Consider the following 115,343-nt stretch of genomic DNA (forward strand, 5'->3'; position numbering starts at 1 on the left):
TCATAACATTAGGGTGTTTGGTTTTCACTATTTCCTCACTAGTGTAAAAAAGTGATTCATTTAATTTTTCTCCCTGACGAATTCCTGTAATTTCTATTCTAATATCTTTGTCTGGTTCATAACCATATAAGCAGATCAGCCTTCTGGCAATATCAATGATTTTAACTGGCTTCCCCATATCCAGTACGAAAACCTCTCCCCCTTTTGATAGTGCACCTGCTTCAAGAACAAGTTGCACTGCTTCAGGGATGGTCATAAAATACCTCACCATATCTGGGTGTGTTACGGTAACCGCTTCTCCTGACTCAATTTGTTTCTTAAAAATGGGAATTACACTTCCGCGGCTTTCCAGCACATTTCCAAACCTTACAATTGAGAACTTCGTTAAACTTTCTGATGCAGCAGCCTGAACAATCAGCTCTCCAATCCTTTTAGTTTTCCCCATAATATTAATAGGCTCGACAGCTTTATCAGTTGAAATAAAGACAAAGCGTTCAACAAAGTATTTAGATGATGCCTTGACAAGATTTTCAGTTCCAAAAATATTGTTTCGTACTGCTGCTCCTTCATTCATTTCCATTAATGGAACATGTTTGTGAGCTGCAGCATGAAAAACAATAGTTGGTCTATACTGTTCGAAAATTTGTTCAATGTGATTCTTATCCTGAATATCCGCTATTATTAAATGTATTTGAGTTTTGGGAAACTTTTCTTTAATATCTGCAGAGATATTAAAAATACTATTTTCTCCATGGCCAAGTAAAATCAGCCTTTTTGGACTGTATCCGGCAGCCTGCTTAACTAATTCACTTCCGATTGAGCCTCCTGCTCCAGTAATTAAGACGGTTTTATTTGAAATATATTCACTAATTCTCTTTGTAGGCCTAATGATGTCTCTTCCAATAAGATTTTTTACATTAATATTAGGTGGTTTACTATTAATCTTTTTTTCTGCCTGTTTTTTAGTATCCTTTACTAACTGTTCGTTGCCATTACTAAATGAAGCATTAATCGAAGGAATATTATTATTGAAGAAAACTCTAATTGGCCCGAAAAAAAATAATGCTGTTGTAACAAATAGAATTAATAAAAAGAATAGATTTGATTGTATGCTCATGAAAATCAAAACGTATATACAAAATAAAAAGCTGGCAATTAACAAATGCTCTTGCTTTACAATTGAAAATTCTTTTCTCAACAGTAATTTGTACAGGCACAATTGAACTAATGCTACATAGACTAATAGTGCAAAAACAGCTCTTAAATCCATAATTTCAATAATTAGCGCCTTACTTTCTGCAGCTATTAAAGAATATATAAATATACTGGATATAAAGAGGAAATGAAAAATATATTCTTTTGTAAATTGGATCAGATTATTCATTGTTTTTAATGCCCATCCTTTCCTTAGAAACATTTTGATGTTCTTTTTTTGCACTTTATATCAAGTTGGATTGAAAATCGTTTTTTTATTATCCAGTATGATAGTTAATATAAAAATGCAAGTTGAGTATTCTTTAGGGTATCGATGTACCATCACAATACATCGTATTCAAAAAGAATGATTTTGTATGGGTTAGTAACCTCTTGTCCAAAAAAATAACCTGTTAGTTTTAAACTAACAGGTTTTAAAATTATAAGATTTATATATCTTTTTCGCATAAAGCCTTTAAGGTCGGCTTTTCAATGATAATTGTGCGAGGAGAAATTAAGGGTGCAATTTAAGAAAATCATCAGAATTCCAGCTAAATATCATTATTTTTATTATTGGGATTATTTGTATGATTTTTATTATATTCATTTGCGGTTTTATCAAATCTAAATTCACGGCCTTCTATTATCTTATCTATAGCATGGCCAAAATCAATAGCAATTTTACCAGTATCACGCACAATTCGGGGTACAAGAATCGAAGCAGGTAATCCTGCAGAAACTAGTGCCACCTCCCAATTCGAATTTCTGCATAATAAATTGTGTACCTTTTGGAGATCCTCCATACCCTCCAGATTAATTGTGTTGGTAACTGTTACTCCTTTTTTCTTAAATAAATGCTGAGCCTCTTTTGAACGTCTTCCCACCAAAACAACTTTTTGCATTCGAAGCCATTCCCAAAAATCCTGGCTTCTTATTAGTTCATGGGTAACCCAGGCTGAACATACATGTTTCGGTACAATTTGAAGTGCCTTTAACATTTCTTTTGCTGCTAGGGCAGCTCTTCTATCCTCATAAATACGAGATGTTGAACGATGGAGACCAACAATATCCGTCATTTTTAATGCTTCTCTAATATCAGTCTGCATCTTCTGAGGATTCTCAGTTGCTCCATTGTATTCTCTATAGTTCCATCCCTTAATCCAATCAGGATATGTGGTCCATGCCAAATTAATCTCACTATGGCCAAATCGGGCAAGTGAAAGGGGTTTCTTCTGAAGAAAAGCCACTTTCAATAATTTAATAACATCTGAGGTTTGCAGCATGTCATTTTCATACTCACCTGGTATCTTCCCCATAATTTATTAATCCCTTCTGAAATGAGTTTTTAACTTCTTTATTACCATTTCGGCGGTTACTTTCTCTGCAATGTTTTGTGATTTTAGTGTGAGATTCCTGTTATTTATTTTAATTTTGCTGTTAAATTCTCTGCTTGTGATTATATGAATAACTATATCCCTCTTATCCTTATTTGACCCCTTTGCAGAATATGAAAAGGAATAGTATTCCTTTTTGTTCGGTTTCCTGTTTAGTAATTCCAGAAACACTCCATCTAAAAAATGTTTACCCTTTTTTTTCATAATTTGATGAAGCCGGCCAAAGATCGTACTGTTATTATTTTTCTTTTCATACAGTGGATTACGAAAAGAATTATTAAGCTTAACGATTAATTCTTTACTTTTAAAAAAGGAACTTAGAATTACCTCTTTTTCTGTTCCTTTTTTTAACTTTTCCACATGATCCTGAAAGCCCTGCTGGTCATATTCACGATTTAAAATTTCCCTATATAACTCTTTAACAAATTGAGAATTTTCTTTGCTATACATTTCTTGAATTATTTGAAGTATCTTCAAATCACTTTCCTTCCTCCTTTTTTATTTTGGCAGACTTTGTAAGACATTTTTATATTGTTCTGCAAGTGATTCCCAACTCAGCTCTTGTTCAGCATATTTATATGCATTATTTACGATATTCAACGATATATTTGGACTATTAACCAAACTAGGAATCTTATTTGCAAATTCATTTAAACTGCAAATAATTGCATGATTTCCATTTGAAATTTCGTAGCCTCTCGCTCCAAAGTTTGTTGTTATAACCGGAACTTTCTTCCCAAAATATTCTGCAAGCTTCATATTTGAGCCAGAACCTGTGATAATTGGATTTATAGCAGCATCTGCTACTCTTAAGAGAGCATCTTTAAACTCTTCATTTAATGTTTTAAAATGTAAAACATTTTGAGGCGGTGCTTTTCCAGCTGAGTTACAAACCGATCCAATAATTAAAAAGTAATAATTTTTTAAGTTCAAAGCCAAATCTTGTTCTATATACTGTAAGGCCTTCACGTTCGGGTAATGATTGCTGCCAATAAATACAATAACCGGAGCTCCTTTAAAGAGATTTTTAATGCTTGAAAAGTCATCGTTAAAATAATCATTATCTTTTAGTTTTATACCATTTTTTATAGTAGCAATCTTTTTTGGATTCATATGGAACATCTCTATGAATTGGTTTTTATCCTCAGTTGACACCGTTATTACTAGGTTGCTTTTTTTTAATGCAAGTAACTCTATTTTTTTCACTTGATTAATTAAAAATTTGTACATGGGATGGCCCTTTAATATTTCACTTTTAAGTTTTGTCTCTACATTTAAGCTTTCATATATCAATGGTTTACTTTGAAGATCTTGTATTAAAGGAATCATATAAGGGTGAGCAGTAACTATAAACTCAGAATTTCTATAAAGTAACTTGGTTATCTTCATTAGTAAATTGTTTTTTGTGCACATATAAGAATTAACAATATCACTTACACTTATATGAAACTGCTTTTTTATTTTCATGTTTTCTTGAATATGTTCAGGTGTTTTTGGAATACTTACTTCAAGAAAGTTCTCTGTAATTCGCTTTTTTTCAATCACTTTAGCATTTGTAAAGCAAAGTAAAATAATTTTATAATATTTTGATAGGCCAGAATATAATTGTTTAAGTCTAACTTCTCCTCCTGATAATGCTGTGGACACTTTAAAATCATTAAGGACAAGAATATTTTCTCTTTTTTTTCCTTTTGTGATATTATCAATTTCCTTCTTAAATTTTAAAACTATTCCTTTCCAAGAATAGTTTTGGTCGATGTGTTTTTTTCCCTTCATTGCGATAGTCTTTAATCTTTTCCTATCTTTTATCGCTGTATCTAAAATTGCTGCAAAATTATTTTTGTCAGCCGCTAAATAATCTTCACCTGAAGTCAAATTGAGGCCGCGAACTCCCATTTCTGTTGAAATTAAAGGCAGACCCGCTGAAAGGAATTCAACAGTTTTTAAATTAGTGCCTCCACCAGAAAACATTGGATTTATAGCAAAATCTGAATTAGAAAGAAGTTCTTTTTTCTGTGAGTTGCCAATTCTCCCCAAAAGTTCTACATTACTTCTGCTTACATTTTTAAATTGATTACAGCAATCACCTGCTATAACAAAATTTATATTCTTGCACTTCACTGCAAGATTATTGATGATAAAATTTACAGCTTCATAATTCGGGGGATGTTTGCTTCCAATGAAAAAGGCAGTGGGCTTTTGCCGGTGGTGTTTTGTCGGGATATTTGTCCATTCTTCAGGAACGATGCCATTGGGGGCAAGTTTTATTTTGTCTATATTTACACCATAAGATTTAACAAAGCCTTTCCTGTCCTCCTCTGATACTGCAAAAACCAGGTCAGCCAGCAATACCATCTCTTTTTCAACTTCAAAAAAATACTTAGTATACTTTTTTGCTTCAACTCCATCCCACATCTGCTTTGCCAGATCTGCCTCATTGTTATAACTGTTATATATTCTTGGTTTCTCATCAAATCCAAAAAATAAGTCGTAACCCAAGGTAAATGGTGAATCATGAATTATAATATCGCTTTGTTCGTATAGATTAAGAAAAACTTCGTGATACTTATTTGGATAATTGGACGCCAAGGTTGAAACTAAAGCAGAATATTCAATTCCAACCTTTCCGCGTAACTCTTTGTTAAGGCGACCGTGAATATCTAAATCATTTGGGACTAAATATTCCCTGAAGGTTTTCGAATATTCAACAATCCTTACTGATTTATGAGGGTGTGATGAAGAAATGAGGGTTACATCATAATGATTACTTAATTCATTATAAAAGTGAAAATACCTGTGTTCACCTCCGGTAGCAGGAGGGTTTTTCGCAGGGAAAAAATTAAGAACAAGGATTTTTTTCATATGCTTAATTCCCCTTTACTTTTTACAAACAAGAATTTAAAAATAGGCTCTATTTTTAAAGGTTGTTGTTTTTGTTTAAGAATTCTGCCCGTAGATTTCCACTGCAGGTACAGAGCGAACCCACGGGAAGAATGTGAGCCTCCCCTGCTTCGCCTGCAGGGTATTAAAGTTCCCTCTCCTCCCGCAGGACATGGAATAAGCTTCCTCGAATGTTCAACCGCAAGCAGGAAATGCGTCAGCATTTTCGAAGATGGAGTGCAAACAGCGAAGGTCAATTCTGCAAATTAAACTAAATTATGAAAAAGCAATAAACATTTGAAAACAGCCTTGAAAAAAACTGCCCTTATTTTTTAGAGTTTCTCTTTAAATCTTCTTCTACCATCATTTCAATCAAGTTTTCAAAGCTTACTTTAGGCTCCCAATCCAACTGTTCTTTGGCTTTTTGGGGATTTCCTATTAATAAATCAACTTCTGCCGGACGGAAAAATTTCTCATCGGCAACAACATAATTCTCCCAATTCAGTCCAGCATAGTTAAACGCAGTTTGTACCCATTCCCTTACAGTATGTGTTTTGCCGGTAGCGATTACATAATCATCAGGACTGTCCTGCTGCAGCATTTTCCACATGGCTTCAACGTAATCACCAGCAAAACCCCAGTCTCTTTTTGCATCCAGATTTCCTAAACGGAGCTCATTTTGAATTCCCAGCTTTATTTTTGCAACAGCATCAGTTACTTTCCGTGTCACAAACTCAATTCCTCTTCTTGGTGATTCATGATTAAACAATATCCCCGAGCATGCAAAAAGATTGAAACTTTCTCTATAATTTACTGTAATCCAATGCCCATAAACTTTTGCCACACCGTAAGGACTGCGTGGATAAAAAGGAGTCACTTCAGTTTGTGGGGTTTCTACAACTTTTCCAAACATTTCACTGCTGGAAGCTTGGTAAAAACGAGCATCCAAATCAGATAAACGAATTGCTTCCAGCATATTTGTGACTCCGAGCCCTGTTACCTCTCCTGTGTAAATCGGCTGTCTCCAGGAGTCGCCAACATAGGATTGAGCAGCTAGATTATAAACCTCATCAGGTTTCGCTATCTTAATTGCTTCGGTTAAGGATGTTTGGTCGCGAAGATCCCCTGATAAAAATTCAATTTCGTCTTTTATATGTTTTATATTTTCATAATTTTGTGTTGCTGTTCTTCTTTTAAGTCCATAAACTTTGTAGCCTTTATCTAGAAGTAAATCAGCAAGATAAGATCCATCCTGTCCGGTTATACCAGTAATTAATGCTTTTTTCATGATATACTCCTTTCCAAACTAGTATATTGCCAGGTAACTTAATATTTTAACTGCAGATTATAATTCTTAAATGACCCAGCTTATTTTCATTATATGATTAAGAAGGACAAGAGTTACGAACTTTGGAACATTATTCCAATCCAACAATATAATTAAATGTGTATATTAATAGCATTTTCGAACTCTCTGCTTCACCTCTTTGATGGCAATTGGCCAATTTGATTTAGCCGCAATCGGTACTTTTCACCGATTGCTTTAGATGACAATTTAGTTTCAATAGTCCTCTTTCCAACTAATCCAATTTTATCGGCGTATTTTTTATCGAATACCAGCTTTCTCATCGATTGAGAAGCCTGTAAAAGGTCAGGTTCCGCCCATCGCTGATTAGATGTGTATGGGCCATAATCCTGTCCAATATTTTTTAAAGTAAAATCGACTAAACAGGAATTGTTATTATTCATGAATTCCAGGTTGCCAGACCAATTTGTAGCTATAACCGGCTTACCTAGAAACATGGCTTCTGCCAAAGGTAATCCAAATCCTTCGGATCTATGAAGAGAAACATAGCTGTCAGATACATATAGCAAACCATTTACCGTTTTCCGATCAAGTACTTTATCGATAAAAATTATGTTTTGATATTCCTCACATTTTTGTTTAAGCACCTCAAGCTGACTGGAATTGGAACCATTATTAATTTTAATAGCGAGTGCAACTGAATGGTTTTTTCCGGGAAAAGCCATCTTAAATGCATCTATAACTGCCATTGGGTTTTTTCTTCCCAATGTACTGCTAACGTCGAACATTGTAAAAAATAAAAATTTATTTTCCGGAAGATTGAAGTCTTTTCTGGTAATTACTGAAGGTATTTCTACGAAAATAGAGTGAGGAATTGTAATAACCGGCTTTCGAGTTCTACTTGAAATAACATTTGAGGTAAAACTGGAAGGAACCCAGACTTCATTAATTAATCGAAGGCTTTTTAACCAGGTACCAGGGAGTTTTTCCAGTTCCCAATGCCAGTACCCAATATTATATCGGTTCAAAAACCATTTCTTTGGCAAGTTGTTTTTTTTATAATGTATAAAAAACTGGTCAGAATTTATAAAAAAGATATTCGTATTAAAAATTGGTTCTTGTACTTCCTTGTGTATCCAGGAGAAGTCATTTTGCCTGGCTGGACAATGCGAAAAATTTATTATGCAAAAAGGGATTCCTGCCGATTGCAGTGCCCTTGCAGCTGAACGGCATGCTTCCCCTAATCCAAATTCAGCTCGGGCATATCCGATCAAATTGACACCTTTCTTCATAGATCAATGTCTTCCTTTCCCTACCTGAATTTTGTTTTCCAGTCAAACCCGATCAAAGGATCATCCCAAGCTATTCTTTTCTCATCAGGTTTTTCTTTATCATAAGAACAAGTTGTAAAATAAATAATTACCGCAGGCTTTTCCCCCAGGACTCTATAACCATGTGCAACACCCTTTGGAATAAGGAGCATAATTTGATTCTCTTCACCCATGTAATAGACTTCGGTCTTACCAAAGGTAGATGAATTTTCTCTTAAATCATGTAGTACCACTTGTGCATTACCTGAAGGAAAGAACCATAAATCATCTTGTTTTTCATGGTAATGAAATGCTTTTATTACGCCTGGATAGCTCATAGACCAGGAAGCCTGCCCAAACCTTGACAGCAACTCCGGCTCATCATCCCTGATAAGCTCGGCAAAAAATCCCCGGTCGTCACAATGCTTTATAAGCTGTTTAGTTTTTACGCCTTCTATCATTTGCTTAACTCCTTCCGTATAAAGTCTTTCAATGCATACTCCCAATGCCTTGGAGTCTTAATGCCTTGATTATTAATTGCCTTATGTTCCATGACTGAATATGCGGGCCTTGGTGCGGGAACACCATATTCTGCACTGGTTATAGGCTGCACTCTGGCAGGGTCATAACCTGCTTCTTCAAAAATTCGTTTTGCAAATGTAAACCATGTACATGAGCCTGTATTGCTAAAGTGATAAATACTATTTTCCTTATCAATTAATTGTTCAATAACTGCTGCTAAGTCATTAACATAGGTTGGTGACCCAATCTGATCATTGACAACTTTTATTTCTCTGTTTTCCTTTCCCAGTTCAAGCATGGTTTTTACAAAATTTTTCCCTTCATGTCCGTAAAGCCATGAAGTGCGGATAACCGTAGCATCACTATTGGTTAGCACTATCCGTTCTCCAAGCCATTTGCTCATCCCGTAGACCGACAGAGGATTTGGAATGTCATCCTCCGTATAAGGACTTTGTTTTTTCCCGTCAAAAACATAATCTGTACTTATATAGATAATTCTTGCATTTACTTTTTTCCCTGCTGAAGCTATATATCCGGCACCTAAACTATTGACTTCAAAAGCTTTCTTTCTCTCTGATTCACATTTATCTACTGCAGTATAAGCTGCTGCATGTATAATAATATCGGGTTTCAGCTGGTTAATTATGAGGTCTGCCTTTTCTTTATTTGTTATATCGAGATCTCCTTTTCCCAGACTGTAGCTATGATGCTTACTGCTTAAGGATTTTTGCAGTTCCCTGCCTAATTGACCTTCACCGCCAGTGATTAATATATCTATTTTCCTCACCTTTTTCTTTTAGCATCTGGATTTATACCAATTAATCGTTCTGCTGATCCCTTCTTCAAATGAAACCTCAGGCTTCCAACCGACTTCCTTTGATATTTTGCTTGAATTCATTGCATATCGCCTGTCATGGCCTTTACGGTCGTCAATATACTTGATAAGACTCTTATCTTTATTTAACTGGTTTAAAATAATTTGGATAACCTCCAAATTTGTTTTCTCATTATTACCGCCAATATTATAAATTTCACCTGCAATTCCCTTTTCTAAGACCATTTCTATGCCCCTGCAATGATCTTCTACAAAAATCCAATCTCTTATGTTTAATCCATCTCCATATAAAGGAATTTCCTGGTTATTAAGAGCGTTTGTAATTGTTTTAGGGATAAGCTTTTCTGTATGCTGCAAAGGTCCATAATTATTGCTGCATCGTGTAATGATAAGAGGAAGCTGATAGGTTTCATAAAAAGAGCGGACAAGCAAATCAGAGCTGGCTTTACTTGCGGAATAAGGATTATTGGGTGCAAGAGGAGTCTGTTCTGTAAAGGGAGAATCTCCTGGAGAAAGGGAACCATATACTTCATCTGTTGAAATATGAATCATTTTATCTGCTTTTCCTTTTAAGACTGCCTGCAATAAATTAAATGTTCCTTGAATATTAGTCCTGATAAATGGATGTGCGTTAAGAATACTCCTATCCACATGTGTCTCAGCGGCAAAGTTAATAATGGCATCATATCTCAAATCAAAAACTTCATTTAATTCCACTTCATTTCCTATGTCACATTTAATAAAACGATAATTATTAGAAATCTCAAAGGCCTGAATTTCCTTTTTATTTGAAGCATATGTCAAAGAATCTATATTAGTAATATAATAGTTTTTGTTCATTAGTATTCTTGAAATGAAGTTTGAACCAATAAATCCTGCTCCACCAGTGACAAGAAGATTTTTAACCATTATTATCCTCTTCTTTCCTATTTTCATAAATAAACTTTTGAGCCAAAAATAAAGAATGATGGGTTCCTGCATCAATCCACCAGCCATTTAAAACATCATACTCCAGCTGGTTTTTTTGTATATACAGATTGTTTACATCTGTAATTTCCAGCTCATTTCGTTCGGATGGCTGAATGTTTTTGATAAGATTGAATACTTCCTCATCGTACATGTATATTCCAGTTACACAATAATAAGAAGGCGGGATGCTTGGCTTTTCATGAATAGAAAGTATTTTCTTTTCAATTAAATCTAATTTCGGAACACCGTAACGTGTCGGGTTGCTGACTTTCTTTAAAAGAACCCTCGCCCCGTGCTTCTGGTTTTCGAAAGCTTTTAAATGGAGTGTTAAAGTATCTTCAAACAAATTATCACCCAGTACCACTGCGAATTTTTCTTTATTTATATAATCCCGTGAAGCTAAAAGTGCATCAGCAATCCCTCCCCCTTCATTTTCCTGGGCCCGAAATGTAAGTTTTACATTGAATTCCCTTCCATCACCTAAAACCTCTCTAAATACGCTCAAGTCCTTTTCATTTGTTATGATAAGTATCTCCTGGATACCTGCTTCCCTTAATTTGATAATTGGCCAATAGATCATAGGATAGGGGCCAACCGGCAATAGATGTTTATTTATGATTTTAGTAAAAGGTAAAAGACGTGTTCCTGTCCCTCCCGCAAGAATGATTCCTTTCAATTTAGATGTCTCCCTTCGCAAACTCTTATCAAGAAAAGGCTCCATATTAATTAAAATCTTTAAAGAAACACTGATAGTCAGGGAATTTTCATTTGGGATATCATATCGCTGTTTCTTTAAAGACTTTCTCTTCGTGTTGTTTCAATTTTGAATGATTGGCCTATGGCATTTCATAAAGTTCTTAGAAAATTTGTATTACCTTAAGGTACTACCTGTCTAAATTACTTTATGTTTTTTCGCTCTTATTGTTATAGGCAACTCCATTAATTCCTGTCCAAAATATTTGGCAAGCCGCTAATCTTTTCCCGAAAAATGTTAATTTATTGAAAAACGAGGCGAATATCTACGCAAAAAAGAATTTATCACATAGGTATAATATGATTACTTATTTGGAATTGTCAGGAGAGATTTCTATGAATATCGATGCAATTTTTTTATGCATCATTCTTTCCATCATGTTTTTTGGTCTTATTAAGGAATGGTTTTCGGCGGAATTTATGGTTTTTCTCACGCTGGCTATTCTTATATTTGCGGGAATTACAACTCCATCCGAAGCTTTTAAAGGTTTTGCAAACCCGGCAGTCCATACTGTTGCTTTCCTTTTTATTGTAGGAGCAGCTGTATCCAAGAGCGGCATACTGCACGTCATAATTCAAAAAATATTAAGCAAAAGTAAATCAATACAGTATGTATTGTTTCGCTTGATGGTGCCAACAAGTGCCATGTCTGCGTTTATGAATAACACTCCAATTGTAACCATGCTTATCCCCGTCCTTCAGAAGTGGGCAGCTGCAAACCATGTAAAACCATCTAAACTGCTAATTCCTTTATCCTATGCTGCTATTCTCGGAGGAACTATTACTCTAATAGGGACATCAACAAATCTAGTTGTTCAGGGTTTATTAATTGAAAAAGGCTTAAGCGGATTCAAAATGTTTGATTTTGCCTATATCGGCTTACCGATTACGGTTGCGGGAATTTTATATTTTGTAACGATAGGTCATCGGCTTCTGCCCGAGCGGGCACATAATTTTGAACTTTTTCATGATGGAAAGCTGCCTTTTATCCACAAATTTAGTGTCGAAAAAAATTCAACATTAATAGGAAAAAGCATAATGGATGCTATGCTTCGCAATCTGGAACAATTATTTTTGGTTGAAATAATCCGAAGCGGGAAACCCATTATTCCTGCACCAAATGATGAAACCATTCAGGAAGGTGATATTCTTGTTTTCTCAGGAAACCCTGATGGATTATTAAAGGTATGCCATATTATTGGATTAAGACGCGTTCTGGGGAACAAAGGGAATCATATTAACCTTCCTGCTACTTTTTTAGAAGTTGGAATTTCAGAAAAATCTCCTTTAATCAATATAAAAGTTAAAGAAAGCAATTTTCGGTCAAGGTATAATGCAGCAATTGTAGCCATTAAAAGAAATGGAAAGTTTATAACTTCGGGTATTGGAAATTTTGTGTTAAAGAAGGGAGATACACTTTTATTACTGGCTAAAAATGATTTTTTGAGGACATGGTCGAATGCTGAAGATTTCTATTTTATCTCTCCTATTGAAAGTAAATATAGAAATAAAAAAAAGGAAAAATTTGTGGTCATATTGATTCTTATAGGAATCATTATTTCATCGGCATTTCAGCTGATATCCATATTCAGCCTGGCATTAATTTCTGCGCTAATCGTGATTTTAACAAAAGTTATTACTGTTAACGAAGCAATAAAATCCATAAACTGGAGTGTCATCATTATTATGGGGAGCTCTATTGGAATTGGCAACACCATTGAATCTACTGGCCTGGCAAAATTTATAGCTTCCTTTCTAGCAATGTTTCAGAGTTTTACGGGCATAATAGGAATTTTGTTTTTATTCTATCTAATTACTTTAATCATGACTGAACTCCTTAATAATCTTGCTACAGCTGCTATTATGTTTCCTATTGGCTATACCGTTTCCCTTCAGTCCGGTTTAGATCCAAAGATGCTTGCAATGCTTACAGCCATATCCGCTTCATGCAGTTTTCTTACCCCGATAGGCTACCAAACTAATTTACTTGTATATGGTCCAGGGGGCTATAAATTTTCAGACTTCATTAAAGCTGGGCTCCCTTTGAGTTTGATATGTATGGTTCTATCTGTTTTTATTGCCTATTGGATTTGGATTTAAGATCAGATTTAAAGGAGGAAACAAGATTGGGAAGTAAGGATAAAAATCAACATATAGTCTGGCACGATTCAGTAATTAAAAAGGAAGACAGGCAGAAAAAAAACGGCCATAAAAGTCTGATGGTTTGGTTCACCGGACTCTCCGGTTCCGGTAAATCAACAATAGCCAATGCTTTGCAGGCAGAACTATTCAAACAGGGAATCTATGTCTATCTTTTGGATGGTGATAATCTTCGCCATGGAATCAATAGAAATTTATCCTTCTCAGAAACTGACAGGAAAGAAAACATAAGGAGAACCGCAGAAGTCGGCAAACTTTTTGTTGATGCTGGTGGGGTAATATTGGCAGCATTGATATCTCCATTTGAGGAAGATCGTCAGAATGCAAGATCATTATTTCCCGAAGATGAATTTATAGAAGTGTACGTAAAGTGCTCACTCCAGGAATGTGAGAAAAGAGATCCGAAGGGGCTTTATAAAAAAGCAAGAAGTGGTGTAATTAAGCAATTCACAGGGATTGACCAGCCTTATGAGGAACCTGTAAATCCGGAAATTACCATTGATACAGATAAGCTCACAATAAATGAAGCTGTCAAAAAAATTGAAACATATTTGAAAAAACGCCTAAATCTAGATCCTAATGAATAGGAGTGATAAAAGTTGACGATAAGTATTCCACATGGTGGAAAATTAATTGATAGAGTGGACTTGAGCTATGACCTTTCAAATATCGATGCTGAAATTGATATAGATGGCATGGCCTTATCAGATCTTGAATTAATTGCAAATGGGGCTTTTAGTCCGTTAACTGGATTTATGGGACAGACTGACTATCAATCAGTTATAAATACGATGAGATTAGAAAATGGAACCATCTGGAGTATCCCAATTACTCTTCCGATCTCTAAAGAAGCCTTAGGGAAACTTAAAATTGGTGAAAGGATAAAGCTTAAACATAAAAACAAAGTATATGGGGTTTTGGACCTTCAAGAGGTTTATAAACCTGACAAAACAGAAGAAGCCATTAAAGTTTTTCAAACTGCCGATCATCGTCATCCAGGGGTAAAAAAGCTTTTTGATCGTTCAGAATTTTACGCAGCTGGACCTGTAACATTAACAACAATACCAACCAAACACCATGGATTCCAAAAATATTCCAAAACGCCATCAGAAACAAGGAGAATTTTTATAGAGAACAATTGGAAAACTGTTGTCGGCTTCCAAACAAGAAACCCGGTGCACAGAGCACATGAATATATCCAAAAAACCGCTCTTGAAACGGTGGATGGCTTATTTTTGAACCCGCTGGTTGGGGAGACAAAATCAGATGATATTCCAGCAGATATTAGAATTAAAAGTTACGAAGTGCTCCTAAAAAACTATTATCCAAATGACCGGGTTTACTTGGCTGTTTTTCCAGCTGCAATGAGATATGCAGGTCCAAAGGAAGCTGTTTTCCATTCCCTGGTACGTAAAAATTATGGCTGTACTCACTTTATTGTAGGTAGAGATCATGCCGGTGTTGGAGAATATTACGGAACATACGATGCACAAATAATCTTTGACCAATTCAGCCCTGAAGAATTAGGAATTGTCATCCTGCCATTTGAACATAGCTTCTACTGTTTGAAATGCGGAAATATGGCGTCAAGCAAAACTTGTCCTCACACGAAAGAACACCATCTCCACTTATCAGGCACAAAAGTGAGGGAAATGCTGCGCAACGGAAAGACACCCCCTCCCCAATTTAGCCGACCGGAAGTGATTGAGGTTTTAATTAATGGCCTAAGAGATACTTAAAATAAAAGGACTCCGGAGCAATCCGGAGTCTTTTACATTTAGAATCTGTTATTGGATATCACATACATAATGGAAGATTTCTTATATTATGTGATATCCGAATTCCCCAATCATATGTTCATCACTATGAAAGTCTGAACCGCCTGTAATAAATTTATTGTATTGACCAGCCATTTTTTTATATCGTTTGACATCATTCTTATCATGCTTTCGATGCCACACTTCAATTCCATCCACTGGAAGCTTCAATAGCTCAGCAATAATATGATCATCATGTACAAGCCTTGGGTGAGCCAGTACAGCTTTTCCCCCTGCGTTTTGAATTAATGTTATCCCTTCTAAAGGGCTTAGCTTCAATTTGTCTTCACTGCAGGGTTTTCCATCTCCAAGATATAAATCGAATACTTCTTGAGTATGTTTTGCATATCCCTTTTCCACCACTGCTTTTGCAATATGCGGACGGGCAATGACTTCTCCCTTGCTGTACTTTCTGACATCTGCAGAAGTAATGACCATCCCAAGGTCGCAAAACTTTTTAATAATAACCTCCGAACGATTCTCCCGATGTTCTCTAATTCGCTCTAATACCTTTGATAACTCCGGAGTTTCATTTATTCCATAGCCTAAGATATCAATAGTTTTATCTTTATATTTTGTACTTAATTCAATTCCGGGAATCACGGTTATTCCAAAGGCTTTTCCAGCATTTATTGCTTCAGCGATTCCCTTTGTTGTGTCATGATCTGTTATGGCAATTGTATTCATGCCTTTCTCAGCAGCCATTTGAACAACTTCACTCGGAGAATATTTCCCATCAGAAGCTGTAGTATGAAGGTGGAGGTCGAAGTTCCCTTTTTCTACTACCTTTTTAATGTCCAAGTCTTCCTCTCCTTACAAAATACGAAATTCCTATTTTTTATTAAACAAACGGATTAAGAGTCACTTTTGATTGTCCTCTTCCATTTTCTTCAATATCCCTTTTATTTCTTGTTCGAATGACTTGTGGCAAACTAAAAGTCCATCTTTTGTAGAAGCAATGATTAAATCCTCCGCCCCAATAACAATTGTCTTCCTATCCTCTGTTTTTATTATACAATTTTTTGATGACAATACATGAATATTACCCTGAAGGAGATTCATGTCGTCTTCCTTTTTTATCAAGCGCTCTAAAGAAGTCCAGCTGCCGACATCATCCCATTGGATATCTGCAGGTATCATAAATTTTGATTCGGCCTTTTCAATAATTGCATAATCCACAGAAATTTTCGGCAGATTGGCATACTCAGAGGCATTCCCTTTGAGATATCCTGCGATATTTTTTGTGATTTGCGGCTGGAATTTGTCCATATAATAGACAATAGTTGAGGGCTTCCAAATGAATATTCCGCTGTTCCAAAAAACATTTTCTTGTCTCAGCAATGCCTCTGCCTGATTTTTATTTGGCTTTTCGATGAAGGAATGTACTTTTAAAACCTTCTGTTTTATTTCCTTATGAGCCTGGATATAGCCATAGCCAGTTTCTGCACGAGTAGGTTTGATTCCTAACGTTACAATGGATAAATCAGATGAAGCCGCAGTTTCGGCTAATGTAAAAAGTTTATAAATAGAATCATTATCTGGCAAATAATGGTCTGATGGTACTGCAGCAAACACTTCATCATCATTCTCTTTTAAAAACGTTAAAGCTGTTAAAGTGACACAGGGCCCCGTATCCCTTTGATATGGTTCCAGAATCAGCTGCTGTTCCGGCACTTCCAATTGTGCTTTAACTAGAGGAGCATACTCTTCCGTTGTCACGATATAAATTTTATCCTCCGGGAGCCATTCCCTAAAACGGTTATAGGTTTGCTGAAGCATTGTTTTTTCATTGATTAACCTAAGAAATTGTTTAGGCTTTTCATTTACACTCAGCGGCCAAAACCTTGTCCCTTTTCCGCCTGCCATAATGACGACTTTCAATATAAACACCTCATTACATTAATTAAAAGCTATATTATTGTATGTGTTTAAAAGAAAGTCGCTTGGTGTTCAGCCTTGTTCAGTGCAATATGGGTATTTTACTCTTTAATAATGATACTTTTTTACTTTTTTAGATTCCTGACCTTTTCAATTTCATTCATTACCTCCTTCTCAAGCTTAATTAAGAACCTTTCACTCCATTTTTTCGAAAAGCTATTCACAGAGAAATAAATTTTTAATTTTGGTTCTGTACCCGAGGGCCTAATAGCAAACCAGGATCCATCCTGCAAATAAAATTTAATCATATTCGTCTTTGGCAGCTGAGTAAGTTTTTCTTGACCTGTCAGCAAGTCTAGCATTGTCCCCAACTTAAAGTCTTCAATTAAATTTATTTTTAAACCCGCAATCTCTTTTGGCGGGTTTACTCTTAAATAGGTTAGGACGCCGGCAATTTCCTCACTTCCCTCCTTGCCTTTCAAAAGGATCGACTGCAGGGACTCCTGGTAATATCCATAACGAGCATATAGGTCATATAAAGCATCGAACAGTGTTTTGCCTTTTGATTTATAATAGGCCGCCACTTCAGCAACAAACACGGCTGCTTGAACAGCATCCTTATCCCGTACAAAATCGCCAATTAAATATCCGTAGCTTTCTTCGTACCCGAATTGAAATAGATAGTCTCTATTTTCTTCAAATTCTTTAATTTTTTCACCAATATATTTAAATCCTGTCAGTGTGTCGATTACTGTTATTCCAAAATCCTCTGCAATGGCTCTGCCGATTTCAGAAGTAACAATTGTTTTAATAACCGCACCATTCTTAGGAAGGATTCCCAGCTTCTTTTTTTCGGATAATAAGTAATAGAGCATAATAGCCCCAAGCTGATTCCCTGTTAATATCTCATAATCACCTTGTTCATTTTTCACTGCAACTCCCAGCCTGTCTGCATCCGGGTCTGTAGCCATTAAGATATCCGCATCCATTCTCTTTCCATATTGAATGGCCATTTTGAAGGCTGCATGCTCTTCAGGATTTGGTGATTCTACTGTTCTGAAATCAGGATCAGGTTCAGCCTGCTCTTTTACTAGTGTAATGTTATGGAAGCCAAAGGCTTGCAATCCTTCACAAACAAGTTTTTCAGCTGTACCATGAAGAGGTGAAAAGACAATTTTTAAGTCCTTGCCTTCTTTTCTGGCAAGATTATTATCTAATTGTATCGTCTTTAATTTTTCCAGATAAGCATTATCAATTTCTTCCCCTATGAAAGTTAGTAGTCTCCTGTTCTTCAGTACTTCTTCATCCATCACCTGGACCGCTAATTCATCTTTAATCCCGCTGATATACCCGGTGATCTCTTCAGCTGCTGAAGGGGTGATCTGTCCTCCATCTTCCCCATATACTTTAAAGCCGTTATATTCAGGCGGATTATGGCTTGCAGTAATCATGATACCTGCAATTGCGTTTAAGTGACGGACGGCGAAAGATAATTCAGGTGTTGGTCTTAGCTCATGGAACAGATACACTTTTATTCCCTGCATTCCCGCTGTCTTTGCGGCTTCCATGGCAAACTCTGCTGATTTCCGGCGGCAATCATATGCGATTACAAATCCGCGTTTCTTTGCGGATTCCCCTTTTTGTGAAATGTAATCAGCAAGACCTTTTGCCGCCTTGCGGACTGTGTAAATATTCATTCGGTTTGTACCCGGTCCCAATTCTCCCCTGATTCCTCCAGTACCAAATTCTAAATCTTTATAGAAGCAGTCCTCTAATTTATGCCGGTCCATATCCAACAGTAAATTCTTTAATTCTTTGTCTAAATTTTTATGGGAAAGCCATTTTTCAGCCTTTGAACTCCATGTCACCATTCGATGATCTCCCTTCTTTATATAGTCCTATATTATATGAAGAAATTCTTAGAATGGCTGTCCCATGGCCTATGTAAAGATGACAGCTTTACATCCTGCGGACTACACTCCAATTTCATAGCAAATACATCTTTCTGAACCAGCGCCTGTCCCTTCCGCTCCACAAACAATTCTACAGCTTTATTAATACTTCTGTAATTAACCTCTAAAAGAATGATCAAGGCAACAACAATGATAAATAGGTATTTTCTCATATTTTTCCTCCTGCTTCATTTATTTTCAAATGATTGACATAATATTTGTTATAATAAATTCAAAGAGAAATATGAGAATATTCTAACTAAATATTGAGTGGACGAGGCGATTTTGTTGCTGATATTCTTCAAGGTTGCAGTTTGGATTATTGTCGCTTGTCTCGGTTTTTATGTTATTTCTGTCTGGTTATGGGAAAAGAAAGTAAAAGAAAGAATGTCCGTCATAAGGAAAACCTGGTATATCCTTTATGTGCTTGGTGCAGTTGTTTACTGGACGAACAAACCAGGTTCCATTTTTTCCGATTGGCAGAACTACCTGATTGTCGCGGTAATATTTGCTCTGGTCGATGCCTTTGTTTTCCTGGGATCTTATCTGAAAAGAGTCGGAAATAACGAATTAGCAACAGACACTAGAGAATTGCTTGAAGAAAATAGTGATCTATTGAACTCGCATATGAATAAACTGAAATCGTTTCAGTATTTATTGAAAAATGAGCCCATTGACATTTATTATGGAAACAAGGAAGCGTATCTTGCCGGCATCGAAAAACTTCTGGCTGACTTTGCGGAAAAAGTGGATATGAAGATAGCTTTATGCAAATACACAACAGAAGAAGAAAAGGACTATCTGCTTGAGCACTACACCGATAAAGCTTTGATTCATAGCCGTCTGGACCGCAGGGAAGTTTATTATGATGCTGAAGAAAGACTGGCGCTGATTCCTTTTTCCATTCTCGAAGATGACTATGTAATTAAACTTACCTCCGATCAATTTGTTACAGAATTCGACTATTTGCTTTTCACTTCACTCATATCAATATACGATCTAATGCTCCCTGCCGAACAGGAGGACGAAGACCATGAAGGAACCAGCGAAGAAGAAAACGGAGAAACCTGAGTTGCATGCTAAAAACACCATGAAAACTCTCAAAAAAAAATCCCGGGTCAGCCTTCCGGGTTTTGAAGTAAGTCCCCACACCGAAAGGATATTAAAAAAGAACAAAAGATTAATAAGCGTTTATACCAAAACTAAGGCTTGAGCATACTATATGGCGTGGGAGGAAATTTCTTCCGCGCCCTATTCATGTTCAATTGAAGGGGACATATAATAAAGATAAAAAGGGCTGATTTCAATGAAAAAACTGACCAAGAAAGTGAAAAATATTAACTTCCCCACATTCTCGGTTTCACCATATACCAAAAACCTGTCAAAAAAAACAGAGGCTGCCATACAGGATTTAAACAAAGGTCTAAAGCCTCCGAAAAATAATGCATAATAAAAACCGCCTTCCAAGAAGACGGTTATTTGATAAAAAGCTTCACCTTTTTTAATGCATCTTTTGTGGTCGGATATCGGAATGGCAAATCGAATCTGGTGGTTTGCTTCAGAATGCTTTTTTCATGTGAAAACACATCAAAGCTTCCCTTTCCATGATAAGCTCCAATCCCGCTCTCCCCTACTCCCCCGAAAGGCAGATATGGTGAACTAAGATGATAAACGGTATCATTAATGCATCCCCCTCCAAAGGAAATGCTGCTTAGAATCTGGTTCTGGACACCCTCACTTTCTGTAAAGATATATAGCGCTAAAGGTTTCGGGCGTGCTGTAACCTCTGCAATCATCCCGGACAAGTTATCATATTCGAGCACCGGCAAAATCGGTCCAAATATTTCATCCTGCATGACATCATCAGCCCATGTAATATTATCGAGAACTGTTGGTTCGATGCTTAGAGAATGTAAATCATGCCCGCCGCCATGAACAGTGATGCCACTTGTTAAAAATTTGGTGAGACGGCTAAAGTGTCTTTCACTGACGATTCTCGTGAATTGGCCGGATGTAATCGGATGTTTTCCATAAAGCTCTTGTATGGCTTGTTTTAGTTCATTCAGGAATTCTTCTTTTATACTGCACTGTACATAAATATAATCAGGGGCCACACAAGTTTGGCCGGCATTAATATATTTTCCCCAGGCAATTCTCTTCGCTGCAAGCTTCAAGTTGGCATCTTCATGCACGATGCAAGGACTCTTCCCTCCCAATTCAAGGGTAATGGGAGTAAGGTGCCTGGATGCTGCTTCCATGATGATTTTTCCGACAGGGACACTGCCTGTAAAGAAAATATAATCCACCTTTTCATTTAGCAGGGCAGTGCTTGTTTCTGCGTCGCCTTCAACAACTGAAATATACTCCTGCGGGAAATGATTGCTGATCATTTTTGACAGCAAGGCCGAAGTTTGCGGCGTTAATTCTGATGGCTTCAGAACTGCGCAATTCCCTGCGGCTATTGCTCCGATCAGGGGAGCAATCGCGAGCTGAAAAGGATAATTCCAGGGCGCTATGATTAGCGCAACTCCATAAGGTTCTGGATATATATAGCTTTTCGAGCCGAGTTGGGCAATTGAAGACTTTACTTTTCTGGGTTTTGCCCATTTTTTTAAATGTTTCAACGTAAAGCGGATTTCCTCCAGCAGGATTCCAATCTCCGTCAAGTACGCATCAAACTCACTTTTATTAAGATCCGCCTTTAACGCATCCATCAATTCCTGCTCATGCTGCTTAATGACCGAACGAAGCTTTCCGAGCGCCTCCATTCGAAATGTGACATCTTTTGTTTTACCCTGGGTGAAGAAATTTCTTTGTTTTTGAATGAGATCCGCGTAGTTTTCCAAAGGAATACCTCCAGATGGGACTAGGTTTTAAGGATATATTATCATCCTGGCTGGCGGAAATACATAAATAGGTATACTCCCAATGCAAAAAAAATGCCGGCCATAAGGCCCGGCATTTGAAATATTATCTCGGCAGCTTAAAGAATTCGCTGCTTTCACTATAGTTTCCTGCCAGCCTTCCTAGCGGCTGCAGTTTTTCTAAGTTCACTTTATAATTACCGAGGTAGTACTCATCATCAATATGATAATGTACCATTCTCCCGATAATCAGATGATCGCTTCCCAGCTTAATAATTTGTTCCAGCTTGCATTCCATATGGATTGGTGCTTCTTTTACCCTCTTAGGGGCGACTAAATGACTTTCAGCAGCCGAAAGCCCTGCCGCTTCAAATTCATCAGCATTACTCGGGAGATTCTCTGCACTTTTTTGCATTTGGTTTCCTAATGGAGCAGGAACCACATTGATGACAAACTCTTTTGTTGCCCGGATGTTGACCAATGTATCTTTTTCTGTTCCTTCCCTGTCGCCCACGCCAGGTCCAATAGAGATACAGAGCATCGGAGGATTTCTTGAAGCAACCGTGAAAAAACTGAAGGGTGCGAGATTCTGGCCCCCTTCCTGTGATACAGTGGAAACCCACGCAATCGGTCTTGGGACGACAGATCCGGTTAATAATTTGTACACTTCTTTTTCTCCAAGGTCCGAAGGGTTAAATTCCAAACGGATCACTCCTTCCACTTTTAAATAACAAAGTTATTCTTTTTATTCATAATGGATAATACTGTAAGTAAAGTAAAAACAATAAACATCATACCTGTGATTAAAAACCACCCGGAAGAAAATTGACCCGTCTTATCCACGATTAATCCGAACAAGGGCGGAATGATAATGGCGCCAGCTGATCCCAGTGTGATACTGATCCCGCTTGAGATGCCAGCTTGTTCTCTCGGCACCAATTCACTTGCAAGATTCATCCAGATTCCATTAAAACCTGAAGCTGCAAATCCAAACAGAGCTGTAATGGGAGCCATTACCCAAAAAGGGGCTGAAGTTATGACAGCAGCTGACGTACTGGCCAATGCGGTAATAATGGTAATAATCATAAGAATTACAACACGCTTTCCTTCAAACAGCCTATCGCTAATAACTCCCCACGCAACCCTGCCAATGGTACCGGATATTTCAGATATAACCAGGAGAATACCAGATAAAAAGATTGATATCTTCAGCTGTTCATAGGCAAACAAAACAATATACGTATTTAAGCACATTTGTGTGCCATTCAAACCGAGAGCACTAAAGCTTATCAGCATCAAGGCTTTATTTTTAAACATTTTAAACATTGATTTGTAAAATTGGAGCAAACTCATGCTGCTGCCCTTCGCTTGTTCCAGTTCGGGCGGATCCCGGTAATAATGATAGGAAACGAATCCGCCCGCCAATAAAAGAAGGCAGGCCGAAAGAAGTACAAATCTCCAGCCAAAAGTGACACTAAGCGGAAGCAGAATCAAACTGGCCAGAGCCGATCCGGCCGTGATGCCGGTTTGTTTTATTCCCATTGCTGTTCCCCGCTGTTTGAGAGGAAACCAATAAATGATGCCTCTATTGGTGATCGGGTGCATGGACCCATACCCAATTCCGCCGATAACAATCAATAACAGGACAAGCCAGAAATCATGAAGCAATGTCATGAACAGAAAGCCCAACCCCATTAAAGCAGACGCCAGCACCAATAATTTACGGGATCCTGCAAGGTCAGTCAGGAAGCCGGCAGGAACAGAAATGATCGCCTGGCCCAAAAAGAGAGCCGCCGGGAGCATGCCAATTTGCGACTTGGTCAAGGAAAGATCCTCACCGATTAAGACTCCCAGCGGTCCAATGCTTCTGCCGACAAATGCTACCATCAGCTGTGCCAGCAGAAGGAATAATAGCATTTTCCATGGATTTTCATTGATGGCAAATTGCTTTTCTGCCAGTGAATTACTCATAATTAATCATCTCTTTTTTGGCTATTATGCCTTTAAATTGATTGCAGTCAAATCTTCCTCCAGTACTTTGCTCTTTGAAACAGCTGGAGCTAAAAGGGAGCCTGCAATACAGATAAAGAAGTTCAGTCCTAACCCAATGACGCCGCCGTGGATTCCATATATGGTTTTGTAGCCTGTAAGAGTAAGCACTCCTGCTAATATGGCGCCTGCAAGCATTCCCCAGAAGACAGCCTTTCCTGATAAGCGCTTCCAATATAAGCCCAGTACAAAGGCCGGGAATACCTGAACAAGCAATTCGAACTTTAAGACGAAAATTTCATATAGCGTTCCCGGAGGATTCCAGGCAATCCACAGAAGAAAGATGATCGCAATGATTCCGCATACTTTCCCGACCATGACCTTCTTATGTTCAGATGCCTTAGGATTGATGAATTTTCCATATACGTCATTCGAAAGCATGGATGAAAAGCTGAGCAGAACAGAGTCGGCTGTAGAAATAATGGCAGCTACAATCCCGCCAAAGAAGATGATCATAATCCAGTAATAAAATGGATTAATGGCGGCAATCTCATTGGCCATCAGACCTACGAGCTGTTCAGAACCTGTCTTATCCAGTCCTGGAAAAAGCATAATTCCAATAATACCTACCATAAATACAAGCCCTGTTGTAATTGGCGGCATCCATGCCATGCGGGCAAAGGATTTTTTCAATGTTTTCTCGCTTTGCGCAGAATAGATTCTTTGAACAGCGTGCGGATAAATACTTGCTCCCAGTCCAACAAGGAGGAGCATGCTCAACCAATTGATATTCACTTCCATTGGAGGAACAGCCGTTTTTGCCGGCTCCAGTTCTGCTACATACCTTGTAACATCAGAGAAATTTCCTCCGACGAGATACAAGCCGCCGATGAGGAAGACAATGATTCCAATCATTAGAACAATGCCTTGCATAACATCAGTAAAAGCAACTGCCTTCATTCCGCCCATCCACTCATAGGCAAGCATAACAGCTACAAAGACGATAACAGCTATTTGGTATGGGATCGTGCCGCCTGTCATCCCCGACACAGCCTGGCCAATGGCTACAAGCTGTTCTAAAAGGTAGTTTCCAAGCCCCCAAAGCATAAGAAAAATACTAAGCAATGTGACTGCCTTCGATTTGAAGCGGTGATCGATCCAGTCAGTAGGTGTAACAAAGTTTCTTTTCTTTGCAATGACATATAATCTTGGTGCAAACAGTAAATAGATTCCGATAATGATTGTCATAAATGAAATGGACTGAATCCACGAGAAACCTGTCCTATATGCTGTTGGGGCATATCCGACAATGGTATTCCCGCTATATTGCGTCGCATATAAGGTGAAAAAGAGTGCGATAAAACCGAGATTCCTTCCGGCAAGATAGTACCCTGAAAGACTGTGATGAAGGTTCTTCTCACCTCTGCCCGATAAGTATCCAATTAACAGCATGATTATGGCAAAGGCTGATAAAATAATGATCCCATCTGTGCCTGCAAAAGCTAAATCATTCATGATTTATCCCCCTTTGCTTTTTCGGCTTCTTCCTGTTCCTCTACGATATTCCACTCATTCACACAAAGCCAGCTTAAATATCCGCACATGATAATGGAAAAAGCTGTCGAGATAAATGCCCATAACGGAAACCCGAGAATATAGGGCTCAGCTGCTGCATCCGGAAAATACCAGGGTACTACGCCAAGTGTAATGATGGCGAGGACTATCCAAATCCATTTTTTTCGAATAGGTTCTTTTATCGTTCTGTTTTCCATATGGCTTCCTCCCTTTTGCTGAAATTTAAACCTCCAGCTTATAGAAAATCTTATGTGCCGATTCATAGGAGTCTATTAATTCAGCTGATTGAAGGGTTGCCCCGATTTCGTCCAGCCCCTTTAACAGCTGATCTTTTCGATAAGAAACGATATCGAATTCGACCATGTACCCGAAGGAGTCCTCAATTCTTTGATTCTCTAAATCTACGCTCAGCTGATAACCAGGTGATTCATTGCTTTTTTGAAACAAAACTTCAATATCCTTTTCAGGCAAGACTATTGGCAGGATGCCATTTTTAAAACAATTATTATAGAAAATATCTGCGAATGATGATGCCAGGATCACTCTAATCCCATATTCTGCAATCGCCCAGGGTGCGTGCTCTCTGGATGAGCCGCAGCCAAAGTTTTTCCTTGCCAGCAGAATCGGTGCATTCCGGTAAGGTTCCCGATTTAGAATGAAATCCGGTTTTTCCCTGCCATCTTCGTATCGCCATTCGTAGAAGAGGAATTCGCCAAACCCTGTTCTTTCAATTCTTTTTAAAAACTGTTTTGGAATGATGGCATCTGTGTCAACATTTGCAGCATCAAGCGGAGCAACTATGCCTGTAAATCTGGTAAAAGACTTCATTGTACACTGACCTCCTTGCTATATTTAACAGGCCACTCCCTTACATCTATAAACCGGCCGGCAATCGCTGCTGCAGCAGCCATTTCAGGACTGACCAAATGGGTCCTCGCATTTCTTCCCTGCCTGCCTTCAAAATTCCGGTTGGAGGTCGATGCGCAGCGTTCTTCCGGAAGAACCAAGTCCTCATTCATACCGAGGCACATGCTGCAGCCCGCTTCTCTCCATTGAAAACCGGCTCTTATAAAAATTTGGTCGAGCCCTTCAGCTTCAGCCTGCATTTTTACAAGCTGTGAACCAGGAACAACTAGCGCTTCCACCTGTTCAGCAACTTTGTAACCGTTTACGATTTTTGCCGCTTTTCGAAGATCTTCTATCCGGCTGTTTGTGCAGGAGCCGATAAAGACTTTATTGACAGCAATTTCTGTGATGGGTGTTCCTGGCTGAAGGTCCATGTACTTTAATGCTTTTTTAGCTGGACCTATTTGATCTGCTTGCAAATCTTTCGTTAGAGGTATAACTTTTGTAATACCTGTTACCTGGCCCGGATTCGTGCCCCAGGTAACCTGCGGGATTACTTCAGCTGCATTAAAGTCAGCAGTCAGATCAAATTCGGCATCTTCGTCAGTATAATATTTCTTCCATTCTGCAAGAGCTTCTTCCCACTCGATTCCATCAGGAACAGCTTGTTTCCCTTTTAAATAGTTAAAGGTTTTTTCGTCAGGCTGAATCAGTCCTGCCCTTGCTCCCATTTCAATGCTCATATTGCATACGGTCATTCGCTCTTCCATTGTTAAATTACGAATCGCCTCACCGCGATACTCCACAACATAGCCTGTTGCAAAATCATGACCATACCTTCCAATGATTGAAAGAATCAGATCTTTGGCAGTCGTTCCTTGCGGCAAATTGCCGTGTATATTTATGGCTAATGTTTTAGATTTAAATTGCTTTATTGTTTGAGTGGCAAGGACATGTTCTACTTCACTCGTGCCAATGCCAAAGGCAAGTGCGCCGAAAGCTCCATGTGTAGAGGTATGGCTGTCGCCGCAAACGATGGTCATCCCGGGCTGTGTTAGCCCAAGCTCAGGAGCAATGACATGTACAATTCCCTGATATCGGCTATCCAGGTCAAAAAGCTGTATTCCGAACTCCCTGCAGTTTTTTGCCAGAGCGTCGACTTGCTTTTTGGCGATTTGATCTTTAAAAGGAAGGGAACGGTCAGTTGTTGGAATGCTGTGATCCATGGTAGCCACAGTCAGATCCGGCCTTCTCACCTTGCGATTCTTGATTCTTAAGCCTTCAAATGCCTGAGGTGATGTGACCTCATGTACTAAATGAAGATCAATGTACAAAAGGGAAGGCTTATCCTGTTCCTCCACGACTGCATGCTTTTCCCAGATTTTCTCGTATAAGGTCCGCCTCATTCTGAAGCCCTCCTAAATGATATTATTTTTCTTCAATTCTTCTAATCTCTCTTCATTGAACCCAAGAAGGCCAGTGTATACTTCATGATTGTGCTTGCCCATTTCTTCCGGGCCGGCATGCTTCACTTCCCCTGGTGTCCTGCTTAATTTTGGGACAATGCCAGGCATCGGGAATTCTCCCAGCTGCGGATGATCTACTTTAATAATCATGTCGCGTTCCTTATAATGCGGATCTTCCAGAATATCTTTGGCCGTATAAATGAGCCCTGATGGAACGCCCTTATCTTCAAGAATTTTAAGAGCTTCTTTAGCGGGGAGAGTCTTTGTCCATTCTTCAATCATGGAGTCAAGAAGCTTCATGTTTTCTCCTCTTGCATGGTGGGTCGCGAATCTTGTGTCATCTGCCAATTCCGGCTGCTCCATGGCCTCGCATAACCTGCGGAACACTCCATCTGCATTGGCTCCTATAACGATGTAAGTTTTGTCCTGCGTGAAGTAAATGTTAGAGGGAGCTACACCTGGCAGGATATTGCCCATCCTCTCCCTTATGTATCCCGCTAAGAGGTAATCCGGAATAATGCTTTCCATCACTGAGAATACAGATTCATAGAGGGCCGTATCGACAACCTGTCCCTTTCCGGAACGCTCCCTCTCGTGTAATGCAACCAGACAGCCAATTGTCGCAAAAAGTGCAGCCAGCGTATCACCCATTGATACACCAATTCTTGATGGCGGCCTGTCAGGGAAACCGGTTACATTTCTGAGCCCGCCCATTGCTTCACCGACGCTGCCAAATCCTGCTCGATGCTTATAGGGTCCTGTCTGTCCATAGCCCGAAGTCCGTACCATGATTAATTTAGGGTTGATTTCGGAAAGTGCTTCATAGGATAGATTCCATTTTTCCATTGTCCCCGGGCGGAAATTCTCAATGACAACATCGGCTTCTTTAATAAGCTCCCTTAAAACCTGCTGTCCTTCTTCCTCCCTGAGATTTAACGAAATCGATTTTTTATTCCGCGATTGAATAGGCCACCAAAGCCCTATCCCATCTTTTGATTTTCCCCAATTTCGCATGGGATCTGATTTACCCGGAGGCTCGACTTTAATAATTTCAGCACCGAAGTCACCTAGAAGCCGTCCGGAGAATGGTCCTGCTAAAAGCGTGCCCAGCTCGATGACTCTGATATCTTCCAGTGGAAGCTGTTTTTCTGACATGGATTTCCCTCCCTGATATTTCTTGAATGTACTGTTAAATTTTAATTTTCTTAATCTTGTATACAAATTTAATTGTTTGTATACAATAAGTCAATGTAAATTTTATTATTTTTCTGAAATTTCATTAAAAACCTTTATATAATCATGTTTTATAATAAATATTCAGAATATTTGTTGTAATAATACTTCTGTTTGTATACAATACAATTGAGGTGTTGATATGGATGCATACGAATTTATTAGAGATGCCATTATTGAAGGGAAATTTGTCCCTGGCATGCGGCTTGCTGAGGAATCATTGGCTAAAGAGATGAATCTTAGCCGCACTCCTATTAGAGAGGCTATTAAGCAGCTTGAAGCAGAAGGCCTCGTCATTCCATTAAAGCGCGGTGTCAGCGTAAGGCATTTTACAAAAGATGATATCCGGCAAATCTATGACCTGCGCACTCTTCTGGAAGGGTACGCTGCCAGTCAGGTCTGCGATACACCGGACAGAAAATGACCTGCTGGAAATGGAAAGAGCTAATATTTTATATGAAGAAGCCATTAGCCGATATGTGGAATCTGATATGGACAGCCTGAAAGATATTGTTCAGGTAAACCAGAAATTTCATGAAACGATAGTGGCTGCTTCAAAAAATGAGCATATACATTTCCACATTTCAAAGGTTGTCGTGGTTCCAATCGTATTCCGATCCTTCTATTGGTATAACAGCTTTCAGCTCAAACAATCCCTAGAGGTACATAAAACCATTTTGGAAGCAATCAAAAATCGGGAACCCGAGCGTGCCCGCATTGCCATGCATGAGCATATTTATCAAGGCCGTGATCATGTTTTGAAGCACCTGGAACAAATTAAAAACATTCATCTGCTGAAGGAGGAAGTAAAATGATTGAAATCTGCGAAGTTGGTCCGCGCGATGGATTGCAAAATGAGTGCAAAATTGTTCCAACGGAAACAAAAGTTGATTTGATTACAAGATTAATTGATTCCGGCATCCGCAATATAGAAGCTGTTTCTTTTGTCAATCCGAAGGTTGTTCCTCCCATGGCTGATGCAGAAGAAGTTTTGAAATCGCTTCCTAAAAGAAATGGCGTCCGTTTCGGCGGTCTGGTGTTAAGCCGCTCTGGTCTTGAACGCGCACTTAAGACCGATGTGGATTTTCTTCATGTTGTAACAACAACAAGTGATTCATTCAATTTACGGAATGCGAAAAGGACTGTTGAGCAGGCTGTTGGTGAGCTCTCTTTAGTGATTAAGGAAGGGGCTGCATCCGGAAAAGGTGTGGCTGGGGTATTAGGAACTGCATTCGGCTGCCCTTTTGAAGGTGAAGTTCCTTTAGAAAATGTGCTGAAAGCGGCGGAGAGGTTTTTGGAAGCAGGCTGTACGGAAATCACTCTGGCTGATACAACAGGCATGGCAAATCCCATTCAGGTTCAAAAGGCAGCAGATTCGTTTTTCGCTGCGTTTGGAAGAGATCTTTCGCTTGGCCTTCACTTCCACAATACGCGCGGGTTGGGACTCGCAAATGTACTGGCGGGATACCAGGCTGGTGTCCGCCGCTTTGATTCCTCCATTGCCGGACTTGGCGGATGTCCATTTGCACCGAAAGCAGTCGGAAATGTTTGTACAGAAGATATGATCAATATGTTCCACGGAATGGGTGTGGATACGGGGACAGATCTTTCTTCTGTCCTGGAAACAGCAAATTGGATGGAAACAGTAATGGAACGGCCGCTGGATGGGATGTTAATGAAGGCGGGAATAGCTTAACTGCGGGAAAAGCCATCTGGGGGATGGCTTTTTTTGTGCTGTAGCGGCCGTAAATGGTCGTCGCAGAAATTTATTTGCTGGTTTTACTGATTTGTTTGCTAGTTTGGTGTTTTTATTTGCAGATTTTTATATTTATTTGCAAGTTTAATGTATTTATTTGCAAAGTTCACAATTAGTATCAAGGTTTTATATAATACCTATTCTTCTTTTCACCACCTTGCTAAGATTCATCTGGCCAAGTAATCTTGAGGCAGAAAAAACAGATGCTAAATGGGTAAACCTGCGAAATTCAGCATTTGTAATAGATGGTTTAATCAGATAAAAATAATCCACTATTGTTTGTTGATGTGCCGTATCAGAACTGGTTTTACATACTGGACATCCCCACTGTCTCCAATGGTAAATCATTGGCAGTGAACAACATTTGGGACAATGTACATCAGTAAGTAATGTATCTGGATTTATTTTTAAAAATTTCATTACGTCAATTTCGTGCTCGACATGTTTTTTCAATAGTGTATGGCTAATTTTTTTGATCTGTTTTTCATTTACTCTCTCAATAGGATTTGATTTTTTTATGGAGTTAAGGTTACTTAACAATCGGTGGGCATGCATAACTTTATTCGAGGTTTGTTTAGATGGAGATTTAATGATGGTGGAAGGGCTGCTGATTACGACGGTGAATTCTATGGAGATATCCGGAAAACCATTTTCAGAAAACTACTTTCTTAATTGCCGGCTTTGGTGTTCAGCCTGGGAAATCGGGTCGTGGAAGGCTTCCTCCTTTTCGTTATGGCTTCGTATGACCTGGTGGAATTCGGGTTCAAAGATGATGGTTCCGTTCCAGTTTTTCACCCTCAAGTATCATGGCGAATGCTTTTGTTAGGAGCAAGGTATCAATCTGGAAAAATTGACTTCCATTTGAAAGCCGTAGGCCATGGTATATCCAATACTCCTTTTCGTCCAAAAAACTCAAATAATAATCCAGCTTTTGTTCCCCTAAATATCCTGCTTTGCGTTTGTTCAATTCAGATACTGCCCTGTCACTCCCCGGCTCCATTTCAGGCATGCGCCTTATTAAGGCTTCAAGTATTGTTATAAAATCGGATACTTTTCTTTCTTTTTTTATCAAATTAAATCACTCCTTTCCTTTTATCAGTCTTTTAAGTGTTTGAATACCCTTCAAAACTTATAAAAGAGTTCAGGTTTTCACCTAAACTCCTTTTATTAAAGTTTAAATCTGCTGATCAACCCTTTCAAATCCTCCGCCATGCCCGTAAGCTGGTCAGCAGAGAGTGATATTTCCTCCATTGATGCAGCTTGCTCCTCCGTTGAAGCCAGTACACTTTGTGTAGCTATGGCTGATTCATTTGCCACATGGGTTATCTCGTCCATGGATTGAACCATTTGCTGAGAACCGACAGACATTTGCTGAATGGCTGCTGCGACTTCCCCCATTTGATCCGTCACCGTGCTGACAGACTGCTGGATTTGTTTGAATGAATCGCCTGCATCCTTCATGACTTCCATTCCTTCTGTTACTTCATGATTAACCGTATCCATTGTCTGGACAACCTGATGGGTTTCTTCCTGGATTTTTGATATCAGCTGGCTGATTTGCAGGGTGGATTCAGCCGATTTTTCAGCGAGATTTCTAACCTCGTTTGCTACAACGGCAAAGCCTTTTCCCTGTTCTCCTGCGCGGGCGGCTTCAATAGCAGCATTTAAAGCCAGAAGATTTGTTTGAGCGGCAATGCCTGTAATCACTTCGATGATCTTTCCGATTTCCTGTGAACGCTGGCCAAGGCCTTTTACCACCTTGGATAGATCCTGTACATTTACATGAATGGAGTTCATCTGGCATCCTGCTGTTGAAATGGATGCAGATCCATGATTTGCTTTTTCAAGTGAATCGTTGATCTGCTCTGTAACCTGTTCTGAGTTTGCCGCGACCTGTGTCAGGCTTTCGGACATCTGCATAATGACATTGGAGGCAGTTCCGACTCCCTTGACCTGATCATCGGCACCTGCTGCTACTTCTTCAATGACCTCAGCTATATGGCTTGTTGCCATATTGGTCTGCTGGGCACCTGATGATAGCTGCTGGGCATATTGCGTGACTTCGTTCGAAGCCAAGACCACTTTATTCAGCACTTCCTGCCAGGCAGATGCAGTGTGATTAAGTGCAGAAGCAATCGATCCCAGTTGTCCAACTGATTTTTCGTCAAGTCTTGTGGACATATTTCCATCTGCAAGGTCATCGATAAACCTATTGATTTTGCTGATGGGTGCAATAAACTTGCGGTAGTTCATAAACGCGGATAATATCCCTGCAAGCGAACCAAGGATCACCATAAAAGCAATGGTGAACCAAAACGCACTGCCATCCAATCCATTACCAACACATACAGAAACGCCAATGACTAATACAGCTGGGATAATGATGATTAAAGTGCGGAGCATGTAGCTAAGTTGACTCATGAAACTTACCCCTTTTTCTATCTTTTATTATTATAAAAAAATGATTTACAAGTTCCTCCTCAAATAACTTCTTTTACCACCAGACAATTTGATTATAGTGGATGATAGGAAAATATATCAATATATTTCGAAGGATTATTTTTAAAATAATTGAAATAGTTCGTCACTTTTTCGCAAATTGAAATGCCAGCCTCCCAAGAAGCTGGCATTTTAATCAAATCTATTCAGCTGCAGCAGTCCTTCTCTCTTTTTTAGCCATGGAAAGAACGGCAGTGCCAAGTGCAATAATAATAAAAACACTTCCTGCTGCTGCATTATATTCTACTGAGGTTGTCTCGATCATAATGCCGCCGATCATGCTGCCGAATGCCATTCCCATGTGAACTGCTGAGTTGTTCAATGTTTGCTGGATATCAGAAGTTTCCGGTGTTACTTCTATTAAATAGCTGTGTATGGCCGGTGTGATCGCCCAGCTGAGCATACTCCAGATGACTACCATAATCAGAAAAACGGGCAACGAGAAAGCGGCGAACGGCAACGAGAAAAGGGTAATCCCAAACATAGCCAGCAGAGTCAAAATGACAGACTTTGCACCAAAACGGTCGGCCAGGAGACCGCCGATGCCCCCTCCGATAACGGCAGCAATTCCGAAAATCAGGTAAACAATGCTGACCCAGTTGCCGTCAAGCCCCATTTTCATCTTCAGGAATGGAGTAAGGTAACCGTAAAAAGTTAAATGGCCAGTCATTAAAAGAAACGATGTTATCTGTGTTAGAGCGATTTTGCGGCTTTTCAGGGTTTTAAGCTGGACGCCTATTGGAACGGCGGGCTTTGGAGCAACTTTACCCATAAAGAAATGAACGCCTGCCATTGATATGACTGTCAGAGCAGATATGAGTACAAATGGAGCACGCCAGCCAAATACATTTCCAAGCATCAATCCAATGGGCACACCCAGCACAAGGGATGCACTGATTCCCATAAAGACGATTCCGATGGCACGTGCACGATATTCTTCTGTGACGATGTAGGAAGCCATTGTCATGCATAATGCGATAAGCAGTGAGCCGCTTGCTGCCGCTAAAATCCGGCCAACTAATAATACACTGTAAAACGGGCTAAATACGGCAACAATATTTCCTGCCAAAAAAACAGCTAATGATATCATCATTAAACGGCTGCGTTCCATTTTCACCGTTATCGTGAGCAGGACAGGCGCAGCAATGGCAAAGGCGAGCGAAAATACTGTAATTAACAGACCCGCCTGACCCAAACTGACTCCCAGATCTGAAGCTACAAGATCAAGCAGCCCGCCTATAATCAGTTCCACCATTCCAACAACAAACGATATGATTGCTAATAAATAGATGCGTTTATCCAAGCTGAACTTCCTCTCTAGTATTCAAGCTGTTCTCTTAAATTTTAATAAAATAACATCTTAACATACCCAATAGCTTTAGCTCAAAGGATAGAATAATCTAAAAATAATAATGGCTATTTTGTAAATATAATTTCTTTTTTGGGATAAAATATAACTACCTTACTAAAACAACTTCCATAAATTTCATGTTTGCATATAACGATTAAATAGGAATGTAAATAACAAATAATGTAAAGGAGTTGATTCATTTGTTGGACAATCAAGCAAAGAAAGAGCGCAGTTTATCCCCTATACCATCACCTGTTATGGACGAAATACAGCCTGCCGGTACAACTCCTGCTGACACAACTGCCATAAATAACATTGAACCTGAATTTGATCTTACTGGAACAGTTTTAAATGACTACAACTAAGTGACAATCCCTGCGGGTCTTTCGCGGGGATTTTTTTAATCTTAAAATTATATTTTTGTACTTCGATAACTGTCTGGCTCGAGCGCCTGGGCAGACGTTGCCACTGACGTGGCGTTCTTAGTCTGTGTTCCCTGCTTCCGCTTTCTTTTGGCAAGTTTGTCCGATTCTCAGCATATGCATGTAGTATTCCTTGTGTTTCACTTGGAAAATAACCAAATGGAGCAGGATTAATGATTTATTTGTTAGTGGTTATTTTCATTATTGTTCTTGTTATGCCTTTTCTTTCTGAGTTTGTGGAAAAAAATCTGGAGATGTTTTTATTTGTGATGGGGCTTTCAGCTGCAATGGCAAGCGGGGTACTGAATAGCGGGCTGTTTGTTAAAGCAGCACAGGAACCTGTAAAAATTACTCTTGCTGTCTTTATTGCAGGACTCCTGTTTAAATGGTTTCAGGCAAATTTGGAAAGAAGCATACTTTCAGTAAGCCGGATTATGCCTTTTCGTTTATTTGCAGCTTTGACTGTCATTTTTCTTGGGTTAATATCAAGTATTATTACAGCTATTATCGCTGCGTTAGTTCTTGTATTAATCGTCAGTGCCCTTCGCCTGGACAGAAACTCAGAAATCAGGCTGACTGTACTCGCCTGTTTTTCAATTGGACTTGGCGCAGCATTGACGCCGATTGGCGAACCGCTTTCCACCATTGCAATCAGTAAAATGAAAGAAGACTTTTTCTTTTTGATGGAATTGGTTGGACCGCAAATCACCATTGCCCTCCTATTTTTCGGAATTATGGCGGCACTGGCTGTTAAGCCTCCTGTTTCAGGGAAAGCGTCCTTTACTAAAAAGCCTGCCAGTGAAAACTATGAAGAAATCTTTGTCAGGGCTTTGAAAATATATTTCTTTGTGATGGGCCTGACGATGCTTGGGGCCGGTTTTGAACCGTTAATCAACCACTTTTTAATAGGGTTAAATCCGCTTTTATTATATTGGATCAATATGATTTCTGCTGTATTGGACAATGCAACACTTGCAGCTGCTGAAATTAGCCCCTCAATGGACCATTTTACGGTTCAATCCATCCTCCTTGGACTGCTGATCAGCGGAGGAATGCTTATTCCAGGCAATATACCCAATATTATTGCTGCTGGTAAACTGCAGATTACGAGTAAAGAGTGGGCAGTATTCGGGGTTCCGTTTGGGTTAATCACAATGATTGGTTATTTTGTGTTTATTTTGGTCACGGGAAATTGAAAGGGGATTGGCGGCCCTTTTCAATTCCCCTTCATCATTGTTTACATAATATTATTATTGTATATCAAGTATTATTTTTCCGGTGCTCATCCGGCTTTCGATCAGCTTATGGGCTACAGCTGCTTCTGCCAAAGGAAACCTGTGCCCTACTCTAATGTGCAGTTTCTGTTCTTTTAAATACTGCATGACTTTTTGAGCTGTTTCCCTGAGTGATTCCGGACGCTTCTTTCTTGTTGTGCCGAGACTGTAGCCCAAGGCAGAACGGCAGCTCTTATGCAGGTCATTCGTATTTATAATCCCTTGTTTGCCGCTCGAATTGCCGAATTGGACAAGCCGGCCATAGTCAGCCAGACAGCCGAAACTTTTCTGCGTTATGCTGCCGGCAAGAGAATCCAGGATAATATCTGCACCTTTTCCACCGGTTAAGTCCATTACCTTTTCGGCAAAATCATTCTGTTCGTATACAATGACATGATCAGAACCTGCTTCCACAGCAGCAGGTACTTTCGTTTCACTGCCAACAGTTCCAATAACTAGTCCTGCTCCTAATATCTTTGCCATTTGGATTGCAGTAGTGCCTACCCCGCCTGCTCCTGAATGAACCAGAACGGTTTCACCATTTTGGATTCCTGCAATATCTGCAAGCAATTTATAAGATAAAAATGAAACAGTCAGTGATGCTGCAGCTATATCCAACTCTACTTCATCCGGCACTGCAAATGTCAGGTTTTCATCGGCTGCAGCGTACTCACTATAAGATCCTTCTGAAGGGAACGCTGCAACCCGATCACCAATTTTAAAATTTGTAATTTCACTCCCAATTTCCACTACTACTCCTGCTGCATCGAGACCGGGAATAAACGGAAATAAGCCAGTACCTCCCTGCCCGATCCTTGCTTTCACATCCGCAAAATTAACGCTTGCTTTTTCCACCTTTATCAATACTTGATCCTGCTTTACTTTTGGAATTTCCATTTCTGTGTAAGTCAATACGTCCGGATTACCGTATTGTGTTACTGTAATTGCTTTCATTTGATTGGCCTCCATTTATGTAATCCTTTTACCTATTCGATATTTGGTGCGAATAAGCCTCTTTTTGCTATGGATGACAACTCGAATTAAAGCTATAAAAAAGAAGCCGCATACCGCAGCCTCTCGTTATAAATACCTATTCATTTTCATGCTGGCAGCTATGTTCCTCGCTGTTCTTTCCATATAAATGGCTGCCTTCTCCAAAGCTTCCGGAAGGGTAACAATGCCTGGGACAATGCTGAATAATGCATCGATTCCGTGTTCATGCACAATATTGCTGTCGTCTGATAAAGAACCTGCAAGACCGATAACCGGTATCCCATGTTTCTTTGCTGCTCTGGCCACACCAATTGGGGTTTTTCCATATATAGTTTGGCTGTCAATTTTTCCTTCTCCAGTAATGACAAGGTCTGCATTCTTAACCTCATTTTCAAAGTCTACGGCATGAAGGACGATTTCGACCCCTTTTTTTAAGTCTGCATTTAATAGGGCAAGCAGACTTCCGCCTATTCCTCCGGCAGCACCTGCCCCCTCAATATGGCGGAACGGTTTGCCGAGGGTATTTTCGACCACATCTGCGAAATGCCCTAAATTCTGATCCAGCAGCTCAACCATCTCAGGTGTCGCTCCTTTTTGAGGGCCAAAGATCGCGGAGGCACCTCTTGGACCGGTCAAAGGGTTATCAACGTCACAGGCCACTTCGAAATGGACATCTCGAAGCCTTGAATCAAGACCTGACATATCTATTGCTGCCAGCTGTGCAAGCGGCCCTCCGCCTGGTCCAATTTCACTGCCAGTTTTGTCAAGAAGTTTACCGCCTAAGGCTTGAATCATTCCAGCTCCTGCATCATTTGTAGCACTTCCGCCAATTCCAATAATAATGTGCTGGACGCCTAAGTCCATTGCGGCTGCGATTAACTCTCCTGTTCCCCTGGTTGATGTAATGAAGGGGTTCCGTTTTTCTGAAGGAACCAAATGCAAGCCTGATGCAGCTGCCATTTCAATGACTGCAGTCTTTCCATTCCCCATTAATCCAAAGAATGCCTGAACAGGCTCCCCGAGCGGTCCTGTAACAGTCCGCTCTATGATCGAACCTTCCGTTGCATCCACCAGTGATTGGACCGTTCCCTCTCCGCCGTCAGCCATCGGCATTTTTTTGTACTCTGCTTCGGGAAAAATACATTTAAAACCTTTTTCAATGGCATTCGCAGCCTCAAGTGCCGATAAACTTTCCTTAAATGAATCCGGGGCAATCACGATTTTCAAATTTGATCCTCTCCCTTTCTATTAGCCAAAAAGCTTAAAGACTCCAAAAATAAGTGTAGAGATGACTGCAAGAGTTAATCCGATAAGCGATTCATATGGCATCAGCTTCAAGCGCTCTTTAATATCCATATTGACACTTCCTGCCGTTGCGTGGAAAAAGCTTCCGTGAGGCAAATGATCCAGTACGGTTGCTCCCGCATGGATCATGGCAGCGCCTGCAAGAGCTGATACTCCTAATCCTAAAATTGTACTGCCAAACACACCGCTTGCCACTGCTGTACCTGCAGTAGTAGATGCCGTAGCAGCAGACATAAAAATACCAGAGACAGGGGCCAGCAGATAGGCTGGAAGACCTGAAGAGGTTAATCCATTAATGATCACATCTTTTAAGCTTGAGTTTGCTATGATTCCAGCCAGGGTTCCTGTTCCAAGAAGCATAATGGCAACGCCTGACATCTTGTTTAAACCGGATATAGCATACTCATTGATTTTCCTTGTCTTCTTCATCGCAATCGCCCCGATAATTCCCCCGGCTGGAAGTGCCACCATCGGATCAATATTAATATCAAATAATGGGCGAAGCGCCAATAATATAATGGTAACCAGCGGCGCAATCATGGCTGTAATAAATAGTGGAAGCTTTGTATGGCTGTTTACTTCCACATCATCATTTGAAATAGCAGAACCCTTATTTACAAGTTTCTTTGCAATGAAATAGGTAACAGCAAGTCCGAATATGGCCGGGATGATTCCAGCAGCCATAACTGAAGTAAGCGGAACACCGAATGCGTCTGATGCTGCAATGGCATTTGGATTGGGTGACATGATGTTCCCTGCTTTCCCCCCGCCAATCATCGCCAGCAAAATGGCTGTTTTGGAAAGCTTTGCCCGTTTCGCGATAGCTAAAGCAATGGGTGATACGGTAATGACTGCCACGTCAACAAATACACCGACCGTTGTCAGGATCATTGTTGCCACCGCTAAGGCTAGAAGCGCTCGGGTTTCTCCCAGCTTTTTTACTATTGTTTCGGCAATCGAGGAAGCCGCACCAGATTCAATCAGCACACCTGCCAAAATACCGGCAGCCAGGATTCTGAGCACCGCCGGTATAATGCCTTTTGCTCCTTCCATCATTAAATTAACAGTGCTTGCAATATCTGCTCCTCCGACTAAGCCGCCTATTAAAGCACCTGCAACCATTCCATAAGCAGGCGGAACTTTTTTCAAGATTAATAGTATGGCAATGACTAAGGCTGTTATTGCTCCTAAAGCGCTTACAGTTACATCCACATATAGCCCTCCCCTGATGATTTGCTTATGAATCTATTGTAAGCGTTTGCCTTTTCTATTACATCGTGAATGATGATGAAAAAAAACGAATAGATCTCTCTATTAATTGTGCATTTGCACAATTACTGTAGGTCGTTTACTAATTTTGCCACATAAAGTTCGAAGAGCATCTTCACATTACGCGGGTCTTTTCCAGTAAGTTCTGTTATCTTATCAAGACGGTATCTCAGGGTATTGCGATGGATAAATAAGTGATCCGCTATTTTGCCAAGATCTCCTCCTTCTCTTATAAGAACATCAAGCGTATGTGCCAGTTCCCCTTTTTTATCCTGGACAAGGAGCCGGTCATAGTAGGAAAATGTATGTTCTTCCTTTTGGGCGAGCATGGATAGCTTAATTTCCAGCCAGTATTTTTCATAACTGTAATAATCGGCGTCAGGATGAATCTTTGGGCCAAGGACAGTCAGCTGCTGCGCATGCCGATAGGAGGACTTCAAGCCGCTTATGTTCTCCGATGTGCTGCCACTAGCTACTGCTGCTTTCCTCTTTGAAAGGCCGGCAATCCTCTTTAAAGCAGCGGTTTGTTCTGAGGGCTCCCCTGCTTTTAATATGACAATTTCATTATTGAACGTAACCCCTGTTAAATCCTGTTTTCCCAATTCAAAATGAATGTCATTTATCAGCTTTTGATTCATGGTTCCAAGGTCTTCGTGCAGCTTGAGCACAATGACGGTTCTCGGGATTTTCAGGTCATACCCCAGGAAGCCGGCTCTCTCTTCTAACCAAGCTTCATTTAAGGGTTCTTCAGAAATAAGGAGGTTCACTATCTCACTTTGGAGGCGCTGCTTCCATTGTACTCTCTCCAGCAGAAACGATTGCTCCAAAACCAGTTCTGCTGCCATTTTAACAAGCTCTGCGAAATTCCGGATTTGCTCAGGTTCCCCCGTTATGCCGACTACACCAATAATTTGATTATGAAAACGGATGGGCAGATTGATTCCAGGCTTGGCCCCTTTAAGCTCGGCGGCACTTCTTTCATCAATCTCCACACTTTCCCCTTTTTTCAGGACCAGCAGAGCTCCATCATGAACCTGATTGATCCTTTCCTTTTCACCTGAACCGATAATAACGCCTTCTTCGTTCATAACATTTATGTTTTTGCTCAGGATTTTCATAGTCCGCTCCACTATTCCCTGAGCAAGTTCATGGGATAAAAAATGCACATTCCCCGCCGCCTTCCTGTATTGTTACTATCAATGTACCATAGTGGATTTGCACAATAAACAAAATAAAAAACCGTGTGTGAGGACACGGTTGAGAAGTTGATTATTTTAATGAGGACAGATATGCCCATTTACTTTCCCGCTCTTCCTCAGACAGGCGATAGCGGTCATCCAGCAATTCGGCGAGAAGGTCATTTTTCTCAGCTGGGTGGATAGAAAGTTTTTTAATATGTTCACGGCATTTTGCCAGAAATTCTGAATATCCCGTCCAGCTTTCATCATATTGTTCATCCAGCTGTTTTTTTATCATCCGGGTCAGCTTGGGGCTTGCGCCATTCGAGGTGACAGCGATTTGAAGCGGTCCGCGCCTGACAGCTGCCGGAAAAATGACATTTCCGTCTCCTGCTTCATCAACAACACAGACAAGCTGACATGAATCCAGTGACCTCGCCAGCTGCTGGTTGGTTTCACGGATATTTGTGGCCAGAATCGATAAAAAAGCATCTTTAAAATCCTCAGGCTTCGCTTCCCGCTGAATAAGCTCATACCCTCTTTGATGGGCAAGACGAATGATATCGTCTGTAAAATCAGGAGCAACAAAAGTGATATGGGCCCGTTCTCCATCAAGGGTTTTCGCTTTTCGAGAGGCAATTCTGCCGCCCCCTGCAATAACGATCTTCTTGTTGGTCAAATTAATGAATAACGGCTGCATTCACATACACCTCTCCATTCGCTTTTTCTGCGACTAGATTCTGGATGGCCACATGTCTTCCTAGTGTATCAGTAAGGTTCACAGAGAATCCTGCTTTGACTTTCTTATTGACCTCTCTTACTACCTCACTTAATAAAAGCCCCGAGAATAATAGATAGGGTATGACGATGACCCTCCCGCTGTCCTCATTGCAAATGGAATCAAGTCCATCCTTGAAGGTCGGCGAAGCAGCTGCCAAATAGCAGACTTGCACATTCCTTACACCAAGCCGGCGGCTGATTCCCCTTTTGATTGAGTCAAAGGATTTAAGAATAGAAGGGTCACTGCTTCCTCTTCCCACAATTAAAATCGAATCATCAGAACGGATTAGCTCTCCGTCATCTGCTGCAAGCTCTGCGATTTCGTCAAGAATGCTGTCCTGGACGCCAAATGGATCTGCCATCCTTACAGTTATGGCCGGGTATTTTTTTATTAAAGGGGCAAGCTCTTCAGGGATATCCTGCTTAATGTGACCCGCTGCCAGCAAAAATAGAGGCATTATCATAATTTCTGCTGCTCCTTCTTGGACGCAGTATTCAAATCCAGCCTCAATGTCCGGCTCTGTTAATTCAAGGAAACAAAGCTTTTGTATAGGAGCGTCTACCTTTTTCATGACACTCCCGATAAAAAGATTTGCTTCAGCAGCGCCTTTTTTAGAACGTGTGCCATGGCCGATATATAGGACAGCTTTCATTTGGCGGCTCCTTTCCTTGATGGACTTTCTTATTCTGCTTAATCGTAAACTATCCATGCACCACAGGCAGATGAGGCGCAATTTCCTCTTCGAACCAGTTAATTTTGTGATGCATTTTTACAACTTCCCCAATGACAATCATGCTTGGATTGGTGATATTTGATTCTTTCACTTTGTTCTCAATATTAGCAAGCGTGCCCGTAACTGTCCGCTGTTCAGATAGAGTTCCCCAGTGTACGAGTGCGATTGGTGTTTGAGCGGATTTTCCGTTATGAATGAGATTTTTCACAATATTAGGCAAGTGGGAAACACCCATATACACACAAATCGTGTCTACTGCATGCGCCAGGTGGGCCCACTGGTGTTCGGCTTCTTCGTTTCCGGCCTGATGTCCAGTGACAAAAGCGAAACTTTTGCTTAAGGTACGGTGTGTTACAGGAATCCCCGCATAAGCAGATGCCGCGATTCCTGCAGTGACTCCAGGCACAATTTCAAATGGCACATCATTATTGGCACACTCTTCTGCCTCTTCCCCGCCCCTGCCGAATACAAATGGATCCCCGCCTTTTAGACGGCAAACCATCAAACCTTTTTTTGCATATTTCACAAGAAGATGATTGATGGTTTCCTGCTTCATGACGTGGTGATTGGGAAGCTTGCCGCAATACACAAGCTGTGCTTCCTTTTTTGCATAATTTAACAGTTCCCGATTCACGAGACGATCATATAGAACGACATCCGCCTCCTCCAGGCAGCGCATTCCCTTTAGAGTCATAAGTTCAGGATCTCCCGGACCGGCACCCACTAAAAAAACTTTTCCCGTCATTCTCATGACCGCCCTTTCTGTAATGTCTTTTAATATATGCATTTTAACGCTTTTCCTAAGCTAATAATCTAATTGTTTTCTATAATACCATTTTTCAGGGTGAAATAGTAGGAATTATTTTTTCAGAAAAGGAGTCTCCTAATTAGAAAGAGACTCCCGGTTTTTTATAGGATATTCTTTTCACGCAAATGTGATAATATCTGCCCGACTGCTTCTTCTACTGTGTACTGGTCGGATCGGACCGTAATTTCAGGCTGTTCAGGAGCTTCATAGGGGGAATCGATTCCTGTAAAATCCTTAATTTCCCCGCGCCGGGCTTTGGCATACAATTGCTTTGGATCACGCCGTTCACATTCTTCGAGCGGACAGTCGATGAAGACTTCAATAAATTCTCCTTCTTCAAACAGCGCCCTAACCGTTTCCCTGTCCGACCGGAATGGAGAGATAAAGGCAGTTGTGACAATCTTGCCGCTGTCCACAAACAGCTTCGCTACTTCCCCAATGCGCCTGATATTTTCATTTCTGTCGGCTTCTGAAAAGCCAAGATCCTTATTTAAGCCGTGTCTGACATTGTCGCCGTCCAGTACATATTCATTGATGCCCTGGCGAAACAGTTCGTGGGATACTGCATTAGCAATCGTTGATTTGCCTGAGCCTGAAAGGCCGGTGAACCAAAGGACCACACTTCCGTGGCCGTTCTGTGCCCGTCTGTCTTCCTTCGTAATCGCAGCGTCATGCCAGGTGATGTTTGTTGCCTTAGTCATTATAACCGCCCCTTATACCGTTTCTTTTTCTCTCATGCCTTCAATTAATACTTCGACTACCTCTTTTCGGCTGAAGGTGGAAGGCGGAAGCTCCCCGTTCCGAAGCATTTCCCTTACCTTTGTGCCGGAAAGAATGACGCGGTCTTCTTTGCTGTGAGGGCAGGTTTTATCAGATGCCATGCCTTCGCACTTATTGCAGTAGAAGCTATGCTCAAAGAACAGCGGTTTGATGCCAAGCTCTTCTTCTGTGAAATGGCTGAAAATATGCTGCGCATCGTATGTGCCATAATAATTGCCGACACCGGCATGGTCTCTTCCGACGATGAAGTGTGTGCAGCCGAAGTTTTTCCTTGCAATAGCATGGAAGATTGCTTCACGCGGCCCTGCATATCTCATGGCTGCGGGATAGACAGCCAGCTGGGTGCGCTCTTTTGGATAGTAATTTTCCAGAAGAACCCGGTAGCTCTTAAGACGGACATCAGCAGGGATATCATCTGATTTTGTTTCACCCACAAGCGGGTTCAAAAACAGTCCATCCACCGTTTCCAAAGCGGCTTTTTGGATGTATTCGTGTGCCCGGTGTACAGGATTCCTTGTCTGGAAGCCAACCACTGTTTTCCAGCCTTTTTCTTCAAACAGTGCCCTTGTTTCTTTAGGCTCAAACCATACATCCTCTGCTACGCCTTTACCAGGTTTTTTAATCAGCGTAACCTCGCCGGCAACATAAACCGGACCGCGTTCAAAAAGCCTTTTCACTCCTGGGTGTGCCAGCTCTTCCGTCTTATAGACTTCACTTGCTTCCTTGCTTAAGTCAGGCTCATACCATTCTGATACAGTGATGACTCCATACACTTCACCTTCGTTAACCAGCTTAAACTTTTCACCGGCTGCAAGCTCTTTAGCTTTTTCCGCTGATACCGGCAGTGTGACCGGAATGGACCAAATGGTTCCGTCTGCTAATCTCATTTTTTCAACAACAGATTCATAGTCTGCTTTTCCAAGGAAACCTGTAAGAGGACTGAATAAGCCAACACCTATTAGTTCCAGATCACTCAGGGCGATGGCATCTATTAAAATTTCTTTTTCAATTCCTGTCAGGTCATAATTTGGATTATAGCTTTGAATTAATTTTCCTCCATGAGGTTTCGGCAGAGCCATTTTTAATCAACCTTTCTTTTTCAGATTTACTTTTTTCCAGTTATCGGCCTTGCAGCAGCCGGTGCCTGGTTCATTAAGAATTTCACTCCAAATACGGAGATTAGCACACCGGCCATGGCAATCACCGGATATACATTTTGTTCAATGAGCAGCTGGATAAGCGTATAGGATAGGACCATCGATAATACTGGTGAAACCACCCAAACGACTAATAGCTGAACGACGATGTCCTTCTTGAAGACTGATCGTCCCTGCTTTACAAATCCGATTCCGATGATGGAGGAAGTAGTGATTTGCGTTAAAGGGACAGGGATTCCAAAAACGGAGGCAATCGTAACAATTCCTGCTCCTGTTCCTGAAATGACACAGCCTTCTTCAAGACGGATTTTTGTAATCTTTTTGCCATTCGTTTCGAGTACTTTTTTCCCCAGTAAAATGGCTCCTAAAGCGACAAACAGGCCGCCCCAGAAGATCCCGCTTCCCGTGCTCATAATACCTGCACCAACAAGCGGGCCGACTGCATTGGCAACATTGTTCATGCCTGCCGAGAATGCTTCAAACACGCCCATAAAAATGACGAGTATGGCTAAAATCGGAGTTGCCTTAGGCTTTTTAATCAGGTTCTGTATAAAATTTCTCTTTAAAAAAGCGGCTGCCGCAATGGCAATTAAAAATGCAGCAAACGGAGTAAGCAGCCAGAACATGACGATCCAGGCAAGCTTTCCGGCAAATACGGATTGGTAGACGATTCCGGCACCAACAACAGAACCGACAGTCACCTCACTGGTGGACAGCGGGATGCCGAAAATATTTGCCAGAAACAGCGATAATGCGGCTGATGCAATCACAATCAGCGCGATGGCAACTGTGAAGGTCTCTTTAGGGACAATACCGCTTCCCATTGTCTTTACCACTTCTCCTCCGCCCAGCCATGCTCCGAAGAAAACGGCCAATCCGCAAAGAACAAGAGCTAACATGCGGTTTTTTAGGACGCCTGAACCATACGCGATCCCCATGGATGCTGCTGCTCCGCTTGCCCCGATATTCATGGCGAAAAATAAACCGAGTGTGACCGCTATAATCGTTAGCATGGTATCATCCTCCCTCTAGCTGGTGTGCAGGCCACATTCCGTTTTTCCAGTCCCGGACCATCGTCCGGCACGGGAATCGCCATTTTCATCGACTGCCTGTGTACAGGGAAAACAGCCGATGCTTGGGTATCCATTGTCATGCAGGGTGTTGTACGGCAGGTCTTTTTCCCTGATATAGGCCCAAACTTCATCCCATGTCCAGTGAATCAGCGGGCAGATTTTGATATTCTTGAATTTTTCGTCCTTATTAAGGAATTGAGTATTTGCTCTTGTCGGTGATTGGTCCCGCCGCAGTCCTGATATCCATGCCTGTCTGGGTGTCAGAGCTTCTCTTAATGGGATAACCTTGCGGATCTCGCAGCATGAATTGGGTTCCCTTTTCCAAAGGGCCGAACCGTATTCTGCTGCTTGCTGGTCCAGTGTCAGCTTGGGTTCTTTCCGCTCGATCCGCAAATTTGGAAACCGTGCCTCGATTTTATCTATCAATTCATAGGTTTCAAGAAAGTGAAGCCCGGTGTCCAAAAAGACAATATGGGCATCAGGTTTTATTTCCTGGATTAAGTCTATCAGCACAATGGCTTCTGCCCCGAAACTTGATGCATAGACAATCTTGTCTTCGGAATAATTTTCATACGCCCATTCCAATACTTTGCGGGCGCCTTTTAATTTATCATCAATTGGGAATCCATTAGAGATCTGATTCCAATTTTCATATGTCACTGCAGTGCTCATCTTGCAGTACTCCTTTCACTTTCTTGAAAATTTTTTCTCAACCAAAAAAGGCAGTCTTTCCGCCTGAAAAAATCCTTCAGGAGGAAAAACCGCCTCTAGTTTGTCTAGTCAGCGCGCTTATTTGGTTGAAGACGAACCTTTTCGTTCTTCTCAAGTTGTATGACTTTGCCATCCTGGACGACCAATGTGATCGATCCGAATTTAATGCTCCCGAGCATCTGCTTTAAGTGTGCAGATAACTCTTCCCAGTCAGCCTGTTTCAGTGAGGCTCGCCTCCTTTTTTTAGTCTTTGAACGTATAAGTTTTTTAGTTTATTTTTTGTGATGTTGAGATTAATCCTACCATACCCATAGGAATTGTCAACAACTTATTTAAATAAAATTATAAAAATCTGATAAATGGGCTTTTCTTCACTGAAAACTGTTACCTTACTCGTTTTTTTGGTAAAGTACCAGGTCTTTTATATAACTATTCACGTTGAATTACTCTATTGGTCTTTGAGAATATTCATTTTGTAATTGGCGATTTTGCTGGATCTTTTGGTTTTTGTTAGTGCTGTGGTTTTATCCGGGGATTGATGCAGCTTCTTTTTCCTTTTGCTGAAGATGTGGTGTTTATCCGGGGATTGATGCAGCATTTTTAACATTTGATAAAGATTCCTTAGATTGAAGCTGCTTGTTGCTGGATTGTCCAGAGATATGACATCCATCTCTTTGACACGTAGGCTTTTCAGCATAAAAAACACCCCCGGCAATCGCCGGGGATGCATCACTTTTACTCATCAGCTTCTTCGTTTTGTCTTGTTGTCTGTTCAGGCAAAGTATCCCAGAAGCTTGTGTCAGCAGTATTGATTGAACCATCTGCTATCGCTTTTACTGTCGCATCGAGTGTCGTGATTGTCTGCTTGATGAGATAACCGTTGCTCTTTTGTCCAAGGGCATAAGGCTCATAGTTGTGGTCGGACATTCCGCGCATTTCAAAAAGAAGGGTAGAAATGTCGTAACGGACAGCAGCGCCGTTTCGGCCAATGTTTTCACCTGTTCCGCCGACATATTTTCCAATATGGCCCCAGCCTGTATGGTGAAGTGCATTAAACACAACTGAACCAAGCTTTTTGGACTTTTCAAGAACCTCTGGCTTTACATTGCCGTTCGTTGGATAAAGAATGGATCCCGATACGAGCTTTCCTTCTGTTTCACTTAAGGTACCCTGATGATGAAGATCAATCATGTAATCGATTTTGTATTGTTGGAACACGTTTTCATGGAGAGCACGTGCCTCCGGCTCCATTTCGCTTGTATTTTTATCATGTTCCCGATTCAAATCCACACGATTGGCATTATAGCGGGTTAAATGGCGATCGCCATCAGCAAGATAATCGTCAAGTGAGAAGTTCACATCTCCCATTGCTCCATCCGCGTTCAGCATAGGTATCACAAGAATATTGACATCTTTAAGGACCCCGCTTGTCTTGCCGGTGCCCAGGTGCTTAATAAACTCCAACGCTCCTTCAGTTGTCAGCTGCTCATTCCCGTGCTGCTGAGTCAGGAAAAGAATCGTCGGATTTTCAGGATTGGATATGTATTTTGCCATGTAAATATCACGGCCCTTTACTGTCTGGCCGATTACTTCAAGCTGCATGGCCTCCTGCTTGGCATCCTGTGTCTTCAAATATTCTGTTAAACTATCATATGTATGCAGAATGGAAGTCTGAATGGATCCATTTCCTGTGCCCGGCCCATTTCCAACGGCACCAGCAGGCATCCCCACTGCTGTAACTGCACCAAAAGCCATTAAACCTGATAGTGATACAGAAAGAACTTTTTTCTTCAACGTCATAAAATTCTTACCCCCAAATTAATAGTTATCTTTCACTATTAATTCTAGTGAACTAATTGAAGAGTGATAATAGAGTATGATGCCTATTCTTTTGACAAATTTCGCAAACCGAAATAAGTATAAAGAAAGGAGTTTACTAACAATTTATTGTGTAAAATTAATCCAAAATTACCAGATGAAAAACCTTGTTACATAAATTCCCTTTTTCGGGTGTAAAAAGAACCAAAAAGGACCGAACATAAAATGTCCGATCCTTCGTTTTATTTCCGATCTGCCGGATAGACTACACCAATTTGCCTTCGGGCTTCTTCAATGATCTCCATTGTTATCATCGAGTTAGCGTGGGAGTTGATATCAGATTCAGTCTTTCCAGCCTGAACCAAACGGATGAATTCTTTGGCTTCGTAATACATGGAATCACTTAATTGGTCCTGAGTGAGGTCCTCCCTCTCCCCGTTCCGATAATGCAATTCAACTTTTTCAGGTGCACTTATTCTATCTATAATGATATTTCCCTCTTCCCCTTGAATTTCTGCAGGCAGACTGGAATCGGTTATTTTACTGTACATGATGACCGCATCCATGCCAGGGTATTTTAGGACCATGCTTCCTTCCCCATCGACTCCGGATTCCAGCATATAGCCTGCTGCTTTTATTTCCTCAGGTTTACCGAATAAAGCCACAAGGGGATAAACACAGTAAATCCCTATATCCATTAGTGAACCATTTGAAAAATCAGGATTAAATGCATTCAGCACGGTTCCCTGCCTGTATGCATCGTAACGGGAAGAATATTGGCAATAGCTTGCAAAATATCTGCGCACCTGTCCGATTTTATGAAGGTTTTCTTTTACAGCCAAAAAATTAGGCATAAAGGAAGACTTAAGGGCTTCCATTAAAAGAACATTGTTTTCCCTGGCCGCAGCTATCATAGATGCAAGTTCCTTTGTATTTGAAGCAATCGGTTTTTCACATAAAACATGAATATTATTTTTCATAAATAGGATGGACTGCTCAGCATGCAGAGAATTCGGACTGGCAATATAGACTGCGTCGATTTCCCCGCTTGCGGCCATCGACTTTAAATCAGTAAAAGTCTTCTCCACACCATATTTGCCTGCAAATTCTTTTGCTTTTTCTTCTGTTCGTGAATAAACAGCTGTCAGCTGAAAATCTTCAGCCTGCAGTGCCGCTTTTAAAAATCTTTCTGTAATCCAATTAGTGCCTACTATACCGAAACGAACCAATTCCATTCCTCCATTTTTCATGTATAAGATATCTTCATATAATGAAGGACAATTTGCTAAAAATCAACCTTTTGCCATTTTGAGAGGCAACTAGTTTTCATCGGTATCCAGCTCCGGTAAACTGAGATGCGGCTTTTACCCGTACCCACGGACGCCCATTTTCCCACTCTACTGTTATTGGTACACGGAATGTTTCTTCGAGGAGCGAATCCGTCAATGTTTCTCTTTTTTTGCCTTGTGAAATGACGTTTCCTCCCTTCAGCAGCATGGCATGGGTTATGGAAGGTACAATTTCCTCAATATGATGGGTAACATAAATGATCGTGGGACCATCAAGCTGAGCAGCCATTTTTTCAATCGACCGAAGCAATTCTTCCTGCGAATAGATATCAAGCCCATTGCATGGTTCATCGAGAATAAGCAGCTTTGGTGAAGCCATTAAGGCTCTTGCAATCATCGCTTTTCGCTTTTCACCCTGTGAGAGCGATGTGAGAGTTTGATCCTGTACATGGCTAATATTGAACTGATGCATTAAGTCCTTTGCTTTATCCAGGTCCCGCTGTGTTATCTCCTGATACAGACCTATCGAGGCAAACCTTCCGCTCAAAACAATTTCAAGGGCAGTTTCTGATGGACGGAATTGAAATTTATCGTCCAGTGACGTGCTGACCCACCCGATGGATTTTCTAAGCTCTGGTATATTCGTCTTGCCATAAAGATTTCCTAATACTGAAACTTGCCCGCCATTAGGCCAAAGATAGCCGGTAATCATCTGCAGAATTGTTGTTTTCCCTGATCCATTCAAGCCTAATAGGGCCCAATGTTCTCCTTTTCTGACATTCCATGAAACGCTGTTCAGTATCTGCTTTCCGTTTCTTTTCCAGCTTATTTCATCAAGAGAAATAACACTGCTGCAATTGTCTTGACTCATTTTTATCCTCCTTCTATCCTTTTCCAACTGGACCATAACCTTAAACTAAATAGAGCTGAAGACAGTAAAGACTTCCATAACACCTGAAGGAAATCCTTTGTCTCAGCTCATGCTTTTAAAAATTATTTCGTTTTTGCATCAATCACCCCGGAAGCAATACCAGCCCGGCGAAACTTCACAGCGTTTTTTTGATAAAATTCCGCCCCTGCAAGGATACGCTCTTGCAGCTCCTCCTTAACCGGCTTTAACGCTCTTGCGGGAACGCCGGCTGCAAGGATGTTTTCCTCAATCACTTTATTTTCACCGACAACTGCTCCAGCAGCTATGACGGCACCTTTCTTAATGATGGCACCGTTAAGGATAATCGCTCCCATGCCGATCAGGGCACCATCTTCAATGGTGCATCCATGAATCACACAATTATGGCCGATAGTGACATTCCTCCCAATGCTGACAGGGTAACCTTCATCCACATGAATCATCGTACCCTCCTGTACATTGGTTCCACTTCCGATACTAATGGAATCATTGTCCCCGCGCAGCACAGAATTGAACCAAATGGATACATCAGCCTCCAGCTTTACTTTTCCGATGATATAGGTGTTAGGCGCCAAATAGACAGTTTCATGAACGTCTGGCTTCAGTCCTTCAAAATCAAAGATCATTTCCGGAACACCTCCTTCTTAAGAAGCTACAGTTTGATCTGTACCGCTTGTATTGTTTTTACGCTTCTTCATCCACTTATTAATGAATGGATACAATATACTGATGATAGATAGTACAATGAAGGTTAAGGCAATCGGCCTTGTGAAGAAGATGGAAATATCATTGTTGGACATCTGCATGGCCCGTCTGAACTGGTCTTCAGCAATGGGACCGAGCACAACGCCAAGCACGATAGGCGCCAGCGGAAATTTGGCGTTTTCCAGATAGTAGCCGATAATTCCAAATACCAGCATCATAGCCACATCAAAAATCGAATTCCTGACTGCGAATGTGCCAACAATACAAAAGAGAACGATGAGTGGTCCAATGATCGTGTATGGCACTTGCAAAATTTTAGAGAATACCGAAATAAACGGCTTGGCAATGACTAAAATCAGCAAGTTGGCAACAAGAAGCCCCATCAGGATGGTATAAATGAGCGAACCCTGAGTTGAAAACATTAAGGGACCCGGCTGGATTCCATGCAGAATAAAGGCACCGAGCAAAATAGCGGTTGTCGCGCTGCCCGGAATTCCCAGGGAAAGCAAAGGAACCATGGCCCCCATTGCTGCAGCATTGTTAGCAGACTCTGGAGCAGCTACCCCTTCCGGAATTCCAGTTCCAAATTCTTTTGATCTTTTTGACCACCTGGCAGCTTCACTGTAGCTGAGCATGGCTGCAGTTGTTGCACCTATGCCGGGAAGGATTCCAATAAACACACCTAATAAGGACGAACGTCCAATGACGCCGGAAATACGTTTCATAACATTCCAGTTTGGAAGTTCAGAGCTCACTTTTTGTTTGGTATTCACCTTGTGGACTTGCTGGACTCTTCTCAGCACTTCTGAAATGGCGAATAATCCAATCAGAACAGGGATGAAGTCAATACCCGACATTAACTGGCCTGATCCAAATGTAAATCTTGGCACACCTGTCATTGTATCAATGCCAATAGTCGCAATAAACAAACCGAAAGAGACACCAATAAATCCTTTAACCAGATTGCCTGCACTTAAGGAAGCTACTACCGTCAGACCCATTAGTGCCAATGCAAAATACTCCGGGGACGAAAATCTTAGAGCAAAAGAGGCGAGAAGAGGCGTCAGAAAGATTAAAACCAGAGTTCCAAACACACCCCCTGTTGCGGAACTGAAGATGGAAATGCCAAGGGCTTTTCCCCCTTCACCCTTTTTTGCCATGGGATAACCGTCGAAAACGGTTGCCACCGCTTCCGGAGTGCCTGGGGTTCTAAACAGAATCGCGCTTATGGACCCTGAAAAAACAGATGTGGCATAAATGGAGGTCAGCAGCAAAAAGGCTGCAGCCGGATCCATTGCATAACTGACAGGAAGAAGAATAATGACCAGCATGGTTCCGCTTATACCAGGGATTCCTCCGCCTATAAACCCAAGCAGGACGCCGACCATAAGAATGAAAAAATGAAAAGGCTGAAAAAGATTGCCAAAACCGCCTATAAGTCCTTCTATCATTCCGTTCACCTCTTTCTTTAGAATTAGCTATTAATAAAACAGCAAGCTAAGTGAATAAAAAATCCCGGTTCCCCGAGGGAAAGGCAAATTCAATAAAATGGGAAACAGCACGATGGATCCGGCAGTTGCCAGAATGCCTGTCAGCAAAGCACGAATATAGCTTTTCATTCCAAACAAAAGCGCCATCACAAAAATTCCCAGAATCGTCGCGGCAATAAAACCAACATAACCAAGAATAAAGGTATAGATTGCAAGAACGGCAAACAGGAGGAAAAACTTTTTCGGATGAACAAGCTGTTCTTCGTTTTCTGTATCTTCTGAATCACTGTCATTTCCCTTTATATTTTGAACATTCTTCACCTTTAGAGCCCTCATCAGCAGGATAACCGATAGAATTAGCATCAGGATCATTAAAGCCGCCGGCCATGTTCCTGCTGAAATGAAATTCCCTGTCCTATTTTCCACCTGGAGTGACATGACCAGAAAGAAAGACGAAAAGACGATCATGATTATCGAAAGATTTCGTTCCAGCTGCATTTCTTATCCCCCCAAAAATTCACTAAGTTAATTGGAGGAGGCAGTGAGCCCCCCAGAGATGTTAATCACATTTCATTTCTTATCCGCTTAAGAATATTTAAAGTCAGGCTTCCGTTTTTCCAAAAATGAGCGCACCCCTTCCCGATAATCCTCAGAAAGAAACGAATCAATGACAAGCTCGGCTGTTTCAGGTGAATCTTCAGCGGATCCGGCAAGCACTTCATGAATGATTTTTTTTGAACCCCTGACTGACAGCTGAGCATTTCTGCAAATTAACTCTGCATATCTGACCGTTTCCTCTTTAATGGCTTCTGCAGGATAGATCCGGTCGATAAGGCCAATCCGATACGCTTCCCCGGCATCCAGAAGCCTTCCCGTGTAAAGAATATCTTTGGCTTTCGCCGGGCCGACAAGATCTACAACATTTTTGGTTCCCGGTGTATTGTATACTAGGCCAAGTTTTGCTGGAGTAATGCCGAACTTGCCCTGTTCATCAGAGAATCTAAAGTCACAGGCAACCGCAATTTCACATCCTCCCCCAACACAAAAACCCTGTATCATGGCAATCGTCGGCTTAGATGCATCCATGATTGATTTTTCTGCAATCATAGTAGCCTTGTTATACTTCTCAGCGCCTTCTGCGGTATACCTTAACGTCTTAAATTCACTGATATCTGCGCCTGCTGAAAAAGCAGCAGATCCAGTCCCTTTAAAAATGATTACTTTGACATTGGCATCATTTTCGCATTCCACAATCAGCTGCGGAATCCTTAACCAGATTTCATAACTGAGGGCATTCCTTTTATCCGGCCGGTTGAAGCATATAAAGGCAATTTCTCCTTCAACCTGAAGGTAAACCGGTTCACTGTATGTCTTATCCCCGCTGAATGCTTTCAGATTCTTAGACATATCACAAACGACCTTTCTGCTATTTTTTATTCAGGATGGGCTTTTCATCCAGGGTCTTCACAGCCCCGGCTTTTGTTAAATTTCTTATGGACTCTTCGTCATAGCCCAGACCATTCAACACTTCAATCGTATCCTGTCCGAAGAGCGGAGAAGGAGTTTTCACCTCACCAGGTGTTTCTGAAAATTTTGAGGGGATGCCAATCATCTTCATTTTCCCGATTAATGGATGCACTACTTCCTGAATCATGCCTCTGGCTTCATAATGCGGATCCTGAACCGCCTCAGCAAAGTTGTTGATTGGTCCAGCAGGCACTCCTGCTATTTCACAGAGATCAATCCAATGCCTTGTATCTTGATGCATTAAAACTTCCTCTATATCTTCTTCCAATTCACTCACATGTTTGTTTCTCAATAAATTGGTTTTATAGCGCGGATCTGTCAGCCATTCAGGCTTTCCGGCAACGTCCACGCAAAACCTTTCCCAAGTCCTTTGATTGGCACACCCAAGCATCATATAACCTGATTTGGTCTTAACTGCCTGGTAAGGAGCAGACACACGGTGCCGCCAGCCGGTTGCCTCCGGTATCGTTCCTTCTGCAAAATATGCTCCTGCCTCCCACGTAAACCATGGAAGCCCGATTTCCGCCAGAGCTATATCCACATGCTGTCCTTCCCCTGTCTTCATCTTATGGATAAAGGCGGCCAATATCGAATAGGCTGCAGTTATGCCAGCCCCAATATCATAAACAGCGATGCCCGATTTCATCGGCCGCATTCCTTTTTCACCGGTCATGCTCATAAGGCCTGTCATCCCCTGGGCTACCAGATCAAACCCGCCTTTATGGGAATATGGGCCGGTCTGCCCATACCCTGAAATGGAACAATACACTAAACCAGGATTAATGTTCTTTAGGCTTTCATAATCTATGCCAAGTGATTTTGTTACACCAGGACGGTAATTTTCGACCACAACATCTGCTTCCTTAGCCAACTTATAGAATATTTCTTTTCCTTCTTTGGCTTTAAGATTCAATGCTATGCTTTTTTTATTTCGGTTAATTTGAAAAAAGCAAGTGGATTCCCCATTTACATATGGCCCCATTTGGCGGGAATCGTCTCCGCCGTTCACTTTCTCTACTTTCATAACTTCCGCACCGAGATCAGCAAGGACCATTGTACAGTACGGGCCAGCCATGATTTGCGATGCATCAAGGACTTTCATTCCTTGTAATGGTCCCATTCAGAACACCCCATTTGAAAATAATGTCTCGGAAGTTTGGCCCGAAGTGACCGGCAGCTGTTCATTTCTATACATTCCTAATTTGTGCATGTTATAATAAAATCGATTTTTTAAGACGGGAGGGCATTTCTATTTTGGCGAGTGGAGATGCTCCCCTTTTTTATTGACGGATCATATTTGTCCCGCGCTCCAGATCATTGCGCAGATGGTTTTCTGCAGATTGATAGACAGCTATGTTGTCCCGGGCTTTAAGAGCATGAAGGATTTGGCGATGTTCCTTTAGAATATCTCTATTATGCTCGTTGTTTTTTAGGATATTGGCCCGGTAAAGCAAAAGAAATGAACGTACTTGCTGCAGCAAGTGTACTGCCCGCTTGTTTGGGCTTGCTTCCAAGAGCCGATCATGAAACTTTGCATTCAATTCAAGTAAATGAAGATGGTTGCCTGCCGTAAAGGCATCTTCTGCTCTTTCAATGATTTTTTCGATAACATCTAACTTCTCATCTGTAATCGTTTTCATAACAAGTCCCATTATTTGAGGCTCAAGCATGATGCGAGTTTCGTATAGATCCTTAAAATCGGCTTCATTCAGTCTCACAATAGTCAGCCCCAGCTGATCCTGAACCAGCAGTCCTTCTATTTGCAGCTGGCGGAGAGCCTCTCGTAAAGGGGTCCGGCTAATATTGTATTTTTCCGCCAGGTGAGAAACATTGATCTTCTCACCTGGTATTAATTCACCAGACAAAATGGAACTTTTTATAATGTCATAGATTTGCTGATAAAGCGGCTGCGTAAATTTCAGGGCTTGCACCATTTTTGACTATCCTCCTTCTTTATCTTTCAGAAGAAATGAATTTCCTGGTGTTGTATACTGTGTGCTGTATTCTGGATACAGCTTCTAGGGCGATCATATCTGCCATTTGGAAAGGCAGTCAATAACCTGAACAAAAGTTCTCATGATTATATAAAACTAGTTTGCCTTCGACAAAATCTTCAGCAGCCTATCGAGCAAATCTATGAAAATCCATCATTTAACTGGCAGAGAGGCAAAAGGCAGATATCCTGCCTTTTTGCTTTGAGATTATTTCATGTCGTTTAATAGAGAGCCGTAGGTGTCTATAAGCTTCTCAAATTCTGCATTATAATCTTCTGAGTTTAGCCAGCCATCCCTAAGGTGCAGGTAATTGGCTTCTTCATACTCTTTATAGTCAGGACGATCTTTCGCTTCCTCAAGGGCTTTTTCAAGCGCTAAAATAATTTCCGGCGGTGTATCTGCGTGGACCATGAAGCCTCTGCCCTGGCCGTCTGTTACATCAATCCCCATTTCAGCTGAAATCGGGACGTCCTCGAAGCCTTCCATTTTCTCTTCAGTAAAGGCAATCAGCATTTTAATATCTCCGCTTTCCAGCTGGGCAATTGATGGGCCAGGCTCCTCTGCAATGACATCGATATGTCCCCCGAGCAGGGCTGCTGTCATCTCTCCGGAACCTTCAAATGAGATATAATTAAACTTTGTTCCAGTGGCTTTTTCAAACTGTTTGACTACCAGTTCATCAAAGCCCGCTGAACCTGTTCCGCCAATCGTGATCTCGCCGGGTTTTTCCTTAGCCTGTGCGATAAGATCATCAATGTCTTTGAACTTGCCATCGCTTTTTACTTGAAGGGTCATGGTATCATTTTGGACCCTTCCGACAGAAGTTAATTTGCTCAAATCATTTTTTTCCACACCTGCTGCAATATTTACGGGATGATTGGATGTTGCAGACCAGATGGTATAGCCGTCAGCAGGCTGCCTGGCCACATGGTCAGCGGAATTGATTCCCGCGGCACCAGGCATATTCACAACATTTATGTTTACACCGAGAATATCTTTAAGTTCTTTTGCAATGGCCCTTGCAAAATTGTCACTTCCGCCGCCCGCACCAAAGCCAACAATAATTTCAATCTGCCGCTCGGGATAATTGCCGCTGCTTTTCTTTTCCTCCGAGCTGGCACCCTGAGGTGAAGAATTACATGCCTGCAAAAAGAATACCAATGCAATGGCAAGAGACAAAAACGAAATCCTCTTTAATTTCATGTTATTTTCCCCCATATTAAGAAAAGTTTTAAATTTCTGTAAATTTAACGCGTAATTAATCCCTATAAAAAACAATAATTTTCTGATATGGATCTATTCCCGGGTCAGGATAGTCACCTCCCTATGCATGAAATGTGTCATTAAAGTACATTGCAATTTTTGTGCCGAAAAGCAAAAAACTTGATTATTTTTTTTTGAAGGCAACCAAAATAGTAAGCGGTTTCAAATTAAATGGGACATTCACACTTTTAATGTATTCCATTTCTGAGTTCCTTCAGATACCCTTATAAGTCATGTTTGTTCTCATTTGAAACAAATTGTCCGCTCATTTGTTTCAAATTGAAACCTTTATTGTTCTTTTGCAGATTCAGCCCTTTCAATTGATTCCATCAGATAGTCGGCAACATGCTTCGTTTCAATCTGACCTTCCATTCCTTCGCGGTGAACACCCAGTTTCATTTGGAGGAAACACCCAGGATTGGCTGTAATCAGAACAGCAGATTCTGTTTCTTTGACTCGGGACATTTTCTTATCCAATATTTCGTTCGCAAGTTTTGGCTGCAATAAATTATAAATTCCGGCAGACCCGCAGCAATATTTCTTTTCAGGAAGATCCACATACTCTGAGTTTGGAATTTCCTTCACCAATTTAGCTGGTGCATCCTTCACTTTCATCACATATTGCAGATGGCAGGAAGGCTGATAGGTTACTCTTTCGCCTCTTCCGACAGTTTCAGGCATTTCGCCTTTTTCATATATGATCTCACTGATATCCCTTATTTTGGCTGAGAATGCTTTTGCCCTCTCCAGCCAATCGGGATCTCCCCGGAATAAGTCCGCATATTCCGCAAGTGCCGCTCCGCAGCCTCCGGCATTTGTAATAATATAATCAATATTAGCTTCTTCAAAAGCCTGTATATTCGCTTTTGCCAATGCAATGGCCTTGTCTTTTTTTCCGCTATGATGGTGCAGTGCTCCGCAGCACATCTGTGCTTTAGGTGTAACGACATCAAAACCAGTCTTTGACAGCAGTTTTATAGAATTATCATTCGTTTCTCTGAACATGACATCCATAATGCAGCCGTGGAAAAAGGCTACCCGGCCACTTGCCGGCATTTCTTCATTAGCCCTAGGAGTAAACTCGGGATGGTGCTTCCTTCCTGAAGGCGGCAAAATGGAAGGCGTAATCCTTTCCATCTGCCTCATCTGCTCAGGGAAGAATTTCAAAATGCCCAGTCCTCTAGTTACAGACTGAAGTCCGCTTTTTTGATAAAACCACAGAAGATTGCCAACAGTATTAAGCCTTTTTTGGTTGGCAAGAACATGATCAAAGAAGTAATCTTTAAAAGTCCGTGCGGGATATGCAGGTTTTTTTATATCCGTTTGAACAGGAGTTTCAGCCGCTGCTGCTATTCGCTCCTTTGCGAGCATGACGATATCAGGGACCTGAACATCGATTGGGCAAGCATCCACACAGGCTGAGCATAACAGACATCGATCAAGCTGATCTTTGATTTCCTGATTTACGGGAATATTGCCCTCAATCAGACTTCTTGCCATCAATACTCTTCCCCTGGGACCATCTGCTTCCCTGCCGGTGATATTCAATGTAGGGCAAACATTGCGGCAGGCACCGCAGCGCACACAGGTTTGCATGGATTCTTCCGCCGTCAGCAATTTCAATTTCCATTCACCTCCATCTAGTTAGGCAGTGCCATCTTGCCTGGATTCAGAATATTATTTGGATCAAGCGTCTTTTTAATTGCCCGCATTACTTCCATGGCAGCACCATGCTCAACATCCATATATTTGGCACGGACAATTCCCACCCCATGTTCAGCGGTCGTCGTTCCTTCCATTTTGATTGCCAGTTCGTGAATATCGTCGATCATTTTCTGCACATTTTCCATTTCAATTTCATTGTTCATGTTCACTACCGGTCCGGTATGCATATTTCCATCGCCAACATGGCCGTAAATTCCGCAGATAATTCCATATTGTTCTGCAATATTATGAATCTCCCGAAGCGTTTCAGGGAGTCTCGAAATTGGCACACAAATATCCTCGCCGCCATACACCCGGAAACCGCCCGGCTTCAATAGTCCAACAGCAGCACCAACAAGCTTTCTTGCCTGCCAGAGCTTTTCACACTCTTCCGGCTCATCGCTGAACTTTATATAATTCGTAAATTTTTCAACCACCTTCCTGAGCCGGTTTACCTGAGAGGTTACCTCCTCCTTGGCACCATCCACTTCAAAAACAAGTATAGCTTCATTATCCAGGGGAAGATTCAGCTCAGGCTTCATCATGTTGACAGCCTTCGTACAATTGAAGTCCATGATTTCAATGGCAGAGGGCTGCAGGCCTGAAGAAAAAACAGCGTTAACCGCCTCTCCTGCATCTTCCAATCTTTCAAATGAGCAGAGGACAATTCCTCTTGTGACGGGGAGCGGCAATAATTTCAGGCGAAGGCGGGTCACGATTCCAAGTGTGCCTTCCGAACCGATCATTAAGTGGGCAAGGTCGTACCCGGAGACCGATTTAAGAGCCTTCGATTTAGCGCCGCCAGTCACAATGATGTCACCAGTGGGCAGTACGACTTCCATTCCCAGGACATAATGACGGGTAACACCATATTTGACTGCTCTCAGTCCGCTTGAATTGTTGGAAACCATGCCTCCCACTGTGCACATATTGGCGCTGCCCGGGTCAGGGGGGAACCTTAATCCATAGGACTGTAAAGCCTCATTTAAATCATTTTGGATGACTCCCGGCTCAATTATCACCTGCATATTCCTGTGATCAATTTCCAGTATTCGGTTCATTTTTGATAAATCCAGCATAATGCCGCCTTTAATCGGCACGGCTCCGCCTGTTTGTCCCGTGGCTGCCCCTCGAGGGTATAAAGGGATATTAAATTCGTTGGCCAGCCTGACACAATCACTGACCTCTTCAGTTGACAGTGCAATAACAGCCACTTGAGGCAGTTTCGGACGGAGCTGTGTTTCAAAGGATGCATCATAGGAGTAGGTCATCATATCAGTGCAATTGGTTAATAGCCGGTCGTCTCCGAAGATATCTCTTAATCGGGATATGACATTTTCATCCAGTGGAGGCGGTGTCATGGTTTCGTTCATTATTTCTCCTCCCTACAAACTATTTATTTTTCTCCAGAGGGTCGTTCTGCCGATCCCCAGAATCTTTGCTGCTTCTGTTTTATTGCCGTTTACCTGCTTCAGCACGTTCAGAATATACTCTTTCTCATAGTTTTGAAGCTTCGTTTCTTCATCAAATTCTTCATTATTACAGTATTGTTTAAGCTCATGCAACTTGGTAAAATCTTTCCCGCCTGCTGCTAAAACAGTTTCAGAATCAATCATATTTTCAGGGGAAAGGATCATTGCTCTTTCAACAATGTTCCTGAGCTGGCGTATATTACCCGGCCAATGATAGCTTTGCATAATTTTCATAGCTTCAGCAGTGAAACCTTCAATATTTCTCCGAATGCCCGGTTCCAATTCTTTTATAAAAAAATTGCATAACAATGGAATATCAGGTATCCTCTCACGCAAGGACGGAATTGGGATGTCAAGAATATTGAGTCGATAATACAAATCAGCCCTGAAGCTCCCATCTTCGACCATCTTCTCAAAATCACGGTTTGAAGCAGCGATGACCCGAATATTAATGGGGATCACTCTTTCATCCCCAAGTCGCATCACTTCGCCTTCCTGCAAGACTCTAAGGAGCTGGGCCTGGAGGGATTCAGCGAGTTCGCCAATTTCATCAAGGAAGATGGTTCCCTGATGAGCCAATTCAAATAAGCCTGTTTTCCCTCCCTTTTTCGCTCCCGTAAAGGCTCCTTCGACGTAGCCGAACAACTCGCTTTCCAGCAGGTTTTCAGGAATAGCCGCACAATTCACAGCAACGAATGGCCCTTCCGACCGCTTGCTGAAGCTATGGATCAAATGCGCAAACACTTCTTTTCCCACACCCGTTTCCCCCGTCAGGAGAATAGTAGAATCCACCTGTGAATATTTCTTCACCTTTTGGATCGCTTTTTGATACATCTCACTTTCCCCGACAATATTATTTAAACTGTATTTCGTAACATGGCCGCGGTGAAGGAGCTTTTTGCGGATTTCCTGCTCCTGCTGCTGAAGTCTATGAACCTCTTGAAACGTACAGACAGCCCCAAACACCTTTTGCTCGTGCCTGATGGGTATTCGATTTGCAACCACTTTTACCCCATTGGCATCCTGGATGCGGTTCAGCTCTTCCTTACCAGTCGAAAGAACTTTTTTCATTTGTGAATTAACGAGAATATCATCAATCGACTTACCGATAACCGAATCATAGGGCAGGTTTAAGATGCTGTAAACGGAAGGATTGCATACTGTAATAATCCCTTTTTCGTCCACAGCAATTACACCATCAGCAATAAAATCCAGAATTGCCTGGAGCTCCTTCGTTCGCTTCAGTTCTGTCCGCCTCACATCAATGAGGCTCCTTGCTTCATGAATGGCCTGGATGACCGATTCCACTCCAGACGTTAATATCACAGTTTGTATCGAATCATTTTTAACTCTGTTCGTAAAAATACTTTTTCCAATCAGGACATCAATCTCTTTTTTGCTGAGAGCTTCAACGGCTGCTTCAGCTTCCTCAGGTACTATTACGGTATGTTTTTCAATCGAAAGGCCCAGAACAGATTCAATTGTTTCGATTCCCTGCAAAACATCCCGGGTGTCAGCTATCCCAACCTTCTGTCCGAGTTTTTGTGCTGCTTTGATGGTTCGGAGCAGGTCATATCCGGTTATGGGAATCTGTACGACGGGTATGCTAAGGTCGGACTCAATGAGCTTTAATCCCATGGTTCCTCTGCTGATGATTACTTCTGCTCCGGCTTTTTCAAATTCTTTAGCAGCTGCAATAGCATTTCGGAAGGTCACTTTTCGTATAGCGACATCTTCTCCTGTTTTTTCCGCAGCTTCCTTTGATACCTGTATCAGCGCGTCAATTGGGGTTAGAATGGCAATTTCGGACATCACTTCACCTCATTTTCCTTTTTCTCTTGGACAAGTTTTATTATTATATTAAGTTAATCTTATCAGATGCCAAGGAAAATTTCGGTAAGTTTTCACAATAATCAGTCTATTTATTAAATAAATTAAATCAGAATCGTTTCTGACTTTATTTTAATCACGCTTTCAACCTGGCCAAACGGGCCCCCTGGTGAACATATCCCCGCTGCTGTGCCGGAAAGCTGAAAAAAACGGGACAGATCCTTGAGATCTTCATCATTCAGCTCATCAAAAACCGTTCCGCCTAGAATTACTGCATTTCCTATTAAACTGTCATCAAAAATGTCGAGCAGATGGCTGCAGAGCATTTTACCGTTTACATTTCCGCTTAAAGCTCCGTTGACTTCAATATAAGCGGTTTCAGGTATGAACATACTAAATGATCCAGTTGCCAGGCAAGCCGCCATTGAGTCCGGCGAGATGACGATGGGAATGGCCCCCCGTCCGCCCAGACACTTAATACCCTCATCTATACCTGCAATGACCATTCCATTCATCGGAATATTTTCTGTCCGGAAATATTGGGACAAATCACAATCTATTACTCTTATTCCTTTTCCAGTACAGAATCTGAGAATGTCCTCAACTTCTGCATCTCCAGGAGAAAAAAGAATCCGGGCTGGATTTTTGGCGTTTTTGCAGCCCAGTCTGGTAAATGCTTTGATAACATTAAGTGAATTTTGGCCGCTGACGAATAGGCAATCTGGTGTCACATTGATCTGATCCCCTGGAATAACTGAAGGCAGATTTGCCAGTTCGGCGAGTCGTTTTTCAAATATATTCACCGGGCTCACGTCTCCTTAGGACCTGCAATTTAGCAGTATGGATTTTCGAGCCAATGCCGCTGTGCCGCGGAAACTCCTGCACCTAACTCCACTTCGTGTCCGCTCTTCTTTAAAGCAAGCTCCATTGCAGCAAACATCTTCAGCATATCTGCTGCATCTGTATATCCCATATGGCCCAGACGCAAAATTTGATTTTTCACCTTTCCAAGACCGCCGCCCAATGCGATATGGAATTCTTCCCGCATCATCTTTCTGAATTCATCGGCATTATTTAATTTTACGGCTGTCAAGGTTGGACTGGCAGCCGAATCATCCACAAGCAATTCAAGACCTAATGCCCGCACCCCTGCCCTTGTCATATCCCGCAGGGCAGCATGCCTTTTGTACTCAGCTTCTATTCCTCCGCTTTTTTCTATCATATTGCAGGCCTCAAGCAGCCCGCACACAAGTGATATATTCGGCGTATAAGGCGTTCCAGTCCCAGATTCCAATCCTTTTTTATAAAGTTTGAGGTCAAAATAAAAGGATGGGCACTGATGCTTATTCACAGTGTTCCAGGCTTTTTCACTCAATGTAATTAATGCAAGGCCTGGCGGCAGCATTAACGCTTTCTGACCACCAGTTGCCACAATATCAATGCCCCACTCGTCCATAAATAAAGGCGTACCGACTATTGAGCTTACCGCGTCTACAAGGAATATGGCATCTGTTTCTTTTACAACGGCCGCTATTTCTTTAATATTGTTGATTGCAGAAGTAGATGTTTCACAATGTGTCGCGAAAACAGCTTTTGCCTCAGGATTTTCCTTTAATGCTTTTCTCACCTCTTCAGGATCAACAATATCCCCCCAATCTGCATCGACCCGGACTGTTTTGCAGCCGATATGGTCTGTAATTCCCTGAAGGTACTCACCAAAATAGCCGACTACGCAAAGGATAATTGTATCATTGGGACCAACCGTGTTAATAATAGCTGTTTCAAGAGCGGAAGCTCCGCTTGAAGTAAGCGGGATCACCAGGTTTTCAGTCTGGAATATCATTTTGGACTTTTCAGTGGTTTCCTGAAGGACATCCTGGAAGGCTGGATTCCGGTAATCCATCATGGGATGATCGAAACTTCTTAACATGGCACGCTGTATTTCTTTCGGAACCTGAACGGGCCCCGGCAATCTTAAATCCAATTTTTCTTCAAACATAGCTTCCTCCCCTTATCGATTCTGATTTATATTTTGCTAATGAGTTATGTTGCAATTTCCGTGCCAAGGTTAAATGTCTTTTGTACAAAGGTTTGTTTGTTAGAGGAGTGTTTCAGCGTTTCGTATTGGAACGATGTGGAACAGATGGTGGAACAGATGGTGGTGTGAGAAAATTTTCATGTGATGAAATGGGTTCTTCTTTTGGGAGGGTGGTACCGTAATGAAGATGATTTTTTGGGGATATCCTGATTCCGTATTTTTGGCAGCGGTTATGACGACTGATTTTTATCTGTCTTCTAGTTAGGGTGTTGATTTAAGTGATTATAACCATTTTCTCTATACAAGCTCCCTCAATTTCGTCGTTATGCTGTGCGATTAACTACCATTTTCGCTTTACTGCGCTCCATTTCGGCGTTATTCTGTGCGATTAACTACCAGTTTCGCTTTACTGCGCTCCATTTCGGCGTTATTCCATGCGATTAACTACCAGTTTCGCTTTACTGCTCTCCATTTCGGCGTTATTCTGTGCGATTAACTGCCATTTTCGCTTTACTGCTCTCAATTTCGGCGTTATTCTGTGCGATTAACTGCCATTTTCGCTTTACTGCTCTCAATTTCGGCGTTATTCCATCAGATTAACTGCCAATACAAGCTCTTTTTTTCGGTTTTAGTTAGTGTGGTTGACTGCTATTGTTTCCTTCCTGCTCTTGATTTTGTGAGCAAATATACTGCAGCTTTTCAATCACTTTCTCAATAATTAGTTACTTCGAAAATAATGAAACAACAAAAGGCAGCCCCATTCTTTCGAACAGGCTGCCTTTTTTACATTATTAATTTGGTCGTTCTAGGAAATCTTTTTTAATTCATCTGTTAAGCGGATGAATTCTTCTTTGTTTCGGCTAGTCAGTGCTACATCAATTTTTTCGCGAAGCTTTTCTTTTCGGTATTCCTTAAGAGCTTGATTTAGGACTTGTTCTGCTAACAATGACACGTTTTCCTCAGACTGTTGCGGCGAGTTAAGTAGACGTTTTTCCATTTAAAATCAACCCCTTGACCTTTTTTCTATTGTAACAGAAGTTTTCAGATTATTCAAATCATTATTTACTGGAAATTTTGTCAGCAGCTGCTAAGCTTGTTACATACAATGTACCCGGTAAGTGAACAGTTTAAACAAAATACAAAAAAGCTGACTCATGAGAAGAACTAATTCTCTCACAAGTCAGCCCTCTTATCCTTTGGCTGATTCTAGTATGCTCATTACATTTTGTACAGACTTAACTGATTGATCAAGGGCTTTTTTTTCATCGGCAGTCAATGGAATTTCAATGACACTTTCTATTCCATTTCCGCCCAGGATTGCAGGCACTCCCAGATAGATGTTACTGTATCCATACTCACCTTCCAGGTAGGCAATTGAAGGCAGGATTCGTTTTTTATCTTTCAGTAGCGCTTCAGCCATTTCGACCATTGAAGCTGCAGGAGCATAATAGGCACTTCCCTGGCCAAGCAGATTTACAATTTCTCCTCCGCCTTTTCTGGTTCTTTCCACAATCGCTTCAATCCGGTCGGCAGGGAGAATTTTTTCAAGCGGAATACCGCCAGCATATGAATATCTCACCAGCGGAACCATGTCATCTCCATGACCGCCCAGGACAAAACCAGAAATATCTTCAATGGAAACTCCCAGCTCTTGGGCCACAAACGTATTGAATCGGGCAGTATCCAATACTCCCGATTGGCCGATTACCCGATTCTTCGGAAAACCAGTGGTTTTATAGCAGACATATGTCATGGCATCCACAGGATTGCTTAAGACAATGATATAGCTTTCCGGGGCGTATGTTTTAATATTTTGAGAAACCTCTATCATAATCTTCTCATTCACAGCGACCAGATCGTCCCGGCTCATTCCCGGCTTTCTTGGCATTCCAGCTGTTATCAATACTAAATCTGCATCTTGAATATCCTCATAGCTTGATGTGCCGGTTATGCTGGCATTGAAGCGCTGAACCGGCCCGGCTTCAAGCATATCAAGTGCTTTGCCTTTTGTTGGGTTTGTCTGTGAAGGTATGTCTACTAAGATTATGTCTCCCAATTCTTTTTGGGCCAGCATCAGTGCTGCTGTCGCACCCGTAAAGCCTGACCCAATAACGGCAATCTTTCTTCTCTTAAAAGTCATGGCCGTTCCTCCATTTCATCATACTAGTGGAGTACTCTATTTTTCTTCAACGCTATCTGGTTCCTCGGCAGATATCTGTTTCTTTTTGCTTGCTCCCTTTTTTACGGAGATTGGTTCAGGAGCTGCTTCTTGTTTCATTTCCTTTGGCTTCCTGTCATCTAATAAAGCTTTCTTTATATCTTCATCAGGATGAGGTATAACATGTGCTGACACGAGTTCACCCACTCTGGCTGCTGCTTCTTTTCCTGCATCCACAGCAGCCTGAACAGCACTTACATCCCCCTGAACCAAAACCGTGACTAAGGCGGCGTCCACTTTTTCCTGTTTCACTAAAGTAACATCGGCAGCTTTCAGCATGGCATCTGCTGCTTCAATGGAGCCAATCAGCCCTCTTGTTTCAATCATGCCAAGTGCTCTTGCCATCCTATTTCACCTCTTTCTTTTCAACATCAACAGAATCGATAATTCCAATAATCAATGCATCAATTGGCAATCTTAAATTCCCGGACATGTTTGAAGCCGAACTTCCACGCGTAACGAGAACTTGATCACCAACTCCTGCCCCAATACGGTCAACCGCAACGAATGATTTTTCTGCTGAAAGTCCATGAGGCTCGACAACCAAAAATTTCAGGCCAGTCAAATCATCTTCTTTTCTTGTGGCCCATACATTGCCGATTACCGTTCCCATTTCCATGTATTTTCAGCCCCTTTTGTATCCATAACAACAATGCTTTTTCCCAATTCCCGTGCTGTATCACGCGCTAAAGGTGTTATAATTGTCTGTTTATCTGCGAATATTTCATTCATTTTGCTTTCCTGAATATCTCTTTGAGTAATCAGCTTCTTTGAGTCCGGCTTACCAGTATTTATAGGCTTTGGAGCTGCAAAATCCTCCAGGCTGTTGATTTCAACCCCGAACTTTACCAGCTTTTCCTTATACTCCATTAGAGTTGAAAAATACTCTCCGTTAGTTTTTTTCTCTCCATTCAGGATTTTATAAAGATTTGTTTTCGGAAATAAGGTGACAGGGACATAATCAATAATACAGGCTGAGAGAAGCTCGCTTTCCGGTGTATCACAAATGCCCAGTGCCCCTTTCACGAATAGGTCCTGGGAAGCATCAAGAAAAATAACCTTCATTACAGTATGAAGCTGGGCTTCTTCACTAAAATCATAGGGAAGTACATTCCAGTTTTCTTCTAACACTTTTAATATATTTGAATCGACTTTCCCTAAATCCCCGACTGCGAGGATATTATGTTTAATTGTTGAATTTGGAGCTGATTTGGCACCTAATAAATTTTTCACTACTTCTTCAACTATTTGCTCAATTAACTGCCGGTCAATCATAAGCGTTCCTTTTGCCTTACTAACATGCCTGCTGTTTTTCCGGCAATCAGTCCTGCATTGGCTTCATCAGTATCAATATGCATTTCAAGTCTATACCGGGGAGAGATTCTAATTAACACATTTCCAATGGATATTGGACGTTCTCCCTCTGCCTTAACTGTGACGTATTCCCCATTTTCCACACCGAAAGCTTCAGCATCTTCCGGAGCCATATGAATGTGTGCCTGGGCAATAATCAGTCCTTCTTTTTTGTATAGGCTGCCCTTGGGTCCTATCAGTGTAACAGGCGAAGATCCTTCTATATTCCCAGATTCGCGAAGCGGGGGTTTCAGCCCCAGCTTGATCGAATCAGTACGGCTGACTTCTACCTGGGTCATATTGCGCGCAGGACCAAGAATGCGCACTTTTTCAAGGCTTCCTCTTGGTCCTGCGATGGTTATGGTTTCATTAGCAGCAAATTGGCCAGGCTGAGATAAATCAGCTTTTTTTGTAAGCTGATAGCCTGTTCCAAAAAGAATCTCCAAATCTCTTTGACTTAGATGACAGTGCCGGGCAGAGACAGCCATTGGGATTGAATGATCTTTTCCTGAGGAACCTTTTAGACTTGAGACGATTTCCTCTACAATCGATTGAATGGCTTGCTCGTTCATGGTTTAAGCTCCTAACTTAGTAATCTTGTGTTAAAGCTCGGCATCAATTTTTGGAAGGATGCTTTCCAATTCGTTATGAGGACGAGGAATGACATGAACAGATTTCAATTCTCCAACACGCTGTGCTGCTGCAGCTCCCGCATCTGTTGCCGCTTTGACAGCACCTACATCACCGCGCACAAGGACTGTTACAATACCGCCTCCTACATGCACCTTTCCAACCAAATGAACATTCGCAGCCTTCACCATCGCGTCAGCAGCTTCCACTGAAGCAACCAGCCCTTTAGTTTCAATCATTCCTAATGCAGTTAATTCTCTAGCCATTTTTATTTCCTCCTAATTAGTTAGTTTGATATTTTTTCATCACTTGATTGACCATGTCGGCAATCATCTTTGTATCTACTTCGCCATCTGGCGATACTTGCTGAAGAACTTGACTAACAATATGATCAACATCCCGGCTGCCGGCTTGTTCTTTTTCCGCTATAGAAGAAGGTGCTGCCGGTTTTGGGATGGTGACTTCTTTCGTACCATAAGCCATTCTTTTAATGTTGATCAGGTGGCGAACTGTCACATTATCAGAGGTAATGTTGCCGCCGAATGAACCGCATCCCAGAGTCAGAGAAGGCATCAATCCGGTTGTCGCCCCAACAGCACCAATCGAGGACAGCGTGTTGACCATCATCCTCGAAACAGGCATTTGCAGGGCAAAATCCTTCGCCACTGCATCATCATTTGTATGGATGGAGAAGCTATGCCCTCTTCCGCCCAAATTGAGAAGCTGCAGGCAGATTTCTTTTGCCTCCTGGCAGCTTTCCGCTGTATAAAGCGCAAAAACCGGAGACAGTTTTTCAATTGAAAATGGTATGTCTTTGCCTACTCCAGTTTCTTCAGCAATTAAAACTCTTGTATCTTCAGGGACTTGGATACCAGCCATGGCTGAGATTTTAACAGCACTTTGACCGACGATATCCGGATTCAGCTTTCCCGGTGATGGCGAAATGACTTTTTCCAAAGCCGCTTTTTCATCCTTATTTAAAATATAAGCCCCATTATTTCTGAGTTCTCTCATAGTCATTTCTTTGATGTTGCGATCTACTACGATCGATTGTTCAGTAGCACAAATCGTTCCATTATCAAAAGATTTACTGTCAATAATCATACTTACCGATTGGGCTATTTTAGCGGTCTTTTCTATATAGCAAGGCACATTTCCAGGTCCTACCCCATAGGCAGGCTTGCCTGAGCTATACGCAGCCCTGACCAGTCCGCCGCCGCCTGTTGCCAAAATGAGATTGATGTCGCGATGCTTCATTAATTCGTTTGTTGCACTCATGGAAGGCTTTGAGATCCATCCAATCAATCCTTCAGGTGCTCCTGCCTGTATGGCTGCTTCATTAACAATTTTTAAAGCTTCAACAGTACATTTCACTGCCCTTGGATGAGGGCTCACGACAATGGCATTTCTTGTTTTCAGAGCAATCAGCGCTTTAAAAATGGCTGTTGAAGTAGGATTGGTCGTTGGAATGATGCCTGCAATGACACCGTAAGGATAGGCAATTTCTGTTACTTTATTTACCCGGTCCTCACGTATGATGCCTACTGTCTTTTCATCTTTAATAGACTCATAGACAGCCTTGGAACCGACTTCGTTTTTAATTTTTTTGTGCTCGACTATGCCCATCCCTGTTTCCTCTACCGCCATCCGGGCAAGGTAAAGTGACTTGGCATAAGCAGCATCAGCGGCTTTTTTGACGATTTCGTCGACCTGCTCCTGAGTAAAGGCCATATACTTTAACTGTGCTTCCTTGGCCAGCTTTACAGCATTCCGCATTTCCTGCATCGATTGAAGATCATGATCAAATTGCAAGATTCCCACGCTCCTTTCGGGATATTTTGAAAGAATTAGTACTTTATAGGATTCTGAGAAATTTCCATAATGGCATCCCGGAAAGCATCAGCCGCAGCCTGGCAGGCTGATTGAGAGCCGGTCAGCAGCCCTCCGCCAAAGTTGGTTTCCGAAGGCGGCCCGAAAAATTTCACCATTTCTACATCCGCTGCCTTTAGAGCAGCGTCAAGTCCATAAACGGCTTCCAATGGCGGGGCTATTAGATATGCTATAGGCTCTCCGATATTGATGCCTGCTTCCTTTGACAGATAGGAACCTGTTCTGGAAACAACATGTGCGTATATGGCATGTGTTTTTTCCTGATCAAGCGCTTCAAAATAAGCATCGGATTCAGCTGTCTGAAGGACAGCCTCCATGCCGCTTTTAACTTCATCAGGGGAAGGCCCTGCCATAATACCAATCATTTCACCTGATAATGGCCCAGAAGCATGAGCAGCCCCCCCATAAAAAGACCTGGCATAAACCACTTCGACATCAGCTCTTTTTGTCGCTTCATCGAGTGCAGTATAGCCTACGTCATCGACTGTAGAGGTGAAAATGGCCAGGCTTCGGTGATGTGGCTGAAGCTGAAACTGCTTTGCAAGCCCCTGATCCACATTAGGTATCACCCGAACAGCCAATATATCAGCGTGAATGCGTTCTAATCCCATTTTTTCAGCCACCTACCCTTCCTTTTTCACGAGCGAAACACCACTTGCTTCATACTTTATAACCTTTTGGATGACCGTCCCGAGATAGGCGCCAGCCTCAGCAGGAGGAATTCCGCCTTTATGTATATTGGAAATTACCATCCGGTCAGCTTCGATCGTTCCTTTTCGGGGTTCATAGCAAAGGTAGGCACTCAGTGATTCAGCACTCACCAGACCAGGACGTTCGCCAATCAATAACACAACCACTTTGGGCTTAAGGAGTTCCCCAACTTCATCCATAACAGCCACCCTGCCTTTTTCGATATAAAAAGGGGTCCCCATATCAAGGCCTAAATTTTTAAGGGATTGCTGAAGGGATAAAAATACATCCTCTGCATTTTCCTCAATGGCACTTGAGCTCAGCCCGTCAGACAGGATGATTTGAACAGCCGGTCCCTTTTGGCATTTAGCAAGAATGATTTTTTTGGCTTCTTCTGATAGCTTTCTGCCATAATCGGGCCTGCGGATGTACACTTCTTTTTCATTCACCATCGTATTGACTTTAAAGAGTCCAAGGCGGTTTATAAGCTCATCATTAACATTTCCATAGACAGCATCGACTGCTGCTGCATGGTCGAAGCGGAATTTCAGCCATGTATCTGTCTTCGGTCTTGAACCTGCTCTGCCCACCCCGATTCTTGCAGGCGTTTTGCTCTTGAGTGCCTCCAGTTCAACTGGATCTGCGGGATTATCAATGCCTGTCTTTTGTGAATGACTTTCGGTCTTATCATGACTCGCTTTATCTGGTGAGGTCATTTTAAGTTCATTTGCATTATGATAGCTTTTAATTTTTATTAAACTGTCTGTATCCTGTTTTTCAGTCTCGATCATCTCGACTGACATCTTGGATGGTTCATTGCCGGGTTTTGAAGTATGGTTCCAAAATTTCACTCCTGCACTGCTTTCTTGCCCCTTCACATCAGAGGTTTGCTGAGATTGAAGTTTTTCCACTACAAGGCGTGTTACTTTTTCAATCAATTCAGGATTCATTCATTTCAACTCCTATCGTGAAAAAATGGTTGGATCACCAGCGATTTTGCTCAGCTTTCCATTTTCGAAGATTCCCATTTTCTCAAGCCAATCCCTGAATATTGGAGATGGCTGCTTATTCATCGTCTGCCTGAGGGTGGCAACGTCATGATAGCTCATGGATTGGTAATTGAGCATGCAATCATCCCCCATTGGGGCAGCAATAATAAAATTCACTCCAGCTGCTGTCAGCAGTACACCAAGGTCTTCGATATCATTTTGATCGGCCTTAATATGGTTCGTGTAGCAGATATCAACCCCCATAGGAATGCCATGCATTTTCCCCATAAAATGATCCTCAAGCCCCGCCCTGATGACCTGCTTATTGTTGTACAAATACTCAGGCCCAATGAAACCTACCACTGTATTTACGATGTAAGGGTCATAATGCCGGGCGAACCCGTAATTTCTCGATTCCAGTGTCATCTGATCCATTCCAAAGTGAGCTTCAGCGGATAGCTCTGAACCCTGGCCCGTTTCAAAATATAAACGCTGAGGCCCTGTGCCGGTGCCGAGAGTTTTTGCCATGTCATTTGCTTCCTCAAGAAGTGAGGCCGTAATTCCGAATGACCGGTTGGCAGCCTCTGTTCCAGCTATGCTTTGGAAGATCATATCGGCAGGTGCTCCCTGTTCGATTGCCTTCATTTGAGCTGTTACATGCGCAAGCACACAGTTTTGTGTTGGAATATCCCAGTCTTTGATAAAAGCATGTGTGGCATGGAGCAGCCTCTTTACACTCTCAACCGAATCATCCACAGGATTAATTCCAATCACTGCATCCCCTATGCCGTAGGATAAACCTTCTTTGAGGGATGCGATCATGCCGTCCACATTATCGGTTGGATGATTTGGCTGCAGACGGGAAGCCAATGTTCCTTTATAACCAATCGTTATATTGCATTTGGACAGTATTTCGATTTTGTTTGATGCATGAACAAGATCAAGATTAGACATGATTTTTGCGGCGGCAGCAATCATCTCACTGTTTAGTCCCCTGCTGATTCTTTTTAAATCTTCACCTGTCGTGTCATCGTCCAGGATATATTCACGAAGTTCAGCAACGGACCAATTTTTTATGCTCTGATAGACGGGTTCATTTATCCCGCTTTCTATAATTCTCGAAACCTCATCCTCTTCAGGCGAAAGCATAGGATTTTCGCGGATATCAGATAGGGTTAAATGACTTAGAACCAATTTTGCTGCGATTCTTTCCTGGACGGTTTCCGCTGCAATTCCCGCGAGGCGGTCCCCTGACTTTTCTTCATTTGCTTTAGCGAATAAATCTTTCAGATTATTAAACTGATACACATTTCCCAAATGATTGGTTTGCAGCTTCATAAATAATCCCTCCTTTCTTACTGATGGAATGTCAATGTCTTTATGACAACAGGTACTACATTGGTTTGAAGCAGGTGGCCGATATCTATGTAATCGCCATGCTCCGCCTTAATCTGGTCGATGCATACGATACTTTGCTTTGTTTCCTGAGCTTTAATTGTCTGGCCAAGGACTTTAGCGTGGTCGCTTTCTAAAATGACAACAAGCGGCTGTTCTGGTTTCGGCTTTGCTTGTATGGATTTCAGCAGGACTGAAGATAGCTCTTGAATATCGCGAAAGCCCAAGTATGGCAGTGCCGTTAAATACAGGGCGAAATTTTGCCCCTCCTGCTGAGGATCATAAATTTCCACCGCCTTTGTTACTGCCTCTTGAATCTGATGGAGACCTTTTTCCAGGTTGTTATCAAACCGGATCTGATAGACTGGCAAATTTCGAATTGGCAGTTCATGAACTTCAGCATGGATGGTTGCCCCGCTGATTTCAGTCGTTTGTGTGCCTGCTCCGAGAACAGTTGCCCTGACCGTCTCATCTGGTTCCATCCATTTAATGGAAGAAAGATCACGGCAATTTCGTAATGACTGTGCCAGCATTTTTCCAATATCGTCATACTGAGCAGGAGAGGATTCAGCAGTCTCAAACTGGTATAAACATTCACTGATCCCGCCTGAAAACATGATGTAATCTATCTCCTCTATCCAATTTGGATCATGTCCCAGAAGCAGAGGCAAATCAGCCTGATGAAGATCCTTCCTTAGCATTCGCCCAATTACTTCTGCCATGTAGTCTGTCAGCATTCCGATGATAGGGTGATTTCTGCTGTCCCCTATCTTTAAATCAGCCTTCCATTGAAGAAGGATTTTTTGAACTGGAGGAGAAATACTTTTGATTTTGCCGTCTGTAAATTCAATCAGTCTTCCGCCGATATGCAGCGTGCATGTTCCGCAGAGCCTTCCTGAACGATAAACTGCAGCATTGGCAGTGCCCCCGCCAATATCAATATTAGCCACAGTTTTTCCAGTTTTTTTTGATAATTCATAAGCTCCTGATCCTTTTGCAGCAATAATGCCTTCTAAGTCAGGACCGGCTGTTGCGACAAGAAAATCCCCTGCATGGTCAGATAAATAGTGAACCATTTCTTCGGCATTCTGTTTTGTCGCCGTTTCTCCGGTAATAATGACAGCACCTGTTTTAATATCACCCGGCTCGATTCCCGCATTCATATACTCCTCTCTGACAAGCCTCTCTACAGCTTCAATATCAATAGATGACGCAGTCAGAAGTGGAGTCCGGTAAATCGGACTGCGGTAGAGCACTTCTTTTTCAATAATTTCGATTCGCGGCATGTGGGTTCCGCCAGCCATATTCATGAGAGAAAATCTGCTGATGACGAGTTTGGTGGTACTCGTTCCGATGTCAATTCCTGCGCTGATTATATTCTCTTTTTGTGCATCGTAACGCTTCAACATGATCCCCGCCTTACTGCAACGAATTAACTATTATTCAGGAAATAAAAAAAGGCACCCCATATGAGCAACCATTAATTGATTGTTCATACAAGGCGCCTTTGCCTGATTTATTCTTTTGTATAATTAGAATATATGCTATTATCGTCATTTTGTAAAGGGTTTCATCAGAAAATTACGACATCATCCGGCAATGAATCAGCGTAATCCTTCATTTCCTGAAGAGAATGGCATTTCACCAGGCAGCGTATTTCTTCTATTCCTTTTCCGGAAATAGAGGAGGTAATCACAATAGGTCCTTTTGGGACTGCAATTCTAAGCTGCCTGATTGCCGAGTTTACATCCGATTGATCAGAATCGCTTTTTGTCACGACTCCAATTGGAAGCTTATTAAACCCATTGCTGAAACCTGGCGGAAAAATAGTTTTCCGCTTTGTGGAATCCTGTAAATATAGTACATGGGTCACTTCGAGTGCCGTAGCCATGATATTTTTATAGAAAAATGGATTCTCAGTATATTCCCCAGGCGTATCCACAATCCAGTCAAAATAGTTCAATGCCTGTGTTTTAACCGCTCCCGCTTTGCGGCCAAGAAGAGAATTTGTTAAAGTCGACTTTCCAGCCCCGATGGAACCGATCAGCATCGCTCTGTTCATTTTGGTCATTCTATACATCTCCTTATGATTTAGTTATTTCCGAAGGAGTGTACCTTAGTGTTTCAGATAAAAACCGGTTGATTTCCTCCATGGCCATTTGCACAGCTGATACGGTTCCTACAATCACAAGACTGCCTGTGAACCGGTCCAGGAACCCGATCTGCACATCTGCCGCTTTGGTCGCCAGATCTCCTGCAATGATAACCGTTTCACTTGGTGTCAGTGTGAGAATCCCTAACGCTCCTGCCTGCTGTATCCCCAGTTTTTCAAACATATCCGGATCGGGATTTGCGATTAAATGACTGAGTGTTACTTGTTTTCCCGGTACAAATTCTTGAATAAATCGTTGTTTTTCTTCATTCATTGCTTCGGCCCTCCCAGGTGACTGCTGCTTATATTGCTTTTTTTACTTTTTCTTCTTTCGGTAAATATTCATCTTTCCCGATAATGCCTGCTTCACGGTCTTTTTTCTCCAATTCCAGAGCCTTAGGGACAGAAAGCCAGTACGCTAAACCAATTCCGATGATCCCGGCAGATATTTTACCGGCTATAATCGGAAGGATTAATGTTGGCTGGAAATTTGCTGTAAAGGATAAATGGTCACCAAGCAAAAAGGCCGCACAGACCGCAAAGGAAATATTAATGACTTTATCTTTAGGCGGCATTGTTCTGACCAATTTAAACATAGCCAGGATGTTCGCGATTGTGGCAACGATTCCTGCACTGCCTTCCTTGCTTAATCCCACCTTACGGCCAATAGCTTCCAGCGGGCCGCCGGCATATTTTTGAAGAAGATAAACCATCGGAAATGCACCGGCAAGCATGATCCCAATATAGCCGGCAGTCTCAAGCGCCCGGAACTGATCCTCCGAATCCGCCATAATTGGATGGAAGCCCCATCCACCAAATACAGTTGAGAATAATCCAGTAAAAATTTCTACGATGGAAAAGACCAAAACCAGCTTAATGCCCGCATCTAAAATACGTCCAAACCACATGAACCCATTGATCATTAAATCCGGCAGGAAATACAACCCCAGCGCAATCAGTACTACAAAGATTAAAAGCGGACTTAAATTCAATAAGATTTGTCCCAAACCGAGCGCGAACTGATATTTTGCTTCGCCGGATGTGGAAATGAAGTCCCTGAAACTTGAGCTGGAAACGGCAATAATTACACTTGAAATGAAAGCGCCGATTGGAATGGTCAGAACGCCTGACATCACGCCAAGAGCCATATATTTATGGTCTCTCTTATCAAGCATCGCGAGGCCCATCGGTATGGAGAAAACAATGGTTGCACCCGCCATAAATCCGACAATCATCGCCATGATCCAGCCTTCCTGTGTTTGCTTCAACACTTCAGCTAACTGGTAGCCGCCCATATCGGTTGCTAATATGGCTGTTGCAGCTATGGCAGGATCTGCCCCGATTGCAGCGAAAAATGGACCGCAGACCTTATCGATAAACCACGATAAATATGGAATGGAAGCCATAATTCCGGCAGCCGGAACAAAGATGTGTCCGACAGCATGAAGCCCCTCCATAAACTGCTTTCCTAATCCCTCATCACTGTTGCGGATGGCAGCAAAGGCTCCAGCTACAGCACAAGCCATGATAATGTAGATAACAATTTTACCTACCAATTCCATCATAAATCCCTCCCTGAAACGTTTTTATATGTTAACGGAATCGTGCAGCTTCTTTACAAGAAAAATAGGATAAAATAGCAGCTTGATAGTATAAGAATAAGTAAAAAGACAAAAAGGTGCCGTACGTCAGCTTTTTGCAGACGCATGGCACCTTTGCCCGTTCTATCCACTTGTAAAAGATATTAAGCGTTATATTTTACTATGATACGCTTTGCTACATTTTCCAGTGTAACCTGTTTGTTCATGCTGATCTTCCGCATTTTCCTAAAGGCATCTTCTTCAGGCATGTTAAACTTTTGCATTAAAATGCCTTTTGCTTTTTCAACAATTTTTCTTTCATTTAACTTCTGATTCATGGATTCCACTTGTTCCCGGATTGCATTTGCATTCTCTGCCTGCCTTAGCGCAATCTCAACCGCAGGAATCAGGCTGGCTTCATTAACAGGCTTAACAAGGTAGCCGAGTATATTTGCCTGTTTGGCTTTATCAATATATTCCCGCTGACTGTATGCTGTAAGGATCAGGATGGGTGTATTGATTTTATTGGAAATAATTTCACTTGCTTTTAGTCCATTCAGATTGGGCATCTTGATATCCATCAGAATTAAATCAGGCTTTAATGAAAAAGCAAGCTCGACCGCCCTTTCACCATCCCCTGCCTCAGCAACTACTTCATAGCCAGCATCCTTTAGCATCAAGCTTAAGTCCATGCGGACAATTGATTCATCCTCCACAACCATAATTCTTTTCTTCACAGCTATTCCCCCTTCCTTTCAAAGGGAAATTGCACAGCTGCAACGGTCCCTTTTTCAGCCCGTTCGATTAAAAAATGACCGGATAAATCGTGCTCAATCATCATTTTCACAATATCCAAGCCTAGAGAAGGTTTTGCTTCCGGGGAATATCCTTCACCGTTATCAATTACTTCAACCTTAATTTCATCATTGGAATATTCGAAACAGACCTCGACTACCCCTTCATGCATATGTTTAAATGCGTGCTTTACACAATTCTGTATAAGTTCATTGATGACCAGAGACAGGGATACAGCTTTTTCAGAGTCGATTAAAAGCTTAGGTCCCCTGTACTGAATATGTATCTTTTTCTGCTCGTGTTTTGCTTCATGGACCAGCATATTGCCTATTTTCTCTATTAAGCTGTAAATATCCACTTCATCCACACTTGAGCTCGAAAGAATAATTTCATACACCGAAGCAATACTTGAGATGCGGTTCAGACTTTCCACGAAATGCACCTTGCTTTCTTCCGGCACACCCCTTCTCATCTGAAGCCTCAAAAGGCTGGCAACAGTCTGCAGGTTATTTTTAACACGGTGATGGATTTCCCGTATGGCCACAGATTTAACAGCAATCTCCCGTTCCTTTTCCCTGAGCTCTGTCAGATCTTTAAGGATGATGAAGGTTCCATCCGACTTCCCGGCAAGATCAAGACTTATTTTCTTAACACGGAATACCTTATTCATCATTTTCATTTCTTTTACAAGGAGCTCTTCCGGCTCGTTAAGAATTTCTTGAATACATGGAAAACAATCAATCAGCGGAACACCTGGCCTGCAATTTTCCTTGCCAATTTCGTGTATGAGATTAGTTGCTGAAGGATTGTTATAAACAACCTTATTTTCATGGTCAATAAAGAATAGTGATTCCTCGATTACCTCTGGGATGATCGGACGATTTTCTGCCATTCCAATGAGTATACCGCTCAAGGTTTCCGTCGCCTCTGATAACGCTTCCAATTTGAGCTGCCGCTGAAGCTTCTCACTGATGTCCTTTTCCATAATAAGTGCCCCGATGACACGGTCATCTAATCCTTTAATCGGCACCACGCTTTGTTCCACCGTCTTGCCTTCCTGTGTCAAGGCGCGATTGAGAAACATATTTTTACCTGTCCTCAGAGTATATAAAACAGCGGGTTCAAAAGCTTCATAGGCAAACTTGCCTGCGACCGGCTTCTGGTAAACAGATTTAGCAGTAGTTGGGGCAGCTTCAGCTACTACTATAGCATGTTTGCCTTCTTTAGTAGGGCAATCAACAAAAACGTTTGCCTGGTTCAGATCGGCGATTAATGAAAGATTGGCAGAGACCTCTTTAATCCTTTCAACATCCATTTTTGAAAGACTTGTATGCAGGGTGCATAACGCTTCGACTGAGAAGTTTGGCATAGGCTGAGATCTCCCAATAAGTTTTTAAAACTGTCAGAATATATAAAAATATTAAAGGGAATGCCGAAGAATGTCAACATCGTTTTCGATTGTTCAATAGGAAATTTGGTACAGATATGGAATTCCACTGGAGAATGGAAAAGGCAGCTGGAAAAAATGGAATCCTGCTGCCTTCCTATCCTATTTAAGCTGTGCTAATTTTACACCGCTGGCTTTATGCTTTAATATTGCATCTATTAAATCAGCCAGATGGGCACCCGCCTCAACAGGGGGAACGCCTCCCTCATGAATATTGCTGATAACAGTGCGATCTGCTTCGACTGTATCCTCATTGGGCTGGTATATCAGATAGGCACTGATGCTTTTAGCGGTTGCCAATCCTGGCCTTTCTCCTATAAGTGAAATGACGCAATCACAATTGACAATAGAAGCTACATCATCCTGAATCCAAACTCTGCTCCGCTTAATAAAAACAGGATCTCCAATGGTAATCTTTTTCGATTTTAAACCTTGCACCAGCGCGGGCAGCAGATCCCTTATATTTGCCTCAACACCTGTTGAACTCAGGCCATCCGATACAATGATTTGAACCTGTTTATTTTTCGGAAGATTTTCTTCAGCCCATTTTCTGGATGTTTCATTGAGTCGCCTCCCGCTGTCCAGGTCCATTAAGTATTGGTCCATCGTTTCAGATTTGGAAAAGAGCACAGGCAGCTTTAATTCCTTCAGCAAATCCTCAGAAACGTCTTTAAACACTGCGTCCTGGGCTGCTGCGTGATCTATCCTGAATTCCAGGTAATTCTTTGTTTTCATTCGTGTTCCAGTATGTCCTATCCCAATTCTGGCTGGAGTAATCGATTGCACCTTTTCGATTTCTTCCCGATTGTCTGGCTGTTCTACACCCACTTGGTTAATCTTTTCGTAATTTATATTGCGGACCTTTGTTTCTGCAGGATCTTTTACAATAGGATTGTTTTTTATTTGCCCTTCCTTTAGGAGCTCTTCCATTACCTGCTTTACGATTGACTGAATATCCATTTCTGATGCCCCCTTCCTACTTAAAAATAGATAGATCTCCTGCACGTTCGGTTAGTTTGCCATTTTTCATAATTCCCATTTTCTCAAGCCATATTTCGAATTCACGAAGGGGACGGAGCCCAAGCATTTCTCTTAAGCTTGCATCATCATGATAGCTGGTATCCTGATAGCTTAGCATAACGTCGTCTCCGCCAGGCACGCCCATATAAAAATTCGCACCGGCAAGAGCAGTCAGCATGCCTGCGATTTCCTGATCATTTTGATCTGCCTGCATATGATTGGTATATGTAGGGGCTATCCCCATCGGAAGTCCATGCATTTTCCCCATAAACAGGTCCTCGAGATCTGCACGAATTACCTGTTTGCCATCATAAATGGTCTCCGGCCCGATAAAGCCAGATACATTATTAACCATGAACGGCTTCCAATGCCGGGCGTATCCATAGGTACGCGCTTCGAGTGTCTGCATATCTATGCCAAGATGGGCATCCAGCGATACTTCCGATCCCTGGCCAGTTTCGAAGTATAGCTGATTCGGCCCAGTAGATGTGCCCTGTGTAGCCATCAGCTGAAACGCTTCATCAAGAATTTCCTTTGAAACTCCAAAATCATCATTCGCCGCCTGTGTCCCCGCAAGGCTTTGGAACATAAGAGCTATAGGGGCTCCTTTTTTTAGGGCATGCATTTGAGTTGTAATATGGGCAAGAACACAGTTCTGCGTTGGGATTTCCCACTTTTGAATAAATTCATGAGTCATATGTAAAATTCTCGAGACCGATTCCACAGAGTCATTGTTGGGGTTCACACCTATGACGGCATCCCCAGATCCATAGGAAAGCCCCTCTTTCATAGATGCAAGAATGCCATTAGGGTTGTCAATGGGATGATTTGGCTGGCAGCGGAATGCCAGGCGTCCAGGCTCGCCAATCGTTGTGTTGCAATGGGCAGTTGGCCTGATTTTCTGTGAAGCCATGACAAGATCAATGCTAGACATCAGCTTTGCCGCAGCCGAGATCATTTCGCTCGTCAGACCCCTGCTGATTCTGAATAATTCCGAGGTACTGGTATGGTGGGACAAAATATAATTTCTTAATTCACCGACAGACCAGTTTGCAATCTCTTTGTAAATAAAGAGATTAAGATCATCATAGATTATGCGGGTTACTTCATCTGTTTCATATGCAATAACCGGATTCTCATAGATTTCCTTTAGTGTTATTTCACTTAACACCACTTTGGCTGCCATTCGTTCAAGAGAAGATCCTGCAGCAATGCCTGCCATTTTATCCCCAGATTTCTCCTCACTGGCTTTTGCCAAAACATCTGCAATTGAACGGAATTGATAGGTTTCATTTTTTAATGTGCATGTAAACATAAATAGCCTCCCTTCGAGTATATGGAACGGTATGCGACAGCCCTGATTTTTACGTAAGCGGTTACATTAGCTCCATACAAAAAGGCGCCTTAACAGAATAAGCCATAAAACAGCTTACCTATTAAGGCGCCCTCACCTGGTATTTTCACTTATCCATAATTATATCAATTAATTAACTGAAAAGATAGACTTTTTTAAATACAAATAAATGTCTTATGAAAACATCCCCTCGACCACTCTTCCCTCCCGCCCTTTCGTCGTTACTCCCTGGGATAAGGAATTCAGAATTGCTTCCTCCGCGGCTTCTGCAGCACCCTGAAAAAGCTTGTTCATAAGGGGATGGTCGTCTCTGATGAAACGGGCAGTTTCCATCATATTGATGCTATCGTGAGAAACTTTATTGGCCGTTGAAAAAGCAATGACGATATCCCCGCTTCCATTGCTGAAATGACTGCCTGTCCGGCCGAGGCCAATTCCACATCTTTTGGCAAGCCTTTTCAGCTGCCTGTCACTGACGGGTATGTCCGTGGCCAGAATAATCATAATCGAGCCATCAGGCGTGTCCTTTGTTTCCTGCCGAATTTCTGACAGGCCGTATTTGCTGAATGGGAATTCATCTTTATTGCCAAAATTGCTGACCACCAGGCACCCGATTATGTACTCTTTTGAACTTTGTTCTTCGCTTATAACTCGTGATGACGCTCCTACTCCGCCCTTATATCCGAAACACACCATGCCTTTCCCTGCTCCGACCGCACCTTCCTCAGCTTTTTCCGGATTGGCATTTTCAATGGCTGCTATTGCATGTTCCGGTTTAACAGGAAGTGTCCGAATAGAATTTAGGAAACCATCATTGCATTCACCCACGACGATATTGACCGTTCCAGTTGTGTCTCCAATTTCAGGAGTGGTTCGCAGCATGTATTCCAGGGTTCCATGTGTAACCGCTGGAACTCCAAATGTGTTTGTCAGCATGATTGGAGATTCAATCAGGCCTAATTCTTCAACCTGTACCAGACCGGTCGTTTTTCCAAAGCCATTGATGACATAGCTCGCGGCCGTGACTTTTTCACGGAATAAATTTCCTTCATGGGGCATTACTGCGGTAACGCCAGTACAGACATATTGGTCATTACCATTGATAGGATAGTCCAAAGTAATATGGCCTACCATGACCCCTTTTACATCTGTAATGCAATTTTTTTCGCCAGTCTGGAGTTTCCCAATCATTACTCCTCTTTCTCTAATCTTCATTTTGCTCCTCCTTAAAGTGGCATTCATTAGAATTTCCATTTGTTTTCATTTATAATAGAAAAATATTTAGATTACCTAATCATTTTACATCGTTCTTGGGAGGATTTATATGGCTCATACTATAGCAAAAAAACAGCATGCAGGCTCTGAGAAGATTTGGTCCAGAGATTTTGTGCTCATATTGATGTCCAATTTTTTTATTTTTCTAGGATTTCAAATGACATTGCCCACGATCCCTCTTTTTGTAGAAAAATTGGGAGGGAATGACCAGCTGATCGGGATTGTAGTCGGCATCTTCACATTCTCTGCTCTGCTATTGCGTCCTTATGCAGGGCATACGCTTGAGACGAAGGGAAGGCGTTTTGTCTATTTAACGGGCCTTGCGATTTTCGTTCTTTCGGTTGGTTCATTTGGATTTGTTAATAGTTTAATTTTCTTATTTGTCTTAAGGATTGTCCAAGGATTTGGCTGGGGTTTTTCAACTACAGCCTCCGGAACGATTGCCACCGATTTGATACCTGCTAAGCGGCGCGGGGAAGGGATGGGCTACTTCGGTCTTTCCGGGAACATAGCCCTGGCTTTCGGCCCCACCCTGGGATTGGCGCTTGCCGGAATTATATCTTTCAAGCTCTTATTTTTAATTTGTGCCCTGCTTGGATTAGCCGCGCTGGTATTATCATCGAGAATCAGGTACAAGCAGGCTGAAAAACAAAGTGTCCCCTTGAAACGGTGGGATATCTATGAAAAAAGTGCCTTAAGGCCATCATTTCTTTTATTTTTCATTACCGTTACCTTCGGCGGCATCGCTTCGTTTCTCCCTATATACTCTGCTCAAAAAGGCATAGGCGGAATACACTGGTATTTCCTGCTGTTTGCGATTGCCTTAATGCTTTCCCGGACTTTTGCCGGCAGATTATATGATCAACGGGGACATCAGGCTGTGTTTTTACCTGGTGCTGTGCTGATTTTAGCAGCCATGTTCCTGCTGGCATGGCTGCCGAACAGCATGATCATGTATATAGCAGCCATTCTTTATGGTCTGGGATTCGGATCAGTCCAGCCGGCCCTTCAGGCCTGGTCTGTAAAAGAAGCGCCTCCCAATCGACGGGGGATGGCTAATGCAACGTTCTTCTCCTTTTTTGATCTTGGAGTCGGGATAGGTGCAATGGTCTTTGGCCAAATCGCCCATTTGTTCGGATACAGCAGCATTTATATGACCGCGGCAGGTTCGGTAGGAATCTCAATACTATTATATATTTGGATCCTGATTACAAAACGGGGTTAACGAGAAAGACGATTTTCCTTGAGATGCGGAAAATCGTCTTTTTTATGGCAGCTTCTCGGAGATTGTCAGTTCAGCCAATTACAGGGCGCCAATTTATTAAATGGGAGCAAGTTTCGGACTGCTTCCTTAGATTTCTCCTGTTCCTGTCCGAATCAGCATTGAATTCGGACTCTCTCAGCCTCATTTCTCCTTTTCCTGTCCGAATGAGCACCGGGTTCGGACTCTCTCAGCCTCATTTCTCCTTTTCCTGTCCGAATGAGCACCGGATTCGGACTCTCTCAACTTCATTTCTCCTTTTCCTGTCCGAATCAGCACCGGATTCGGACTCTTTCAGCCTGATTTCTCCTTTTCCTGTCCGAATGAGCACCGGATTCGGACTCTCTCAGCCTCATTTCTCCTGTTCCTGTCCAAATCAGCACCGAATTCGGACTCTTTCAGCCTGATTTCTCCTTTTCCTGTCCGAATCAGCACGGGTTCAAACTCCTGCGCTTTGGTTTTTTCCTTCCTGATCCGAATGAATACGGCCTGTTAACACCTATAAAGCTTTCACCATTCCGCCATCGACCAAAATGGAGCTTCCAGTCACATAGCTGCTGGCATCGGAAGCAAGGAAAGTCACGACATTTGCAAATTCTTCCGGTGTTCCATATCTGCGCAGCGGGATATTGCTTTTGGCTTTTTCTGCAACTTCTTCTTTGGAGATGTTTTGCCGGTCTGCGTTATGCTGATCCAGATAATCAACCCTGTCTGTCGCAATCCTTCCCGGAGCTACTGTGTTGATTAAGATATTATAAGCTGCCAATTCCTCTGAGAGTGTTTTGGTCATTCCGACAATGCCCAATCGGAATGTATTGGACAGCAGAAGTCCTGGTATCGGCTGCTTAATGCTAGAGGAAGCAATGTTAATAATCCTGCCGCCATTTTTCTTTAATTCGGGAAGAGCTTCCCGGATCAGTCTTACATGGCTTAATAGATTCAATTGAAACGCTTTTTCCCAGTCTTCATCTGTTAGGGATTCAAACGTTCCCCCGGGAGGCCCGCCGGCATTATTGATCAAAATATCGATTCCGCCAAGTGTTTCAGCTGTATTATTGACTAACTTTTTTATATCTTCCGGAATGGTAACATCTGCACGGTAATACTCAACATCAACATTATATTGATCACGGAATTCTTTTTGAACAGCTTGCAGTTTTGCTTCATCCCTGCTTGTAATCATCACATTGGCGCCTTCCTGTGCAAGCTGTGCCGCAATTGCTTTTCCCAGCCCCTGGCTTGAAGCCACCACTAGCGCTTTTTTATTTTTCAGGTTTAAATCCATCACTATTTCCTCCTATTGTTTCACGCAAAGTGCCATCCATTCATCCACTTTAAAGGATTGCACCCTCCCGTCATAAATTTCGATTTGAAAGTAATCAGCTGCAGCCTGATCAGCCTGCAAAATATAATCTTCGACTGTCCTAATCTGTTCTTCACTTTCGGCTGTCCGCCTTACCCAGGACGGAAACTCAAACGTTTTCTTCCTGCTCTTCGAGTTCGTTTCAAGCAGCCTGGAAAAAGCAAATAGCTTTCTCCACTCTCCTGCCGACAAACACCGGCAATGACTGTCATCCCGCAATTTCTCAACAGTGTTTATAAAGCCAGCAAGCTCTTTTTCTTCAGGTGATACGTTATCAATCATCAGGAAATGGCCGCCTGGTTTTAATACCCTTCCAGCTTCCGCAATGAACTTTTCCGGATGGGGAAAATGATGGGGAGCGATCCGGCAGGTGACGGCATCAAAGTAATTATCCAGAAATGGCAAAGCTTCAGCATCCGCGAGGACATACCAGATATTTTTAAAGCTTTCCAGATGGCGTGCGGTATTGGCCAGCATTTCTTTTGTCAAATCAGCTGCGAAGACCTGGGAAACAAAAGGTGCCAGACTTTTGGCCACATGCCCGCCTCCTGTTGCGATATCCAGCACCACCCAATCTTTCTGCGGATTCAGAGTTTGAACGAGCCGGGTAAGTTCGGCCGCATCTCCATGAATTTTGCTTGTCACATATTTCTCTGCATTTTTACCGAATGTATTCTGTACCTTTTTCTTTACCTCTTCCTTTCCCACATAAATCACCCTCATCAAAAATAGGATCAGCACTACTATTTATGTTCTCTATAAATCCCTATATTCCTGTCAGTTTAATAGAAAAAGAGCCTGCCATTTGTTAAATGGCAGGCTTCCAATTATCTTGATGGTACAAGAATAAGCTTTCCTTTTGTTTGCCTCGACTGCATTCGCTCATGTACCTTGGCAGCATCCTCAAGAGGATGGATTTCCCCAATTGTCAGCTTCAGCTTTCCTTCAGCTGCATATGTCAATAAATCCTTCATACTCGGCTGCAGCAGTTCGGGTTTTCTCATGATCTGCGGAAGGAAAAATCCGATGACGGATTGGTTTCGTCCCATTAAGGATGAAGGATAAAACCGGCTTTGCTCCCCACTAGCGACACCATAAATGACAAGGCGGCCAAAGGTGGCAAGGCATTTCAGAGTTTTATTAAAAATTTCCCCGCCTGCCATTTCGAGTGCTACATTGACACCTTTTCCGCCTGTTGCTTCCAGTACTTCATTTTCCCAGCCTTCATTTGTGTAGTTTACGAGAACATCCGCACCCATTTCACTCGCAAGCTGAAGTTTTTCATCAGTGCTGGCTGTGGCAATGACGGTCCCTGCACCGAATAATTTTGCGAGCTGAACAGCAAGTGTCCCCACCCCTCCTGCTGCTGCATGGACAAGTACTCTTTCTCCCGCTTCAAGCCTGCCCATTGTTTTCAAAATATGATAAGCGCTCAGACCTTGCAGGGGCAGGGCCGCAGCCAGCTTGAAATCCAATCCTTCCGGCAGCGGAATCAGCCCTCTTTCATCTGCTGTTACATACTCCGAGTAGCCGCCTGATTCTATTAGCGTAACCACTCTTGTGCCAACTGGAATTTTCGCATCTTCACCAGCTGCAGCGACAACACCCGCCACTTCCGCACCTGGAATGAACGGCAGAGGAGTCGGCACGACGTATTGCCCTTCTCTTCTTGCCGTATCTGCATAGTTCACCCCAATGGCATGAACCTCGATTAATACTTCACGTCCTGTAGGCTCAGGCCGTTCAAAGTCGATTAAGTTAAGGACTTCAGGTCCCCCATACTCTTTGAATTGGATGGCTTTCATTTTAAAACACTCCTTTTCTATATATCTAGCAGCAATACTCGCCTTTATCATATACAAGCTCAGCTATCCTTCTGTTTCTCGCACTTTCCTTCCCAAAGGAACTGAATCTGCCGCATTCACGGATAACTAATCCGATCAATTGATCTCTTTTGCTATCAGAAGCCAATTCTGACACTAGCTGACGCGATAGTTTTTCTGCATCCCATATCGCACCTTCGATAAACGTTCTTGTCAGAAGAATCTTCAATTCCTCTTTTTCTTCTCCAATTTCTTGGATAGCTTTATAAGTACGATAGACAGCCGATTCTGAAGCATAAAGGGCAATGGCCAGGTCGGCCAGTTTCATAAGTGCTTCCTGTTCATGAACAAGTGAACTGCCAAAAGCTTCGTAAGCGAGCCCGGAGTTTAACAGGAATAGGTTTCTCATCGTATCAATTGCCGCTCTTTCTTTCTCAAAGATGGCCTGGCCGATTGGTTCAGGTTTGCTCAACTGAACAACAGCCTCCTCCACTCTTGCAGCTAAATCGATTTCACCCTTCATTGCTTTCCGGAGAAGGTGTGTAGGTATTAAGAGTCTATTAATCTCATTTGTTCCCTCAAAAATACGGTTAATGCGGGAATCACGATACATTTGTTCCACTCCGTATTCCTTGATGAATCCTGCTCCGCCATGAAGCTGCAGTGCATCATCTGCCGTATAGTCGAGTGTTTCCGAGCCAAACACCTTGCAGATCGCACATTCTGTGGCATATTCGCTCATTCTTTTGCCGATAAGTTTTAAATCAGATGAATCATATAAGTCTCCTAATGATTCTTCCAGCAATTTGGCTGTACGATACTGCAGCGATTCAGCAGCGTAAATTCTCCCTGCCATTTTTGCGATTTTTTCCTTGGTAGCCGGAAAATCAGCGATGGATTTTCCAAATTGCTTTCTTTCCGCTGTGAATTGAAGAGCTTTCTTCAATCCGGTTTTGGATGCCCCCATGCAGGCAGAACCTAAATTGAAGCGGCCCAGATTCAGGACGTTAAGTGCAATAATATGGCCTTTGCCCACTTCTCCAAGCAGATTTTCGGCTGGCACAGGACAATCTTCAAAAATGACCGATCTTGTTGATGACCCTTTGATGCCCATCTTATTTTCTTCCGGGCCAAGGGAAAGCCCTGGTGTATCACACTCAACGATAAACGCGGTAAAATGCTTGCCATCCACTTTACCGTAAACAATAAACGTATCTGAAAATACAGCGTTAGTAATATAAATTTTGGTGCCATTTAAGATATAATGTGTTCCTTCTTCATTCAGAACAGCTGTTGTCTGGGATGAAAGGGCATCTGAACCTGCATTCGGTTCTGTCAGGCAGTAAGCCCCAATGTACTCCCCAGAAGCAAGCTTCGGCAAATATTTTTCTTTTTGCTCAGGTGTTCCGAAGTAAGTGATAGGCAGTGTTGCAATACAGGTATGGTTGGAGTGTGCCACCCCATAACCGCCTGTTGAGGCAATGTTTTCACCGACAATCCCCTTGCTGATTTTATCCAGGCCAAGACCGCCGTATTTCTCGGGGATGCTATGTGCAAGCAAGCCAAGATCTCCCGCCTTCCTCAGCAAATCCGTTACCAGCTCAAAGTCCTGGTTTTCAATCCGCTCCTTTTCAGGCTGTACCATTTTTTCAGCAAATTGTTTTGCCGTTCTGCCGATCAGGATATGCTCATCTGTAAAATCCTCTGGTGTAAAAAGTGTTTCAGGATTAAGCTTTGTGAACAAAAAACTGGCACCGCGGTTGGCTGTGTTTACTTTTTCCATTTACGGATTCACTCTCCTTTTAAAGCGGTCTGATGGATGACCGCCCTGCCATTTTTCAGAATGGGAACTATCGCTTTCATGTCAGTCTGTGAAGCGAACTCTAAGTCTTCTGCAAGGCCGTACCTGGCAAAAAGCCTGCCTACCCTGGATGATGACAGGATATCAAAAGCGCTTCCTGATGCACTCCGGTAAAAATGCAAAGCAGCTTTTGCAGAATCGGTCATATCCCATTGATCATAAGCGGTTAAGCAATCAATAAAATGCCCTGCACCGTAAAAGTCCTCCAAACTGAGTTCTCCCGAATTTCCTGAGCATACAACAATGACTGTCTCACTTTCTCCCTTTATTGACTCTGAAACAGCACGATTGTTTAATAGTGAACTGATATAGACTTTTGAGGCGCAGGCTGATTTTCTTAAAGCTACCGTTCCATTTGTTGTTGACAGGATCAGCGTCTTGCCCTTTACCATTTCACGGAGGCGGCTCGGAATGGGATAAACGAATCCATCAATCGGTTTACCGTGAGTCTCGCCTGCAAGAACAAAGGTTTCCGGCTCCAAGCCTGCAGCAGCATTCATACCTTCCGTAACATCCAATACAGGGATGACTTCCGCAGCCCCTTCTGAAAGAGCTGAAGTAATTGTCGTGGTCGCGAGAAGAATATCCAAAACGACGGCTACTTTACTTCCTTTTCTTAATTTCTCCTCTGAAATATCCTCTTTCCTTAAAATCACATGTACTTTCTTCATCTCAGTTTTTCTCGTTTGCAGCCTGTACCGCATGTTTCAGGAGCACTTTAACGAATGTATGGAATTGTGAAAAACGGACATCGCCTGTTTGGCCATTCTTGTAGCGGTAATAGATTTGCTGGCAAATGACGGCGAGTTTGAAGTAGGCAAAGGTCAAATAAAAATTCATGCTGCTGAGATCCCGGCCAGTTCTTTTAGCATATGCCTCCATAAATTCTCTGCGTGAGTAAAAGCCGTTTTGAACAGTTACTGGAGGTTTGCCTAAGCCAAACTTGAGCAGATCTGGATCATCTCCCTGAATCCAATAGCTCATCGCTGCACCAAGGTCTGCCAGCGGATCGCCAACAGTTGCCATCTCCCAGTCAAACAGACCAACCATTTCTGTCAAATTTTCATTGAACATCGCATTGTTCAGTTTGTAATCATAATGGATGATGGAAGGTTCCGGACTTATCGGGATATGATTGATCAGCCATTTTTTCAGTGTATCCGCTTCAGAAACTTCATCCGTCTTGGCCCGTTCATACCGTCCAATCCAGCCATGCACCTGTCTTTCCATAAATCCATCAGGATTGCTGATTTCAGCTAAACCTGTCCTTTTATAGTTAATGGAATGAAGTTCGGCAAGTTTATCGACCATAATTTGAGACAGCCTTCTGCAAACTCCTTCATCTGCATCCAATCCTTCAGGGAATGAGGTATCTAAAACAACTCCATGCCTCCTTTCCATAATGAAAAAAGCTGCACCGGCAATTTCTTTATTATCTGTGAAAAGGAGCGGCTTCGGGGCTGCATTTAAAAAGGGGTGGATCTCAGAAATCACCCTGAATTCCCTCTCCATGTCATGAGCTTTCGGTGCGACAGGTCCAAGCGGAGGCCTGCGGAGCACTGCTTCCCACTCTCCCATTTTCAGCTGATATGTCAGATTGGAGTGCCCTGCTGAAAACTGCAGAATCTCGAGTGGTTCATTTGGAAGATTCCCAATCTCGCTCCGCAGGAATTTTTCCAGTGCAGCGGTGTTCAATTGCTCCCCTTTTCTCACAGGAATGGTATCCTGGCTCATTTGCTGAGGCATGTGTCTCCTCCTTTTTATAAGAAAATTCCGTTTTTTAAATTTATGTTTCTATTAAATTTTGGGTAAGCCCTTCCCGGAGAAGATCAGGTATGACAGCACTTTCCTGTTTGCCGAAATTGAAATAGACAATGATGGCGCTCCCTTTGGCAATGAGATCACCTGACTGGGTACAGACAATTTCATGATCCAGCTGAAAGCTCTTGGAGCCAATCCTTGATACCCAGGTTTTAACGGTAAGGATTTGGTTAAAATACCCCTGGCTTAAAAAGTCGCACTTAGTGGAGGCCAGGATAAAGCTCCATTTCTTCACATCCATACTGTAGCCAAGCGTCTCGAAATATTTCACTCGTGCTTCTTCAAGGTAAATAAAATAACTTGTATTGTTGATATGGCCAAGTGCATCAGTTTCGCTAAACCTCACTGTTACCTGCATTTCATGCATGGCGCCACCCCTTAACTCTTAATCTTGTTTGAAGTATACTCGTACCATCCCCTGCCTGTTTTTCTGCCCAATTCACCCTTTTCCACCTTTTCAGCAACACAGGCAAACGGTTTATCGGCTGGATCTCCGGTCTCCCGATAACGCTGATCCATTACATAATAAGCGACATCCAGTCCGGACAAATCCATGAGCTCAAAAGGGCCAATTGGATGGTTCAATGCTTTCCTGCAGATAATATCGATATCTTTATAGTCTGCAATTCCCTGTTCATATAGAGCCACTGCCTCTTTTTGGAGAGCACCGAGAATGCGGTTTGCGACGAATCCGGAAATTTCCTTTTTCAGAAGGACGGCTGTCCTGTTGATTCTTTTACAGACATCCATAGCTATTTGTGCAGTTTCTTCAGACGTCTGTTCACTCATAACTACTTCCACACAATCCATTACGAGAGGCGGGAAGAAGAAATGCATATTGACGGCTTTTTCCGGCCGCTCCGTTTCACCAGCTATTAAACTATTCACGATGGTTGAACTATTGGTCGCAAAAATGGCATGTGGAGGAGCATGATGCTCCAGTTTCCTGAAGACCTCTTTTTTTACATCAAGCTTTTCGGTTACTGCTTCAATGATCAAGTCGGAGTTCCTTACACTTTCTTCAAGGCTGGCGGAAAAGCGCAGCCTATTAAATGCAGAAGCTTTAGCATCTTCAGCTAGTTTGCCCTTGGAGACCCATTTAGACATAATGGTTTGAAGCTTTGCTTCAGCATCCTGCAATGCGTTTTCGTTCAGATCCTGGATGATCGTTTCATAACCTCCCAGCGCACACAGCATTCCGATCTGGTGGCCCATCTGTCCGGCACCGATAACGGTAATTTGCTTAACATCATTTGCATTCATCTTTTGCCCTCCTTATACTGACCAGTTGGTATGTCTTAAAAATTATGTTTTAATAGATTGTTATACCTTATTTATACTGCCCGTTGATTTCCGCTGCAGTCACTTGCTTTCCGCGGGGAGGAACGGGAGCCTCCTCGGCTTCGCCTGTGGGGTCTCCCGCTCCCTCTCCTCCCGCAGGAGTCAAGTGTCTTCCGCTACAATCAACTCAGTATCTTAAAATATAGTTCCCGTCCTATGCTGTCACCTACTAAATAATAGAGACAAAGAAGAATCTTTATTTTCCCTACTTTAAAAGAATTTCGATTTACATCTCAATCCCCTTTAAGATCATTTCCGTAAATATCTCCGCCACTTCCCGGTCAGATATAGATCCATCCGAGTTGAACCACTGATAGCTCCAGTTGGTGACGCCCAGGATGCCAAAGGCAATAATCGGAGAGTTGAGATTCGCCCGGAACTCTCCTTTCTCCTTGCCTTCATCTATTAATTTTTCGATATTCAGTCTGAACTGATCTCTTTTCGGAATAATTTCCGATAAGCTTTCCTCACTGAGGTTGCGCATTTCCCTAAAAAAGACTTTCGCGCTGGCTCCCTGTGTTTTAATATTGCTGATCAGCATTTGAACAATCGCATAGAGTTTGTCTTTGCTGGATTTTGAATCATCCCCGAGAATTTCGTGCTGAAAGGCTAGCATGTCATCAATGTAGCGAAGATGGATGTCCATCAGAAGCTCTTCTTTGCTGGAAAAATAGTAATAAAACGTCCCTTTCGTCACACCGAGGCTGTCGACTATATCCTGAATAGATGTCTCGCTGAATCCTTTCTGATCAAATAGCCGGATGCTCTTTTCAGTAATTTTTTCTTTCAATGTTAGTCCCCGCTTCTGTTAGTAAATATCGACAGAATTATAACATATAAATCAGTGGTTCCGAACCTCATCCCGCAAAGCCCGCCGAAGGATTTTCCCGACATTTGTCTTTGGGAGCTCCTGGCGGAATTCAACGGCCGATGGGATTTTATAGGCAGCCAGGTTCTGCTTGCAGTATGAAATGATATCTTCTTCGGTCGAAGTTTTGCCAGCTTTCAGGACGACGAAAGCTTTTACTGTTTCACCCCGGTAAGCATCCGGGATACCAATGACTACGGCCTCCTGAACTGCAGGATGCTCATAGAGCACTTCCTCAATATCGCGAGGATAAATATTATACCCGCTTGCAATAATCAGGTCTTTCTTACGGTCGACAATATATAGGAAACCGTCCTCATCCATTCTAGCAATATCACCGGTGTAGAGCCATCCATCAAGTAATGTGACGGCCGTCTCCTCCGGCATATTCCAATATCCTTTCATGATCTGGGGTCCTTTAATGATGACCTCACCGAGTTCTCCATTCGGAACTTCTTCTGTTCCGGTGGCCAAATCGACTACCTTATAATCAGTTGAAGGAAAACCGATTCCGACGCTTCCGGGCTTTCGTTCTGAAAAAGGCGGATTGCAGTGGGTTACTGGGGAAGCTTCGGATAAGCCATAGCCTTCGAGTATTTTTGCTCCTGTCTTTCTTTCAAAATCGCGCAGCAGTTCGACAGGCATTGGCGCGCTTCCGCTATTGCACGTTTCAATGCTATCAATCCCATATTCCTCTGCGCGCGGATGATTGGTGATTGCCACATACATGGTCGGAACACCCGGAAATACAGATGGCTGCTCATTTTTAATCGTATTAAGAACTTCCTCCAAATCAAAGCGTGGCAATAATATAGATTCATTGGCTGTATAAATGGCAAAGTTCATGCAGGCAGTCATACCAAAAACGTGGAACAGCGGAATGACGGTTAAGAATTTTTCCCCGCCTATTTTGGTTCTTTCTTTAAAAAATTCATAGGACTGAACCACATTTGCGAGAACATTGTAATGAGTCAGCATGGCCCCTTTAGATCGGCCCGTTGTACCGCCTGTATATTGAAGGACGGCTATATCCTGTTCAGGCTCAATGTTGACCGGGGTGAATTGCCCCTTGCCTTCATGTAAAAAATCTTCAAACGTTTTATCAGGAGAAAAATCTGCATCTGATTGCTGAAGGCTGACAACAATTATATTTCTTAATTTCGTTTTGCTCTGTACTCCCTTTACGCGTGGATATAAAGCATCAAAAACGACAAGGGTTTCAGCACCGGAATCATTCATGATATACTCAAGCTCGCGCTCAACCAGCATCGGGTTCACCTGAGTAACGATCGCGCCTGCTGCAAGGGTGCCATAATACGCAATCACATATTGCGGGCAATTGGGCAGCATGATGGCAACACGGCCGCCTTTTTGAACACCATTTTTCTGCAGGGATGCAGCAAATCCATAGACAGCTTTTTGAAGTTCCGTATAAAGCATTTTCCGGCCATAAAAAGATAAAGCTGTATTCTGCGGATACATCGCTGTCACTTCCTGCAGCATCTCAGGCATCGACTTGCTCGGAATGTTTACTTCGGATGCAATTGATTCAGGATAGCGGGCATGCCAGGTTTTCTTTTCACTCATTCTTAATCCCTCCAAAGTTTACCGTTTTTACATTGCATGCGTTCCGCCATCGACGATTAATACGTCTCCCGTCACATAATTTGACGCATTGGAAGCCAGGAACAAAGCGGCGCCTTTCAAATCATCATCAGAGCCAAAGCGCCTGAGAGGTGTTGCCTCCAGAATTGGGTTTTTCCCCTGCTCAATAATCGCCGCTGACATTTTTGTAGGGAAAAAACCTGGCGCAATGGCATTTACATTGATGCCATACCTGCCCCATTTTACAGCCAGATCCTTTGTCATCGTAATAACAGCGCCTTTACTTGTGTTATAGCCGATCGTATCCATCACCCGGGGGTCAGTGCCCCCAAGTCCGGCAACAGAGGCAATATTAATGATCTTTCCGGACCTTTGCTCAATCATGATCTTACCAGCAGCCTGGCTCATTAAGAACGTCCCTGTCACATTCACATTGATAACTTTTTGCCAGGCATCAAGCGGCATCTCCTCGGCAGGTGCTCCCCACGTGGCACCGCTGTTGTTGACAAGAATATCAATGCTGCCAAATTCCTTAACCGTTTCTTCGATCACTTTATGGACGTCCTCCGGTTTGCTTATGTCACAGGATAGAGCTAAAGTTTTCACTCCAAGTTTGGCGAGACGATCAGCTGTTTCCTGACATGCCTCCACCTTTCTTGAACAAAGAATGATATTTGCGCCTGCCTCGGCAAAGCCTTCCGCAATCTGGGCACCCAGCCCTCGACCTCCTCCAGTTATCAGTGCTGTTTTCCCGGTTAGGTCAAATAAATCCATCACGTTCATATGACTCCCTGCTTTCTCCTATTGGTATTTTTTCAGCTCAAGCTTAGCAATCTGTGCCCGATGGACCTCATCTGGCCCGTCTGCCAGCCTCAGCGTCCTGGCATTTGCCCACAGGGCCGCAAGCGGAACATCCTCAGAGACTCCTGCGGCACCAAAAGACTGAATCGCACGGTCAATTACCTTAAGAGCCATGGATGGGGCCACAACTTTGATCATAGCAATCTCCGTTTTTGCCACTTTATTGCCGGCTGTATCCATCATATAGGCCGCTTTAAGCGTTAATAGTCTTGCCTGCTCAATTTCAATTCGGGAATCCGCAATCCATTCCCGGATGACTCCCTGACTGGAGAGCGGTTTTCCAAAAGCGATGCGATTTTGTACACGCTTACATAATTCATCAAGAGCGCGCTCTGCTGCTCCAATTAGCCTCATGCAATGATGGATGCGTCCCGGACCAAGCCTTCCCTGTGCAATGGCAAACCCTTTCCCTTCACCCCAAATCATATTTTCAGCAGGAACTCTGACATTGTCGTATGTAATTTCAGCATGGCCATGGGGAGCGTGATCATAGCCAAACACCGGAAGCATCCTCTCTATTTTTACTCCTGGCGTATCCAAAGGAACAAGAATCATAGATTGCTGTTCATGACGGCTGGCAGCAGGATCGGTTTTTCCCATAACGATCGCTATCCTGCATCTCGGATCTCCTGCACCTGAGGACCACCACTTCCGTCCATTTATGACATACTCTGTACCTTGCCTTTCAATCCGGGCTTCAATATTTGTGGCATCAGAAGAGGCAACATCCGGCTCTGTCATGGAAAAACATGATCGTATTTCTCCTTTTAGCAGCGGCTGCAGCCAATAACTCTTTTGCTGATCGGTGCCATACCTTGCGAGCACTTCCATGTTGCCGGTATCAGGTGCATTGCAATTGAAGATCTCCGGTGCAATCATCGAACGTCCCATGATTTCGCATAGCGGAGCATATTCCACGTTCGTGAGTCCTGCGCCATACTCGCTTTCCGGTAAAAATAAGTTCCATAACCCGGCATCCTTCGCCTTGCGTTTCAGCTCTTCCATAATGGGCGGAATAGCATTCCATCGGTTTTCCTGTTCTTTCAATTGCTGTTCATACAATGATTCGTTCGGATAAACGTTTTCATCCATAAACAAGTTTAATTTCCTTATAAGCTCCTGCACTTTTGATGAGTATGAAAAATCCACTTCCATCCCTCCTCCACTAACTGACCGGTCGGTATGCTACAAGTTTAGTATAAACAATCATGGAAAAAATTCAACTTATTTTCAGAAAATTTTTTAATTTAATAATTTCAACTCCTAACAAAAGCACTGTTTTTATTGAGACAGAATGTAGGGAATTTTTGCTAGTTAGAAACCATTCTATTTCGTTCCCCGAATTATATTAGAACTATGCACCTACATTTACTGCTTTTAAAACAATTTAACCTTTAAACTCCTCAATTTATACTATTCTAAATTTTTTGACACTTAAAACAGTCTTCATCTATTATTGATTTGAAATTAATAGAGGAGGAACTTAGCCGATGAAAAAATTAGTAAATAAACGCACTATTCCTGTACTCCTGTCTGCTGCTTTATTGGCTGCACCCGCAGTTCAGGCAGAAACTCCCTATTACGGGAAATCATACAGCCAGCCTGAACAAGTAAGACATCTCTTTCCTGACATCGAGGTAAAAGACAAGACTCCTGCCTTTTCAAGGGACGGTGATGCATTTACTTCTCAAGAAGAAATGATGTCTTACATAAACCAGCTCGAAGCTAAAAGTCCTTTCCTGACTGTTAAAACAATCGGAACATCCCAAGAAGGCCGTGAAATACCAGCCCTTTATTTCACAAAGGATAAACATATAAGATCAGGCTATTTATCAAAAAAGCCGATTGTGTGGGTTCAGAGCCAGATCCATGGCAATGAGCCTGCCAGCGGAGAATCAATCCTGGCCTTGGCCAACAGGCTTGCCGGGGAGTTAGGCAAGGAAATTTTGGACGATATCAATGTCATTGTCATACCAAGAGTCAATCCTGATGGATCCTATGCTTTTAAAAGACAGCTTGCCGACGGTCTTGACGGAAATCGCGATCATATAAAACTTGAATCTCCAGAGGTACAGGCCATTCATGCAGAATTTAATAAATATTCACCGGAAGTGGTGATCGATGCTCATGAATATTCCGTGTACAGCAGTGCTTTTAATCAAGTTGGTGAACAGGGCGCGTTGAAGTATCACGATATTCTGATCCAATCTGGCCGAAACCTCAATATCCCTGAAAAAATCCGTCAGGCATCTGACAGTTTATTCGTCGAACCTGCAATGGAAGAGCTTGAGAATAATGGCATCTCCGCAGAAATTTACTATACAGCAGGCCTTGATGACCAAGGTGAAATTGAAATAATCGAGGGCTCCACTGAACCAAGAATTGGCCGGAATTCATTCGGACTTCAGCCTGCATTCTCCTTCCTGGTAGAGAGCAGAGGCATTGGCATCGGCCGAGAAGATTTTGCGCGCCGGGTGAACGCCCAAATTGCGACCCATGAAAGCATTCTTAAGCAAACGGCCAGTCATGCAAGACAAATTAAAAATCTGGTAGCATTTGAAAGACTTAATCTTATTAAAAAAGGCCTAAAACCAAATGACAATGACCCAATAATTATTGATAGCGAAAATAAAGAGATTGAGAATGAGACTCTTGAAATGGTGGACATTGCAACAGGCACTGTTCAGGATATCCCTGTTAAATACTTAAGTGCAACCGACGCAGAACCCACATTGGTAAGAGATAGACCTACTGCCTATCTGATTAAACCAGGTCATGAGGAAATTGCGGAAAAATTAAAGGATCAAGGGTTAAAGGGCTTTAAACTTCCGAAAGATGTAAGCCTTCCAGCTGAAGCCTTTACAGTTACTTCTAAGGAAGGTGCAGGGAATTACGAAGGCAGGGATCTTGCAGAAGTTGAAACTGAGCTGACTAAGAAGAACATTAGCTTCCCGAAAGGCACTTATGTATTTCTTACAGCTCAGCCTCAAACAAATCTGCTTTCCCTCTCCCTGGAGCCTGAATCAGTAGACAGTTATACGACCTTCGGCTACGTCCCTTCTGAAGTTGGGAAGGAATTGCCGATTTACCGTTTTACCATTGATCCAAAGAAATCAAACATGAAACCATTTATGAAATAAATAAAAAGGAGGCTGTCGCATATGTCAGCCTCTCTGGGTTGTTTCAGCTTTCCTTCAAAGACAGCAGTATAGCCATTGGCTTCTTTTTTAATGGCTCTATTAAATTTAAATGTTGATTTTTAAGTAATAAATTAGGGGAACCATCATTAGTCGAGGTTCCCCTTTTTTTTCAGCTAATGCCCCCGTTTGTCCAACAAGGAAACAGAACGGCTGTCTCTAAAAAGACAGCCGTCCAGTCTGAAATTTCAGCGTGTTTAGATAAGAGATATTGTTTCTCTATATATGCCAGCATATTGTCTGTTTATTTAATTTTCTCCGCCAACTCTAAAATAATTCCCTCTGGACCACGAATGTAGCATAACTTATAACTTTCTTCATATTGCTGTATCTCGCTAAAGATTTCCGTGCCCTTCTTTTTCAATTTTGCAACAATAGCTTCAATATCTTCAACAGCAAAGCAAATATGCCGGATACCCGGCGTATTTGCAAAAGGTTGCTGAATATCTCTTTCATCTGACGGCGTATAAAATTTGACTAGCTCTATCCATGCCTGACCATCCGGCATCCCTAATCCAACACATGCCGTTTTAACATCATTAAGCCCAACTATTCTGTCCAACTGTTCTCCATCCAATTCCCATTCCGCTTGTACTTCAAGTCCTAAATCAAGAAAAAACGCTTTAGCCTCTGAAAGATCATTTACGTTTATACTCACATGATCAATTCTATTGATCTTCATATCTAATACCTCCTCCGAGATCATGTGCTCTTCACAGAATTATTCAACAAACCATTTGCAGATTCCTACCATGATAGTTAAATAAGCACTATACAGCGAATTTTGATATAAACTATCAGTATCTGCCACAATTTGTCCTCTAAATATTATCCTTTAGCCAATCGGCGTCCTTTTTCCTTTATTAACCCTGCGCCCATCAGTCCAATCAATGAAAAGATGACCGGAATAATAAATCCATACTGGTATCCTGCTTCAAATGTATCCAAAACTTTTCCGAAAATAAATGGCAGCAAAACTGCGCTCAGAAAGCCTCCAGTGTTGGCGAAACCTGAAACGACACCCACATCCCGGATGTCAAATGATTTTCTGACAATCGCGAACGTCAGCGTACTTGCCCCATTCCCATAACCCATGATCAGGAAAAGGACAATCACGAGCGGATATGGAGGTTTGCCCTGGAATAAAAGAAATAATGCCCAACCCAGTACGACGATTATGTGGGCAAAAAGATAAGGGCGTTTGATGCTGCCCATCCGTCCTGATATGAAGCTCATTAACGGAGCACCGATGATTGCCCCAATCAGTCCAATCATAACTAGCTGACTGGATTCAGAACGGGTCAGATCATACATTTCCATTCCATATGGCACTGCCCATGAACCGATGAAGCCAACATAAGTGCCAACCACGCCAAAATGACACAAAAACGTGGCCCATGCCTGACGGTCAGAAAAAACTCTCTTTAATATGTTGGCTGTTTTCTCTGCTGGCTCCTTCTTACCTTTTGATTTCTTAGGTTCGATTCCCATCCGGGAAGGCTGCAAAATTAAAATGAAATACAGCAATATGGCGAGGATGGTCAAAATAATGCCCACCGCCAAAAACGGAATGCGCCAGCCCCAAATGGAAATCCAAATGGAAAATGGCACAGTCGCGAGCAAAAATCCAAAGCTCCCGGACATGCCCGCAAAACCAAGCAATTTTACAAATTCATTTACCTTAAACCATCTGCCTAAAATGATGACAACATTAATCCAGATCGTCGCATCACCTATTCCGACTAGCATTCTTGCCGCGAAAAGGATGTATTCATTTGCAGCAAAGCTGAATAATAAAGTGCCGATTCCGTTTAGAAGGGTTCCGGCGATTAAAAATACATTAGGGCCAAAACGGTCGGATAATATTCCAATGGGAACCTGCAGGCTGGCATAGGCAAAAAATTGGATGCTAGTCAGGAGCCCAATGGCCGCAGCTGTCACACCGAATTCCCTCATTAATTGATCAGTAATTAAGCCAGGAGCTGTTCTTTGACTCACGATTAAGAAGTATGTAAATAAGACCGCGCCAAAGACAAACCACCTGTATTTGCTGTTATGTTTCTCCACTGCCCTCTGCTCCTATTTTCTAAAGAATACCCTCCATTATACGCTAAAAAAAGGCACCTGTCCTCCACTGCGTTAAAGCAGTGGAATACAGGTGCCTATGACTTTGTTATTCTTTTACAAGATCCTTTGTGCTTCTTACTGTATCGATCGGGCGGACATAGCTTTCAATTTGCTCCCTTTTTGGCTCCAGGAATGGCGGGAGTGAGAGTTTTTCCCCAAGTGTTTCATAAGGCTCGTCACCCATGAATCCAGGACCATCCGTCGCGAATTCAAATAAAATCTGCGGAGCAACCCGGGAATATAAAGAACCGAAGAAGAAGCGATCTACAAATCCTGATGTCTGGAAACCAAAGCCTCTCAAATGCTGATCCCATTCTTCGAGAACAGACTTATCTTCCACGCGGAATGCTGCGTGATGGACTGTTCCATACCCCTGGCGTGCCTGAGGAAGCGACTGGTTATATTCTACTACCACCTGTGCTCCATTTCCTCCTTCACCCACTTCGAATAAATGGAAATCTCCTTCGTTAGCAATTTCCTTAAAGTGCAGCACCTTTTCCATCATTTCCTTAAAATAATCAAATTGAGCTACCCTTACAAAAAGCGGCCCGAGACCAGTGATCGCGTATTCAAGCGGAATGGGCCCTTTCTGCCAGGGTGTGCCTGATGGTATTCCCCTATTGGTTTCATCCGAGATCAATTGGTATTTTTGATCATCGAAATCTGAGAATGACAGTGTTTTCTTGCCGAACTGCTCCTTGATCCCTGAATGTGGAACCTCTAAAAGGTCAAACCGCTTTACCCAATAATCGAGTGCTTCATCTGTCGGAACCCGGAATGACGTTTTCGAAATTTCATCCGTACCATGAGATCCCTGCGGAATACCAGGAAAATCAAAAAATGTCATATCTGTTCCTGGACTTCCTGTGTCATCTGCAAAAAATAAGTGATACGTTTGAATGTCATCCTGATTTACCGTCTTCTTTACTAAACGCATTCCTAATGTATAAGTGAAAAACTCATAATTTTTCTCAGCACTGCTTGTAATAGCTGTAACATGGTGAATACCTTTTAGTTGATTCAATTGTACTTCCTCCCCGTTTTAATTTATCTTAAAATAAAATATCTTTAATTCGAGATAATTTTATTTTAGCACGTCTTACTGATGGTGTCAAAATATACCGGGGTTTTAGAAAAAGGACTTAATGATGTCTTCTTCATGATTGCATTCCTTGCAGATGTATTCAATCTCCAGTGCATCCTCCCTGGCGATGTGGACAGTTTCTTTTCCGCAGACTTCGCAATATCTCATTTCCGTAATCTCTTTCATTATTACATCTCCTGTTAATGTGTCGTTTATCTTGGTTTAACCAGAATTTTGATTTCTAAACGCAAAAAAACCAGCTCCTCCTGGGAACTGGTTTAATTTACGTATGTACAGCCGCCATTGCCGTAAATAAGGATAAGAAAGTTTTAAACCACCACTCCTCAAAGTGGGTGTTCGCAGAAACATTCCTGCCTGTCCTCCTTGTCATATAGACGGAGGCCTGTCATTCCCGTTTCAATGTAAAACTCCCTGTTACAGCTTAAAGGTTAAAACTTTATTATGATTACGAACAATGCAGCTTGTATTTATATATTAACGGATACTGGCGGATTTTTCAATGGGCATGCTCAGTCTTTTTATTGTACGAAAAACAAATTTTAAAAAAGGGGTTGAATAATTATTGGTGAATAAATTTTACACCAGCCAACCAATCGGAGGATTATTAATGAAACAAAATCCTATTATTTTATCTATTATTACCATCTCACTTTTAATCGGATGTTCAAAAGATGCAGCATATGAATTTGACCTGAATCAGCTGACTAGAGTTGACATCTTAGAAGAAAAAAGTGAAAAAGAGTTGATTATAACTGATAAAGAAAAGATTAAATCCTTAAGAAACATAATCTCAAGAATTGAATGGGAGGCAGACATAAAGCCCCAAATGGCTGAAATGAAAAAGAAGATGTGATAGCCACTTTATTCTTTACTTATGACAGAGATATGCCAGAGAGATTGACTGGGTACTCCATATGGTTCAGCAAGAAAGATGGATCTGCAGAGATTTTTCGCAGAGAAAAAAATGCATTAGGAACCTTAGACAAAGAAAATGCCCAAGCCCTGAAAGAACTAATGATTAATAGCTAAAAAATGAAAATTTCACTGTTTTAGTTTTGTTCTGCTTTGGGCTTCATGACTCCTTTATGGCGACCGTTTTCTCCGCATCCTCTTGATTTTGGGCTTCATGCCCCCTCTATGGCGACCGTTTTCTCCTGGCCTCTCCATTTTTGGGCTTCATGACTCCTCTTTGACGACCATTTTCTCCTCTCTTCTCCTTTTTTGGGCTCCATAATCCACCTATGACTTGAATCCATAGCACCCACTTTCGTCCTCAGCATTCCCCTGCCAATTCCGGCCATTTTGTAATACATTTCCCACTTTTAACAAATACTTTTTAAATAGTACGAATGAATAGGTGGTGCAGAATGGACAGAGAAAAATTTACTTTTTACCTGGATGAAAAGGAAATCGAAGCAAAATCGGGTCAGTCGATTTTTGAAGCGGCGCGGGAACACAACCATTTTCTCCCGGGGATTTGTTCTTCCCAGCCTGATCTGGGTGTTGGCGTCATTCAGACGTGCGATACCTGCTACGTAGAGATTGATGGCGAGCTGAAGCGGTCTTGTGCGACAAAGGCTGAGACGAATATGAAGGTAAGTTCTGTGTCAGAGCTGGCCAAGGAAGCCCAGCTTGAGGGAATGTCCCGCATCTTGAAAAATCATGAGCTATACTGTACGGTTTGCGATAACAATAACGGAAATTGTGTAGTGCATAATACAGCGGAACATTTTAAGATTGAGCACCAGAAGTATGAATTTAAACCAAAGCCCTACCCTCAGGATACTTCGAATCCCTTTTACCGGTATGAGCCGGATCAGTGCATTCTTTGCGGGCTGTGTGTGGAGGCGTGCCAGGATCTGCAGGTGAGCGAGGTTCTAAGCATCGCCTGGGACCGGGAGCAGCCGCGCGTGATTTGGGATAATGATGTGCCGATAAATGAATCCTCCTGCGTATCCTGCGGGCATTGTGTGACAGTGTGCCCCTGCAATGCATTAATGGAGAAATCGATGCTCGGCAAAGCCGGCTATCTCACGAATATTCCAAAGCCTCTTCTTGAGCCGATGATTGATTTAACGAAAGAAGTTGAGCCTGGGTATAAAGAGATATTTGCTATTTCCAATGTAGAGGCAGCGATGCGGGAAGCCCGTATTAAGCGGACAAAAACGGTCTGTACGTATTGCGGGGTCGGCTGCAGCTTCGAGGTTTGGACGAAAGACAGGGAAATTCTCAAAATCCAGCCGTCGCCTGAAGCTCCTGTTAATGGAATTTCGACATGTGTGAAAGGAAAATTCGGCTGGAGCTTTGTGAACAGCAAAGAACGCCTCACCAAACCTCTAATCAGAAAAGGGGAAAAATTCTTTGAAGCCACATGGGATGAGGCCCTATCTCTTATTGCGGAGAAATTCACTGACATCAAAGAAGAGAATGGACCGGATGCCCTCGGTTTTATCGCATCTTCCAAGTGTTCCAACGAGGAAAACTATCTGTTCCAAAAGCTTGCCAGAGCCATTTTTAAAACGAACAATATTGATAATTGTTCAAGATACTGTCAGACACCTGCCTCCATGGGTCTTATCCGCACAGTCGGCATCGGCGGTGACTCCGGTACGATGAAGGATATCGCAAGCTCGGATTTAATCATTGTTGTCGGTGCGAACCCGGCAGAATCACATCCTGTTCTCGCAACCCGAATCAAACGGGCGCATAAATTGGCGGATCAGAAGCTGATTGTAGCTGACCTTCGAAAAAATGATTTGGCAGAGCGGGCTGATTTGCATATCCACCCGAAGCCGGGGACCGATCTGGTATGGCTTTCCGCTGTCACAAAATACTTTATCGACCAGGGCTGGGAAGACAGCGAATTTCTTTACTCTCGTGTAAACCATGTGCATGAATATAAAAAGTCCCTTGAAAAATTTACACTCGATTATGCTGAAGAAGTTACCGGGATTTCAAAGGAAACTTTAATCAAAATTGCTGAAATGATTCATAATGCAAACGGTACTTGCATTTTATGGGCCATGGGTGTTACGCAGCACTTAGGCGGCACGGATACAAGCACCGCGATCAGCAACCTGCTTTTAGTTACAGGCAATTTTGGCAAGCCTGGTGCGGGAGCCTACCCGCTGCGCGGCCACAATAACGTCCAGGGTGCGAGTGATTTTGGCACCATGCCTACCTGGCTTCCAGGTTATCAGCCAATAGAAAATGATGAAATCCGCACCCGCTTTGAACAAGCCTGGGGCACCGAACTCCCTAAAAACCCTGGTCTCAACAACCATCAGATTGTAGAGGCCATCCAGGCTGGAAAAGTAAAGGGCATGTATCTTTTTGGGGAAGAAATGGGCCTTGTGGATTCGAATATCAATTATGTTCACGAAGCCTTTGAAAAACTGGATTTCTTTGTCGTGCAGGATATATTTTTTTCCAAGACAGCCCAATTTGCGGATGTGATTCTGCCGGCAGCGCCAAGCCTTGAAAAAGACGGAACCTTCACGAATACAGAGCGGCGTATCCAGCGATTTAATAAAGTTTTCGAGCCGCTCGGTGACAGCAAACCGGATTGGCTCATCTTTCAGGAGCTTGCCAACGAGCTTGGCGCAAAGTGGCATTATAAAGACCCAGGTGAAATCATGGATGAAGCCGCTAAGCTTTCGCCTGTGTTTGCCGGTGTCAGCTACAAGCGCCTTGAAAACTGGGAAAGCCTTGTTTGGCCTGTTGCCCCGGATGGAACGGATACACCTTTACTTTACAAGGAAAAGTTTCATTTTCCGGATGGAAAAGCCCGCTTAATTACCGTGGATTGGACTCCTCCTTTTGAAGCCGGAGAAGAATATGACCTTCATTTGAACAACGGAAGAATTCTGGAGCATTTCCATGAAGGCAACATGACCTATCAATCCGAAGGCATTTCATATAAGGTGCCGGAGCTATGGCTGGAGGTTTCTCCTGAGCTGGCAGACGAACGGAATATCAAAACCGGCAGTCTTGTGCGCCTCACCTCCCCTTATGGCCATGTCAAAGTAAAAGTGTGGGTGACAGATCAGGTCAAGGGAAAAGAACTGTATTTGCCGATGCATACCACTGAAGGAATGGGAGCAGTCAATAAGCTGACCAGCAGCTATCATGACAAAATTACACATACGCCCAACTACAAGGAAATGCAGGTAAAAATGGAAGTGCTGGAACGGGACGGCGATTCACCGCTTCCTCACCACAACTTCCGGTTTGGCAGCCCGCAGCCGCATATTGGCGTAGAAACAGAGAAAAAATGGAGCCGGGACGACTTCATCTCCATTCCGGAAATGCTGAAAAAGGAGGGTATCTACGATGGCGAAAGCGATCAAGCAAATTGAACTGGTTCAGCCTTCGGCCCAGGAAGAACAAGCGCAGGATATAGCTGGTCTTTTAACGCAGCTTAGCCAGAACCGGGAGGCCATCTCAAGTGCCATCGATATTATCGGACAGCTGCAAAAGTCTGGAATTCTTGATATTTTTCAAGGATTTCTGCATTCGAAAGAAAAAGTGGCTGCCATTGCGATTGACCAGGTTAACCAGCCGAACATGCACAATATCATCCGCAACGGTTTTAATACCGTCGATTTTCTTGGCTCCCTCGATCCCCAGCAGATGAATATCATGATGAGTGCTGTCACTAAGGGTCTTGATGAATCTGCAGAAGTGATGAAAAGGAATGAAAAGACCGGTGTGCTCGGGCTTATGAAAGCCTTGCGCGATCCTGATATTAATCTGGCCATCAATTCTATGCTTGGTTTTCTTAAAGGAATGGGCAGGGAAATGGGCAAAGAGCACAGTCATTATAAAACAGGAGAGTGATTTGAAATGATTACTCGAACAATCTCTATCGAAAACATGGATCAGGCGGATGAAGAAAAACTAAGCAAGGCTCTGAATGATATCTGGGGTGTCCGGAAGATTAAGCTGAATTCCATGAGTGGTGAAGCAGTCATCTCATTTGATGAAGATGCTGCCTCCTTCATGGATTTTGAACAGGCGATCAAAGACTGCGGATATAACATTCTATCAAGCGATGAATAAGGGGGTGTTATTTTGGCAAAGGTCTGTGAAATCTGCGGGCATAGGGAGGAAACAGAGGAAGAGGAATACAGCTTTGATATGCTGATCATTTGCCCGGATTGCTCCAATGATCGTGTTCATCCATTTTCCTTTGAAAATTAATAAAGAACTCCTGCCAGATATTCCGGCAGGAGTTTTACTCATTATTCCGTGACAAGCTGTCCGCTTGCTCTTTTTTGTTTCTTCGCAGTTCTGATTTTCTTGATGTCTCGCTTCATCAGCAATGAAACGATGAAGCCGATGGCCAGCATGGTGCCAAATACATAGAACGTAATCGTATAGCTTTGCGTATTTTCATATAAGCTGGATACAAGCATAGGGCCGACCACTCCGGCGATGGACCACGAGGTAAGCAAATAACCATGAATCGCGCCAAGCTGTTTGGTTCCAAACAGGTCCCCGATAAAAGCCGGAAGCGATGCAAACCCGCCCCCATAGCATGAAACAATGATATAGAGGAAAACAGAAAAGATAAACGAGTTTGTGATGAATGGAAGAATGAAGAATGCAGCTACCTGGATCAGGAAGAAGGTCATATATGTATTTCCTCTTCCAAGATAATCGGATGCAGACGCCCAGCCAATTCTTCCGCCTCCATTAAAGAGGCCCATAATGCCGACGATGCTTGCAGCCGTGATGGCGCTTGCCCCAGTGATTTCCTGGGCCATTGGAGCGGCAACTGAGAGAATCATGATGCCTGCAGAAATATTGATGAACATCATAATCCAAAGAAGCCAGAAACGCTTGGTCTTAATCGCTTCATTGGCAGTCATTTGTGCCAGGTCTGTCTTTGCCGGCCGCTCTTCCCTGCTCTCTTCCATTCCTTCAGGTTCCCATCCTTCAGGCGGCTTTGCGATATAAAGCGAACCCAATATCATCAGAATAAAATAACTGATTCCCAGGACATAGAAGGTTGTCGGAATTGAAGTTGCGATCATTAATCTGCTTGCAATAGGGCTTGTGATCAGGGCCCCTGCACCAAAGCCCATAACGGCCATTCCGGTTGCAAGCCCCCTTCTATCAGGAAACCACTTAACCAATGTGGAGACAGGTGCAATATAGCCGAATCCGAGACCCAATCCCCCAATGACACCGAAGAAAATCAGGAATAGGATATAATTCTCCAATTGAATGGCGAAGCCTGACCCAATAATCCCTATTCCAAAGAATACTGCGGCAATCATGGCTGAAACTCTAGGTCCCCGCTTTTCCACAAACCGGCCAAAAAAGCTGCCGCAATCCCAAGAATAAAAATGGCAATGGTAAAAGCCAGTGAGACATCTGTTTTTTCCCAGCCGAGCGCTTCTTTCAAGGGATTTTGATAAACACTGTACGCATATACTGAACCGATTGATAAATGAATGGCGACTGCTGAAAGGGCAATCAGCCATCTATTCTTGTTCGCCATAAAGAACCCCTTTCCTGATGATTGTTTTATTTATTCCCCTAATGGGAAATAAGCTCCATGCTATTTTTTACCTTCCCAAAAAAGCCTGTCTCTAATCCTATTAGAGACAGGCTTTCCGAAAATCATTTTGATGCGAACCCTTTTTTCAGTAAATAGATTTCTGTTCTGTAATTATGAACAGCCTCGTCGAATGGCAGCTCCCCCGCAAATTTTTTAACGATATTATGAAATGTGACAGAAGAAATAATCTGCATCATATGAAAAAGCTCGTGTTCGTCCTGAATATTAAGCCGTTCCTTATTAATCAGATTGCTGATTTTCCTGAAATCCTCATTCAGGTCATTTTCACCGAAGCTTCTTGCCATAACATGTTCAATTCGATGCGTCATATTGAGAAACAAATTCCTCAAAAACTGCAGATTTTCTTTTTCCTCTGTAATGATGGCTGTATAAAAATCGACCATCGCATCAAAAATATCGCCATTATTTTTGCGGAGCGCTTCCAGAAAGAGAAGTTTATAAGAAGAAACATGGCTATTCAATAAGTAGAAAAACGCATCTTCTTTGTCGTCAAAATATTGATAAAAGCTGCCGCGCGGGATTTTGGCATCTTTTATGATATTGGATATGGATGCCTGATAAAGCGGGACGCGGGCAAATTCCTTTTTGGCCGCCTGGACTAAGCTGCCCCGTTTGTCTTCAGGCAAATTGAAAAAAGTAATTTTGGGCAAATTCGGTTCCTCCTTACTGCCAGTCTCTTTTTTCCTCCTTTAAAAAATGGATAAAATAAGGGACTGCCTTTCTGGGATTCTCATTGATCAGTGCCTGATATCTTGTTTTAATGGGATCAGAAGCCCATTGGCTTTTAGTGATCCGTTCTTTAATGTACTGAGAGCTCAGTTTCTGAATTTCCAGCTGCTGATGTTTCCCTTCCTTAGACAGCGCGAAACCAAGCGCGCCGATAATGGCGTAAATCAGGATGGCTGCCGGCGATGTTTTCTCATCCTGAACGGTGAAAAATAGGGTCATGAGATTGATTAATGACAGAATAATTAAGGGTGTTGACCAAAAAATATATCTGGATGCTTTTTTCATAATGGGAGTTATCTTTTCTTCAAGCTGCTCCAATTCTCTTTTTACGAAATTCGGCATATCTGTCCACACTTGCATCTATTTCGTCTCCTTTAAGTTTTTATCCCTTTCCCGGCCAGCAGTAATTGAAGGCTTTCAGGGGAAAAAATCATGTCTTCATCATCTTCCAGCTGTTTTAGACCAATCATTTCCTCATGGATATTCTCCATTTTCCGATCGAGGCGTGAAGCCGTGTCAGCTGCCTCTTTCAGTTCATTCACTATTCTTTGCGGAATTTCTTTATTGTACTTGTAGTAAATCTTGTGCTCAAGGCTCGCCCAGAAGTCCATGGCGATCGTCCTGATTTGAATCTCAACTGGAACCAGCTCTTCCCTGTCAGACATAAAAATGGGAATCTGGACAATCAGATGCAGGCTCTGATAGCCATTTGGCTTTGGGTTCTGAATATAATCCTTGCATTCGAGCACGGTTATATCCTTCTGGCTTTCAAGCATGGCTTTGATTTTATATATATCGGACACAAACGAACATGTAATGCGGACGCCAGCAATATCCCGAATATTTTGCTGAATGGATTCTAAGGAAATCTCCAATTTTTTTCTTTGCAGCTTTTTAAACATACTTTCTGGTAATTTAATTCGTGATTTTACATGCTCAATCGGATTATAGTCATGCACATACTGAAATTCTTCTTTCAGGATATTTATTTTGGTGTTTATTTCTTCCAATGCGAACTTGTAGGACATCATAAAACGCACTAAATCTGTCCTTAGTTCTTTAAGTGACATTTGCTCAGGCATATTGGTGACCATATGGGCTCCTTTGAATTTTCGCCTTATTTTTGAGAGGCTTAATATTGGATGGCTTTTTGCAGATTGCTGCATTTACTCCCTGTTTCTGCAATTCAGCAATAAGCAATTGAATTTTGGACAATGCTTTCACCTCGATGTGACACTGTGTCATCCTTACAATTGAATTGTATATGACATCGTGTCACACGTCAACCAGTTATGACACAATGTCATAAATTTGCCTTCTTTTGAATTAATGGATAGCTCTTTTAGAAACAAAGCTCAGCCTATTTACATGTCACCACTTTGAGCTGTATAATAAATAATTAGTTACTCTTGATAACTATTACTTAAGGTAACCAAATTGGAGGTTTTTAGAATCGAAACATTTCAGCGTTTTTTTCATCAGCTTGTGCTATTGTATCGCCCATTTGAGAATAGGCTGAACAATGAATTAAGCAGGCATCATTTATACAGGGCTCAATGGTCCATCATGTATTACTTGAATAATGATGGCTCCGGCACACTGGTGGAGCTTTCACATTATCTTGGCGTTGAAAAACCAACGGTGACAAGGACGATTGCAAAATTGGAGGAGATGGGCTATTTAGAACCTGTTCCGACTAAAGACAAACGGGAAAAAAGAATGCAGCTGACCGATACTGGCAGGAGGGTTTATCAGGAGGTCCGCGTTACTATTGATGAATTCGAACAGGACATTCTAAGAGGAATTTCAGAGGAGGAACAGCTGGAAGGGATTCGCCTGATGAGCGAAATCCGCAAAAATTTAATGCAGGGAGAGTTATAAATTGAATCAGCCTAATCCGAAGCTTTGGACAAAGGATTTTATTATTGTTTCATCCGTTAATTTTTTCTTAACATTGATTTTCTATTTACTGATGGTGACCATTGCTGTCTTTGCAGTGGATTACTATAGTGCCACAACCAGCCAGGCCGGGCTTGTTACGGGCATCTTTATTATTGGAACGCTCATTGGCAGGCTTTATATCGGGCGGGCCATTGATAACATCGGGCGTAAGAAAACACTTTTTATCGGTTTGATCTTTTTTACGCTGACAACACTTTTATATTTTGTAAACGCCGGAATTGCTTTCCTGCTGACTACCAGGTTTATACACGGCATTGCTTTAGGTGTAGCAAGTACGGCGACAGGGACCATCGCTGCACAAATTATTCCTGCAGCACGCAAAGGGGAAGGAATTGGCTACTTCAGCATGAGCACAACGCTGGCGACTGCTGTAGGGCCATTTATTGGCTTATTGATGATGCAAAAGGTTTCTTTCCAACTGATTTTTGCCTTTTGTCTGGCAATCGGCATCATTGCCCTGATTACATCCTTCTTTTTATATGTTCCTGCAACAGAAACCTCTGGTGTGAAAAAGCAGGGCTTCCAAATTTCCAGCTTTATCGAGCCAAAAGCAGTCCCTATTGCATTCATCACACTGGCAATCGCATTCGGTTATTCCGGGGTCCTCTCTTTTATCAACTTTTATGCTATAGAAGTTGATTTAGTGAAGGCTGCGAGCTTTTTCTTTCTCATCTACTCGGCAGCTGTCCTGGTTTCACGTCCATTTACCGGACGGCTGATGGATCTTAAAGGAGCAAATTATGTAATGTACCCCGCTTTTATCTTATTTGCGGCAGGCATGTTTGTCCTTAGCACAGCTAACAGCAGTTTCACGTTGCTTTTGGCTGGTGCGCTAATTGGGCTGGGCTTTGGGAACATGCAGTCCTGCACCCAGGCAGTGGCCGTCAAGCTGACACCCGCTCATCGGATGGGATTGGCGACGTCAACGTTCTTTATCTTTCTTGATGCAGGCTTGGGATTTGGCCCCTATTTGCTGGGATTCATTATTCCGATTACAGGCTATGGCAGTCTATATGGTATAATGGCAATCTTTGTTTTATTTTCAGCCATTTTATATTATTTCCTTCATGGGAAGAAGGAATCTGCAGCCCTAAAAAAATTGAACACATCTGTTTCAGCTTGAACCTAAGGCATTGCAAAATAGAAAAAAGCCATGGACCTTTTTACCGTCCATGGCTTTTGATCGTTTTAGTTCTGAAATACTGTAACCGTTTTAGGGCTCGTGGTCACTTTAAAGCCCTGCTTGTTTGATACATCTGCACTAATGGTGTAAGTCCCATTCGGAAGACCTGCGTCTGGAGTCCACTTCAAGTGAATTTCATGTTCATTTTCCACATTGATTGTGTCAACGGTTTTTCCGGCTTCATCTTTAATGTTCACTGTCCAGTTAACGCGGTTGTTTGCAAATGCATTAATCCCTGCTGGCGTGTTTGCATTCACATTTTTATTAGGATAAACACTGAAGTAGCTCACTAGCATCCCCTCATCTATATAGGAAGGATCCCCCCATACAGCATAGCTCTGGTTCAATGCATGGTCGACACCCAATACGACAACGCTCTTCGGTTCTTCTTTTACAAGGGCTGACGTTTTTCCAGGTTCGAGCGGCATATACTTCCCGTTATACCAGATGATGGCACCATTATAGCCGCTTCCCCCTTCGTTATCTTCTGACTTGAAGGAAATTTCATATTGCCCGTCCTTTGGCTGTACCTGAATATCCGAGACGATTGGTGCAACAGAATCTACGTGAACCGGAAGCCTTACTTCCTGAGGCTTGGCATCCTTGTAATCAAGTGTTGTTTTGATTACATACTGATAGGTTCCATCCTCAACGAATTGCCCATGTTGATTCTTAACATCCCATAAATATCCGTTAATCATATAGTCACGGAAAGCCATGATATTTTTGCGGAACTTCCAAGGCTTGCCTGTAAATTCACTGAAGTCGCCTAAATAGTTGACCATTTCCCCTTTATCATTCTCCACGTACATTTCTGTCTTTTGTAAATTGCGGAAAGCTGTAAAAGTTGGGAAAACACCTGGCAAAACAGCATTAGGAGAAATCACAATGCGGTCCATATTAAAGGTTCCGGTATACGGATCATATCCCATCGGGAACTGTGCTCCTTCATCGTTCCATAGGACTGTATATCCTAAGAAGGCATCTTTTTCCCATGCAGCCGGGTCGAGGTTTTGCGGCTTGTCCCATTGACCAAAGTAGCCCATATATGGAATTGTCAGCGGCACAGCGGCATCACTGTTTTTACCTGTTGGCACAAGACGGACATATCCTTCGACAAATGAGCCCTTCTTAAAGCTATCCGGCAATTGAATCTGTACATCCAGACTCTTGTTTTGTCCTGGCTTAATTTTAAGCGTTTTTCCTTTTTCATCGGTCACTTTTTCACCATTGACGATGGCAGAAGCACCTGAGATCCGCTTGCTGGTCATTGTTAAATATTCCTTGGCATCCAAATGACCGTCGTTGTCCAGGTCAAACTCTTTTGTTTCTGTTTCGTCTGTTAAAACATCAACGTACACTTTATATTCGAAATCTTTCACGTCAGCATTTCGTAGTGCTTCGACATTCAGTTTGAAGTGTGCTTTCTCATTAATTTCCTTTAGAGCAATCGCTCCTGCCTGTTCCAAAGGAGCGTTTTTATTTGTGACAAGCACAGGAGTTTTGATGGCATTTTGTATTTGCATTAATCCGGATCCCTGAACGCGTGGTGAGTATGGGACCTGGCTATTTGCCCGCGGATCCTGAATGATTTTTGATGTATTCATTAAGGCGATTTTCGCTTTTAATGCCGTTTCTTTGGATTGCGGCAATCCTTTTTCATATAATGCCTGAAGCAGCAAAGCTGATCCGCCTGCGACATGAGGCGCTGCCATGGACGTACCGCTCATTATTTCATATTCATTGCCGGGAACAGTGGAATAAATCCCTCCGCCTGGTGCTGATA

General features: G+C 42.3%; 113 protein-coding genes, 1 other RNA gene and 1 pseudogene (2 of these 115 running past the window's edge). 19 read left to right on the forward strand and 96 right to left on the reverse strand.

Annotated features, from left to right (window positions below; translation table 11 throughout):
- The 10 genes from ACXAD1_RS11280 to ACXAD1_RS11325 form a co-directional block, all read right to left on the reverse strand.
- On the reverse strand, nt 1-1,384 hold the 5' portion of the coding sequence (locus ACXAD1_RS11280) for a UDP-N-acetylglucosamine 4,6-dehydratase family protein (RefSeq protein ID WP_474910046.1). It extends 125 nt beyond the left edge of the window; the window shows 1,384 of its 1,509 coding nt (coding positions 1-1,384); it begins with the start codon at nt 1,382-1,384; the stop codon falls past the left edge of the window.
- A gap of 361 nt (nt 1,385-1,745) precedes the next feature.
- Nucleotides 1,746-2,477: a GT-D fold domain-containing protein gene (locus ACXAD1_RS11285; protein WP_474910047.1), complete on the reverse strand. Its 732-nt coding sequence runs from the start codon at nt 2,475-2,477 to the stop codon at nt 1,746-1,748.
- Between the two features lie 39 nt (nt 2,478-2,516).
- Complete coding sequence (locus tag ACXAD1_RS11290) at nt 2,517-3,065, reverse strand: DUF4214 domain-containing protein (RefSeq protein ID WP_206839602.1); 549 nt, start codon at nt 3,063-3,065, stop codon at nt 2,517-2,519.
- 21 nt (nt 3,066-3,086) lie between these two features.
- Nucleotides 3,087-5,450, reverse strand: a complete 2,364-nt coding sequence (locus tag ACXAD1_RS11295; protein ID WP_206839601.1) for a glycosyltransferase family 4 protein — start codon at nt 5,448-5,450, stop codon at nt 3,087-3,089.
- A gap of 343 nt (nt 5,451-5,793) precedes the next feature.
- Nucleotides 5,794-6,756: a GDP-mannose 4,6-dehydratase gene (gene gmd, locus ACXAD1_RS11300; protein ID WP_206839600.1), complete on the reverse strand. Its 963-nt coding sequence runs from the start codon at nt 6,754-6,756 to the stop codon at nt 5,794-5,796.
- A gap of 191 nt (nt 6,757-6,947) precedes the next feature.
- Nucleotides 6,948-8,066 carry a glycosyltransferase family 4 protein gene (locus ACXAD1_RS11305; RefSeq protein WP_206839599.1) on the reverse strand — a complete coding sequence of 373 codons (1,119 nt, stop codon included), beginning with the start codon at nt 8,064-8,066 and terminating at the stop codon, nt 6,948-6,950.
- Nucleotides 8,067-8,086: 20 nt separating this feature from the next.
- Nucleotides 8,087-8,545, reverse strand: a complete 459-nt coding sequence (locus ACXAD1_RS11310) for a dTDP-4-dehydrorhamnose 3,5-epimerase family protein (RefSeq protein ID WP_206839597.1) — start codon at nt 8,543-8,545, stop codon at nt 8,087-8,089.
- Nucleotides 8,542-9,393 carry a dTDP-4-dehydrorhamnose reductase gene (gene rfbD, locus ACXAD1_RS11315; RefSeq protein WP_312886181.1) on the reverse strand — a complete coding sequence of 284 codons (852 nt, stop codon included), beginning with the start codon at nt 9,391-9,393 and terminating at the stop codon, nt 8,542-8,544. The genes ACXAD1_RS11310 and rfbD overlap by 4 nt, the downstream gene beginning before the upstream one ends.
- 9 nt (nt 9,394-9,402) lie before the next feature.
- A complete protein-coding gene (gene rfbB, locus ACXAD1_RS11320) occupies nt 9,403-10,350 on the reverse strand; it encodes a dTDP-glucose 4,6-dehydratase (RefSeq protein WP_206839595.1) in 948 nt (315 codons plus the stop codon).
- A complete protein-coding gene (locus ACXAD1_RS11325; RefSeq protein ID WP_474910048.1) occupies nt 10,343-11,086 on the reverse strand; it encodes a sugar phosphate nucleotidyltransferase in 744 nt (247 codons plus the stop codon). Before ACXAD1_RS11325 ends, rfbB begins: the two co-directional genes overlap by 8 nt.
- Nucleotides 11,087-11,499: 413 nt before the next feature.
- On the opposite strand from ACXAD1_RS11325, the gene ACXAD1_RS11330 reads away from it, so the two are divergent.
- The 3 genes from ACXAD1_RS11330 to sat (ACXAD1_RS11340) are packed head-to-tail and all read left to right on the forward strand — an operon-like array spanning nt 11,500 to nt 15,062.
- Complete coding sequence (locus ACXAD1_RS11330) at nt 11,500-13,263, forward strand: SLC13 family permease (protein WP_206839592.1); 1,764 nt, start codon at nt 11,500-11,502, stop codon at nt 13,261-13,263.
- Nucleotides 13,264-13,289: 26 nt separating this feature from the next.
- Nucleotides 13,290-13,910, forward strand: a complete 621-nt coding sequence (gene cysC, locus ACXAD1_RS11335; RefSeq protein WP_474910049.1) for an adenylyl-sulfate kinase — start codon at nt 13,290-13,292, stop codon at nt 13,908-13,910.
- A gap of 12 nt (nt 13,911-13,922) precedes the next feature.
- Nucleotides 13,923-15,062 (forward strand): sulfate adenylyltransferase, encoded by a 1,140-nt coding sequence (gene sat, locus ACXAD1_RS11340; RefSeq protein ID WP_474910050.1) that lies wholly within the window; start codon nt 13,923-13,925, stop codon nt 15,060-15,062.
- Between the two features lie 81 nt (nt 15,063-15,143).
- Here the strand turns inward: sat (ACXAD1_RS11340) and ACXAD1_RS11345 are convergent, their stop codons facing one another.
- The 4 genes from ACXAD1_RS11345 to ACXAD1_RS11360 all read right to left on the reverse strand — a co-directional run bounded on the left by ACXAD1_RS11345 (nt 15,144) and on the right by ACXAD1_RS11360 (nt 19,143).
- Nucleotides 15,144-15,941, reverse strand: a complete 798-nt coding sequence (locus ACXAD1_RS11345; RefSeq protein WP_474910051.1) for a PHP domain-containing protein — start codon at nt 15,939-15,941, stop codon at nt 15,144-15,146.
- A gap of 60 nt (nt 15,942-16,001) precedes the next feature.
- Nucleotides 16,002-17,030, reverse strand: coding sequence for a mannose-1-phosphate guanylyltransferase (locus ACXAD1_RS11350; protein ID WP_474910052.1), 1,029 nt, complete (start codon nt 17,028-17,030; stop codon nt 16,002-16,004).
- Between the two features lie 113 nt (nt 17,031-17,143).
- On the reverse strand, nt 17,144-18,886 hold the full coding sequence (locus tag ACXAD1_RS11355) for a phospho-sugar mutase (protein ID WP_474911299.1): 1,743 nt from the start codon (nt 18,884-18,886) through the stop codon (nt 17,144-17,146).
- A 35-nt stretch (nt 18,887-18,921) separates the two neighbouring features.
- On the reverse strand, nt 18,922-19,143 hold the full coding sequence (locus ACXAD1_RS11360; protein ID WP_474910053.1) for a hypothetical protein: 222 nt from the start codon (nt 19,141-19,143) through the stop codon (nt 18,922-18,924).
- Nucleotides 19,144-19,258: 115 nt separating this feature from the next.
- Between ACXAD1_RS11360 and ACXAD1_RS11365 the strand changes: the two genes are divergently transcribed.
- Nucleotides 19,259-20,041: a type II toxin-antitoxin system SpoIISA family toxin gene (locus tag ACXAD1_RS11365; protein WP_206839583.1), complete on the forward strand. Its 783-nt coding sequence runs from the start codon at nt 19,259-19,261 to the stop codon at nt 20,039-20,041.
- Entirely contained in the window at nt 20,004-20,183 is a 180-nt protein-coding gene (locus tag ACXAD1_RS11370) for a type II toxin-antitoxin system SpoIISB family antitoxin (protein ID WP_206839581.1), read from the forward strand. Before ACXAD1_RS11365 ends, ACXAD1_RS11370 begins: the two co-directional genes overlap by 38 nt.
- Nucleotides 20,184-20,445: 262 nt before the next feature.
- On the opposite strand, the gene ACXAD1_RS11375 is transcribed toward ACXAD1_RS11370, so the two are convergent.
- From ACXAD1_RS11375 to ACXAD1_RS11410, 8 genes are all read right to left on the reverse strand, one after another.
- Entirely contained in the window at nt 20,446-21,816 is a 1,371-nt protein-coding gene (locus ACXAD1_RS11375) for an aldehyde dehydrogenase (RefSeq protein ID WP_474910054.1), read from the reverse strand.
- 124 nt (nt 21,817-21,940) lie between these two features.
- Entirely contained in the window at nt 21,941-22,537 is a 597-nt protein-coding gene (locus ACXAD1_RS11380; protein ID WP_474910055.1) for a flavin reductase family protein, read from the reverse strand.
- Between the two features lie 20 nt (nt 22,538-22,557).
- Complete coding sequence (locus ACXAD1_RS11385) at nt 22,558-23,805, reverse strand: MFS transporter (RefSeq protein ID WP_474910056.1); 1,248 nt, start codon at nt 23,803-23,805, stop codon at nt 22,558-22,560.
- Nucleotides 23,806-23,829: 24 nt separating this feature from the next.
- The gene (locus ACXAD1_RS11390; RefSeq protein ID WP_071156000.1) at nt 23,830-25,338 is read right to left on the reverse strand and encodes a sodium:solute symporter family protein; all 1,509 of its coding nucleotides are present in this window, start codon (nt 25,336-25,338) and stop codon (nt 23,830-23,832) included.
- Nucleotides 25,335-25,595: a hypothetical protein gene (locus ACXAD1_RS11395; RefSeq protein ID WP_019383158.1), complete on the reverse strand. Its 261-nt coding sequence runs from the start codon at nt 25,593-25,595 to the stop codon at nt 25,335-25,337. Before ACXAD1_RS11395 ends, ACXAD1_RS11390 begins: the two co-directional genes overlap by 4 nt.
- Before the next feature lie 25 nt (nt 25,596-25,620).
- Nucleotides 25,621-26,226, reverse strand: a complete 606-nt coding sequence (leuD, locus tag ACXAD1_RS11400; RefSeq protein ID WP_009334429.1) for a 3-isopropylmalate dehydratase small subunit — start codon at nt 26,224-26,226, stop codon at nt 25,621-25,623.
- Nucleotides 26,223-27,650, reverse strand: a complete 1,428-nt coding sequence (leuC, locus tag ACXAD1_RS11405) for a 3-isopropylmalate dehydratase large subunit (RefSeq protein ID WP_370223700.1) — start codon at nt 27,648-27,650, stop codon at nt 26,223-26,225. Before leuC ends, leuD begins: the two co-directional genes overlap by 4 nt.
- Nucleotides 27,651-27,662: 12 nt before the next feature.
- Nucleotides 27,663-28,865, reverse strand: coding sequence for a CaiB/BaiF CoA transferase family protein (locus tag ACXAD1_RS11410; RefSeq protein WP_217031162.1), 1,203 nt, complete (start codon nt 28,863-28,865; stop codon nt 27,663-27,665).
- Between the two features lie 220 nt (nt 28,866-29,085).
- Between ACXAD1_RS11410 and ACXAD1_RS11415 the strand changes: the two genes are divergently transcribed.
- The 3 genes from ACXAD1_RS11415 to ACXAD1_RS11425 are packed head-to-tail and all read left to right on the forward strand — an operon-like array spanning nt 29,086 to nt 30,639.
- Entirely contained in the window at nt 29,086-29,367 is a 282-nt protein-coding gene (locus ACXAD1_RS11415; protein ID WP_474910057.1) for a GntR family transcriptional regulator, read from the forward strand.
- Between the two features lie 10 nt (nt 29,368-29,377).
- Nucleotides 29,378-29,758, forward strand: a complete 381-nt coding sequence (locus ACXAD1_RS11420) for an FCD domain-containing protein (protein ID WP_474910058.1) — start codon at nt 29,378-29,380, stop codon at nt 29,756-29,758.
- Entirely contained in the window at nt 29,755-30,639 is an 885-nt protein-coding gene (locus ACXAD1_RS11425; RefSeq protein ID WP_370223698.1) for a hydroxymethylglutaryl-CoA lyase, read from the forward strand. Before ACXAD1_RS11420 ends, ACXAD1_RS11425 begins: the two co-directional genes overlap by 4 nt.
- An 823-nt stretch (nt 30,640-31,462) precedes the next feature.
- On the opposite strand, the gene ACXAD1_RS11430 is transcribed toward ACXAD1_RS11425, so the two are convergent.
- From ACXAD1_RS11430 to ACXAD1_RS11440, 3 genes are all read right to left on the reverse strand, one after another.
- Nucleotides 31,463-31,771 (reverse strand): nuclease-related domain-containing protein, encoded by a 309-nt coding sequence (locus tag ACXAD1_RS11430; RefSeq protein WP_474910059.1) that lies wholly within the window; start codon nt 31,769-31,771, stop codon nt 31,463-31,465.
- Between the two features lie 95 nt (nt 31,772-31,866).
- Complete coding sequence (locus ACXAD1_RS11435) at nt 31,867-33,120, reverse strand: methyl-accepting chemotaxis protein (RefSeq protein WP_474910060.1); 1,254 nt, start codon at nt 33,118-33,120, stop codon at nt 31,867-31,869.
- A 220-nt stretch (nt 33,121-33,340) separates the two neighbouring features.
- The gene (locus ACXAD1_RS11440; protein ID WP_206839569.1) at nt 33,341-34,501 is read right to left on the reverse strand and encodes an MFS transporter; all 1,161 of its coding nucleotides are present in this window, start codon (nt 34,499-34,501) and stop codon (nt 33,341-33,343) included.
- Between the two features lie 248 nt (nt 34,502-34,749).
- Here ACXAD1_RS11440 and ACXAD1_RS11445 point away from each other — a divergent pair, with 248 nt between their 5' ends.
- A complete protein-coding gene (locus ACXAD1_RS11445) occupies nt 34,750-34,914 on the forward strand; it encodes a hypothetical protein (protein ID WP_206839568.1) in 165 nt (54 codons plus the stop codon).
- A gap of 230 nt (nt 34,915-35,144) precedes the next feature.
- Entirely contained in the window at nt 35,145-36,167 is a 1,023-nt protein-coding gene (locus ACXAD1_RS11450) for a DUF1646 family protein (protein WP_474910061.1), read from the forward strand.
- Nucleotides 36,168-36,221: 54 nt separating this feature from the next.
- Here ACXAD1_RS11450 and ACXAD1_RS11455 read toward each other — a convergent pair whose 3' ends face one another.
- From ACXAD1_RS11455 to ACXAD1_RS11690, 48 genes are all read right to left on the reverse strand, one after another.
- Nucleotides 36,222-37,199, reverse strand: a complete 978-nt coding sequence (locus ACXAD1_RS11455) for a quinone oxidoreductase family protein (protein WP_474910062.1) — start codon at nt 37,197-37,199, stop codon at nt 36,222-36,224.
- Nucleotides 37,200-37,325: 126 nt separating this feature from the next.
- Nucleotides 37,326-38,465, reverse strand: coding sequence for a glycerate kinase (locus ACXAD1_RS11460; RefSeq protein ID WP_474910063.1), 1,140 nt, complete (start codon nt 38,463-38,465; stop codon nt 37,326-37,328).
- A gap of 21 nt (nt 38,466-38,486) precedes the next feature.
- Nucleotides 38,487-39,755, reverse strand: coding sequence for a GntP family permease (locus tag ACXAD1_RS11465; protein ID WP_370225349.1), 1,269 nt, complete (start codon nt 39,753-39,755; stop codon nt 38,487-38,489).
- Nucleotides 39,756-39,877: 122 nt separating this feature from the next.
- The gene (locus ACXAD1_RS11470; RefSeq protein ID WP_370225347.1) at nt 39,878-40,978 is read right to left on the reverse strand and encodes a sugar diacid recognition domain-containing protein; all 1,101 of its coding nucleotides are present in this window, start codon (nt 40,976-40,978) and stop codon (nt 39,878-39,880) included.
- A gap of 103 nt (nt 40,979-41,081) precedes the next feature.
- Nucleotides 41,082-41,690 carry an NAD(P)-dependent oxidoreductase gene (locus tag ACXAD1_RS11475; protein ID WP_474910064.1) on the reverse strand — a complete coding sequence of 203 codons (609 nt, stop codon included), beginning with the start codon at nt 41,688-41,690 and terminating at the stop codon, nt 41,082-41,084.
- Complete coding sequence (locus tag ACXAD1_RS11480; RefSeq protein WP_474910065.1) at nt 41,671-42,480, reverse strand: sirohydrochlorin chelatase; 810 nt, start codon at nt 42,478-42,480, stop codon at nt 41,671-41,673. The genes ACXAD1_RS11475 and ACXAD1_RS11480 overlap by 20 nt, the downstream gene beginning before the upstream one ends.
- A complete protein-coding gene (gene cobA / locus ACXAD1_RS11485) occupies nt 42,473-43,249 on the reverse strand; it encodes a uroporphyrinogen-III C-methyltransferase (protein ID WP_206839558.1) in 777 nt (258 codons plus the stop codon). Before cobA ends, ACXAD1_RS11480 begins: the two co-directional genes overlap by 8 nt.
- A gap of 164 nt (nt 43,250-43,413) precedes the next feature.
- The gene (gene cysC, locus ACXAD1_RS11490; RefSeq protein WP_206839557.1) at nt 43,414-44,013 is read right to left on the reverse strand and encodes an adenylyl-sulfate kinase; all 600 of its coding nucleotides are present in this window, start codon (nt 44,011-44,013) and stop codon (nt 43,414-43,416) included.
- A gap of 12 nt (nt 44,014-44,025) precedes the next feature.
- Nucleotides 44,026-45,171, reverse strand: coding sequence for a sulfate adenylyltransferase (gene sat, locus ACXAD1_RS11495; RefSeq protein ID WP_206839556.1), 1,146 nt, complete (start codon nt 45,169-45,171; stop codon nt 44,026-44,028).
- 26 nt (nt 45,172-45,197) lie between these two features.
- Nucleotides 45,198-46,262 (reverse strand): inorganic phosphate transporter, encoded by a 1,065-nt coding sequence (locus ACXAD1_RS11500; RefSeq protein WP_474910066.1) that lies wholly within the window; start codon nt 46,260-46,262, stop codon nt 45,198-45,200.
- A gap of 15 nt (nt 46,263-46,277) precedes the next feature.
- Nucleotides 46,278-46,994 (reverse strand): phosphoadenylyl-sulfate reductase, encoded by a 717-nt coding sequence (locus ACXAD1_RS11505; protein ID WP_474910067.1) that lies wholly within the window; start codon nt 46,992-46,994, stop codon nt 46,278-46,280.
- Nucleotides 46,995-47,098: 104 nt separating this feature from the next.
- A complete protein-coding gene (locus ACXAD1_RS11510) occupies nt 47,099-47,257 on the reverse strand; it encodes a YezD family protein (RefSeq protein ID WP_113881057.1) in 159 nt (52 codons plus the stop codon).
- A 224-nt stretch (nt 47,258-47,481) separates the two neighbouring features.
- On the reverse strand, nt 47,482-47,730 hold the full coding sequence (locus tag ACXAD1_RS11515) for a hypothetical protein (RefSeq protein WP_370223154.1): 249 nt from the start codon (nt 47,728-47,730) through the stop codon (nt 47,482-47,484).
- A gap of 38 nt (nt 47,731-47,768) precedes the next feature.
- Nucleotides 47,769-48,833 (reverse strand): M14 family zinc carboxypeptidase, encoded by a 1,065-nt coding sequence (locus tag ACXAD1_RS11520; protein ID WP_206839552.1) that lies wholly within the window; start codon nt 48,831-48,833, stop codon nt 47,769-47,771.
- 260 nt (nt 48,834-49,093) lie between these two features.
- Entirely contained in the window at nt 49,094-50,080 is a 987-nt protein-coding gene (locus ACXAD1_RS11525) for a Gfo/Idh/MocA family protein (RefSeq protein ID WP_474910068.1), read from the reverse strand.
- Between the two features lie 97 nt (nt 50,081-50,177).
- Nucleotides 50,178-51,011: an ABC transporter ATP-binding protein gene (locus ACXAD1_RS11530; protein WP_474910069.1), complete on the reverse strand. Its 834-nt coding sequence runs from the start codon at nt 51,009-51,011 to the stop codon at nt 50,178-50,180.
- A gap of 122 nt (nt 51,012-51,133) precedes the next feature.
- Nucleotides 51,134-51,676 carry a gamma carbonic anhydrase family protein gene (locus ACXAD1_RS11535; protein ID WP_474910070.1) on the reverse strand — a complete coding sequence of 181 codons (543 nt, stop codon included), beginning with the start codon at nt 51,674-51,676 and terminating at the stop codon, nt 51,134-51,136.
- 18 nt (nt 51,677-51,694) lie between these two features.
- Entirely contained in the window at nt 51,695-53,206 is a 1,512-nt protein-coding gene (locus ACXAD1_RS11540; RefSeq protein WP_206839545.1) for a tripartite tricarboxylate transporter permease, read from the reverse strand.
- Between the two features lie 30 nt (nt 53,207-53,236).
- Nucleotides 53,237-53,743 (reverse strand): tripartite tricarboxylate transporter TctB family protein, encoded by a 507-nt coding sequence (locus ACXAD1_RS11545; RefSeq protein ID WP_206839543.1) that lies wholly within the window; start codon nt 53,741-53,743, stop codon nt 53,237-53,239.
- 87 nt (nt 53,744-53,830) lie between these two features.
- Nucleotides 53,831-54,652: an enoyl-CoA hydratase-related protein gene (locus ACXAD1_RS11550; protein WP_206839542.1), complete on the reverse strand. Its 822-nt coding sequence runs from the start codon at nt 54,650-54,652 to the stop codon at nt 53,831-53,833.
- Between the two features lie 19 nt (nt 54,653-54,671).
- Nucleotides 54,672-55,892 carry a CaiB/BaiF CoA transferase family protein gene (locus ACXAD1_RS11555; protein ID WP_474910071.1) on the reverse strand — a complete coding sequence of 407 codons (1,221 nt, stop codon included), beginning with the start codon at nt 55,890-55,892 and terminating at the stop codon, nt 54,672-54,674.
- A 160-nt stretch (nt 55,893-56,052) separates the two neighbouring features.
- Nucleotides 56,053-56,706 carry a GntR family transcriptional regulator gene (locus ACXAD1_RS11560; RefSeq protein ID WP_474910072.1) on the reverse strand — a complete coding sequence of 218 codons (654 nt, stop codon included), beginning with the start codon at nt 56,704-56,706 and terminating at the stop codon, nt 56,053-56,055.
- A gap of 267 nt (nt 56,707-56,973) precedes the next feature.
- Entirely contained in the window at nt 56,974-57,969 is a 996-nt protein-coding gene (locus ACXAD1_RS11565; protein WP_474910073.1) for a tripartite tricarboxylate transporter substrate binding protein, read from the reverse strand.
- Nucleotides 57,970-58,317: 348 nt separating this feature from the next.
- Nucleotides 58,318-59,652, reverse strand: coding sequence for a (Fe-S)-binding protein (locus tag ACXAD1_RS11570; protein ID WP_474910074.1), 1,335 nt, complete (start codon nt 59,650-59,652; stop codon nt 58,318-58,320).
- A gap of 17 nt (nt 59,653-59,669) precedes the next feature.
- Complete coding sequence (locus tag ACXAD1_RS11575) at nt 59,670-61,106, reverse strand: FAD-binding oxidoreductase (RefSeq protein ID WP_474910075.1); 1,437 nt, start codon at nt 61,104-61,106, stop codon at nt 59,670-59,672.
- Between the two features lie 12 nt (nt 61,107-61,118).
- Nucleotides 61,119-63,017, reverse strand: coding sequence for a sigma 54-interacting transcriptional regulator (locus ACXAD1_RS11580; RefSeq protein WP_474910076.1), 1,899 nt, complete (start codon nt 63,015-63,017; stop codon nt 61,119-61,121).
- Between the two features lie 122 nt (nt 63,018-63,139).
- Nucleotides 63,140-63,838, reverse strand: coding sequence for a 3-isopropylmalate dehydratase large subunit (locus tag ACXAD1_RS11585; RefSeq protein WP_474910077.1), 699 nt, complete (start codon nt 63,836-63,838; stop codon nt 63,140-63,142).
- Nucleotides 63,839-63,867: 29 nt separating this feature from the next.
- Nucleotides 63,868-65,034, reverse strand: a complete 1,167-nt coding sequence (locus tag ACXAD1_RS11590; protein ID WP_370223145.1) for a pyridoxal-phosphate-dependent aminotransferase family protein — start codon at nt 65,032-65,034, stop codon at nt 63,868-63,870.
- 844 nt (nt 65,035-65,878) lie between these two features.
- Nucleotides 65,879-66,070, reverse strand: coding sequence for an IDEAL domain-containing protein (locus ACXAD1_RS11595; protein WP_206839531.1), 192 nt, complete (start codon nt 66,068-66,070; stop codon nt 65,879-65,881).
- A gap of 192 nt (nt 66,071-66,262) precedes the next feature.
- Nucleotides 66,263-67,213, reverse strand: coding sequence for a malate dehydrogenase (mdh, locus tag ACXAD1_RS11600; RefSeq protein WP_370223144.1), 951 nt, complete (start codon nt 67,211-67,213; stop codon nt 66,263-66,265).
- Between the two features lie 36 nt (nt 67,214-67,249).
- The gene (locus ACXAD1_RS11605; protein WP_206839529.1) at nt 67,250-67,636 is read right to left on the reverse strand and encodes a BMC domain-containing protein; all 387 of its coding nucleotides are present in this window, start codon (nt 67,634-67,636) and stop codon (nt 67,250-67,252) included.
- 1 nt (nt 67,637) lies between these two features.
- Nucleotides 67,638-67,910 carry a EutN/CcmL family microcompartment protein gene (locus ACXAD1_RS11610; protein WP_206839528.1) on the reverse strand — a complete coding sequence of 91 codons (273 nt, stop codon included), beginning with the start codon at nt 67,908-67,910 and terminating at the stop codon, nt 67,638-67,640.
- A complete protein-coding gene (locus ACXAD1_RS11615; protein ID WP_474910078.1) occupies nt 67,892-68,566 on the reverse strand; it encodes a hypothetical protein in 675 nt (224 codons plus the stop codon). Before ACXAD1_RS11615 ends, ACXAD1_RS11610 begins: the two co-directional genes overlap by 19 nt.
- Nucleotides 68,563-69,216 carry a phosphate propanoyltransferase gene (locus ACXAD1_RS11620; protein WP_474910079.1) on the reverse strand — a complete coding sequence of 218 codons (654 nt, stop codon included), beginning with the start codon at nt 69,214-69,216 and terminating at the stop codon, nt 68,563-68,565. Before ACXAD1_RS11620 ends, ACXAD1_RS11615 begins: the two co-directional genes overlap by 4 nt.
- Before the next feature lie 30 nt (nt 69,217-69,246).
- On the reverse strand, nt 69,247-69,540 hold the full coding sequence (locus ACXAD1_RS11625; RefSeq protein ID WP_009334386.1) for a BMC domain-containing protein: 294 nt from the start codon (nt 69,538-69,540) through the stop codon (nt 69,247-69,249).
- Nucleotides 69,541-69,556: 16 nt separating this feature from the next.
- Nucleotides 69,557-71,086, reverse strand: a complete 1,530-nt coding sequence (locus tag ACXAD1_RS11630) for an acetaldehyde dehydrogenase (acetylating) (protein WP_370225156.1) — start codon at nt 71,084-71,086, stop codon at nt 69,557-69,559.
- Between the two features lie 35 nt (nt 71,087-71,121).
- A complete protein-coding gene (gene eutL / locus ACXAD1_RS11635; protein WP_474910080.1) occupies nt 71,122-71,775 on the reverse strand; it encodes an ethanolamine utilization microcompartment protein EutL in 654 nt (217 codons plus the stop codon).
- A 12-nt stretch (nt 71,776-71,787) separates the two neighbouring features.
- Complete coding sequence (gene eutC, locus ACXAD1_RS11640) at nt 71,788-72,804, reverse strand: ethanolamine ammonia-lyase subunit EutC (protein WP_474910081.1); 1,017 nt, start codon at nt 72,802-72,804, stop codon at nt 71,788-71,790.
- A 12-nt stretch (nt 72,805-72,816) separates the two neighbouring features.
- On the reverse strand, nt 72,817-74,181 hold the full coding sequence (locus ACXAD1_RS11645; RefSeq protein WP_370225152.1) for an ethanolamine ammonia-lyase subunit EutB: 1,365 nt from the start codon (nt 74,179-74,181) through the stop codon (nt 72,817-72,819).
- 17 nt (nt 74,182-74,198) lie between these two features.
- Entirely contained in the window at nt 74,199-75,647 is a 1,449-nt protein-coding gene (locus tag ACXAD1_RS11650; protein WP_474910082.1) for an ethanolamine ammonia-lyase reactivating factor EutA, read from the reverse strand.
- A 164-nt stretch (nt 75,648-75,811) separates the two neighbouring features.
- A complete protein-coding gene (locus ACXAD1_RS11655) occupies nt 75,812-76,309 on the reverse strand; it encodes a EutP/PduV family microcompartment system protein (protein ID WP_206839515.1) in 498 nt (165 codons plus the stop codon).
- 13 nt (nt 76,310-76,322) lie between these two features.
- Complete coding sequence (gene eutS / locus ACXAD1_RS11660; RefSeq protein ID WP_048011266.1) at nt 76,323-76,664, reverse strand: ethanolamine utilization microcompartment protein EutS; 342 nt, start codon at nt 76,662-76,664, stop codon at nt 76,323-76,325.
- 28 nt (nt 76,665-76,692) lie between these two features.
- Nucleotides 76,693-77,952 (reverse strand): ethanolamine utilization protein EutH, encoded by a 1,260-nt coding sequence (gene eutH / locus ACXAD1_RS11665; protein WP_206839912.1) that lies wholly within the window; start codon nt 77,950-77,952, stop codon nt 76,693-76,695.
- A gap of 182 nt (nt 77,953-78,134) precedes the next feature.
- Nucleotides 78,135-78,707, reverse strand: coding sequence for an ANTAR domain-containing response regulator (locus tag ACXAD1_RS11670; protein ID WP_206839513.1), 573 nt, complete (start codon nt 78,705-78,707; stop codon nt 78,135-78,137).
- Nucleotides 78,708-78,709: 2 nt separating this feature from the next.
- Nucleotides 78,710-80,134, reverse strand: a complete 1,425-nt coding sequence (locus ACXAD1_RS11675; protein WP_474910083.1) for a sensor histidine kinase — start codon at nt 80,132-80,134, stop codon at nt 78,710-78,712.
- A 180-nt stretch (nt 80,135-80,314) separates the two neighbouring features.
- Nucleotides 80,315-81,172, reverse strand: a complete 858-nt coding sequence (eutC, locus tag ACXAD1_RS11680) for an ethanolamine ammonia-lyase subunit EutC (RefSeq protein ID WP_474910084.1) — start codon at nt 81,170-81,172, stop codon at nt 80,315-80,317.
- Between the two features lie 16 nt (nt 81,173-81,188).
- Nucleotides 81,189-82,547, reverse strand: a complete 1,359-nt coding sequence (locus ACXAD1_RS11685) for an ethanolamine ammonia-lyase subunit EutB (RefSeq protein WP_370225144.1) — start codon at nt 82,545-82,547, stop codon at nt 81,189-81,191.
- Between the two features lie 213 nt (nt 82,548-82,760).
- A complete protein-coding gene (locus ACXAD1_RS11690) occupies nt 82,761-83,801 on the reverse strand; it encodes a DmpA family aminopeptidase (protein WP_474910085.1) in 1,041 nt (346 codons plus the stop codon).
- 109 nt (nt 83,802-83,910) lie between these two features.
- On the opposite strand from ACXAD1_RS11690, the gene ACXAD1_RS11695 reads away from it, so the two are divergent.
- Nucleotides 83,911-85,086 (forward strand): MFS transporter, encoded by a 1,176-nt coding sequence (locus ACXAD1_RS11695; protein ID WP_206839508.1) that lies wholly within the window; start codon nt 83,911-83,913, stop codon nt 85,084-85,086.
- 330 nt (nt 85,087-85,416) lie between these two features.
- Here the strand turns inward: ACXAD1_RS11695 and ACXAD1_RS11700 are convergent, their stop codons facing one another.
- The 13 genes from ACXAD1_RS11700 to ACXAD1_RS11760 all read right to left on the reverse strand — a co-directional run bounded on the left by ACXAD1_RS11700 (nt 85,417) and on the right by ACXAD1_RS11760 (nt 97,814).
- Nucleotides 85,417-85,557, reverse strand: a complete 141-nt coding sequence (locus tag ACXAD1_RS11700; RefSeq protein ID WP_370225142.1) for a hypothetical protein — start codon at nt 85,555-85,557, stop codon at nt 85,417-85,419.
- 64 nt (nt 85,558-85,621) lie between these two features.
- Complete coding sequence (locus ACXAD1_RS11705) at nt 85,622-86,407, reverse strand: SDR family oxidoreductase (protein WP_370225141.1); 786 nt, start codon at nt 86,405-86,407, stop codon at nt 85,622-85,624.
- 12 nt (nt 86,408-86,419) lie between these two features.
- Nucleotides 86,420-87,193 (reverse strand): class I SAM-dependent methyltransferase, encoded by a 774-nt coding sequence (locus ACXAD1_RS11710; RefSeq protein ID WP_474910086.1) that lies wholly within the window; start codon nt 87,191-87,193, stop codon nt 86,420-86,422.
- 119 nt (nt 87,194-87,312) lie between these two features.
- Nucleotides 87,313-88,290 (reverse strand): quinone oxidoreductase family protein, encoded by a 978-nt coding sequence (locus ACXAD1_RS11715; protein WP_370225137.1) that lies wholly within the window; start codon nt 88,288-88,290, stop codon nt 87,313-87,315.
- Between the two features lie 25 nt (nt 88,291-88,315).
- Complete coding sequence (locus ACXAD1_RS11720; RefSeq protein ID WP_206839503.1) at nt 88,316-90,091, reverse strand: acyl-CoA dehydrogenase family protein; 1,776 nt, start codon at nt 90,089-90,091, stop codon at nt 88,316-88,318.
- Between the two features lie 8 nt (nt 90,092-90,099).
- Nucleotides 90,100-90,840: a 2-phosphosulfolactate phosphatase gene (locus tag ACXAD1_RS11725; RefSeq protein ID WP_370225133.1), complete on the reverse strand. Its 741-nt coding sequence runs from the start codon at nt 90,838-90,840 to the stop codon at nt 90,100-90,102.
- Between the two features lies 1 nt (nt 90,841).
- Complete coding sequence (locus tag ACXAD1_RS11730) at nt 90,842-91,915, reverse strand: phosphotransferase family protein (RefSeq protein ID WP_206839501.1); 1,074 nt, start codon at nt 91,913-91,915, stop codon at nt 90,842-90,844.
- A gap of 40 nt (nt 91,916-91,955) precedes the next feature.
- On the reverse strand, nt 91,956-92,357 hold the full coding sequence (locus ACXAD1_RS11735; protein WP_206839500.1) for an acyl-CoA thioesterase: 402 nt from the start codon (nt 92,355-92,357) through the stop codon (nt 91,956-91,958).
- Nucleotides 92,358-92,368: 11 nt separating this feature from the next.
- Nucleotides 92,369-93,253, reverse strand: coding sequence for a 3-hydroxyacyl-CoA dehydrogenase family protein (locus ACXAD1_RS11740; RefSeq protein ID WP_370225130.1), 885 nt, complete (start codon nt 93,251-93,253; stop codon nt 92,369-92,371).
- A gap of 304 nt (nt 93,254-93,557) precedes the next feature.
- Nucleotides 93,558-94,121: a TetR/AcrR family transcriptional regulator gene (locus ACXAD1_RS11745; protein WP_474910087.1), complete on the reverse strand. Its 564-nt coding sequence runs from the start codon at nt 94,119-94,121 to the stop codon at nt 93,558-93,560.
- Between the two features lie 51 nt (nt 94,122-94,172).
- Complete coding sequence (locus ACXAD1_RS11750) at nt 94,173-95,786, reverse strand: long-chain-fatty-acid--CoA ligase (RefSeq protein WP_474910088.1); 1,614 nt, start codon at nt 95,784-95,786, stop codon at nt 94,173-94,175.
- 27 nt (nt 95,787-95,813) lie between these two features.
- Nucleotides 95,814-96,587, reverse strand: coding sequence for an SDR family oxidoreductase (locus ACXAD1_RS11755; protein WP_206839496.1), 774 nt, complete (start codon nt 96,585-96,587; stop codon nt 95,814-95,816).
- A gap of 18 nt (nt 96,588-96,605) precedes the next feature.
- Nucleotides 96,606-97,814: an acyl-CoA dehydrogenase gene (locus ACXAD1_RS11760; RefSeq protein ID WP_206839495.1), complete on the reverse strand. Its 1,209-nt coding sequence runs from the start codon at nt 97,812-97,814 to the stop codon at nt 96,606-96,608.
- 341 nt (nt 97,815-98,155) lie between these two features.
- On the opposite strand from ACXAD1_RS11760, the gene ACXAD1_RS11765 reads away from it, so the two are divergent.
- Entirely contained in the window at nt 98,156-99,805 is a 1,650-nt protein-coding gene (locus ACXAD1_RS11765; protein ID WP_206839494.1) for a M14 family metallopeptidase, read from the forward strand.
- Nucleotides 99,806-100,106: 301 nt separating this feature from the next.
- Here ACXAD1_RS11765 and ACXAD1_RS11770 read toward each other — a convergent pair whose 3' ends face one another.
- The 5 genes from ACXAD1_RS11770 to ssrS form a co-directional block, all read right to left on the reverse strand.
- Entirely contained in the window at nt 100,107-100,544 is a 438-nt protein-coding gene (locus tag ACXAD1_RS11770) for a VOC family protein (protein WP_474910089.1), read from the reverse strand.
- A gap of 146 nt (nt 100,545-100,690) precedes the next feature.
- Nucleotides 100,691-101,929, reverse strand: coding sequence for an MFS transporter (locus ACXAD1_RS11775; RefSeq protein ID WP_474910090.1), 1,239 nt, complete (start codon nt 101,927-101,929; stop codon nt 100,691-100,693).
- A gap of 106 nt (nt 101,930-102,035) precedes the next feature.
- Entirely contained in the window at nt 102,036-103,013 is a 978-nt protein-coding gene (locus ACXAD1_RS11780; RefSeq protein WP_474910091.1) for a ring-cleaving dioxygenase, read from the reverse strand.
- A gap of 105 nt (nt 103,014-103,118) precedes the next feature.
- Nucleotides 103,119-103,259: a hypothetical protein gene (locus tag ACXAD1_RS11785; RefSeq protein ID WP_206839489.1), complete on the reverse strand. Its 141-nt coding sequence runs from the start codon at nt 103,257-103,259 to the stop codon at nt 103,119-103,121.
- Nucleotides 103,260-103,363: 104 nt separating this feature from the next.
- Nucleotides 103,364-103,560, reverse strand: a non-coding RNA gene (gene ssrS, locus ACXAD1_RS11790) — 6S RNA.
- Nucleotides 103,561-103,701: 141 nt separating this feature from the next.
- Here ssrS and ACXAD1_RS11795 point away from each other — a divergent pair.
- From ACXAD1_RS11795 to ACXAD1_RS11815, 5 genes are all read left to right on the forward strand, one after another.
- Nucleotides 103,702-103,947 carry a hypothetical protein gene (locus ACXAD1_RS11795; protein ID WP_474910092.1) on the forward strand — a complete coding sequence of 82 codons (246 nt, stop codon included), beginning with the start codon at nt 103,702-103,704 and terminating at the stop codon, nt 103,945-103,947.
- Nucleotides 103,948-104,461: 514 nt separating this feature from the next.
- The gene (gene fdhF, locus ACXAD1_RS11800; protein WP_474910093.1) at nt 104,462-107,452 is read left to right on the forward strand and encodes a formate dehydrogenase subunit alpha; all 2,991 of its coding nucleotides are present in this window, start codon (nt 104,462-104,464) and stop codon (nt 107,450-107,452) included.
- Complete coding sequence (locus tag ACXAD1_RS11805; protein WP_474910094.1) at nt 107,427-107,933, forward strand: helical membrane plugin domain-containing protein; 507 nt, start codon at nt 107,427-107,429, stop codon at nt 107,931-107,933. The genes fdhF and ACXAD1_RS11805 overlap by 26 nt, the downstream gene beginning before the upstream one ends.
- A 6-nt stretch (nt 107,934-107,939) precedes the next feature.
- The gene (locus ACXAD1_RS11810; protein WP_206839484.1) at nt 107,940-108,155 is read left to right on the forward strand and encodes a heavy-metal-associated domain-containing protein; all 216 of its coding nucleotides are present in this window, start codon (nt 107,940-107,942) and stop codon (nt 108,153-108,155) included.
- Nucleotides 108,156-108,167: 12 nt separating this feature from the next.
- Nucleotides 108,168-108,296, forward strand: coding sequence for a zinc ribbon-containing protein (locus tag ACXAD1_RS11815; protein ID WP_258759952.1), 129 nt, complete (start codon nt 108,168-108,170; stop codon nt 108,294-108,296).
- 41 nt (nt 108,297-108,337) lie between these two features.
- On the opposite strand, the pseudogene ACXAD1_RS11820 reads toward ACXAD1_RS11815, so the two are convergent.
- The 4 genes and pseudogenes from ACXAD1_RS11820 to ACXAD1_RS11835 form a co-directional block, all read right to left on the reverse strand.
- Nucleotides 108,338-109,602: pseudogene (locus tag ACXAD1_RS11820) on the reverse strand (L-lactate MFS transporter).
- A gap of 122 nt (nt 109,603-109,724) precedes the next feature.
- Nucleotides 109,725-110,333, reverse strand: a complete 609-nt coding sequence (locus ACXAD1_RS11825; RefSeq protein ID WP_370223298.1) for a TetR/AcrR family transcriptional regulator — start codon at nt 110,331-110,333, stop codon at nt 109,725-109,727.
- Between the two features lie 13 nt (nt 110,334-110,346).
- Nucleotides 110,347-110,772, reverse strand: a complete 426-nt coding sequence (locus ACXAD1_RS11830; RefSeq protein WP_474910095.1) for a DUF5392 family protein — start codon at nt 110,770-110,772, stop codon at nt 110,347-110,349.
- Between the two features lie 14 nt (nt 110,773-110,786).
- Nucleotides 110,787-111,506 (reverse strand): GTP pyrophosphokinase, encoded by a 720-nt coding sequence (locus tag ACXAD1_RS11835; protein ID WP_474910096.1) that lies wholly within the window; start codon nt 111,504-111,506, stop codon nt 110,787-110,789.
- 343 nt (nt 111,507-111,849) lie between these two features.
- Between ACXAD1_RS11835 and ACXAD1_RS11840 the strand changes: the two genes are divergently transcribed.
- Together ACXAD1_RS11840 and ACXAD1_RS11845 are read left to right on the forward strand one after the other, a co-directional pair.
- On the forward strand, nt 111,850-112,293 hold the full coding sequence (locus ACXAD1_RS11840; protein WP_211202537.1) for a MarR family winged helix-turn-helix transcriptional regulator: 444 nt from the start codon (nt 111,850-111,852) through the stop codon (nt 112,291-112,293).
- A gap of 1 nt (nt 112,294) precedes the next feature.
- Nucleotides 112,295-113,497, forward strand: coding sequence for an MFS transporter (locus tag ACXAD1_RS11845; protein ID WP_474910097.1), 1,203 nt, complete (start codon nt 112,295-112,297; stop codon nt 113,495-113,497).
- Between the two features lie 65 nt (nt 113,498-113,562).
- Here the strand turns inward: ACXAD1_RS11845 and ACXAD1_RS11850 are convergent, their stop codons facing one another.
- A protein-coding gene (locus ACXAD1_RS11850; protein ID WP_474910098.1) for a S8 family serine peptidase crosses the window boundary here: on the reverse strand, nt 113,563-115,343 show its 3' portion. The gene runs 1,732 nt beyond the window's last position; the window shows 1,781 of its 3,513 coding nt (coding positions 1,733-3,513); its start codon lies off the right edge, out of view — the gene reads right to left on this strand; its stop codon occupies nt 113,563-113,565.

It is taken from the genome of Cytobacillus sp. ABV4_503 (genome assembly GCF_056158445.1).

Excerpts from the sequence above, each read along its gene's own strand:
- ACXAD1_RS11285 (WP_474910047.1), bottom strand. The coding sequence starts at position 2,477 with ATGCTGCAAACCTCAGATGTTATTAAATTATTGAAAGTGGCTTTTCTT.
- ACXAD1_RS11295 (WP_206839601.1), bottom strand. The coding sequence starts at position 5,450 with ATGAAAAAAATCCTTGTTCTTAATTTTTTCCCTGCGAAAAACCCTCCT.
- gmd (WP_206839600.1), bottom strand. The coding sequence starts at position 6,756 with ATGAAAAAAGCATTAATTACTGGTATAACCGGACAGGATGGATCTTAT.
- ACXAD1_RS11305 (WP_206839599.1), bottom strand. The coding sequence starts at position 8,066 with ATGAAGAAAGGTGTCAATTTGATCGGATATGCCCGAGCTGAATTTGGA.
- ACXAD1_RS11310 (WP_206839597.1), bottom strand. The coding sequence starts at position 8,545 with ATGATAGAAGGCGTAAAAACTAAACAGCTTATAAAGCATTGTGACGAC.
- rfbB (WP_206839595.1), bottom strand. The coding sequence starts at position 10,350 with ATGGTTAAAAATCTTCTTGTCACTGGTGGAGCAGGATTTATTGGTTCA.
- ACXAD1_RS11330 (WP_206839592.1), top strand. The coding sequence starts at position 11,500 with ATGAATATCGATGCAATTTTTTTATGCATCATTCTTTCCATCATGTTT.
- ACXAD1_RS11360 (WP_474910053.1), bottom strand. The coding sequence starts at position 19,143 with ATGAGAAAATACCTATTTATCATTGTTGTTGCCTTGATCATTCTTTTA.
- ACXAD1_RS11370 (WP_206839581.1), top strand. The coding sequence starts at position 20,004 with ATGAAGGAACCAGCGAAGAAGAAAACGGAGAAACCTGAGTTGCATGCT.
- ACXAD1_RS11385 (WP_474910056.1), bottom strand. The coding sequence starts at position 23,805 with ATGAGTAATTCACTGGCAGAAAAGCAATTTGCCATCAATGAAAATCCA.
- ACXAD1_RS11390 (WP_071156000.1), bottom strand. The coding sequence starts at position 25,338 with ATGAATGATTTAGCTTTTGCAGGCACAGATGGGATCATTATTTTATCA.
- ACXAD1_RS11395 (WP_019383158.1), bottom strand. The coding sequence starts at position 25,595 with ATGGAAAACAGAACGATAAAAGAACCTATTCGAAAAAAATGGATTTGG.
- leuD (WP_009334429.1), bottom strand. The coding sequence starts at position 26,226 with ATGAAGTCTTTTACCAGATTTACAGGCATAGTTGCTCCGCTTGATGCT.
- leuC (WP_370223700.1), bottom strand. The coding sequence starts at position 27,650 with ATGAGGCGGACCTTATACGAGAAAATCTGGGAAAAGCATGCAGTCGTG.
- ACXAD1_RS11410 (WP_217031162.1), bottom strand. The coding sequence starts at position 28,865 with ATGTCAGAAAAACAGCTTCCACTGGAAGATATCAGAGTCATCGAGCTG.
- ACXAD1_RS11415 (WP_474910057.1), top strand. The coding sequence starts at position 29,086 with ATGGATGCATACGAATTTATTAGAGATGCCATTATTGAAGGGAAATTT.
- ACXAD1_RS11420 (WP_474910058.1), top strand. The coding sequence starts at position 29,378 with ATGGAAAGAGCTAATATTTTATATGAAGAAGCCATTAGCCGATATGTG.
- ACXAD1_RS11425 (WP_370223698.1), top strand. The coding sequence starts at position 29,755 with ATGATTGAAATCTGCGAAGTTGGTCCGCGCGATGGATTGCAAAATGAG.
- ACXAD1_RS11435 (WP_474910060.1), bottom strand. The coding sequence starts at position 33,120 with ATGAGTCAACTTAGCTACATGCTCCGCACTTTAATCATCATTATCCCA.
- ACXAD1_RS11450 (WP_474910061.1), top strand. The coding sequence starts at position 35,145 with ATGATTTATTTGTTAGTGGTTATTTTCATTATTGTTCTTGTTATGCCT.
- ACXAD1_RS11455 (WP_474910062.1), bottom strand. The coding sequence starts at position 37,199 with ATGAAAGCAATTACAGTAACACAATACGGTAATCCGGACGTATTGACT.
- ACXAD1_RS11475 (WP_474910064.1), bottom strand. The coding sequence starts at position 41,690 with ATGCAGCCGTTATTCATTAATTTGACCAACAAGAAGATCGTTATTGCA.
- ACXAD1_RS11480 (WP_474910065.1), bottom strand. The coding sequence starts at position 42,480 with ATGGATAGTTTACGATTAAGCAGAATAAGAAAGTCCATCAAGGAAAGG.
- cobA (WP_206839558.1), bottom strand. The coding sequence starts at position 43,249 with ATGACGGGAAAAGTTTTTTTAGTGGGTGCCGGTCCGGGAGATCCTGAA.
- cysC (WP_206839557.1), bottom strand. The coding sequence starts at position 44,013 with ATGACTAAGGCAACAAACATCACCTGGCATGACGCTGCGATTACGAAG.
- sat (WP_206839556.1), bottom strand. The coding sequence starts at position 45,171 with ATGGCTCTGCCGAAACCTCATGGAGGAAAATTAATTCAAAGCTATAAT.
- ACXAD1_RS11500 (WP_474910066.1), bottom strand. The coding sequence starts at position 46,262 with ATGCTAACGATTATAGCGGTCACACTCGGTTTATTTTTCGCCATGAAT.
- ACXAD1_RS11505 (WP_474910067.1), bottom strand. The coding sequence starts at position 46,994 with ATGAGCACTGCAGTGACATATGAAAATTGGAATCAGATCTCTAATGGA.
- ACXAD1_RS11515 (WP_370223154.1), bottom strand. The coding sequence starts at position 47,730 with ATGCTGAAAAGCCTACGTGTCAAAGAGATGGATGTCATATCTCTGGAC.
- ACXAD1_RS11520 (WP_206839552.1), bottom strand. The coding sequence starts at position 48,833 with ATGACGTTGAAGAAAAAAGTTCTTTCTGTATCACTATCAGGTTTAATG.
- ACXAD1_RS11530 (WP_474910069.1), bottom strand. The coding sequence starts at position 51,011 with ATGAGTCAAGACAATTGCAGCAGTGTTATTTCTCTTGATGAAATAAGC.
- ACXAD1_RS11535 (WP_474910070.1), bottom strand. The coding sequence starts at position 51,676 with ATGATCTTTGATTTTGAAGGACTGAAGCCAGACGTTCATGAAACTGTC.
- ACXAD1_RS11540 (WP_206839545.1), bottom strand. The coding sequence starts at position 53,206 with ATGATAGAAGGACTTATAGGCGGTTTTGGCAATCTTTTTCAGCCTTTT.
- ACXAD1_RS11545 (WP_206839543.1), bottom strand. The coding sequence starts at position 53,743 with ATGCAGCTGGAACGAAATCTTTCGATAATCATGATCGTCTTTTCGTCT.
- ACXAD1_RS11550 (WP_206839542.1), bottom strand. The coding sequence starts at position 54,652 with ATGTCTAAGAATCTGAAAGCATTCAGCGGGGATAAGACATACAGTGAA.
- ACXAD1_RS11555 (WP_474910071.1), bottom strand. The coding sequence starts at position 55,892 with ATGGGACCATTACAAGGAATGAAAGTCCTTGATGCATCGCAAATCATG.
- ACXAD1_RS11560 (WP_474910072.1), bottom strand. The coding sequence starts at position 56,706 with ATGGTGCAAGCCCTGAAATTTACGCAGCCGCTTTATCAGCAAATCTAT.
- ACXAD1_RS11565 (WP_474910073.1), bottom strand. The coding sequence starts at position 57,969 with ATGAAATTAAAGAGGATTTCGTTTTTGTCTCTTGCCATTGCATTGGTA.
- ACXAD1_RS11575 (WP_474910075.1), bottom strand. The coding sequence starts at position 61,106 with ATGAACGAAACCATGACACCGCCTCCACTGGATGAAAATGTCATATCC.
- ACXAD1_RS11580 (WP_474910076.1), bottom strand. The coding sequence starts at position 63,017 with ATGTCCGAAATTGCCATTCTAACCCCAATTGACGCGCTGATACAGGTA.
- ACXAD1_RS11590 (WP_370223145.1), bottom strand. The coding sequence starts at position 65,034 with ATGTTTGAAGAAAAATTGGATTTAAGATTGCCGGGGCCCGTTCAGGTT.
- ACXAD1_RS11595 (WP_206839531.1), bottom strand. The coding sequence starts at position 66,070 with ATGGAAAAACGTCTACTTAACTCGCCGCAACAGTCTGAGGAAAACGTG.
- mdh (WP_370223144.1), bottom strand. The coding sequence starts at position 67,213 with ATGACTTTTAAGAGAAGAAAGATTGCCGTTATTGGGTCAGGCTTTACG.
- ACXAD1_RS11605 (WP_206839529.1), bottom strand. The coding sequence starts at position 67,636 with ATGGCAAGAGCACTTGGCATGATTGAAACAAGAGGGCTGATTGGCTCC.
- ACXAD1_RS11610 (WP_206839528.1), bottom strand. The coding sequence starts at position 67,910 with ATGGAAATGGGAACGGTAATCGGCAATGTATGGGCCACAAGAAAAGAA.
- ACXAD1_RS11615 (WP_474910078.1), bottom strand. The coding sequence starts at position 68,566 with ATGATTGACCGGCAGTTAATTGAGCAAATAGTTGAAGAAGTAGTGAAA.
- ACXAD1_RS11620 (WP_474910079.1), bottom strand. The coding sequence starts at position 69,216 with ATGAACGAGCAAGCCATTCAATCGATTGTAGAGGAAATCGTCTCAAGT.
- ACXAD1_RS11625 (WP_009334386.1), bottom strand. The coding sequence starts at position 69,540 with ATGGCTAGAGAATTAACTGCATTAGGAATGATTGAAACTAAAGGGCTG.
- eutL (WP_474910080.1), bottom strand. The coding sequence starts at position 71,775 with ATGGGATTAGAACGCATTCACGCTGATATATTGGCTGTTCGGGTGATA.
- eutC (WP_474910081.1), bottom strand. The coding sequence starts at position 72,804 with ATGAATCCTGAATTGATTGAAAAAGTAACACGCCTTGTAGTGGAAAAA.
- ACXAD1_RS11645 (WP_370225152.1), bottom strand. The coding sequence starts at position 74,181 with ATGAAGCTGCAAACCAATCATTTGGGAAATGTGTATCAGTTTAATAAT.
- ACXAD1_RS11650 (WP_474910082.1), bottom strand. The coding sequence starts at position 75,647 with ATGTTGAAGCGTTACGATGCACAAAAAGAGAATATAATCAGCGCAGGA.
- ACXAD1_RS11655 (WP_206839515.1), bottom strand. The coding sequence starts at position 76,309 with ATGACCAAAATGAACAGAGCGATGCTGATCGGTTCCATCGGGGCTGGA.
- eutS (WP_048011266.1), bottom strand. The coding sequence starts at position 76,664 with ATGAATGAAGAAAAACAACGATTTATTCAAGAATTTGTACCGGGAAAA.
- eutH (WP_206839912.1), bottom strand. The coding sequence starts at position 77,952 with ATGGAATTGGTAGGTAAAATTGTTATCTACATTATCATGGCTTGTGCT.
- ACXAD1_RS11675 (WP_474910083.1), bottom strand. The coding sequence starts at position 80,134 with ATGCCAAACTTCTCAGTCGAAGCGTTATGCACCCTGCATACAAGTCTT.
- eutC (WP_474910084.1), bottom strand. The coding sequence starts at position 81,172 with ATGGATATTCAGTCAATCGTAAAGCAGGTAATGGAAGAGCTCCTAAAG.
- ACXAD1_RS11685 (WP_370225144.1), bottom strand. The coding sequence starts at position 82,547 with ATGTTTACATGCACATTAAAAAATGAAACCTATCAATTCCGTTCAATT.
- ACXAD1_RS11690 (WP_474910085.1), bottom strand. The coding sequence starts at position 83,801 with ATGAAGATTAGAGAAAGAGGAGTAATGATTGGGAAACTCCAGACTGGC.
- ACXAD1_RS11695 (WP_206839508.1), top strand. The coding sequence starts at position 83,911 with ATGGCTCATACTATAGCAAAAAAACAGCATGCAGGCTCTGAGAAGATT.
- ACXAD1_RS11705 (WP_370225141.1), bottom strand. The coding sequence starts at position 86,407 with ATGGATTTAAACCTGAAAAATAAAAAAGCGCTAGTGGTGGCTTCAAGC.
- ACXAD1_RS11715 (WP_370225137.1), bottom strand. The coding sequence starts at position 88,290 with ATGAAAGCCATCCAATTCAAAGAGTATGGGGGACCTGAAGTCCTTAAC.
- ACXAD1_RS11720 (WP_206839503.1), bottom strand. The coding sequence starts at position 90,091 with ATGGAAAAAGTAAACACAGCCAACCGCGGTGCCAGTTTTTTGTTCACA.
- ACXAD1_RS11725 (WP_370225133.1), bottom strand. The coding sequence starts at position 90,840 with ATGAAGAAAGTACATGTGATTTTAAGGAAAGAGGATATTTCAGAGGAG.
- ACXAD1_RS11730 (WP_206839501.1), bottom strand. The coding sequence starts at position 91,915 with ATGCCTCAGCAAATGAGCCAGGATACCATTCCTGTGAGAAAAGGGGAG.
- ACXAD1_RS11735 (WP_206839500.1), bottom strand. The coding sequence starts at position 92,357 with ATGCATGAAATGCAGGTAACAGTGAGGTTTAGCGAAACTGATGCACTT.
- ACXAD1_RS11740 (WP_370225130.1), bottom strand. The coding sequence starts at position 93,253 with ATGAATGCAAATGATGTTAAGCAAATTACCGTTATCGGTGCCGGACAG.
- ACXAD1_RS11750 (WP_474910088.1), bottom strand. The coding sequence starts at position 95,786 with ATGAGTGAAAAGAAAACCTGGCATGCCCGCTATCCTGAATCAATTGCA.
- ACXAD1_RS11755 (WP_206839496.1), bottom strand. The coding sequence starts at position 96,587 with ATGAACGTGATGGATTTATTTGACCTAACCGGGAAAACAGCACTGATA.
- ACXAD1_RS11765 (WP_206839494.1), top strand. The coding sequence starts at position 98,156 with ATGAAAAAATTAGTAAATAAACGCACTATTCCTGTACTCCTGTCTGCT.
- ACXAD1_RS11770 (WP_474910089.1), bottom strand. The coding sequence starts at position 100,544 with ATGAAGATCAATAGAATTGATCATGTGAGTATAAACGTAAATGATCTT.
- ACXAD1_RS11785 (WP_206839489.1), bottom strand. The coding sequence starts at position 103,259 with ATGAAAGAGATTACGGAAATGAGATATTGCGAAGTCTGCGGAAAAGAA.
- ACXAD1_RS11795 (WP_474910092.1), top strand. The coding sequence starts at position 103,702 with ATGAAACAAAATCCTATTATTTTATCTATTATTACCATCTCACTTTTA.
- fdhF (WP_474910093.1), top strand. The coding sequence starts at position 104,462 with ATGGACAGAGAAAAATTTACTTTTTACCTGGATGAAAAGGAAATCGAA.
- ACXAD1_RS11805 (WP_474910094.1), top strand. The coding sequence starts at position 107,427 with ATGGCGAAAGCGATCAAGCAAATTGAACTGGTTCAGCCTTCGGCCCAG.
- ACXAD1_RS11810 (WP_206839484.1), top strand. The coding sequence starts at position 107,940 with ATGATTACTCGAACAATCTCTATCGAAAACATGGATCAGGCGGATGAA.
- ACXAD1_RS11830 (WP_474910095.1), bottom strand. The coding sequence starts at position 110,772 with ATGCAAGTGTGGACAGATATGCCGAATTTCGTAAAAAGAGAATTGGAG.
- ACXAD1_RS11835 (WP_474910096.1), bottom strand. The coding sequence starts at position 111,506 with ATGGTCACCAATATGCCTGAGCAAATGTCACTTAAAGAACTAAGGACA.